Source organism: Thiobacillus sp. SCUT-2, assembly GCF_035621355.1.
In the GTDB taxonomy this organism is placed as follows: Bacteria; Pseudomonadota; Gammaproteobacteria; order Burkholderiales; family Thiobacillaceae; genus Thiobacillus; species Thiobacillus sedimenti.
In genome coordinates, this window is record NZ_CP141769.1 from 2,309,113 (window position 1) to 2,417,511 (window position 108,399).

General features: G+C 68.1%; 123 protein-coding genes, 2 tRNA genes and 1 riboswitch (2 of these 126 cut by a window edge). Of the genes, 54 read left to right on the forward strand and 71 right to left on the reverse strand.

Annotated elements, in window-relative coordinates:
- The 5 genes in view from VA613_RS11460 to rpoE are tightly spaced (at most 7 nt apart) and all read right to left on the reverse strand, a layout consistent with a single transcriptional unit that may run on beyond the window.
- Window positions 1–452, reverse strand: partial view of a DegQ family serine endoprotease gene (locus tag VA613_RS11460; RefSeq protein WP_324779148.1) — the 5' end (the start) only. The gene continues 937 nt to the left of window position 1, outside the view; the window shows 452 of its 1,389 coding nt (coding positions 1–452); the start codon lies at window positions 450–452; its stop codon lies beyond the left edge, outside the window.
- Complete coding sequence (locus tag VA613_RS11465; protein ID WP_324779149.1) at window positions 449–889, reverse strand: SoxR reducing system RseC family protein; 441 nt, start codon at window positions 887–889, stop codon at window positions 449–451. Before VA613_RS11465 ends, VA613_RS11460 begins: the two co-directional genes overlap by 4 nt.
- 7 nt (window positions 890–896) lie before the next feature.
- Window positions 897–1,853: a MucB/RseB C-terminal domain-containing protein gene (locus VA613_RS11470; RefSeq protein ID WP_324779150.1), complete on the reverse strand. Its 957-nt coding sequence runs from the start codon at window positions 1,851–1,853 to the stop codon at window positions 897–899.
- Window positions 1,853–2,398: a sigma-E factor negative regulatory protein gene (locus VA613_RS11475; RefSeq protein ID WP_324779151.1), complete on the reverse strand. Its 546-nt coding sequence runs from the start codon at window positions 2,396–2,398 to the stop codon at window positions 1,853–1,855. Before VA613_RS11475 ends, VA613_RS11470 begins: the two co-directional genes overlap by 1 nt.
- Window positions 2,399–2,400: 2 nt before the next feature.
- Window positions 2,401–2,997 (reverse strand): RNA polymerase sigma factor RpoE, encoded by a 597-nt coding sequence (gene rpoE, locus VA613_RS11480; RefSeq protein WP_324781243.1) that lies wholly within the window; start codon window positions 2,995–2,997, stop codon window positions 2,401–2,403.
- 141 nt (window positions 2,998–3,138) lie between these two features.
- Between rpoE and nadB the strand changes: the two genes are divergently transcribed.
- The gene (gene nadB / locus VA613_RS11485) at window positions 3,139–4,764 is read left to right on the forward strand and encodes an L-aspartate oxidase (protein WP_324779152.1); all 1,626 of its coding nucleotides are present in this window, start codon (window positions 3,139–3,141) and stop codon (window positions 4,762–4,764) included.
- On the opposite strand, the gene VA613_RS11490 is transcribed toward nadB, so the two are convergent.
- Window positions 4,700–5,143: a protein YgfX gene (locus VA613_RS11490; RefSeq protein WP_324779153.1), complete on the reverse strand. Its 444-nt coding sequence runs from the start codon at window positions 5,141–5,143 to the stop codon at window positions 4,700–4,702. The two genes, nadB and VA613_RS11490, sit on opposite strands and share 65 nt — an antisense overlap.
- A gap of 41 nt (window positions 5,144–5,184) precedes the next feature.
- Here VA613_RS11490 and ygfZ point away from each other — a divergent pair, with 41 nt between their 5' ends.
- Window positions 5,185–6,213 carry a CAF17-like 4Fe-4S cluster assembly/insertion protein YgfZ gene (gene ygfZ / locus VA613_RS11495; protein ID WP_324779154.1) on the forward strand — a complete coding sequence of 343 codons (1,029 nt, stop codon included), beginning with the start codon at window positions 5,185–5,187 and terminating at the stop codon, window positions 6,211–6,213.
- Window positions 6,214–6,489, forward strand: coding sequence for a DUF4936 family protein (locus VA613_RS11500; RefSeq protein ID WP_324779155.1), 276 nt, complete (start codon window positions 6,214–6,216; stop codon window positions 6,487–6,489). It abuts the gene before it with no gap.
- 40 nt (window positions 6,490–6,529) lie between these two features.
- On the opposite strand, the gene alr is transcribed toward VA613_RS11500, so the two are convergent.
- The 12 genes from alr to VA613_RS11560 form a co-directional block, all read right to left on the reverse strand.
- Window positions 6,530–7,597, reverse strand: a complete 1,068-nt coding sequence (gene alr, locus VA613_RS11505) for an alanine racemase (RefSeq protein ID WP_324779156.1) — start codon at window positions 7,595–7,597, stop codon at window positions 6,530–6,532.
- 4 nt (window positions 7,598–7,601) lie between these two features.
- Window positions 7,602–8,996 (reverse strand): replicative DNA helicase, encoded by a 1,395-nt coding sequence (dnaB, locus tag VA613_RS11510; RefSeq protein WP_324779157.1) that lies wholly within the window; start codon window positions 8,994–8,996, stop codon window positions 7,602–7,604.
- A 136-nt stretch (window positions 8,997–9,132) separates the two neighbouring features.
- Window positions 9,133–9,582, reverse strand: coding sequence for a 50S ribosomal protein L9 (gene rplI / locus VA613_RS11515; protein WP_324779158.1), 450 nt, complete (start codon window positions 9,580–9,582; stop codon window positions 9,133–9,135).
- Between the two features lie 10 nt (window positions 9,583–9,592).
- Window positions 9,593–9,880, reverse strand: a complete 288-nt coding sequence (gene rpsR / locus VA613_RS11520; RefSeq protein WP_324779159.1) for a 30S ribosomal protein S18 — start codon at window positions 9,878–9,880, stop codon at window positions 9,593–9,595.
- A 3-nt stretch (window positions 9,881–9,883) separates the two neighbouring features.
- Complete coding sequence (priB, locus tag VA613_RS11525; RefSeq protein ID WP_324779160.1) at window positions 9,884–10,174, reverse strand: primosomal replication protein N; 291 nt, start codon at window positions 10,172–10,174, stop codon at window positions 9,884–9,886.
- A 20-nt stretch (window positions 10,175–10,194) separates the two neighbouring features.
- The gene (gene rpsF / locus VA613_RS11530; RefSeq protein WP_324779161.1) at window positions 10,195–10,566 is read right to left on the reverse strand and encodes a 30S ribosomal protein S6; all 372 of its coding nucleotides are present in this window, start codon (window positions 10,564–10,566) and stop codon (window positions 10,195–10,197) included.
- A 146-nt stretch (window positions 10,567–10,712) separates the two neighbouring features.
- Complete coding sequence (locus tag VA613_RS11535) at window positions 10,713–12,956, reverse strand: arginine/lysine/ornithine decarboxylase (protein ID WP_324779162.1); 2,244 nt, start codon at window positions 12,954–12,956, stop codon at window positions 10,713–10,715.
- A 95-nt stretch (window positions 12,957–13,051) separates the two neighbouring features.
- Window positions 13,052–13,618: a dCTP deaminase gene (gene dcd / locus VA613_RS11540; RefSeq protein ID WP_324779163.1), complete on the reverse strand. Its 567-nt coding sequence runs from the start codon at window positions 13,616–13,618 to the stop codon at window positions 13,052–13,054.
- Complete coding sequence (apbC, locus tag VA613_RS11545) at window positions 13,618–14,706, reverse strand: iron-sulfur cluster carrier protein ApbC (protein WP_324779164.1); 1,089 nt, start codon at window positions 14,704–14,706, stop codon at window positions 13,618–13,620. The genes dcd and apbC overlap by 1 nt, the downstream gene beginning before the upstream one ends.
- A 166-nt stretch (window positions 14,707–14,872) precedes the next feature.
- Window positions 14,873–15,226 (reverse strand): hypothetical protein, encoded by a 354-nt coding sequence (locus VA613_RS11550; protein WP_324779165.1) that lies wholly within the window; start codon window positions 15,224–15,226, stop codon window positions 14,873–14,875.
- Between the two features lie 21 nt (window positions 15,227–15,247).
- On the reverse strand, window positions 15,248–15,799 hold the full coding sequence (locus tag VA613_RS11555; protein ID WP_324779166.1) for an RNA pyrophosphohydrolase: 552 nt from the start codon (window positions 15,797–15,799) through the stop codon (window positions 15,248–15,250).
- 170 nt (window positions 15,800–15,969) lie between these two features.
- Window positions 15,970–16,740 carry a polyamine aminopropyltransferase gene (locus VA613_RS11560; RefSeq protein ID WP_324779167.1) on the reverse strand — a complete coding sequence of 257 codons (771 nt, stop codon included), beginning with the start codon at window positions 16,738–16,740 and terminating at the stop codon, window positions 15,970–15,972.
- Window positions 16,741–16,822: 82 nt separating this feature from the next.
- On the opposite strand from VA613_RS11560, the gene VA613_RS11565 reads away from it, so the two are divergent.
- The 4 genes from VA613_RS11565 to VA613_RS11580 all read left to right on the forward strand — a co-directional run bounded on the left by VA613_RS11565 (window position 16,823) and on the right by VA613_RS11580 (window position 20,407).
- Entirely contained in the window at window positions 16,823–18,553 is a 1,731-nt protein-coding gene (locus VA613_RS11565) for a proline--tRNA ligase (protein WP_324779168.1), read from the forward strand.
- A 1-nt stretch (window position 18,554) separates the two neighbouring features.
- Window positions 18,555–19,196, forward strand: a complete 642-nt coding sequence (locus VA613_RS11570) for a lytic transglycosylase domain-containing protein (protein ID WP_324779169.1) — start codon at window positions 18,555–18,557, stop codon at window positions 19,194–19,196.
- Window positions 19,197–19,299: 103 nt separating this feature from the next.
- Window positions 19,300–19,713 (forward strand): hypothetical protein, encoded by a 414-nt coding sequence (locus VA613_RS11575; protein WP_324779170.1) that lies wholly within the window; start codon window positions 19,300–19,302, stop codon window positions 19,711–19,713.
- A 184-nt stretch (window positions 19,714–19,897) separates the two neighbouring features.
- Window positions 19,898–20,407 (forward strand): hypothetical protein, encoded by a 510-nt coding sequence (locus tag VA613_RS11580; RefSeq protein WP_324779171.1) that lies wholly within the window; start codon window positions 19,898–19,900, stop codon window positions 20,405–20,407.
- A gap of 52 nt (window positions 20,408–20,459) precedes the next feature.
- On the opposite strand, the gene VA613_RS11585 is transcribed toward VA613_RS11580, so the two are convergent.
- From VA613_RS11585 to VA613_RS11600, 4 genes are read right to left on the reverse strand one after another with little or no spacing between them, the layout of a single operon-like run.
- Window positions 20,460–20,981, reverse strand: coding sequence for an efflux RND transporter periplasmic adaptor subunit (locus VA613_RS11585; protein ID WP_324779172.1), 522 nt, complete (start codon window positions 20,979–20,981; stop codon window positions 20,460–20,462).
- A complete protein-coding gene (locus tag VA613_RS11590; protein WP_324779173.1) occupies window positions 20,978–22,246 on the reverse strand; it encodes a TolC family protein in 1,269 nt (422 codons plus the stop codon). The genes VA613_RS11585 and VA613_RS11590 overlap by 4 nt, the downstream gene beginning before the upstream one ends.
- Window positions 22,243–22,755, reverse strand: coding sequence for a thioredoxin family protein (locus VA613_RS11595; RefSeq protein WP_324779174.1), 513 nt, complete (start codon window positions 22,753–22,755; stop codon window positions 22,243–22,245). Before VA613_RS11595 ends, VA613_RS11590 begins: the two co-directional genes overlap by 4 nt.
- A gap of 26 nt (window positions 22,756–22,781) precedes the next feature.
- A complete protein-coding gene (locus VA613_RS11600; RefSeq protein ID WP_324779175.1) occupies window positions 22,782–23,291 on the reverse strand; it encodes a TlpA family protein disulfide reductase in 510 nt (169 codons plus the stop codon).
- On the opposite strand from VA613_RS11600, the gene VA613_RS11605 reads away from it, so the two are divergent.
- Complete coding sequence (locus VA613_RS11605; protein WP_324779176.1) at window positions 23,290–24,690, forward strand: aspartate ammonia-lyase; 1,401 nt, start codon at window positions 23,290–23,292, stop codon at window positions 24,688–24,690. The genes VA613_RS11600 and VA613_RS11605 overlap by 2 nt on opposite strands.
- Before the next feature lie 38 nt (window positions 24,691–24,728).
- Window positions 24,729–25,646 carry a ribosome biogenesis GTPase YlqF gene (gene ylqF, locus VA613_RS11610; protein ID WP_324779177.1) on the forward strand — a complete coding sequence of 306 codons (918 nt, stop codon included), beginning with the start codon at window positions 24,729–24,731 and terminating at the stop codon, window positions 25,644–25,646.
- Here the strand turns inward: ylqF and pgl are convergent, their stop codons facing one another.
- From pgl to thiS, 7 genes are all read right to left on the reverse strand, one after another.
- A complete protein-coding gene (pgl, locus tag VA613_RS11615) occupies window positions 25,647–26,342 on the reverse strand; it encodes a 6-phosphogluconolactonase (RefSeq protein ID WP_324779178.1) in 696 nt (231 codons plus the stop codon).
- Window positions 26,339–27,820 (reverse strand): glucose-6-phosphate dehydrogenase, encoded by a 1,482-nt coding sequence (zwf, locus tag VA613_RS11620; protein WP_324779179.1) that lies wholly within the window; start codon window positions 27,818–27,820, stop codon window positions 26,339–26,341. The genes pgl and zwf overlap by 4 nt, the downstream gene beginning before the upstream one ends.
- Entirely contained in the window at window positions 27,817–28,785 is a 969-nt protein-coding gene (gene gnd / locus VA613_RS11625; protein WP_407702844.1) for a phosphogluconate dehydrogenase (NAD(+)-dependent, decarboxylating), read from the reverse strand. The genes zwf and gnd overlap by 4 nt, the downstream gene beginning before the upstream one ends.
- Window positions 28,786–28,860: 75 nt before the next feature.
- A complete protein-coding gene (locus tag VA613_RS11630) occupies window positions 28,861–29,496 on the reverse strand; it encodes a MarC family protein (RefSeq protein ID WP_324779180.1) in 636 nt (211 codons plus the stop codon).
- Between the two features lie 33 nt (window positions 29,497–29,529).
- On the reverse strand, window positions 29,530–30,213 hold the full coding sequence (gene trmB / locus VA613_RS11635) for a tRNA (guanosine(46)-N7)-methyltransferase TrmB (protein WP_324779181.1): 684 nt from the start codon (window positions 30,211–30,213) through the stop codon (window positions 29,530–29,532).
- Between the two features lie 4 nt (window positions 30,214–30,217).
- Window positions 30,218–31,006 (reverse strand): thiazole synthase, encoded by a 789-nt coding sequence (locus tag VA613_RS11640; RefSeq protein WP_324779182.1) that lies wholly within the window; start codon window positions 31,004–31,006, stop codon window positions 30,218–30,220.
- A gap of 33 nt (window positions 31,007–31,039) precedes the next feature.
- Window positions 31,040–31,243, reverse strand: coding sequence for a sulfur carrier protein ThiS (gene thiS, locus VA613_RS11645; protein WP_324779183.1), 204 nt, complete (start codon window positions 31,241–31,243; stop codon window positions 31,040–31,042).
- An 81-nt stretch (window positions 31,244–31,324) separates the two neighbouring features.
- Here thiS and VA613_RS11650 point away from each other — a divergent pair.
- The 12 genes from VA613_RS11650 to VA613_RS11705 all read left to right on the forward strand — a co-directional run bounded on the left by VA613_RS11650 (window position 31,325) and on the right by VA613_RS11705 (window position 43,768).
- A tRNA-Gly gene (locus VA613_RS11650) sits at window positions 31,325–31,398 on the forward strand.
- A gap of 79 nt (window positions 31,399–31,477) precedes the next feature.
- Complete coding sequence (locus tag VA613_RS11655; RefSeq protein ID WP_324779184.1) at window positions 31,478–33,475, forward strand: DUF1631 family protein; 1,998 nt, start codon at window positions 31,478–31,480, stop codon at window positions 33,473–33,475.
- Between the two features lie 93 nt (window positions 33,476–33,568).
- Window positions 33,569–33,657: riboswitch (cyclic di-GMP riboswitch) on the forward strand.
- Window positions 33,658–33,739: 82 nt separating this feature from the next.
- Entirely contained in the window at window positions 33,740–35,905 is a 2,166-nt protein-coding gene (locus tag VA613_RS11660) for a DUF1631 domain-containing protein (RefSeq protein WP_324779185.1), read from the forward strand.
- A 48-nt stretch (window positions 35,906–35,953) separates the two neighbouring features.
- Window positions 35,954–36,988, forward strand: coding sequence for an A/G-specific adenine glycosylase (gene mutY / locus VA613_RS11665; RefSeq protein ID WP_324779186.1), 1,035 nt, complete (start codon window positions 35,954–35,956; stop codon window positions 36,986–36,988).
- Between the two features lie 76 nt (window positions 36,989–37,064).
- Window positions 37,065–37,388, forward strand: a complete 324-nt coding sequence (locus VA613_RS11670; protein ID WP_324779187.1) for a TusE/DsrC/DsvC family sulfur relay protein — start codon at window positions 37,065–37,067, stop codon at window positions 37,386–37,388.
- A gap of 166 nt (window positions 37,389–37,554) precedes the next feature.
- Window positions 37,555–38,478 carry a branched-chain amino acid transaminase gene (locus tag VA613_RS11675; protein ID WP_324779188.1) on the forward strand — a complete coding sequence of 308 codons (924 nt, stop codon included), beginning with the start codon at window positions 37,555–37,557 and terminating at the stop codon, window positions 38,476–38,478.
- Between the two features lie 12 nt (window positions 38,479–38,490).
- Window positions 38,491–38,694, forward strand: a complete 204-nt coding sequence (locus tag VA613_RS11680; protein ID WP_324779189.1) for a zinc-finger domain-containing protein — start codon at window positions 38,491–38,493, stop codon at window positions 38,692–38,694.
- Between the two features lie 57 nt (window positions 38,695–38,751).
- Window positions 38,752–39,183 carry a YybH family protein gene (locus tag VA613_RS11685; RefSeq protein ID WP_324779190.1) on the forward strand — a complete coding sequence of 144 codons (432 nt, stop codon included), beginning with the start codon at window positions 38,752–38,754 and terminating at the stop codon, window positions 39,181–39,183.
- Between the two features lie 6 nt (window positions 39,184–39,189).
- Entirely contained in the window at window positions 39,190–40,167 is a 978-nt protein-coding gene (locus VA613_RS11690) for a YheT family hydrolase (RefSeq protein ID WP_324779191.1), read from the forward strand.
- A gap of 31 nt (window positions 40,168–40,198) precedes the next feature.
- Complete coding sequence (locus VA613_RS11695; protein WP_324779192.1) at window positions 40,199–41,572, forward strand: phosphomannomutase/phosphoglucomutase; 1,374 nt, start codon at window positions 40,199–40,201, stop codon at window positions 41,570–41,572.
- A complete protein-coding gene (locus VA613_RS11700) occupies window positions 41,569–42,696 on the forward strand; it encodes a glycosyltransferase (protein WP_324779193.1) in 1,128 nt (375 codons plus the stop codon). The genes VA613_RS11695 and VA613_RS11700 overlap by 4 nt, the downstream gene beginning before the upstream one ends.
- A 97-nt stretch (window positions 42,697–42,793) precedes the next feature.
- Window positions 42,794–43,768, forward strand: coding sequence for a magnesium and cobalt transport protein CorA (locus tag VA613_RS11705; RefSeq protein ID WP_324779194.1), 975 nt, complete (start codon window positions 42,794–42,796; stop codon window positions 43,766–43,768).
- Between the two features lie 3 nt (window positions 43,769–43,771).
- On the opposite strand, the gene VA613_RS11710 is transcribed toward VA613_RS11705, so the two are convergent.
- Both VA613_RS11710 and VA613_RS11715 read right to left on the reverse strand, forming a co-directional pair.
- On the reverse strand, window positions 43,772–44,959 hold the full coding sequence (locus VA613_RS11710; RefSeq protein WP_324779195.1) for a hypothetical protein: 1,188 nt from the start codon (window positions 44,957–44,959) through the stop codon (window positions 43,772–43,774).
- A complete protein-coding gene (locus VA613_RS11715; RefSeq protein ID WP_324779196.1) occupies window positions 44,956–45,447 on the reverse strand; it encodes a thioredoxin family protein in 492 nt (163 codons plus the stop codon). The genes VA613_RS11710 and VA613_RS11715 overlap by 4 nt, the downstream gene beginning before the upstream one ends.
- A gap of 73 nt (window positions 45,448–45,520) precedes the next feature.
- Here VA613_RS11715 and mog point away from each other — a divergent pair, with 73 nt between their 5' ends.
- Window positions 45,521–46,075, forward strand: a complete 555-nt coding sequence (mog, locus tag VA613_RS11720; protein ID WP_324779197.1) for a molybdopterin adenylyltransferase — start codon at window positions 45,521–45,523, stop codon at window positions 46,073–46,075.
- Entirely contained in the window at window positions 46,072–46,797 is a 726-nt protein-coding gene (locus VA613_RS11725) for an EI24 domain-containing protein (protein WP_324779198.1), read from the forward strand. Before mog ends, VA613_RS11725 begins: the two co-directional genes overlap by 4 nt.
- Here VA613_RS11725 and VA613_RS11730 read toward each other — a convergent pair.
- From VA613_RS11730 to yjgA, 3 genes are read right to left on the reverse strand one after another with little or no spacing between them, the layout of a single operon-like run.
- Entirely contained in the window at window positions 46,783–47,586 is an 804-nt protein-coding gene (locus tag VA613_RS11730) for a hypothetical protein (RefSeq protein WP_324779199.1), read from the reverse strand. The genes VA613_RS11725 and VA613_RS11730 overlap by 15 nt on opposite strands.
- Window positions 47,587–47,618: 32 nt before the next feature.
- Entirely contained in the window at window positions 47,619–51,104 is a 3,486-nt protein-coding gene (locus tag VA613_RS11735) for a DUF748 domain-containing protein (RefSeq protein WP_324779200.1), read from the reverse strand.
- An 18-nt stretch (window positions 51,105–51,122) separates the two neighbouring features.
- A complete protein-coding gene (yjgA, locus tag VA613_RS11740) occupies window positions 51,123–51,653 on the reverse strand; it encodes a ribosome biogenesis factor YjgA (RefSeq protein ID WP_324779201.1) in 531 nt (176 codons plus the stop codon).
- A gap of 103 nt (window positions 51,654–51,756) precedes the next feature.
- On the opposite strand from yjgA, the gene pmbA reads away from it, so the two are divergent.
- The 7 genes from pmbA to VA613_RS11775 all read left to right on the forward strand — a co-directional run bounded on the left by pmbA (window position 51,757) and on the right by VA613_RS11775 (window position 58,839).
- A complete protein-coding gene (gene pmbA, locus VA613_RS11745) occupies window positions 51,757–53,097 on the forward strand; it encodes a metalloprotease PmbA (protein WP_324779202.1) in 1,341 nt (446 codons plus the stop codon).
- Window positions 53,097–53,708, forward strand: a complete 612-nt coding sequence (locus VA613_RS11750; RefSeq protein ID WP_324779203.1) for an arylesterase — start codon at window positions 53,097–53,099, stop codon at window positions 53,706–53,708. Before pmbA ends, VA613_RS11750 begins: the two co-directional genes overlap by 1 nt.
- On the forward strand, window positions 53,705–54,244 hold the full coding sequence (locus VA613_RS11755) for a TRAP transporter small permease subunit (protein WP_324779204.1): 540 nt from the start codon (window positions 53,705–53,707) through the stop codon (window positions 54,242–54,244). The genes VA613_RS11750 and VA613_RS11755 overlap by 4 nt, the downstream gene beginning before the upstream one ends.
- The gene (locus tag VA613_RS11760) at window positions 54,244–55,650 is read left to right on the forward strand and encodes a TRAP transporter large permease (RefSeq protein ID WP_324779205.1); all 1,407 of its coding nucleotides are present in this window, start codon (window positions 54,244–54,246) and stop codon (window positions 55,648–55,650) included. Before VA613_RS11755 ends, VA613_RS11760 begins: the two co-directional genes overlap by 1 nt.
- Window positions 55,651–55,751: 101 nt before the next feature.
- Window positions 55,752–56,078: an FKBP-type peptidyl-prolyl cis-trans isomerase gene (locus VA613_RS11765; RefSeq protein ID WP_324779206.1), complete on the forward strand. Its 327-nt coding sequence runs from the start codon at window positions 55,752–55,754 to the stop codon at window positions 56,076–56,078.
- Window positions 56,079–56,109: 31 nt separating this feature from the next.
- Complete coding sequence (locus tag VA613_RS11770) at window positions 56,110–58,470, forward strand: YgiQ family radical SAM protein (protein WP_324779207.1); 2,361 nt, start codon at window positions 56,110–56,112, stop codon at window positions 58,468–58,470.
- Window positions 58,471–58,503: 33 nt separating this feature from the next.
- The gene (locus tag VA613_RS11775; RefSeq protein ID WP_324779208.1) at window positions 58,504–58,839 is read left to right on the forward strand and encodes a DUF2288 domain-containing protein; all 336 of its coding nucleotides are present in this window, start codon (window positions 58,504–58,506) and stop codon (window positions 58,837–58,839) included.
- 30 nt (window positions 58,840–58,869) lie between these two features.
- Here the strand turns inward: VA613_RS11775 and VA613_RS11780 are convergent, their stop codons facing one another.
- The 4 genes from VA613_RS11780 to VA613_RS11795 all read right to left on the reverse strand — a co-directional run bounded on the left by VA613_RS11780 (window position 58,870) and on the right by VA613_RS11795 (window position 61,217).
- Entirely contained in the window at window positions 58,870–59,355 is a 486-nt protein-coding gene (locus VA613_RS11780) for a hypothetical protein (protein WP_324779209.1), read from the reverse strand.
- A gap of 132 nt (window positions 59,356–59,487) precedes the next feature.
- Window positions 59,488–59,883: a DUF302 domain-containing protein gene (locus VA613_RS11785; RefSeq protein WP_324779210.1), complete on the reverse strand. Its 396-nt coding sequence runs from the start codon at window positions 59,881–59,883 to the stop codon at window positions 59,488–59,490.
- Window positions 59,884–59,955: 72 nt separating this feature from the next.
- Window positions 59,956–60,426 (reverse strand): c-type cytochrome, encoded by a 471-nt coding sequence (locus tag VA613_RS11790; protein ID WP_324779211.1) that lies wholly within the window; start codon window positions 60,424–60,426, stop codon window positions 59,956–59,958.
- Window positions 60,423–61,217 (reverse strand): Mut7-C RNAse domain-containing protein, encoded by a 795-nt coding sequence (locus tag VA613_RS11795; protein ID WP_324779212.1) that lies wholly within the window; start codon window positions 61,215–61,217, stop codon window positions 60,423–60,425. The genes VA613_RS11790 and VA613_RS11795 overlap by 4 nt, the downstream gene beginning before the upstream one ends.
- An 88-nt stretch (window positions 61,218–61,305) precedes the next feature.
- Between VA613_RS11795 and VA613_RS11800 the strand changes: the two genes are divergently transcribed.
- Window positions 61,306–61,671: a hypothetical protein gene (locus VA613_RS11800; protein ID WP_324779213.1), complete on the forward strand. Its 366-nt coding sequence runs from the start codon at window positions 61,306–61,308 to the stop codon at window positions 61,669–61,671.
- A gap of 106 nt (window positions 61,672–61,777) precedes the next feature.
- Window positions 61,778–62,248, forward strand: coding sequence for a CreA family protein (locus VA613_RS11805; protein ID WP_324779214.1), 471 nt, complete (start codon window positions 61,778–61,780; stop codon window positions 62,246–62,248).
- 93 nt (window positions 62,249–62,341) lie between these two features.
- Here the strand turns inward: VA613_RS11805 and coq7 are convergent, their stop codons facing one another.
- Both coq7 and VA613_RS11815 read right to left on the reverse strand, forming a co-directional pair.
- Window positions 62,342–62,965 (reverse strand): 2-polyprenyl-3-methyl-6-methoxy-1,4-benzoquinone monooxygenase, encoded by a 624-nt coding sequence (gene coq7, locus VA613_RS11810; protein WP_324779215.1) that lies wholly within the window; start codon window positions 62,963–62,965, stop codon window positions 62,342–62,344.
- Window positions 62,966–63,091: 126 nt separating this feature from the next.
- Window positions 63,092–64,177, reverse strand: a complete 1,086-nt coding sequence (locus VA613_RS11815; protein ID WP_324779216.1) for a TRAP transporter substrate-binding protein — start codon at window positions 64,175–64,177, stop codon at window positions 63,092–63,094.
- A 91-nt stretch (window positions 64,178–64,268) separates the two neighbouring features.
- Between VA613_RS11815 and glyA the strand changes: the two genes are divergently transcribed.
- The 4 genes from glyA (at window position 64,269) to VA613_RS11835 (ending at window position 67,931) form a co-directional block, all read left to right on the forward strand.
- Window positions 64,269–65,513, forward strand: coding sequence for a serine hydroxymethyltransferase (gene glyA / locus VA613_RS11820; protein ID WP_324779217.1), 1,245 nt, complete (start codon window positions 64,269–64,271; stop codon window positions 65,511–65,513).
- A gap of 93 nt (window positions 65,514–65,606) precedes the next feature.
- Window positions 65,607–66,089, forward strand: a complete 483-nt coding sequence (gene nrdR, locus VA613_RS11825; RefSeq protein ID WP_324779218.1) for a transcriptional regulator NrdR — start codon at window positions 65,607–65,609, stop codon at window positions 66,087–66,089.
- Window positions 66,090–66,138: 49 nt separating this feature from the next.
- Window positions 66,139–67,188: a bifunctional diaminohydroxyphosphoribosylaminopyrimidine deaminase/5-amino-6-(5-phosphoribosylamino)uracil reductase RibD gene (ribD, locus tag VA613_RS11830; protein ID WP_324781245.1), complete on the forward strand. Its 1,050-nt coding sequence runs from the start codon at window positions 66,139–66,141 to the stop codon at window positions 67,186–67,188.
- Window positions 67,185–67,931 carry a class I SAM-dependent methyltransferase gene (locus tag VA613_RS11835; RefSeq protein ID WP_324779219.1) on the forward strand — a complete coding sequence of 249 codons (747 nt, stop codon included), beginning with the start codon at window positions 67,185–67,187 and terminating at the stop codon, window positions 67,929–67,931. Before ribD ends, VA613_RS11835 begins: the two co-directional genes overlap by 4 nt.
- Before the next feature lies 1 nt (window position 67,932).
- Here VA613_RS11835 and VA613_RS11840 read toward each other — a convergent pair whose 3' ends face one another.
- The 3 genes from VA613_RS11840 to VA613_RS11850 are packed head-to-tail and all read right to left on the reverse strand — an operon-like array spanning window position 67,933 to window position 70,896.
- Window positions 67,933–68,625, reverse strand: coding sequence for an anaerobic ribonucleoside-triphosphate reductase activating protein (locus VA613_RS11840; protein ID WP_324779220.1), 693 nt, complete (start codon window positions 68,623–68,625; stop codon window positions 67,933–67,935).
- A 50-nt stretch (window positions 68,626–68,675) separates the two neighbouring features.
- Complete coding sequence (nrdD, locus tag VA613_RS11845; RefSeq protein ID WP_324779221.1) at window positions 68,676–68,864, reverse strand: anaerobic ribonucleoside-triphosphate reductase; 189 nt, start codon at window positions 68,862–68,864, stop codon at window positions 68,676–68,678.
- Between the two features lie 16 nt (window positions 68,865–68,880).
- The gene (locus VA613_RS11850; RefSeq protein ID WP_324779222.1) at window positions 68,881–70,896 is read right to left on the reverse strand and encodes a ribonucleoside triphosphate reductase; all 2,016 of its coding nucleotides are present in this window, start codon (window positions 70,894–70,896) and stop codon (window positions 68,881–68,883) included.
- A 143-nt stretch (window positions 70,897–71,039) separates the two neighbouring features.
- Here VA613_RS11850 and VA613_RS11855 point away from each other — a divergent pair, with 143 nt between their 5' ends.
- Genes VA613_RS11855 through VA613_RS11865 form a run of 3 tightly spaced genes read left to right on the forward strand, consistent with a single transcriptional unit; the run spans window position 71,040 to window position 72,995 of the window.
- On the forward strand, window positions 71,040–71,477 hold the full coding sequence (locus VA613_RS11855; protein WP_324779223.1) for a hemerythrin domain-containing protein: 438 nt from the start codon (window positions 71,040–71,042) through the stop codon (window positions 71,475–71,477).
- On the forward strand, window positions 71,474–71,707 hold the full coding sequence (locus VA613_RS11860; protein ID WP_324779224.1) for a DUF2249 domain-containing protein: 234 nt from the start codon (window positions 71,474–71,476) through the stop codon (window positions 71,705–71,707). Before VA613_RS11855 ends, VA613_RS11860 begins: the two co-directional genes overlap by 4 nt.
- A 13-nt stretch (window positions 71,708–71,720) precedes the next feature.
- Window positions 71,721–72,995 (forward strand): hypothetical protein, encoded by a 1,275-nt coding sequence (locus VA613_RS11865; protein WP_324779225.1) that lies wholly within the window; start codon window positions 71,721–71,723, stop codon window positions 72,993–72,995.
- A 27-nt stretch (window positions 72,996–73,022) separates the two neighbouring features.
- Here the strand turns inward: VA613_RS11865 and VA613_RS11870 are convergent, their stop codons facing one another.
- Together VA613_RS11870 and VA613_RS11875 are read right to left on the reverse strand one after the other, a co-directional pair.
- Window positions 73,023–73,349 carry a TusE/DsrC/DsvC family sulfur relay protein gene (locus VA613_RS11870; protein WP_324779226.1) on the reverse strand — a complete coding sequence of 109 codons (327 nt, stop codon included), beginning with the start codon at window positions 73,347–73,349 and terminating at the stop codon, window positions 73,023–73,025.
- 89 nt (window positions 73,350–73,438) lie between these two features.
- Window positions 73,439–74,008 carry a hypothetical protein gene (locus VA613_RS11875; protein WP_324779227.1) on the reverse strand — a complete coding sequence of 190 codons (570 nt, stop codon included), beginning with the start codon at window positions 74,006–74,008 and terminating at the stop codon, window positions 73,439–73,441.
- A 141-nt stretch (window positions 74,009–74,149) separates the two neighbouring features.
- On the opposite strand from VA613_RS11875, the gene VA613_RS11880 reads away from it, so the two are divergent.
- The 4 genes from VA613_RS11880 (at window position 74,150) to VA613_RS11895 (ending at window position 76,694) form a co-directional block, all read left to right on the forward strand.
- Window positions 74,150–74,572, forward strand: a complete 423-nt coding sequence (locus VA613_RS11880) for a MarR family winged helix-turn-helix transcriptional regulator (RefSeq protein WP_324779228.1) — start codon at window positions 74,150–74,152, stop codon at window positions 74,570–74,572.
- A gap of 107 nt (window positions 74,573–74,679) precedes the next feature.
- On the forward strand, window positions 74,680–74,934 hold the full coding sequence (locus tag VA613_RS11885) for a DUF2249 domain-containing protein (RefSeq protein ID WP_324779229.1): 255 nt from the start codon (window positions 74,680–74,682) through the stop codon (window positions 74,932–74,934).
- Window positions 74,935–74,943: 9 nt separating this feature from the next.
- On the forward strand, window positions 74,944–76,071 hold the full coding sequence (locus VA613_RS11890; RefSeq protein ID WP_324779230.1) for a hypothetical protein: 1,128 nt from the start codon (window positions 74,944–74,946) through the stop codon (window positions 76,069–76,071).
- Window positions 76,068–76,694, forward strand: coding sequence for a hypothetical protein (locus VA613_RS11895; protein WP_324779231.1), 627 nt, complete (start codon window positions 76,068–76,070; stop codon window positions 76,692–76,694). The genes VA613_RS11890 and VA613_RS11895 overlap by 4 nt, the downstream gene beginning before the upstream one ends.
- Here the strand turns inward: VA613_RS11895 and VA613_RS11900 are convergent.
- The 4 genes from VA613_RS11900 to VA613_RS11915 all read right to left on the reverse strand — a co-directional run bounded on the left by VA613_RS11900 (window position 76,691) and on the right by VA613_RS11915 (window position 79,488).
- Window positions 76,691–77,323, reverse strand: coding sequence for a TetR/AcrR family transcriptional regulator (locus VA613_RS11900; RefSeq protein WP_324779232.1), 633 nt, complete (start codon window positions 77,321–77,323; stop codon window positions 76,691–76,693). The genes VA613_RS11895 and VA613_RS11900 overlap by 4 nt on opposite strands.
- A 110-nt stretch (window positions 77,324–77,433) precedes the next feature.
- Window positions 77,434–77,640 (reverse strand): YgaP family membrane protein, encoded by a 207-nt coding sequence (locus tag VA613_RS11905; protein ID WP_324779233.1) that lies wholly within the window; start codon window positions 77,638–77,640, stop codon window positions 77,434–77,436.
- A gap of 60 nt (window positions 77,641–77,700) precedes the next feature.
- Window positions 77,701–78,867: an OmpP1/FadL family transporter gene (locus tag VA613_RS11910; protein WP_324779234.1), complete on the reverse strand. Its 1,167-nt coding sequence runs from the start codon at window positions 78,865–78,867 to the stop codon at window positions 77,701–77,703.
- Window positions 78,868–78,891: 24 nt separating this feature from the next.
- Window positions 78,892–79,488, reverse strand: a complete 597-nt coding sequence (locus tag VA613_RS11915; protein WP_324779235.1) for a hypothetical protein — start codon at window positions 79,486–79,488, stop codon at window positions 78,892–78,894.
- Between the two features lie 324 nt (window positions 79,489–79,812).
- On the opposite strand from VA613_RS11915, the gene VA613_RS11920 reads away from it, so the two are divergent.
- A complete protein-coding gene (locus VA613_RS11920; protein WP_324779236.1) occupies window positions 79,813–81,057 on the forward strand; it encodes a nitronate monooxygenase in 1,245 nt (414 codons plus the stop codon).
- Between the two features lie 121 nt (window positions 81,058–81,178).
- Window positions 81,179–82,090 (forward strand): DMT family transporter, encoded by a 912-nt coding sequence (locus tag VA613_RS11925; RefSeq protein ID WP_324779237.1) that lies wholly within the window; start codon window positions 81,179–81,181, stop codon window positions 82,088–82,090.
- 12 nt (window positions 82,091–82,102) lie between these two features.
- Here VA613_RS11925 and ubiT read toward each other — a convergent pair whose 3' ends face one another.
- From ubiT to VA613_RS11955, 6 genes are read right to left on the reverse strand one after another with little or no spacing between them, the layout of a single operon-like run.
- Window positions 82,103–82,555, reverse strand: coding sequence for a ubiquinone anaerobic biosynthesis accessory factor UbiT (ubiT, locus tag VA613_RS11930; protein ID WP_324779238.1), 453 nt, complete (start codon window positions 82,553–82,555; stop codon window positions 82,103–82,105).
- Between the two features lie 13 nt (window positions 82,556–82,568).
- A complete protein-coding gene (queD, locus tag VA613_RS11935; protein ID WP_324779239.1) occupies window positions 82,569–83,015 on the reverse strand; it encodes a 6-carboxytetrahydropterin synthase QueD in 447 nt (148 codons plus the stop codon).
- A gap of 1 nt (window position 83,016) precedes the next feature.
- The gene (locus VA613_RS11940) at window positions 83,017–83,910 is read right to left on the reverse strand and encodes a U32 family peptidase (protein ID WP_324779240.1); all 894 of its coding nucleotides are present in this window, start codon (window positions 83,908–83,910) and stop codon (window positions 83,017–83,019) included.
- Between the two features lie 7 nt (window positions 83,911–83,917).
- Window positions 83,918–84,919, reverse strand: coding sequence for a ubiquinone anaerobic biosynthesis protein UbiU (gene ubiU, locus VA613_RS11945; RefSeq protein ID WP_324779241.1), 1,002 nt, complete (start codon window positions 84,917–84,919; stop codon window positions 83,918–83,920).
- Complete coding sequence (locus tag VA613_RS11950; protein WP_324779242.1) at window positions 84,909–85,850, reverse strand: TIGR01212 family radical SAM protein; 942 nt, start codon at window positions 85,848–85,850, stop codon at window positions 84,909–84,911. Before VA613_RS11950 ends, ubiU begins: the two co-directional genes overlap by 11 nt.
- Before the next feature lie 5 nt (window positions 85,851–85,855).
- On the reverse strand, window positions 85,856–87,046 hold the full coding sequence (locus VA613_RS11955; RefSeq protein WP_324779243.1) for an NAD(P)H-dependent flavin oxidoreductase: 1,191 nt from the start codon (window positions 87,044–87,046) through the stop codon (window positions 85,856–85,858).
- A gap of 262 nt (window positions 87,047–87,308) precedes the next feature.
- On the opposite strand from VA613_RS11955, the gene VA613_RS11960 reads away from it, so the two are divergent.
- The 7 genes from VA613_RS11960 to VA613_RS11990 all read left to right on the forward strand — a co-directional run bounded on the left by VA613_RS11960 (window position 87,309) and on the right by VA613_RS11990 (window position 92,048).
- Entirely contained in the window at window positions 87,309–87,914 is a 606-nt protein-coding gene (locus VA613_RS11960) for a riboflavin synthase (protein ID WP_324779244.1), read from the forward strand.
- Window positions 87,915–89,000, forward strand: a complete 1,086-nt coding sequence (gene ribBA, locus VA613_RS11965) for a bifunctional 3,4-dihydroxy-2-butanone-4-phosphate synthase/GTP cyclohydrolase II (protein WP_324779245.1) — start codon at window positions 87,915–87,917, stop codon at window positions 88,998–89,000. It begins immediately after the preceding gene.
- A 21-nt stretch (window positions 89,001–89,021) separates the two neighbouring features.
- On the forward strand, window positions 89,022–89,492 hold the full coding sequence (gene ribH, locus VA613_RS11970; RefSeq protein WP_324779246.1) for a 6,7-dimethyl-8-ribityllumazine synthase: 471 nt from the start codon (window positions 89,022–89,024) through the stop codon (window positions 89,490–89,492).
- Between the two features lie 106 nt (window positions 89,493–89,598).
- Window positions 89,599–90,051 carry a transcription antitermination factor NusB gene (gene nusB, locus VA613_RS11975; protein ID WP_324779247.1) on the forward strand — a complete coding sequence of 151 codons (453 nt, stop codon included), beginning with the start codon at window positions 89,599–89,601 and terminating at the stop codon, window positions 90,049–90,051.
- A 47-nt stretch (window positions 90,052–90,098) separates the two neighbouring features.
- On the forward strand, window positions 90,099–91,052 hold the full coding sequence (gene thiL / locus VA613_RS11980; protein WP_324779248.1) for a thiamine-phosphate kinase: 954 nt from the start codon (window positions 90,099–90,101) through the stop codon (window positions 91,050–91,052).
- Complete coding sequence (locus VA613_RS11985; protein WP_324779249.1) at window positions 91,033–91,563, forward strand: phosphatidylglycerophosphatase A family protein; 531 nt, start codon at window positions 91,033–91,035, stop codon at window positions 91,561–91,563. The genes thiL and VA613_RS11985 overlap by 20 nt, the downstream gene beginning before the upstream one ends.
- Complete coding sequence (locus VA613_RS11990) at window positions 91,551–92,048, forward strand: CinA family protein (protein ID WP_324779250.1); 498 nt, start codon at window positions 91,551–91,553, stop codon at window positions 92,046–92,048. The genes VA613_RS11985 and VA613_RS11990 overlap by 13 nt, the downstream gene beginning before the upstream one ends.
- Window positions 92,049–92,144: 96 nt before the next feature.
- Here the strand turns inward: VA613_RS11990 and VA613_RS11995 are convergent, their stop codons facing one another.
- On the reverse strand, window positions 92,145–93,041 hold the full coding sequence (locus VA613_RS11995) for a helix-turn-helix transcriptional regulator (protein WP_324779251.1): 897 nt from the start codon (window positions 93,039–93,041) through the stop codon (window positions 92,145–92,147).
- Window positions 93,042–93,235: 194 nt separating this feature from the next.
- On the opposite strand from VA613_RS11995, the gene recA reads away from it, so the two are divergent.
- Together recA and recX are read left to right on the forward strand one after the other, a co-directional pair.
- Window positions 93,236–94,291, forward strand: a complete 1,056-nt coding sequence (recA, locus tag VA613_RS12000) for a recombinase RecA (protein ID WP_407702845.1) — start codon at window positions 93,236–93,238, stop codon at window positions 94,289–94,291.
- Window positions 94,269–94,724: a recombination regulator RecX gene (gene recX / locus VA613_RS12005; RefSeq protein WP_324779252.1), complete on the forward strand. Its 456-nt coding sequence runs from the start codon at window positions 94,269–94,271 to the stop codon at window positions 94,722–94,724. The genes recA and recX overlap by 23 nt, the downstream gene beginning before the upstream one ends.
- A 55-nt stretch (window positions 94,725–94,779) precedes the next feature.
- Here the strand turns inward: recX and VA613_RS12010 are convergent, their stop codons facing one another.
- From VA613_RS12010 to VA613_RS12080, 15 genes are all read right to left on the reverse strand, one after another.
- Window positions 94,780–96,759 (reverse strand): O-antigen ligase family protein, encoded by a 1,980-nt coding sequence (locus tag VA613_RS12010; RefSeq protein ID WP_324779253.1) that lies wholly within the window; start codon window positions 96,757–96,759, stop codon window positions 94,780–94,782.
- Between the two features lie 183 nt (window positions 96,760–96,942).
- A complete protein-coding gene (locus VA613_RS12015) occupies window positions 96,943–97,401 on the reverse strand; it encodes a pilin (protein WP_324779254.1) in 459 nt (152 codons plus the stop codon).
- A gap of 389 nt (window positions 97,402–97,790) precedes the next feature.
- A tRNA-Lys gene (locus VA613_RS12020) sits at window positions 97,791–97,866 on the reverse strand.
- Between the two features lie 140 nt (window positions 97,867–98,006).
- On the reverse strand, window positions 98,007–99,188 hold the full coding sequence (locus VA613_RS12025; RefSeq protein WP_324779255.1) for a YeeE/YedE family protein: 1,182 nt from the start codon (window positions 99,186–99,188) through the stop codon (window positions 98,007–98,009).
- A gap of 182 nt (window positions 99,189–99,370) precedes the next feature.
- The gene (gene queC / locus VA613_RS12030) at window positions 99,371–100,051 is read right to left on the reverse strand and encodes a 7-cyano-7-deazaguanine synthase QueC (protein WP_324779256.1); all 681 of its coding nucleotides are present in this window, start codon (window positions 100,049–100,051) and stop codon (window positions 99,371–99,373) included.
- Window positions 100,048–100,743, reverse strand: coding sequence for a 7-carboxy-7-deazaguanine synthase QueE (gene queE / locus VA613_RS12035; protein ID WP_324781247.1), 696 nt, complete (start codon window positions 100,741–100,743; stop codon window positions 100,048–100,050). The genes queC and queE overlap by 4 nt, the downstream gene beginning before the upstream one ends.
- Before the next feature lie 23 nt (window positions 100,744–100,766).
- Window positions 100,767–101,576 (reverse strand): tol-pal system protein YbgF, encoded by an 810-nt coding sequence (gene ybgF / locus VA613_RS12040; protein WP_324779257.1) that lies wholly within the window; start codon window positions 101,574–101,576, stop codon window positions 100,767–100,769.
- Window positions 101,573–102,115, reverse strand: coding sequence for a peptidoglycan-associated lipoprotein Pal (pal, locus tag VA613_RS12045; RefSeq protein ID WP_324779258.1), 543 nt, complete (start codon window positions 102,113–102,115; stop codon window positions 101,573–101,575). The genes ybgF and pal overlap by 4 nt, the downstream gene beginning before the upstream one ends.
- A gap of 89 nt (window positions 102,116–102,204) precedes the next feature.
- A complete protein-coding gene (gene tolB / locus VA613_RS12050) occupies window positions 102,205–103,479 on the reverse strand; it encodes a Tol-Pal system beta propeller repeat protein TolB (protein ID WP_324779259.1) in 1,275 nt (424 codons plus the stop codon).
- Window positions 103,480–103,584: 105 nt separating this feature from the next.
- The gene (tolA, locus tag VA613_RS12055) at window positions 103,585–104,442 is read right to left on the reverse strand and encodes a cell envelope integrity protein TolA (RefSeq protein ID WP_324779260.1); all 858 of its coding nucleotides are present in this window, start codon (window positions 104,440–104,442) and stop codon (window positions 103,585–103,587) included.
- Complete coding sequence (tolR, locus tag VA613_RS12060; RefSeq protein WP_324779261.1) at window positions 104,439–104,849, reverse strand: protein TolR; 411 nt, start codon at window positions 104,847–104,849, stop codon at window positions 104,439–104,441. Before tolR ends, tolA begins: the two co-directional genes overlap by 4 nt.
- Window positions 104,850–104,852: 3 nt before the next feature.
- Window positions 104,853–105,548: a protein TolQ gene (tolQ, locus tag VA613_RS12065; RefSeq protein ID WP_324779262.1), complete on the reverse strand. Its 696-nt coding sequence runs from the start codon at window positions 105,546–105,548 to the stop codon at window positions 104,853–104,855.
- Window positions 105,545–105,946 (reverse strand): tol-pal system-associated acyl-CoA thioesterase, encoded by a 402-nt coding sequence (ybgC, locus tag VA613_RS12070; protein WP_324779263.1) that lies wholly within the window; start codon window positions 105,944–105,946, stop codon window positions 105,545–105,547. Before ybgC ends, tolQ begins: the two co-directional genes overlap by 4 nt.
- On the reverse strand, window positions 105,946–106,974 hold the full coding sequence (gene ruvB, locus VA613_RS12075; protein WP_324779264.1) for a Holliday junction branch migration DNA helicase RuvB: 1,029 nt from the start codon (window positions 106,972–106,974) through the stop codon (window positions 105,946–105,948). Before ruvB ends, ybgC begins: the two co-directional genes overlap by 1 nt.
- 32 nt (window positions 106,975–107,006) lie before the next feature.
- Window positions 107,007–108,399: the 3' portion of a GGDEF domain-containing protein gene (locus tag VA613_RS12080; protein ID WP_324779265.1), read on the reverse strand. It continues 113 nt past the right edge of the window; 1,393 of the gene's 1,506 nt are visible here — the last part of the coding sequence; its start codon lies beyond the right edge, outside the window — the gene reads right to left on this strand; the stop codon is at window positions 107,007–107,009.

Sequence of the window (108,399 nt, forward strand, 5' to 3'; positions counted from 1 at the left end):
ACCACCGGCAGGTCCTTGGCAGTGATCTTGATGACGGCGACGTCGGTGCGGGCGTCCGCCCCCACCACCTTGGCGGTGAAGGTGCGCTTGTCGGTGAGCTTGACGACGACTTCGTCGGCTCCCTTGACGACGTGGGCGTTGGTCAGGATGTAGCCATCGGGGCTGACGATGAAGCCGGAACCTTCGGCGCGCGTGGGCACTTCCTGCAGGGGTCCCTGCGCACCCGGACCGCCGGGCATCCCGGGGAAGAAGCGGCGGAAGAACTCCTGCATCGCCGGGTCGCCGAACGGCAGACCGCCCTCGCCACGCTTGACCAGCGTGGTCGTGCTGATGTTGACGACGGCCGGGCCCTCCTTTGCCACCAGGTCGGCCACATCGACCACGTCTTTCGCGAATGCGGGTGCCGCAACCGTCAGCACCAGCGCAGTCGCCGCCAAAGCGCTCCTCATCATGACTGTCCTTTCATCGGGTGTAACAGGAATGCGTGTTCGCGCCGGAGCACGACCGGGCGGCTCGCCCTGCCGCCGCGCGAGCCGAGCCAGCCGGCGAGGCCGCCGAGCGCCATGCCGGCAAGCGCCGGGCCGTCGCCGGGCCGGATGGCCTGCGCCAGCATGGCGCCCGCCAGCATCAGGCCGAGCGGCAGGCCATAGGCACGCAGCGCACTCCGCAAGACGCTGCCGTCGGCAATGCCGACGACGACCCGGTCGCCGGGCGCCACCGCGAGATCGCACTCCACCAGAAAATGCCGCGGCGCGCGCTGAAACAGCTCGGCAATCCGGCGCGACGAGCAGCCCTGGCCCTCGCAGCTGCCGCAGCCCGACGGCTCGACCGCCTGCACCCAGACGCCGTCCGGCGCCGTCCGTATCACTTCTGCAGTCTGTTCCAGCATGGGCGGGCTATTTGTGGCTGGCGGAGTTGCCGGTTTCGATCAGGGCCAGGCCCGGCACCTCGCCGAGCGTCGTGACGGTATAGCCGTCGACCTCGCGCCCGTAGATGCCGATTGCGCCTTCGGCCGACAAGCCGCGCAAGGTCTGCACTTTCGGGTCGACCGGCTCGACGAACATCGACAGCACGCTGAGTCCATCCGAGAACACCAGGTGCGTCACCGGCGCCCGCTTGCCCGGCAGCGCGCGCACGGCCTCCTGGACCTTCTCGTAGCCGGGCGGCGGCGTCACGTTCCAGGCGCTCACCGCCGGCTTGTCGAAACGGACCGTCTGCACGATCTTGCCGGTCATGTCGTTGCGAAGCTGCTGGAGGTCGGGGGCCTTGCCGATCTGGATCTCGGAGAACACGAACATGGAAATCGCGCTGCCATTGTCGTCGACGACGCGCGCCTTCAGCGGCAGCCCGGTGCGCTGGTCCAGCCACAGCGTGTAGGCGTAGCGATAACCGTCGCGCGGCTCGAGCGTCAGCACCTGGCAGGAATGCCCGGCAACGCGCTCGATCCCGCCCAGCTTGGGCTCGTAGTAGGCAAGCAGGCCGGCCGGCTGCGCGGGCAGCAGGGCCGGGAAGAAGCGGCGCAGCGGATTGCGCTCCACCTGCACGTGCTTGCCGTCCGGCAGGTGGCAGTAAACGTCGTCGTTGATACGCAGGAATTGGCGCGACGAGCCGTCCATGATCTCGACCTTTTCCTGCTCGCCGCTGGCGTCGGCACGATGCCGAACGCGCATCACCTCGACGTGCTCGCCGTGGTGATAAACATAGATGCCGCTGTAGTTCTGCTGACGGGCGGCGCTTGCGGCCCGGTTGAGCCAGTCCGCCGCCGCCTCGGCGCGCGCGAGGCCCGACCACACGGCGAGGCCGACCACCCCGGCAAGCCACCAGCCGTGTCGCCAGGCAACCCGCGCCCGCATCAGCGCGGCTCCACCGCGACCGCGACCGCGGGCTGGTAGGGCGAGGCCACCGCCATCGGCGCGAACTCCTGGTGGGCCACCAGATACGAGGCATAGCGTGCATTCTCGCGCGCCGGGTCGGACGACAGCGAAGCCTGCTGGAAGCCCGGGCCCGCCGTCACGGGCAGCGTCGCGGGCCCGTCCGACATCATGCCGCTGAGCGAGATGGCGCCCCAGACGGCCAGCGAGGCGAACGACGCAACGGCCACACGCTGCGGCCACACGCTGCGGCGGGGCGCCAGCACCGTCGGCTCGTCCGCCAGCCGGGCCGAGAAGCGCGCCATGAAGTCGTCTCCGGCGGGCTCGATGCCGCGCATCAGGTCGCCGATCAGGTGGTAGTCCGACCAGTTTCGTCGCAGTCCCTCGTCGCCCTTCAGCGCTTGCAGCAGCGCGTCGGTGTCCGCGCGCGCCGTTTCGCCGTCGAGTGCCGCCGACAGCTTCGCCGGCCAGGGATCTTCGGCCTCCAGGGCGTGGGGATGGGGGTCTGATTTGCGAAGTGCTGCCATGATTACCACCTTTTGTCCTGACGGGTGCCCAGCATCGGGCGTATCCTTTCCGCGATGGCCTCGCGCGCGCGGAAGATCCGCGAGCGCACCGTTCCGATCGGGCATTCCATCATCTGCGCGATCTCCTCGTAGCTCATGCCTTCGATCTCGCGCAGCGTAATCGCTGTCCTCAATTCCTCGGGCAGCGCGTCGACTGCCTCGTTCACCGCTTTGGCGATCTGTTTGGTCTGGAGTTCCGCATCCGGCGTCGCGATGTCCCGCAGCAGGTCGCCGTCCTCGTAATTCTCCGCGTCTTCTGCCAGCACATCGCTCGAGACCGGCTGGCGCTTGTGCGCCACCAGGTAGTTCTTGGCGGTGTTCACGGCGATCCGGTACAGCCAGGTGTAGAAGGCACTCTCGCCCCGAAAACCGGGCAGCGCACGATAGGCCTTGATGAAGGCCTCCTGCGTGATGTCTTCCACCTCCGCCGGATCGCGCACCATGCGCGACAGCAGGCGGCCGAGCTTGCGGTGGTATTTGCTCACCAGCAGCTCGAACGCGCGCTTGTCGCCGCGCTGGGCGCGTTCGACCAAAACCTGATCCAGTTCGCGGTCCGACATATCTCCCTGCTGCTTCTTGTTTGTGTTGAAAGTATACGTGACCGCATCTTCCGGAACCTGTGAGTGGCGCGCGGCGAAAAAGTTCATGTCGAACAAGGTTATTCCGCCCCGCGCCAAGCCTGCTATCATCCCCTCGCCACCATGCACAGACACGACGTCCTCATCCTCGGCAGCGGCCTCGCCGCGCTGACTACCGCGCTCAAGCTTGCCGACCAGCGCCGTGTCGCCATTGTCACCAAGCGCCAGATGACCGACGGCGCCAGCGACTGGGCGCAGGGCGGCATCGCGGCGGCGGTCGACAGCGGGGATTCGGTCGAGGCCCATGTCCGCGACACCCTGGTCGCCGGCGCCGGCCTGTGCGACGAGGCGGTGACCCGGCTGGTGGCCGGCCAGGCGCGCGAGATGATCGCGTGGCTGACGGCCAACGGCGTCGCCTTCACGCCCGACCCGCAGGCGCCGGGCGGCCTGCATCTGGCGCGCGAGGGCGGCCATTCCCGTCGCCGCGTCGTGCACGCCGCCGACGCCACGGGACACGCCGTGCAGATGAGCCTGCTCGACCGCGTGCGCGCGCACCCCAACATCGAGACCTTCGAGCAGCATGTCGCCATCGACCTCATCACCGGCAAGCGCGCCGGCGGCGAGGAACGGCAGATCCACGGCGCCTACGCGCTGAACAAGGGCACCGGCGAGGTCGAGACCTTCGCCGCCGGCCATACCGTGCTGGCGACGGGCGGTGCCGGCAAGGTCTACCTCTACACGACCAACCCCGACACCTCGACCGGCGACGGCATCGCCATGGCCTGGCGCGCCGGCTGCCGGGTGGCGAACCTCGAATTCGTGCAGTTCCACCCGACCTGCCTGTACCACCCGCACGCCAAGTCCTTCCTGATCACCGAGGCGGTGCGCGGCGAGGGCGGCTACCTGCTGCTGCCGGACGGCAGCCGCTTCATGCAGTTCCACGACGAGCGCGCCGAACTGGCGCCGCGCGACGTGGTGGCACGCGCGATCGACTTCGAGATGAAGAAGCGCGGCATCGACTGCGTCTACCTCGACATCAGCCACAAGCCGGCCGATTTCGTGCGCGAGCACTTCCCGACGATCCACCAGCGCTGTCTGGAGCTCGGCATCGACATCACGCGCCAGCCGATCCCGGTGGTGCCGGCCGCCCACTACACCTGCGGCGGCGTCGTCACCGACACCGACGCCCGCACCGACCTGTGCAACCTGCACGCGGTCGGCGAGGTCACCTTCACCGGCCTGCACGGCGCCAACCGGCTGGCGTCGAATTCGCTGCTGGAGTGCCTGGTGTTCGGCCACGCCGCGGCGCGCGACATCCTCGCCACGCCGCCGGCGCCCGCGCTCAACCTGCCGCCGTGGGACGCCTCGCGCGTGACCGACGCCGACGAGGAGGTCGTGATCTCGCACAACTGGGACGAGCTGCGGCGCTTCATGTGGGACTACGTCGGCATCGTGCGCACCAACAAACGGCTGGCGCGCGCCTCGCACCGCATCCGCCTGCTGCGCGCCGAGATCGACGAGTTCTATCGCAATTTCCGGGTCTCCAACGACCTCATCGAGCTGCGCAACCTGGTGCAGAGCGCCGACCTCATCATCCGCTCGGCGCAATTGCGCCAGGAAAGCCGCGGGCTGCACTACAGCCGCGACTACCCCGAGACCCTGCCGATCGCCGGCAATACCGTGCTCAACCCGCGTCCCGGGACGATGTGTCCGAGCGTGTGCGGCGTGTCCACCGAAGCGACACCCTGAGCCGGCGCAGGGCGTCGCCGTCGGCGCTGTCGGACAGCAGCGTGAGCGTGCGCGCGGCGCCGCCGGCCGGACGGTAGCACAGCACGATCAGCGCAGGCGACACGAAGCTGTCGTGCAGCACCTCGGCATCGCGCCATTCGCCTGCCGCATCGAGACTTTGCAGGCGGCCGTCGGACGCCAGGCGCAGGCTGACCGGCTGCGTCGCGCGGCGCCAGCTCCACACCGCCAAGCCCGGCGCGCCAAGCGCCAGGGCCAGCCCGATGCCGACCGGCAGGTCAGCGATGGCAATCGCGGCCAGCGCAACCCCGGTCGCGGCGGCCAGCAACACCCCCAGCAGCCGTGAGGGCTTGAGCTCAATCGTGCGCGTCAGCGTGTACACTTTTGACCTTTCTCACATCCTCCTCCGGACGGGTACGCATCGTGATCGATTCCTGGAAAACCCATCTGCAAACCCAAGGCGCGGCGATCGAAGGCCGCACCGTGCTGCACTACGGCGATCCGGCCGCCGAACGCGCCGCGGCGACGGCCGGCACCGTCGTCGCCGACCTGTCGCAGCTCGGCCTCCTCGCCTTCCGCGGCGATGATACCGCCACGTTCCTGCAAGGGCAGCTGACCAACGACGTGCGGGCGCTGCATGCCGATGGCGCGCAATGGAACGGCCTGTGCAGCCCCAAGGGGCGTCTGCTCGGCAATTTCCTGATGTGGCGCCAGGGCGAGGATTATTGCCTGCAGCTGTCCGGCGACATCGCCGCCGCCGTGCTGAAGCGCCTGTCGATGTTCATTCTCCGCGCGAAGGTCCAGGGCCGCGACGCCAGCGACGAGACCGTCCGGCTGGTGGTGGCCGGGCCGCAGGCCGCGGCGGCGGTGACGCGCGCGATGGGCGTCCTGCCCGACGCCCCGATGCGTTCGGCAGCGGGTGCCGCCGGCCAGGTCGTCCGCGTCGGCGAGGACAAGTTCGTGCTGGCGGTCCTCCCCGATCACGCCGCTGCCGTGTGGCAGACACTGCGCCAGAGCGCTGTCCCGGTGGGGGCACCGGTGTGGGACTGGCTGCGCCTGTCGGCAGGCATCCCCATGATCGTCGCGGCGACCCAGGAGGCGTTCGTGCCGCAGATGGTGAATCTCGAACTTATCGGCGGCGTCAGCTTCCAGAAGGGATGCTACACGGGCCAGGAAATCGTCGCGCGCAGCCAGTATCTGGGCAAGCTCAAGCGCCGCATGTTCCTCGCCCACGTCGACGCCGCGGCGGCCCCGGGCGACAACCTCTACAGTGCCGACCTCGACGGTCAGGCGAGCGGCACGGTGGTCAATGCCGCGCCCGCCCCGACCGGCGGCTACGATCTGCTGGCCGTCGCACAGGTCGAGAGCGCGCGCACGCAGACGCTGCACCTGAAGTCTCCCGACGGCGCCGCGCTGACGCTGAAGCCCCTGCCCTACGCGATTCCCGACTAGGTGCTCCACGCCTACGTCTATTACCGCGTCGACCCCGCGCAGGCCGCGCGGCTCGCCCCCCGCGTCGACGCGGTGCTGCAGGCGATGGCCGCCCTGTGCGGCAGGCCGCCCCAGCGCCTGACGCGCTGCGACGATCCCGACACGTGGATGGAGGTCTACGGGGACATTGCCGACTTCGCCGCATTCCTCGCGGCGCTCGAAGCGGCCGTCGCCGCGTCCGGCTGTGTGCCGCTCATCCACGGCGAGCGCCATCTCGAATGCTTTCGCCCCGCCTGAAGAAGGCCTGGGCGCCCGCGACGCGGCCTGCCCGACGGTCCTAGCCGGTCTCGACAACCGGGACGCGCGCGGCCAGCGCGCACATCAGTTCATAGCTGGTGGTGCCCGCCGACGCCGCGACGGCATCCACCGGAACGCCCTCGCCCCACAGCACCACCGGCGTGCCGATGCCGGCGGCGGGACAGTCGCTGAGATCCACGCAGAGCATGTCCATCGATACCCGCCCGAGCGTGCGGCTGGCGACGCCATCGACGCGCACCGGCGTGCCGGTCGGCGCATGGCGCGGGTAGCCGTCGGCGTAGCCGCACGCCACCACGCCGACCCGCATCGGGCGCTCGGCGCGGAACAGCTGGCCGTACCCCACGCCTTCGCCGGCTTGCAGCATCTGCACGCTGATGAGTTCCGACTGCAGCGTCATCGCCGGCCGCAGCCCCAGTTCGGCTGCCGTCGCGTCGGCAAACGGGGAACCGCCGTACAGCATGAGGCCGGGCCGCACCCAGGCGCCCTGCGTCGCCGGATAGCGCAGCAGCGCTGCCGAATTGGCGCTGGTCCACGGCAGGCCATGGGCCGCGAGTTCGCCCAGGAAGGGCTGCAGCTGCCAATCGACACCGGCCGGCTCGTCGGCCTGGGCGAAATGGGTCATGAGCGTGACGCCTGCCACGCCGGGCACGGAGCGAACCGCCGCGACAACGGACGCATGATCCGCGAGCGGAAAACCGAGGCGGTGCATGCCGCTGTCGAATTTCACGAAGACCTGGAGCGGTCGCGCCGGCGGATGCTGGCGCAGCCAATCGAGATGGAGCGGGTGATGCAGCACGGGCCACAGGTCCAGCTCGGCGCAGGTGGCGATCTCGTCCGCGCCGAACAGGCCCTCGAGCAGCAGGATCGGCTGGTCGACGCCCATCAGCCGCAGGTTGGCGGCCTCCTCCAGCGTCAGCACCGCAAAACCGTCGGCTGCCGCCAGTGCGCGCCGCGCGCGCGACAGCCCGTGGCCGTAGGCATTCGCCTTGACGACGGCGAAGACGCGCGCGGCGCCCGCATGGGTGCGCGCCACGCGCAGGTTGTGCGCCATCGCGCCGGTCGAGATCCGCGCCTGGATGGGCCGCATCGACTTAATACGAGCCTGGCTGCGCCAGCGTTTCGAAGCGCGTGTATTCGCCGAGGAAGGCCAGCCGCACCGTGCCGATCGGTCCGTTGCGCTGCTTGCTGATGATGATTTCCGCCGTGCCCTTGTCCTGCGTGTCGGGGTTGTAGACCTCGTCGCGGTAGATGAACAGGATGACGTCGGCGTCCTGCTCGATGGCGCCCGACTCGCGCAGGTCCGACATGACCGGACGCTTGTTGGGGCGCTGCTCGAGGCCGCGGTTGAGCTGGGAGAGCGCGATCACCGGCACGTGCAGTTCCTTTGCCAGCGCCTTCAGCGCGCGCGAGATTTCGGAGATTTCGGTGGCGCGATTCTCGCCGTTGCCGCTGCCGGCCATGAGCTGCAGGTAGTCGATGATGATGAGGCCGAGCTTCCCCCCGGCCTGGCGCATCAGCCGGCGCGCCCGCGCGCGCAGCTCGAGCACGTTGAGCCCCGGCGTCTCGTCGATGTAGACCGGTGCTTCGTTGAGCTTGCCCAGCGCGTAGGTGAGGCGCTGCCAGTCGTCCTCGCCCAGCTTGCCGGTGCGCAGGCGATGCTGGTCGAGTTTGCCGACCGAGCCGATCATCCGCATCACCAGCTGGGCGCCGCCCATTTCCATCGAGAACACCGCGACGGGCAGCCCGGTGTCGAGCGCGACGTTCTCGCCGATGTTGATCGAGAACGCGGTCTTGCCCATCGACGGCCGGCCGGCCACGATGACGAGGTCGCCAGGCTGCAGGCCCGAGGTCTTCTGGTCGAGGTCGTGGAAGCCGGTCGGCACGCCGGTGACGCCGGAATCGTTGTCGCGGTGATAGAGCTCGTCGATGCGCTCGACCACTTCCTTCAGGAGCGGCTTGATCTCGGTGAAGCCGGCCTGGCCGCGGCTGCCCGACTCGGCGATCTCGAAGACCTTGGCCTCGGCCTCGTCGAGCAGCTGCTGGGCGCTCTTCCCTGCAGGCGCGTAGGCACTGTCCGCGATCGCGGTCGCCACTTCGACGAGCCGCCGCATCACCGATCGTTCGCGCACGATCTCCGCATAGCGGCGGATGTTTGCAGCCGAGGGCGTGTTGCTCGCCAGCGCAACGATGTAGGCGAGGCCGCCGACGCTTTCGAGTTCGCCCAGCGATTGCAGCGCCTCGGCCACCGTCACCGCGTCGGCCGGCCGGTTCTCGGCGATCTGCCGCACGATCGCACGCAGGATCAGGCGGTGGTCCTGACGGTAGAAATCGGCCTCCGACACAACGTCGCCGATGCGGTCCCAGGCACCGTTGTCGAGCAGAAGCCCGCCCAGCACGGCCTGCTCCGCTTCCAGCGAGTGCGGCGGCAGGCGCATCTGCGCCATCTGGGGGTCGGAGCTTGCGGTCAGCGAGTGGATGGCGGCCATGGGAGGATTCTAGTCGTCGGCCCACCCCCCACCAAGGGATAATGCTGTGGATAAGGCGTGAACATCCGGGAATACTTCGTCGAGGGGCACAAACAAAAAAGGGAGCCGGCGGCTCCCTTTTCCGGTTGCAGCCGAATTACTGCTCGGCGGCCACCACGACCGTGATGTTGGCCGTGACGTCGGTATGCAGCGCCAGCGTCACAGGGTACTCGCCAACGGCCTTGAACGGGCCTTGCGGCAGGCGGATCTCCGCCTTGACCACGTCATGGCCCTGGGCCTTCAGCGCATCCGCGATGTCGCTGTTGGTGATCGAGCCGAACAGGCGGCCGTCGACGCCGGCCTTCTGGCTGACCGTGACGCTCGTGCCTTCCAGCTTCTCGGCGCGACGCTGCGCGTCCGCCAGCTTCTCGGCGGCGATGCGCTCGAGTTCGGCCTTCTGCGCGGCGAAGGCTTCGAGGTTGGCCTGCGTGGCACGACGCGCGCGGCCGGTGGGAATCAGGAAGTTGCGGGCATAGCCGTCCTTCACCTTGACCACGTCACCCAGGTTGCCCAGGTTGACGACCTTGTCCATCAGAATCACTTGCATCGTCGTCTCCTTAGTGCAGATCGGTGTACGGCATCAGGGCCAGGAAGCGCGCACGCTTGATCGCCGTGGACAGCTGGCGCTGGTAGTGCGCCTTGGTGCCGGTGATGCGCGCCGGGATGATGCGGCCGTTCTCGGCGATGAATTCCTTCAGCACCTCGACGTCCTTGTAGTCGACCTCGACCACCTTCTCAGCCGTGAAGCGGCAGAACTTGCGGCGCTTGAAGAGACCGCGGTTGCCGCTGTCGCGGCGCTTGTTGGCGAACTTGCCGCCGGATTTACCACCCATGGGACGGGCCATGATTCATTCCTTTTCGATTCGGTTCAATATCAGGATCAGTTGCCGGCTGTTCACGCTGCGTCGGTTCAGCACGCCTTCCAGTTTGACCTGCGTTCCGCTGGTGAGATGGGCCAGTTGGGCGGCAAGCGATCCGCTCGCCTGCACCGTCAACTCGCACTCCACCTGCCGCATCTGCCCCGCCACGGTCTGGCTACTGCGATGGGCAATCGCCGCTTCGGCGATCGGCACACCGGCCGGGCTATGGCGCAGCGGTTCAACCTGGATGACGACGCCGCTGATGAGCAGCCTGTTCAATCATTCAGCTCGGCACGCACTCAGGCTGCAGCGGCCGCTTCCGGCTTGGCGCTGTCGAGCATGTCGCGCGACTTCTCTTCCTTCATCATCGGCGAAGCGGTGGTCACCGCGGCGTCGCGCTTGATGGTCAGGTGACGCAGCACGGCATCGTTGAACTTGAAGCCGTGCTCGAGCTCTTCCAGGGTCTCCTGGTCGCACTCGATGTTCATCAGCACGTAATGGGCCTTGTGGACCTTCTGGATCGGATAGGCCATCTGGCGGCGGCCCCAGTCTTCCAGGCGGTGGATGCTGCCCCCGCGGCTGGTGATGTTGCCCTTGTAGCGCTCGATCATGGCGGGCACCTGCTCGCTCTGATCGGGATGGACGATGAATACGATTTCGTAATGCCGCATCAGGTTTCCTTTCGGTTCAGCCCCCCGCTGCGGTGCGGTGGAGCAAGGTTCAAAACAACAATGAAAAACAATCCCCGCCGTAGCGGGGAGTGCGAATCATACGCCTTTTTCCTGACAAATCAAGCTGGAAGCCACTGCCTAGCCGGTCAGATCACGCAGTCGACGTAGTAGCGCGCACGTCCGTCGACGACCTCCTCGACGAGGCCATGCACGTCGGTTTCGAAGCCGGGAAATTTCTCGTTGAATTCGCGCGTGAACTGCAGGTAGCGCACGATGGTCGCGTTGAAGCGCTCGCCCGGGATCAGCAGGGGAATGCCCGGCGGGTATGGCGTCACCAGCATCGCGGTGATGCGCCCCTCCAGCTTGTCGATCTCGACACGCTCGATCTCGCGGTGCGCCATCTTGGCGAAGGCGTCGGCCGGCTTCATCGCCGGCGCCATCTCCGACAGGTACATCTCGGTCGTCAGGCGCGCCACGTCCTTGGCCTTGTAGATCGCGTGGATCTGGTCGCACAGGTCCTTGAGCCCGGTCTTCTCGTAGCGCGGGTGCTTCTCGACGAATTCGGGCAGGACGCGCCACAGCGGCTGGTTCTCGTCGTAGTCCGCCTTGAACTGCTGCAGCGCCGTCACCAGCGTGTTCCAGCGGCCCTTGGTGATGCCGATGGTGAACATGATGAAGAACGAATACAGCCCGGTCTTCTCGACGATGACGCCGTGCTCGGCGAGGTACTTGGTGACGATCGCCGCCGGGATGCCCCAGTCGGCGAAGGAGCCGTCGACGTCGAGGCCCGGGGTGATGACCGTGGCCTTGATCGGGTCGAGCATGTTGAAGCCGCGCGCAATCTTGCCGAACTCGTGCCAGCGTTCGCCCGCCTCCAGCATCCAGTCCTCGCGATCGCCGACGCCCTCCTCGGCCAGCTTCTGCGGCCCCCATACCTTGAACCACCAGGACTCGCCGAACTCCTCCTCGACCTTGCGCATGGCGCGGCGGAAATCGAGCGCCTCGCGGATCGACTCCTCGACCAGCGCGGGGCCGCCCGGCGGCTCCATCATCGCCGCCGCGACGTCGCACGAGGCGATGATCGCGTACTGCGGCGAGGTCGACGTGTGCATCAGATAGGCCTCGTTGAAGCGGTGGAAGTCGAGCTTGCGCGTCTCCGAGTCCTGCACCAGGATCTGCGAGGCCTGACTCAAGCCGGCCAGCAGCTTGTGCGTCGACTGCGTGGCGAACACGAGCGCATCCTTCGCGCGCGGCCGGTTCTTGCCGATCGCATGCATGCCGCGGTAGAAGTCGTGGAAGGTCGCGTGCGGCAGCCAGGCCTCGTCGAAGTGCAGGGTGTCGATGTAGTCGCCCAGCAGCTCCTTGATCATGTCGACGTTGTAGAGGATGCCGTCGTAGGTCGACTGGGTGATCGTCAGGATGCGCGGCTTGCGCTTGACCTCCTTGGCGAACGGGTGCGCGGCGATCTTCTTCTCGATGTTTTCCGGGCGGAACTCGTCGAGCGGGATCGGGCCGATGATGCCGTAGTGGTTGCGCGTCGGCGTCAGGAAGATCGGGATCGCGCCGCACATCATGATCGCGTGCAGGATCGACTTGTGGCAGTTGCGGTCGACCACGACGATGTCGCCCGGCGCAACCGTGGCGTGCCACACCATCTTGTTCGACGACGAGGTGCCGTTGGTGACGAAGAACAGATGGTCGCAGTTGAAGATGCGCGCCGCGTTGCGTTCGGACGCCGCCACCGGCCCGGTGTGGTCGAGCAGCTGGCCCAGTTCGTCGACTGCGTTGCAGACGTCGGCGCGCAGCAGGTTCTCGCCGAAGAACTGGTGGAACATCTGGCCGATCGGCGACTTCAGGAAGGCGACGCCGCCCGAGTGGCCGGGGCAGTGCCAGGAATACGAGCCGTCTGCCGCATAGTGCGTCAGCGCCCGGAAGAACGGCGGCACCAGCGAATCGAGGTAGGCGCGCGCCTCGCGCGCGATGTAACGGGCGAGAAACTCCGGCGTGTCCTCCAGCATGTGGATGAAGCCGTTCAGTTCGCGCAGGATGTCGTTCGGGATGTGGCGCGCGGTGCGGGTTTCACCGTGCAGGAAGATCGGGATCTCGGCATTGCGGAAGCGCACCTCCTCGACGAAGGCGCGCAGTTTCTGCAGCGCGGTGTCCGCGTCTTCGGCGGTCCCGGCGAGTTCCTCGTCGTCGATCGACAGGATGAACGCCGACGCGCGTGCCTGCTGCTGGGCGAACGAGGTCAGGTCGCCGTAATTGGTGACGCCGAGCACTTCCATGCCTTCCTTCTCGATCGCCTCGGCGAGGGTGCGGATGCCCAGGCCGGACGCGTTCTCGGAACGGAAGTCTTCGTCAATGATGACAACGGGAAAGCGGAAGCGCATGGCGGCTCCTGATAATGGCCATGAGAAAAACGCGGATTGTACGTCGCACGCGCAGCAGGGGGACTAAATTTTGCGCGCCGGCCGATCCGGGCGGGTCAGATCTTGGGCAGGGTCACGCCGATCTGCCCCTGGTACTTGCCGCCGCGGTCGCGGTACGAGGTCTCGCAGACCTCGTCGGACTCGAGGAACAGCATCTGCGCGACACCCTCGTTCGCGTAGATGCGCGCCGGCAACGGCGTGGTGTTGGAGAATTCCAGCGTGACGTGCCCCTCCCACTCGGGCTCGAGCGGGGTGACGTTGACGATGATGCCGCAGCGCGCGTAGGTGCTCTTGCCGAGACAGATCGTCAGCACGTTGCGGGGAATGCGGAAGTATTCCACGGTGCGCGCCAGCGCGAAGGAATTCGGCGGAATGATGCACGATTCGCCGCTGATCTCGACGAAGGAGTCAGGATCGAAGGCCTTCGGGTCGACCAGCGTGTGGTTGAGGTTGGTGAAGACCTTGAATTCGTTGGCGCATCGCACGTCGTAGCCGTAGCTCGACGTGCCGTACGACACGATGGCCCGGCCGCCGGCCTGCTTGACCTGCCCCGGCTCGAAGGGCTCGATCATGCCATGCTCGGCCGCCATGCGGCGGATCCATCGGTCGGACTTGATGCTCATCAGGTATTGGAGATGACGATGTTGGGGAACTTCGCGGAATGGTCGACCGCGCTTTCGCCAATCTTAACAGCAACCCGGCGCGCAATCTGCTTGTAGATGTCGGTGACGCGACCGTTGGGATCGGCCACCACCGACGGCTTGCCGGAGTCGGTGTCGTGGCGGATGCTGCCGTCGAGCGGCAGGGCGCCGAGGAATTCGACGTTGTAGTCCTTGCACATGCGCTCGCCGCCGCCCTCGCCGAAGATGCGCTCCTCGTGGCCGCACTTCGAGCAGATGTGCAGGCTCATGTTCTCGACCACGCCGATGATGGGGATGCCGACCTTCTCGAACATTTTCAGGCCCTTGCGCGCGTCGATCAGCGCGATGTCCTGCGGCGTGGTGACGATCACCGCGCCGGTCACCGGCACGCGCTGCGCCAGCGTCAGCTGGATATCGCCGGTGCCCGGCGGCAGGTCGACGACGAGATAGTCGAGCTCGTTCCAGTTGGTGTTGTTGAGCAGCTGCTCGAGCGCCTGGGTGACCATCGGGCCCCGCCACACCATCGGGGTCTCGACGTCGATCAGGAAACCGATCGACATCGCCTGGATGCCGTGGCCCATCAGCGGCTCGAGGTTCTTGCCGTCGGTCGACTCGGGCTTGTCGGTGATGCCGAGCATGGTCGGCTGCGACGGACCGTAGATGTCGGCGTCGAGCATGCCCACGCGCGCACCTTCGGCGGCGAGCGCCAGCGCTAGGTTGACGGCGGTGGTCGACTTGCCGACGCCGCCCTTGCCGGAGGCCACGGCGATGATGTTCTTGACGTTGGGCAGCAGCTTCACGCCGCGCTGCACGCTGTGCGACACGATCTTGAAGCTGACGTTGGCGGTGGCGCCGGTCACGCCGTCGATGCTCTTCAGCTTGTCCTCGATCTGCTGCTTGATCGTCGCGAGCTGGCTCTGCGCCGGATAGCCCAGCTGAATGTCGACCGACACGTTGCCGCCGTCGATCGTGATGTTGCGAGCGGATTTGGTCGCGACGTAATCCTTGTGGGTGTTGGGATCGACCAACTCTTTCAATGCGGTCTGCACCTGAAGTTCAGAAACGGCCATGTTTGCTCCAGCGGGTTAGGGGTTAATTAGCAAATGCTCATTTTAACGAATTCCGTCCGTTTGGGTGAACGCAAACGCAAGAAACGGCGCGGGATTCCCTGCGATCTGCAGGGATATTCAAGGCAACGGTCAGGATCGTGACGAGAGCGGCGCAGCCCGGCGCCCGCTAGCGCGGCTCGGGCGGATGCGCGACCAGCACGGCTTCGGGCACGCGCAACCGGATCGCCGCGACCAGTTCGCTGATCGCCCCGGGACGCGGGCGCAGCGACACCCACAGCACGTTGAGCTTGAGGTTGAGATCGGCGAACACGACGTCCTGGTGCAACGCCAGCACCGCCTGGATGTCGCGCGACGCGCGCTCGATGTCCGCGCGCGGGCGGCTGCGCAGGCGCGGAATCAGCATCATGAAGTCGGTCAGTCGCCGTCCGGCGACGTCGCGTGTCGGCGCCACCTGCCACAAGGGGAGCCCCGGCCCGGCGGATGACGTCAGCGTGGTCGAAGCATGGATTCTGATCTTCATCACGCCTCCGTCGCGTCGGGCTCAGGGCTTCAGCAGCAGGTCCTGGGCCGGTCTGCGGCGCTCACCGAAGCGGGGGGCGCGCTGCCGCAAATAGCGCGCATCCTTGTGAAGATAGCGCTCGAGTTCCTCGAGCGCCAGCCGGTAGACCTCGCGCTTGAAGTCGACCACGGTCTCCATCGGCACCCAGTACTCGTTCCAGCGCCAGGCATCGAATTCCGGGTGGCTGCTCGCGCGCAGCGAGACGTCGCTGTCCCGGCCGGTGAGGCGCAACAGGAACCAGATCTGCTTCTGGCCGCGGTACAGGCCGCGGCTGTCGCGTCGCGTCCAGTGCGCGGGAACGTCGTATCGCAGCCATTCCCGCGTGCGCCCGAGTATGCGCACATGGCCGGGCTGCAAGCCCACTTCCTCTTCCAATTCCCGGTACATGGCCTGTTCCGGCGTTTCCCCCGCGTTGATGCCGCCCTGGGGGAACTGCCAGGCGTGCTGGTTGACGCGCTTGCCCCAGAAGACCTGGTTGCGCGTGTTGCACAAGACGATGCCTACGTTCGGGCGGTACCCTTCTCGGTCGATCATGGCCGCCACCATCAATAAAGTTCAGTTATCTGCATTTTTCCACACCGCCCGAAAAATGCAAACCGCCCACGGCCCGTAGCGCGCGCTTAGCCGTTGTTTTAAATGGATTTTCAGAACCACGCCCAACGATCACCCAGGCTGCGGCCGCGCCTGAGGCCCCCGCTGCAAGCTCAGCCAAGCAGGGGGGCGATGCCCTCCGCCCACTGCATGTCCCGGGCAAACCCGCGCAGGTCGAGTCCCCACCGCTTGGACAGATCGGCGAGCTGCGGTTTCGCCGCCTCGAGCCGTTGCGGCGCGCCGGGCTCGGCGAAGGCGAACAGGATCACGTTGGTCTTGTTCTGCACCGAGATCCAGCCGACTTCGCCGTCGAACGCGCGCGCCAGGCGCGCAAGATATTCGGCAAAGCTGCTGTCGCGCCCCCACAAGTTCACGACCAGCACGCCGCCTGGCTTCAGGACGCGCCGGCAGGCGGAATAAAACGTCTGCGTGGCGAGCGCCTCGACCTGGTTGCCGGCATCGAAGCCGTCGAGCAGGATGACGTCGGCGCTGGCCGGGTGCTGGCGCACGTAGAGCGCGCCGTCGCCCTCGATGACGTCGAGCGTCGCGTCGTTGCCCGGGAGCTCGAACTGGCTGCGCGCCACCGCAATGACCCGGGGATCGATCTCGACCGCCGTGATGTGCGTCTGCGGACGCTGCCTGCGGATGAACTTGGCGAGCGAGCCGCCGCCCAGCCCGATCATCAGCACCTCGGCCGGTGCCGGCTTGAACATCAGGAAGCCCATCATTGCCCGCGTATACGCGAGCTCCAGATCCCACGGGCGGCTCACGCGCATGGCGCTCTGGATCGCCCGGCTACCCAGGTGCAGCGTACGCACCCCGCGTTCCTCGGTCACCTCCAGCCCTTCTTCCACCGCACGGCGCTTGCCAAACTTCAGGCGCATGGTCCTTCCACTTCAAGAATCGAGCGCGAAAGATTACACGCCCGCGCGGTAAAATGCCGCCTTTTCACTGAACCGCCCCACCATGCGCGCCACCCAGTTCTTCATCTCGACCACCAAGGAAGCCCCGTCCGAAGCCGAGCTCGTCAGCCACAAGCTGATGCTGCGCGCCGGCCTCATCAAGCGCCTGGGGTCGGGCCTCTACACCTGGATGCCGCTCGGCCTGCGCGTGCTGCGCCGGGTCGAGGCCATCGTGCGCGAGGAAATGAATCGCGCCGGCGCGATCGAGCTGCTGATGCCGGCGGTGCAGCCCGCCGAACTGTGGGAGGAAACCGGCCGCTGGGCGGTGTTCGGTCCGCAGATGCTGAAGATCAAGGACCGCCACCAGCGCGATTTCTGCTTCGGCCCGACGCACGAGGAAGTGATCACCGACGTCGCGCGCCGCGAGATCAAGAGCTATCGCCAGCTCCCGGTGAACTTCTACCAGATCCAGATGAAGTTCCGCGACGAGATCCGCCCGCGCTTCGGCGTGATGCGCGCGCGCGAATTCCTGATGAAGGACGCCTACTCCTTCCACGCCAGCCACGACAGCCTGGTGGCGACCTACCAGACCATGTACGACGCCTACACCCGCGTGTTCAGCCGGCTGGGGCTCACCTTCCGCGCGGTCGCCGCCGACACCGGCGCCATCGGCGGTTCGGGCTCGCACGAATTCCACGTGCTGGCCGAGTCCGGCGAGGACCTGATCGCCTACTGCCCGGATTCCGACTACGCCGCCAACGTCGAACTCGCCGAGGCGCTCGCCCCCGCGACGCCGCGCGGTGCGCCGGCCGAGACGATGCGCGAGGTCGACACGCCGAAGCAGACCACCTGCGAGGACGTCGCCGCGCTGCTCGGCATCCCCCTACAACGCACCGTCAAGCTCATCGCCGTGATGGCCGGCGACAAGATGGTTGTGGCGCTGCTGCGCGGCGACCATCACCTGAACGAGGTCAAGCTCGGCAAGCTCGACGGCATGGCCGATTTCCGCCTGGCCAACGAGGCAGAGATCCGCGCCGCCTTCGACTGCCCGCCGGGCTTCCTCGGCCCGGTCGGCATCGACCGCGGCAAGATCACGGTCATCGCCGACCGCACCGTCGCCGCGATGAGCGATTTCGTCTGCGGCGCGAACAAGCCCAAGCTGCATCTCACCGGAGTCAATTTCGGCCGCGACCTGCAGGAACCGGATCGCGTGGCCGATATACGGAATGTCGTCGCCGGCGACCCCAGCCCCGACGGCAAGGGGTCGCTCGCGCTGTGCCGCGGCATCGAGGTCGGCCATGTGTTCCAGCTCGGCAGCAAGTACTCGCAGGCGATGAACGCGACCTATCTGGACGAGGCGGGCAAGGCGCAGGTGATGGAAATGGGCTGCTACGGCATCGGCGTGTCCCGCATCGTCGCAGCGGCGATCGAGCAGAACCATGACGACCGCGGCATCATCTGGCCGGCGACGATGGCACCGTTCTTGCTGGTGATCGTGGCGATCGGCTACGGCAAGAGCGAGGCGGTTCAAAAAGCCGCCGATTCGCTCTATGCTGATCTGACCGCGGCCGGGTTCGACGTGCTGCTCGACGACCGCGACGAGCGTCCCGGGGTGATGTTCGCCGACGCCGAACTGATCGGCATCCCGCACCGCATCACGGTCGGCGAGCGCGGCCTCAAGGATGGCGTGGTCGAATACCAACCACGCCGCGCCGAGGCGGGCCAGAGCGGCGATGCGCAGAAGCTCGCGCTGGCCGAGGCGAAGGAATTCTTGACAGGACTGCTTGAACGCTGAGATGAAGACGAGGACGCCCATTGCCCTGCTGATCGCCGCCCTGCTGCTGGCGCAGCCCGCGCACGCGGGCGCCCAGCGCGAGGAGAAGCTGTCGGCGAGCATGCGCGCCTCGCTGCAGCGGTCGCTGGCCGACACCGCGGTCACGCGCACCGCGTTCCGCAATCCGGCCGATGAAGCCGCCTGGCTGAAGGAAATGTCGCGTCGCCTCGCCCGGCACATGCCGGACGAGACCGAACGCCTCGAATTCCTCACGACCCTGCACTGGGAAGCGTCCCGGGCGGGCATCGATCCCCAGATGCTGCTGGGCCTGATCCAGGTCGAGAGCGGCTTTCGCAAGTATGCCGTCTCACCGGTCGGCGCGCGCGGCTACACGCAGGTCATGCCCTTCTGGATCAAGCTGATCGGCAGCCCCGACCAGGATCTGTTCCAGCTGCGCACCAACCTGCGCTACGGCGCGGTGATCCTGCGGCACTACATCGACATCGAGCGCGGCGATTTGTACCGCGCGCTCGGCCGCTACAACGGCAGCCTCGGCCAGCCCGAGTATCCGACGCTCGTCGTCAACGCCTGGAAACGCTACTGGGACTACACGCCGCCCACCCGGTCCGCGGACAGCCAGGCCGCGCGCGACCCGCGCAGCTGATACGGCTGCGGCCGGCCCCGATCCACCCCGTCCTGGTCTACCGACCTGTTCGCGCGAAGTGCCTAACGTGCCTTGTCCAGCGTGCCCCAAAGGAAGCCATCGAATGAAGAAAGCGTTGCGTGCCTGCCTGGCGACGGCCATCCTCGCCGGCCTGACCGGCTGTGAAATCCATCCCGTACAGCGCAGCGAAGTGCCCGTCTACGCGGGCGATTACGACTTGCGGATCGCCTTTACCGACCGCGACCGCGCGGTCATCCGGGACTACTACCGCGGCGCCTATCGCCTGCCGCCCGGTCTCGCCAAGCAGGGCAAGATCCCGCCGGGACATGCATTCCGGCTGCAGCGCCACCATGAAGTGCCTGCGGGGGTGGCCTGGCAAGCCCTGCCGGCCGACGTGGAACATCGCCTCAGCCGCCTGCCCGAAGGCTACGTGCGCGTGCGGATCGGGGCGGACGTCGCGATCCTGCAGGCCCGTACGCGCATCGTGCTGGACGTGATCGACGATCTCGGCGACTGACGAAAACTCGACCACTCGTCGCCGGACCGACATTTTTGCGGGCGCCCGCCCCGCATTTCGCTATCCCCGCTTCCGCCAAAATCCTTGCCAATCAATGAATTCCGGCCAGCCGCGCCGATCTGGCACAGGCCATGCACGTTGATCGGCACAGGCGCACGACCTGACCCAAAATAACGGAGGCGACATGGACATGACATTGCAGTTGTCCCGCACGATGAAGGGACACGAAGAGATCTTCAACCTCGGCCACACCCTGCGGCCGCGGCATCGGCAAATCCTGTTCAGCGTGGGGAACGGCATCTCGTTCGGCGAACTGTGCAAGAAGATGCCGCACTGCGCCGAACTGGAAGCGATGGTGAACGAGTTGCTGCAGAGCGGCTTCATCCAGGCGCTGCGCAATATGGCCTCGCCGCAAGGCAGCACGCCGGCACCCGCCGCTCGTGCGCCCGCCGCCGCGGCGGCCGCCCCTGCGCATTCCGCGGCCGACCTGGAAAACGCGCGTGGCTACGTGCTCGAATTCCTGGCAGCGCTGGTCGGCACCAAATCCCCCGCCTACCGCAAGATGAGCGAGGTGCAGGACATGGCGGGCTTTCAGGCCGTCCTGCCGATGTGCCACAAGGTGATCGCCGCGGTGGCGTCGCCGCACCAGGCGGCCGAGATGGAAGCCGAAGTCAGCAAGCGACTGGGCGGCTAGGCTTCACCTCCGGGCCCCCGGCCCGGCCTTGCCCGGACGACCGCCGGGCGGTTCAGCGCCCGGCCGGCTTCAGGACGACCAGCGGTTTGGGCTGGCAATCCGCGGCGACGACCGTCCCGGGCCACCCCGGCACCGCACTCACCACGCCGTCGAACGGCGCCCGGAGCTCGGCATCGGCCAGATTCTTCTGCGCGATCACGCGGTGCGCACGCGCACTCGCCAGCGCCGCCTGCGCACGGGCAGCCCGCAACAAGGACGCATCGCGCTCGCTGGTCGACGAGACCGTACGGTCGTACAGGTCCAGCGCCCGCGCCTTCTCGCGCTCCGCGTCGGCCGCGTCGGCCTCGGCCCGCGCCTCCTCCGCCCGGGCTTCCTGCAGGTGCGCCTGCAGGATGGTTCGGTCGAGGCGCAGCAGCACCGTGCCCTTGCGGACGGACTGGCCAGGCTTGACCAGAACGCTCTCCACCACGCCCGACACGCGGGTGGTGAGTTCGACCTCGCCGGCCGCCCATGCGGGGCCGGCCCCGCTCACGATCAAGCCGGCCGCCGCCAGGGCCGCGATGCGCTGATTCATTTCCGTGCTCCCTCCACAGGCGGCAAGGTGCCGCCGGACAATGCCTGCAGCCGCGCCAGCGCGAGCGCAAGACGGTACTCGACGCGCTTGCGGCGAATCTGCGCGACCTGGGTCTCGGCCATGCTGGTTCCGAGATTGGTCTTCAGCTCCAGTTCGTACTCCGCGCGCGCGCGCTCCAGCGCCCAGTCGCGGTATTCGACCTGCTTGTCTGCCGCTGCGCGGCCGCTGCCGCGCAGCCATTCGATCTCCTGCACGGTGGCGAGCAGGGTGTCGGACAGCTCGAATCTGGACTTCTCCAGCGCGGCCAGTGCACGCTCCTTCTCGGCAAGCGCACGCGCGATTCGGGCATCCACCCGACGGCCCTGGTACAGCGGAACGGCAAACACGAGCCCGGCGCTCAGGTCGTCCCGCGTGATGGATTCGCGGCTGTAGCGGCCGCCGACGACTTCGGCATCGAGCGTCGGATTGCGCTCGGCACGAATCGCCGCCACACGGGCATCCGCCGCCGCGGCCTGCGCCTGCAAGGCGAGGATGCGCGGGTTCTTCGCCATCGCCCACGGCAGCAGCGCCTCGTAGTCGGGCAGCAGGCGATCATTGTCCTTCAGCCGGGGTTCGGCAAGATCGGTCGACAGGACACCTGGCCGGTTCATCGCCTGGGCCAGCCGCTCCCGGGCCAGCCGCATGTGCTGCTCGCTGGCGTTGCGGCGCTCGCGGGCATCCTGATATTCGGTCTCCAGCCTCAGCAGCTCGGGCTGGCTGATCTGACCCACCCTGAAGCGGTCGCGTGCGTTGTCCCACGCGACATAGGCGACGGCCATGAACTCGTTGTCGGCAGCATACTGCCGGTCCGCCATCAGCACGTCGAAGAAGCGCGCCATGATGTCGATGCGGCGCAGCCCCTCGGCTTCATAGAGCGCCTCTTCGCTGGCCGCGACCTCCTGGTCCGCGGCGGCCAGCGCCTGGCGGGTGCGGCCGAAGTCGAAGAGCGGCTTGCGCGCGACGATGCGGCCGACGTTGTCGGGCGTCCAGTTTCCGTCCGGCCGCAACCCGGTGCGCAGGCTGCCGTCGAGGTACAGGTTGAAGTCCTGCCGGCTCGCAGCCTCTTCACGTCCGGCACGCGCGAGCGCCACTTCGCTCTCGGCCAGCCGGCGATCCGGATGCTCGGCATCGACCGTCGCCAGTGCCGCCTCCAGCGTCAGCCGTTCGGCGAACGCGGGCATGGACAGCATCCACGCCAGCCACGCGACGCACGCCGCGCGCCTCATTTGCCCTGCTTGTAGCGGATGAACGGTTCGGTCGCGTAGGCGCCGTCGGCGACGTACTTGCCGAGCAGGAGGAATTCGGCCTTGTCCTTGGTCGGGCCCGTATAGCGCGCCACCAGCTTGCCGTCGAGATCGAAGAACAGCATCGTGGGCGTCGCCCGCACGCGGTTGGCCAGCGCGAACGCCTTCTCGGTCGTCTGCCTGCCCTGGAAGTCGGTCATCTGCGTGTCGCCGTTGACGTCGATCGGATACAGGAGGAAGTGCGCGCGGTAGGCATCCTGGACGTCGGCCTGGTTGAGGATCGTCGTTCTCATGCGCTCGCAAAATGGACAATCGTCCATTTCGAAGAACAGGAAAATGCCCTTCTTGCCCTGCTGCCTGGCCGTCTGCAGCTCCGCCTGGAAGTCGCCGAACTTGGGCTGAAAGAAATGGCTTGCGGGATCGCGCGTCTCCGCCGCGGCGGGGGCGGCCGCGGCGAAGAGCATGATGAACGCAAAAAGCATTTGACGCATGAGGTCTCCTCGGTTGTCCGGCGCGCCTATTTTCCGCCGCGCCCGCCTTTCTTCGCAATGAAGCTTTCCACCGCCTCGCGCGTGATCGCGCCCACCTGCTGCGCAACCAGCTTGCCGTCGGGGTTGTAGAGGTAGGTGGTCGGCAGGCCCTGGATCGGGCCGATCTGGCGGGCGATCTGGGCGTTGCCCAGCACGACCGGGTAGTCGACCAGCATGCTGTCGGCGAAATCCGTCACCTGCTTGGCGCTGCGATAGTCGAGCGCGATGCCGATGACGACCAGGTTGTTCTTCCTGTCGCCGTGCAGGGCGATCAGTTCGGGGATCTCCTCCTGGCACGGCGGGCACCACGTCGCCCAGAAGTTCACCAGCACCCACTTGCCCTTGTAGCCCGCCAACGTGTGCGTCTTGCCGGTGGTGTCGACCACCGTGAAGCCGTTCGCCTGCGCCCAGCCCGCCGCCAGCGCCAGCAGCAGCCCGGCCAGCCACATCGGATAAAATCGCTTTTTTCGCATCGCCTGCATCGGTTTTTCCATCATGAACGAATTCCGCATCGAGAAGGACTCGCTCGGCGAGGTCCGGGTTCCCGTGGACGCGTGGTACGGCGCCCAGACCGCGCGCGCCGTCGACAATTTTCCCATTTCGGGCCGCCGCCCGGATAAGGATTTCGTACTAGCGCACGTCCGCATCAAGCTCGCCGCCGCACGCGCCAACTGCCAGCCGGGCTGGCTGCCCGAAGCCAAGCGCGACGCCATCGCCGCCGCCTGCGAGCAGATCCTCGGCGGCGAGCACCTCGACCAGTTCGTGGTCGACCGCTTCCAGGCCGGCGCCGGCACCAGCCACAACATGAACAGCAACGAGGTCATCGCCAACCTCGCCAACGTCGCGCTCGGTGGCGAGAAAGGCACGTACAAGCCGGTCAACCCGAACGACGACGTCAACATGGGGCAGTCGACCAACGACACCATCCCCACCGCGATCCGGCTCGCCGTGCTCGCCAAGCTGCCACGACTTGTCGCGGCCGTGCATGCGATGGCGGCCGAATTCTCGCGGTTGGCCGAGCGCGAGAAGGATACGGTGAAGTCCGGCCGCACCCACCTGCAGGATGCGGTGCCGACCACGCTGGGGCAGGAGTTCGCCGGCTACGCCTGGACGCTGACGCGCTGCGCCGCCAGCCTCGACGCCGTGCGCCCGGCGCTGTGCGAAATCGGCCTCGGCGGCTCGGCCGCGGGCACCGGCCTCAACACCTCGCCCGACTACCCGCCACGCGTCGCCACCGAGCTGGCCAAGCTCACCGGCGAGCCAATCCGCGTCGGCCAGCTGGTCGCGCAGATGCAGTCGATGAACGACCTTGCGCGCCTGTCGGGCGAAATCCGCAATCTGGCTTTGGAACTCACGCGCATCTCCAACGACCTGCGCCTGCTGGCCAGCGGGCCCCGCACCGGCCTCGGCGAAATCCAGCTGCCGCCAGTACAGCCGGGCTCGTCCATCATGCCCGGCAAGGTCAACCCGGTGATGTTCGAGATGCTGAACCAGGTCTGCTTCCAGGTGCTGGGGCAGGATGCCGCCGTGTCGTACATGGTGCAGGCCGGCCAGCTCGAGCTGAACGTGATGATGCCGGCACTGGGCAGCGCACTGTTCGATGCGATGGACTGGCTGACGAACGCGATGAACGCCGCGACCGAGAAGAACCTCAAGGGGATCGTCGTCAATCGCGAGCGCTGCGCCTTCTTCATCCACCAGAGCGTCGCGCTCGCCACCCTGCTCAACACGCAGATCGGCTACAACCAGGCTGCCGAAGTCGCCAAGGAATCGGAGAAATCAGGCCGCCCGGTGCGCGACATCGTCGCCGAGCGCGGGCTCATGAACGCGGCCGATTTCGACGCGCTGGTACTGCAGGCGGCGCATGGCATCGGCAGCGGCGGGGGCGGCGGCTGATCCCGGCGCCCCTCCTCTTTACCTGAGCCCCGAACGCCATGCCGATCCAGTGGTTCCCCGGTCACATGACCACCGCGCGCAAGAAGGCCGCGGAGACGATGGCGCAGATCGACGTCGTGGTCGAGGTGCTCGACGCGCGCCTGCCCGAGGCGGGCAGCAACCCGATGATCCACGAGCTGCGCCATTTCCGGCAGCGGCCCTGCCTCAAGCTGCTGAACAAGGTCGACCTCGCCGACCCCGAGGCCACGCGCGCGTGGATCGATCACTACAACAGGCAGCCCGGCGTGATGGCGGTGGCGATCTCGGCGAAGAAGCCCGGCGACGTGGCGAAGCTCGCGGGGCTCGCGCAGAAGCTCGCGCCGCACCGCGACGACAACTTCAAGCCGCTGCGGCTGATGATCATGGGCATCCCCAACGTCGGCAAGTCGACGCTGATGAACACCTGGGTCAAGCGCAAGGTGGCGGCGGTCGGCGACGAGCCCGCGGTGACGAAGTCGCAGCAGCGCATCAACCTGTCGCCACGGCTGATCCTGGTCGATACCCCGGGCATGACCTGGCCGAAGATCGAGCACGACGCCGACGGCTTCATGCTGGCGGCGAGTCACGCGATTGGGCGCAACGCGGTGATCGACGAGGAAGTCGCGATCTTTCTCGCCGGCATCCTGCTCGAACGCTATCCGGCCCTGCTGGAGGCGCGCTACAAGTTCCCGCTGGCGGGGCTGGACGCGACCGGCGTGCTGGAATCCGTGGCGAAGAAACGCGGCTGCCTGAAGAAGGGGCGCGGGGCGGAGCTCGACCTGGAAAAGGCGGCGATGATCCTGCTGACCGACTACCGCAGCGGCACGCTCGGACGCATCAGCCTGGAGACGCCGGCGACGCGCGCGGCGATGCTGGCGGCCGAAGCCGCCAACCCCCGGAAAAAGCCTTCCCGCGAAGCGGAAGAGACGGACGACTGATCAATCGTCCGCCGGCCAGGCCGCGGCGTCGAGCCAGGCCGCCGTGTCCACCCGCCCATGGATCGTGCCGACCGGCAACACGTCTCCGCTCGCCCAGCACCGCACCGCATGACGCTTGTTGCCGCCCGTGACGACGAACCACACCCGCGCGCTGCGGTTCAGCCGTGCCGCCGACAGGCTGACGCGCGCGGGCGGCGGCTTCGGTGCGCCGTCGACAGCCAGCGCATCGGGGCTGCCCGCCGCGTCGCCCCAGGCATGGCCGGGGAACAGGCTCGCGGTGTGGCCATCCTCGCCCATCCCGAGCAGCGCCACGTCGAATTCGGGCACGCCGGCGAGCCGTTCCGCGTAGACCGTCGCGGCCGCGGATGCGCCGCGTTCGGCCGGGATCGGCCGCCGATTGTCCGCCGGAATGCGCGAGCCGGCCAGCCAGGCCGCCTCGGCCATCACGCTGTTACGCTCGGCATGATCCGCCGGCAGGCAGCGCTCGTCGCCATACCAGATCCACCAGCGCGCATCGCCCGCGCCGCGCTCCGCAAGTGCGCGGTAGAGCGCGCGCGGCGTGCTGCCGCCGGCCAGCACCAGATGAAAGACACCGCGCGCGTCGACCGCCACCTGCGCTGCCGCCACGAGCGCATCGGCCAGTGCCGGCACCAGGTCGTCGGCATCGGGAAACACGCGCCAGTCGATCGCGTTCACAGCTCGTTGCGCCAGGTCTGGTCGTCGCTGTCGAACAGCCGGTTCGCCTCGGCGGGCCCCCAGCTGCCGGCCGGGTAGGTCGGAATGTATTCCCGCTCGACCGTCCAGTTCTTCAGGATGGGATCGACCACCCGCCACGCCCACTCGACCTCGTCGAAGCGCAGGAACAGCGAGCGGTCGCCCTCGATGACGTCGAGCAGCAGCGTCTCGTAGGCGTCGAGCGTCTGCTCGTCGGTCTTGAGGAAGCTCGCATTCATCTGCATCAGCCGCGTATCCATGTCGAGCCCGGGCTGCTTGACGTGGATTTCCATGCGCATCGACTCGTCGGGCTGGATCGACAGCAGGATCCAGTTGGGGTCGATCGATTCGAGCGGCGTTTCGCGGAACAGCTGCTGCGGGGGATGGCGGAAGCGCAGCGCGATCATCGAGGTCTGGCGCTGCATGCGCTTGCCGGTGCGCAGGTAGAACGGTACCCCGCGCCAGCGCCAATTGTCGATGTAGAACTTGGCGGCGACGAAGGTCTCGGTGATCGAATTGGGCTCGACCTTCTCCTCCTGCTGATAGCCCGGCACGTTGGCGCCGTCGATCATGCCCCGCGCGTACTGGGCCCGCACCGCGTGCGCATGCACCGCACGCTTGGCGATCGGGCGGATCGAGCGCAGCACCTTGACCTTCTCGTCGTGCAGCGCGTCGGCCTCGAGCGCAGGCGGCGGCTCCATGGCGACGACGGTGAGCAGCTGCATCAGGTGGTTCTGCAGCATGTCGCGCAGCGCACCGGCGCGGTCGTAGTAGTCGGCGCGCTTCTCGATGCCGATCGACTCGGCCACGGTGATCTGCACGTGGTCGATGAAGTTGCGGTTCCACAGCGGCTCGATCAGCGTGTTGGCGAAGCGGAACACCAGCAGGTTCTGTACCGTTTCCTTGCCGAGGAAATGGTCGATGCGGAACACCTGCTCCTCGTCGAAATGTTCGTGCAGCAGCTGGTTCAGCATGCGCGCCGACTCGATGTCCTCGCCGAACGGTTTCTCGATGACCACGCGATTGAGGCCGCGCGGCTTGTTGAGGCCGACGGCCTCGAGGTTGTGGATCACCGCCCCGAACTCGGACGGCTTGATGGCGAGATAGAACACCGTGCTGGAGCATGCCTCGGCCGGCGGCAAGCGATCGGCCAGCGCCTGGTACGAAGCCACGTCGTTGAGGTCGCCCTGCTGGTAGCGGAAGCGCGCGACGAAACGCTCGAACACGGGCGTGCCGGGTGCGCCCTTGATCTTCTCCGCCAGCACTTCGCGCATGTGATTGCGCCACTCATCGTCGTTCCATGGCCGGCGCGAGAACGCGATGATGCTGAGCGATTCCGACAGGCGGGCCGCCGCTTCCAGGTGGTAGAGCGCGGGCAGCAGCTTGTTGGTGGCCAGGTTGCCGGTGGCGCCGAAGATGACGAAGGTGCACGGCAGGGATGCTTCGCGGCCGTCGCTCATTTCTCGGTTCCCTTGATGGCGTGGCCGCCGAAGCCCTGGCGCATCTTGGCCAGCATCTTCGCCGCGTAGTCGCCTTTCCCCTGGCTGGCGAAGCGCATCATCAGCGCGAGCGACATCACCGGGGCGGGAATGCCCTGCTCGATCGCCTCCAGCGCCGTCCAGCGCCCCTCGCCGGAATCGGCGACGAAGGGCTGGATGGTTTCGAGCGCCGGATCCTGCGCGAGGAAATCCGCCGACAGGTCGAGCAGCCACGAGCGCACCACGCTGCCGTGCCGCCACAGCTCCGCGATCGCACCCACGTCGAGGTCGAAGCCGGGCTTGTTCTTCATCAGCGCAAAGCCCTCGGCGAGGGCCTGCATCATGCCGTACTCGATGCCGTTGTGGACCATCTTGACGAAGTGGCCGGAGCCGACCGGGCCGGTATGCAGCCAGCCCTCGGTCGGGGTCGGTGCGAGCGCCTCCATGTAGGGCTGGAGGCGCGCCGCCGCCGCCTCGCTGCCGCCGAACATGATGCAGTAGCCGTTCTCCAGCCCCCAGACGCCGCCGGACACGCCGGCGTCGGCGTAGTCGATGCCGTGCGCCGCCATCATCGCGGCGTGCCGCTGGTCGTCCTTGTAGTACGCATTGGCGCCGTCGACGACCAGGTCACCGGCACCGAGCAACGGCGCCAGCGCCTGCAGGGCCTGCTCGGTCGCCTCGCCCGCCGGCAGCATCAGCCAGACGATGCGCGGCGCCTGCAAGGCCGCGACCAGATCGGCGAGCGAAGCGCAGGCGAGATGACCGGTCTCCGCCGCGATCGCGGCGCTGACCTCGTGGCTGCGGTTGTGCAGCGCGATCCGCATGCCCTTGCGCGCCAGCCGCCGCGCCATGTTGCCGCCCATGCGGCCGAGTCCGACGAGTCCGAATTCCATGCTTGATTCCTCCGGGATGACATCCTGCGTGTCGCAGCAATCGTGCCTGCGCAAAATCCATGATAGGACGCGGCAATGACGAACAAGTTGCGCGGCCCGCGCGCCGTCGTGGTGCGCCCCCGCACCGGATCAGGCCAGCAGGCCGGGAAACAGCTTGCCGAGGCCGCCTGCGATCATCTCGACCGAGATCGCCGCGATGATCAGGCCCATCAGGCGCGTGACGACGTGGATGCCGGTCCGCCCCAGCCGCCGCGCGATCATCGGCGCCGCGCGGAACGACAGCCACACCGACAGCGCGACCAGCGCGACCGGGATCAGCAGCGCCGCCTGCTGCAGCATGTCGCCTTTCGCCGCGCCGGCCGCCACGATCACGTGCGTGATCGCACCGGGGCCGGCAAGCAGCGGAATGCCGAGCGGCACCACGCCGACCGCATCCTTTTCCTCCGCTTCGTCGGCCTCGTCCCGTGTCTGGCGCAACGGGCTGACGTGCGCCTGCACCATCGACAGCGCCAGCAGGAGGAGCAACAGCCCGCCCGCGACCGAAAACGCGGCCAGGCGGATGCCGAAGAAGCTCAGCATCGGCTCGCCCGCGAAGGTGAACAGGGTCAGCACGCCGAGCACGGTCAGCGCCGCGATGCGCGCCGCCGAACGGCTTTGCGCCAGGCTGTAGCCCTGCGTGGCGATGAGGAAGATGGGGATGACGCCGACCGGGTCGACGATGGCGAACAGCGCAAGCGCCGCCTTGACGAGTGCGAGGATATCCATGCGTGCATCATAGCCGCATGGCGCCGCGCGTCCCTAAATGCGGCGGAACAGCAGATCCCACACGCCGTGACCGAGGCGGATGCCGCGCTGCTCGAACTTCGTGAGGGGACGGGTGTCGGGACGCGGCGCGTAGTCGGCGACGGTGTTCTGCAGGGACGGCTCGGCGGAGAGCACGGCGAGCATCTGCTCGGCGTAGTCCTGCCAGTCGGTCGCCAGGTGAATGTAGCCCCCCGGGCGGATGCGGCCGGCCAGCAGCGCCACCAGCGGCGGCTGGATCAGGCGCCGCTTGTGGTGCCGCTTCTTGTGCCAGGGGTCCGGAAAGAAGATGTGCACGCCGGCGAGGCTCGCCGGCCCGAGCATGGAGGTCAGGACCTCGACCGCATCGTGCTGGATCACGCGCACGTTGGTCAGTCCGCGCTCGCCGATCTGCTTCAGCAGCGCGCCGACGCCCGGCGTATGGACCTCGACGCCGAGGTAGTCGTTCCCGGGGTGCGCTGCGGCAATCTCGGCCAGCCCCTCGCCCATGCCGAAGCCGATTTCGAGGAAGCGCGGCGCGGTACGTCCGAACACCGCATCGAGGTCGAGACGGTCGGGCTGATATGGCAGCACGAAACGCGGACCCAGCTCGGCCAGCGCGCGAGCCTGCCCCGAGCCGACCCGCCCGGCGCGCAGCACATAGGAACGGATGCGCGGATGCGCGCCGGTCTCGCTCGTCATGCCGTTATTTGCTGCCGGTGATGAGACCGCTGGTGGGCGAGCTCGGGCTGGCCTGGTAGATCTTCTTCGGCATGCGGCCGGCGAGGAAGGCCTCGCGCCCGGCCTCGACCGCCTTCTTCATCGCCGAGGCCATCAGCACCGGATTGCCGGCGCCGGCGATCGCGGTGTTCATCAGCACGGCGTCGCAGCCGAGTTCCATCGCAATGGTGGCGTCGCTGGCAGTGCCGACGCCGGCATCGACGATCACCGGTACGGAGAGGCGATCGATGATGATCTGCAGGTTCCACGGATTGAGGATGCCCATGCCCGAACCGATCAGGCTCGCCAGCGGCATCACGGCGACGCAGCCGATGTCCTCCAGCTGCTTCGCGGCGATGGGATCGTCGGACGTGTAGACCATGACCTGGAAGCCGTCCTTCACCAGCACCTCGGCTGCCTTGATCGTCTCGGCGACGTTGGGGTAGAGCGACTCGGCATCGCCCAGCACTTCGAGCTTGACCAGGCTGTGCCCGTCCAGCAGCTCGCGCGCCAGGCGCAGGGTGCGGATCGCGTCGTCGGCCGTGTAGCAGCCGGCGGTGTTCGGCAGGTAGGTGTATTTGGACGGCGGCAGCGCGTCGAGCAGGCTGGGCTGGCTCGCGTCCTGGCCGATGTTGGTGCGGCGGATCGCGACGGTGACGATTTCCGCACCCGACGCCTCGACTGCGAGGCGCGTCTGTTCGAAATCCTTGTACTTGCCCGTGCCGACCAGCAGGCGGGAGGCATAGGATTGTCCGGCGATGACGAGGGGTTCCATAGATTCAGGCGTTCGAAAGGATGAAGACGCAGCTCAGCCGCCGCCGACCGCGACGACGATTTCAAGGCGGTCGCCGCTGGCGAGCAGGGTGTCGGCATGCTGGCTGCGCGGCACGATTTCGCCGTTCCGTTCGACGGCGATGCGCTTGCCCACGAGCTCGAGCGCCTCGACGAGCCCGGCGACCGTGAGCGGTGCGGGAAAACTACGGGGCGCGCCGTTGATGACCAGTTCAAGCACGACTTCTATCCGGCAGGACTATTCAGTAGAATTGCGCATTCTACCCCGAAGGTCGTGCCGACCCGAAGGGCGGGCAACAGCGCGGGCGTCGTATAGTGGCATTACCTGAGCTTCCCAAGCTCATGAGGAGGGTTCGATTCCCTTCGCCCGCTCCAGTCCAGGCTCTGCAGCCGAGCCGGCGGCTTGACGCCCGTTCAATAATCTGCTCCCCTTGGCCGTTATCCTGCCGAGGCCATGACCATCCAGACCCCTTCCCTCGCCCCTCTCGCCGTGCTGCACGAAGCGGACGCGCGCATGGCGCAGGCGCTGGAGAATTTCTTCCAGCGCAGCCGCACCACGATCCAGGAGACCGTCTTGGCGAGACTGCAGGAACAGGTGGCGGAATCCTCGCTGGCGATGGGGCAGACATGCCTCGATTGGCTCAACGCCTACCCGGAAAGCCTGTCGACCGCCTTCGCCGACCAGTTCCGGCGCAACCTCGCGCAGCCGGAGACCTTTTCGAGCCATCGCAGCGATCCGCTGGCCGGGCTGCAACTGGTGGACGATGCCACGCTCACACGCCAGCTGGCGGAGGAGAAGGCTGCGGCCTTCATGACCGAAATCCTGCGGGCCGAAATGCTGCTGCTGTTCGGCCGCATTCAGGCCGTGCAGCGGGCGGCGCTGGAGGATCCGGACGAGCGGCACGCCGAACTCTACGGTCCCCTGCCGGTGGTTCGCGCGCTCTCACGCGCGCTCGACGGCCTGGGCATCGACCGGAACTGCGGAACCTTCCTGCTCGAATGCGTCCGCGCGCCGCTGCTGGACACGCTGCAGCATACCTACGATGCGCTCAACGCGTTTCTCGGCGCGAGCGACGTTCCGGGACTGCCGGCAGCGCCCGCACGCGGCGCGCCGGCGCGCCGCAGCGAACCCGATGCAGGACGCGAGGTGCTCGCGCACATCCGCGCGGCCGCCGGCACCGCCGTGGCGCAATCGGTCCAGGCGACGGGCCTGGCCGACAGCCTGGCGCGTTGGGCCGCGCTCCCCGCCATCGTCCCCGGCACGCACGCGGAGGCCCCGACCCTCGTGTTGCGGCAATTGCAGCTGGATGCCGGCATTGCCGGCGCGCCCGCGTTCGACCGCGCCGTCCTCGACGCCATGGCGAGCCTGTTCGAGTGCATTCTCGACGATCCCGACGTGTCCGCGCCCTTCCGGGGCGAGATCGCCCAGCTGCAGATTCCGGCCCTGCAGGTCGCGCTCGCCTCGCCCGAGTTCTTCAGCAACGGCCAGCACCCGGCGCGCCGCCTGATCGACCTGCTGGGCCAGTTCTCGCGCCGCTTCCCCGAAGGCCATGCCGCACACGGCGCAGCCCTGGGACAGGCCCACGACGCGTGCGTCGCGCTCGCCCGCACCCCCCATCAGCCCGCCCACGCGTTCGAGGAGACGCACCGCGCGCTGGCGGCCTGGCTGGCCGGGCAGGATGCGCAGATGCGCGCAGGCCTCGCCGCGGACATCGACCGGCTCGAACACCTCGAGCGGCAAGCGCTCGGGACGCGCCTTGCCCTCGAAAACCTCCGTGATTTCACCGAGCGCTATCCCGCGCCGGAGTCGGTCCTCGCGCGCCTCGAAACCGCCTGGGTGCCGTACATGGCTTCGCTGTATGTCGCCGAATCCGGCGAGGGCCCCGAATGGCGGGCGGCCTGCCTCACCCTGCAGAATCTCTTCCTCAGCCTTCAGGTACCCGGCGACGAGGCCACGCGCGAAGCCCGCTTGCGAACGATCCCCGCGATCAACGCGGCACTCCGGCACGGCCTCCTGTCCCAGGGCGCCGAGCCGGCGCAGCTGAAGGATTTCTTCAGCGCCATCACCGCGACCCAGGAAGTCTGGGTCCGGCCCGAGCCCGGGCGCCGCGAACCGAGGATCGACGCCTTCGCGCCGCGACAGCGCTCGGCGAATCCCCATTCGTCCGCCCGGCAGGCCGACGCGGCCCTGGAGCAATGCCGGCGGCTGCTCGAAGGCGACTGGGTGGCGTTCGATCCGCCGTATGCCGGCCTCGCGACGGCACGCGTGGCGTGGGCCGGCACGCAGGGTCACCTGCTCCTGTGGGACAGCGCCGGCAGGCATCCGCTCGCGCTCGACCGTGACGCGCTCGCAACCGAGGTCCGCGCAGGCAGGGTGCGCATACCTGAGCAATCACTGACCCGGAAAGCCCTGCTCCGTCTCAAGACACAGCTGACCGCGCAGGCTACCTGAAATTCCCGGCGCCGCTGGCGCTCAAGTTTTCCGCACCCGGGTCGATAGAGCAGTTATGCGGTTGTGTGTCGAGTTTCCGACACGATCGCCGACCATCGAACAGGGCAAACCCGCCGCGAGGCGGGGACGCAAAGCCACCGGTCTCCTCCGCCCCCGGCGGACGAGACAGCGGGGCCGCCGGCAGCCAAACTGTCACGCGCCATCCTCCCCGTTCGCGGCCGGCCAGCCGTCGATACCGCGAGGTGATCAGATATGGAGCGCGAGATGCCGGAGAATTCAGTCGTAGTGAACCTCAACCAGTTCGAGCGATCGCGCCGAGCGCAGGTGTCGGCCGACACCCTGTCGGTGCTGCACGGCTGCCGCGATCTGCTGATCGAGGGCGCCACGCGCGTCCTGACCCGCCAGGCCGAGGCGATGGAAAAGACCTTGCTGGCGATGGCCGAGCGCTCGCCGCTGCTTGAAACGCGCAACAGCTACTATAGTGCGCAAGGCATCCTGAACAGGCAGGCGAACGAATTGCTGAGCGCCTGCAAGGAGGCCTTCTGCCAGGCGTTCAACGATTTCGCCCACAACCGCGAAAAGACGGCGGGCGGCGACCTGCTCGAATTGTCCCTGGTCGACGATCACGATTTCGAGGTGACGCTCGCGATCGACAAGGCCACGTCGCGCCTGCGCTTCAACTGCGCGGAGGAGCTGGTCGCGCTGGACGCGCGCATGGCGCATTTGCTGGGACGCTCCGACCTTGCCGAAAACGACAACCCGCTCGGTCCGCGCGCCCTGTGCGAAGCGCTGCTCGACGGCATCGCGAAGATGCAGCCCGAGCAGAACGTCCGCATCGTCCTGCTGAACCAGTTCGACCTCGTGCTGACGACCGAACTCGCCGGCATCTACCAGTCGCTCAACCGCCATCTGATCGACCGGGGCATCCTTCCGGACATCAAGGTCGGCGCAAAAAGCCGGGGACAGGCCGGTGCGGCGGCCCAGCCGGGGGCGCCCGGCACGCCAGCGCAAGCGCAAGCGAGCAACGACATGTTCCGGATGTTCGAACAGCTTGCCCACGGCAGCAACCCTGCCGGTCCTGCAGCCCCCGGGCTGGCCGGTTTCAGCCTGCTGGATTCGCTCGGCCAGCTCCAGTCCGGATCCATGATGCTGCCCGGCGGCGTCCGCTTCGAACTGCCCGTTCTCGAGGCGGCCACGATCAGCAACGTCCTGCGCAGTCTCCAGCAAAGCCCGGTGATGCAGGCCGTGAGCCCGCTCGACGCGGTCCTGGTCGATGCCGTGGCGATGCTGTTCGACGTCGTGTTCGAGGAAGCCGCCATCCCCGACCGTCTGAAGGCGCAGATCGGGCGCCTGCAGATTCCGGTGCTGAAGGCGGCGATGCTCGACCGCAATTTCTTCTCGCAGGCGAATCACCCGGTTCGCCGCATGCTGGACGCGATCGCGACCCTCTCGGTACACCTGCCCGACAACGAAACCGGCAACGCGCGCCTCGAGGCCATCTCACACGTCATCACCGGCGTCCTCGACAGCTTCGAGCAGGACATCGCGGTATTCGAATCCGCCGCCGCCGAACTCGAAGCCATGGGATCGTCGCTGGACGAAACCCTCGAGGAAACCCTCGAGGCCAGCCTGCAGCCAGACATCGCCCAGATCCGGCAGGCGGAACGCGCGGAACTGGCCCCGGTGATCGTGCACGACTTCATCAACCGCGCGCTCAAGGAGCAGACGGTTGCGGATTCGGTGCGCGAATTCCTGCGCCGCGACTGGGCGCAGCTGCTCACCCAGGACTACGTCAAGGAAGGCGAGCAGGGCGCGCACTTCAACAGCCATGTCGAGACCATGCGCGAGCTGATCTGGAGCGTGCAACCCAAGGCCGACATGGACGCGCGGCTGATGCTCGTGCGCATCCTGCCCGGCCTGCTGAAGCGCCTGCGCGAAGGCACCGCCGAAATCGAGCTGCCGCAGAAGCTCGCCGACCGCTTCTTCGCCACGCTGGTCGTGCTGCACGCCAACGCGGTGCGCCCCAACACGCAGCCGGTTCCGCTTCCCGACATCAGCCCCGAGGAGATCGAGGACATGATCCCGGCCGCAGCCGCGGAACCGGCTGCGCCGGCAGCGGCCGAGCCGGCCGTGCCGGAAGTCGAGGACGAATACACCCAGCGTGCCCGCGCGCTCAACAAGGGCGACTGGGTCGAATTCCATTACGACGACGGGACCTTCCGCTGGGCGCGGCTCGGCTGGATCAGCAGCATCAAGAACACCTACCTGTTCTCCGACCAGGACGGCATGAACAGCTTCTCCATCGGCCTGCATCGCCTCGCGGAAAAGCTGCGGCGCGGCGAAGCCGTGCTCGTCGAGCGCAAGTCGATCACCGAATCGGCGTTCGGCAAGCTGATGAAGCTGTTCCGCCAGAAACTCGGCTACGCCTGATCCCCGATTCCGGTTGCCTGCCCGCCGCGCTCCGGCTACCCTGCCGGAGTGAAATCGTTTGCTTCGCGAATCGTCCTCTGGCAGCGGCAGCATGGCCGCCATGCCCTGCCCTGGCAGACCGACCGCGACCCCTATCGCGTCTGGTTGTCGGAGATCATGCTCCAGCAGACCCAGGTCGCTACCGTCATTCCCTACTTCGAGCGCTTCGTCTCGCGCTTCCCGGACCTTGCCGCGCTGGCCGCGGCGCATGAGGACGAGGTGCTCGCCCTGTGGAGCGGGCTGGGCTACTACAGCCGCGCCCGCAACCTGCACGCCGCCGCGCGCCGCCTCGTGGCCGGGAACGGCGGCTGCTTTCCGGAAGCCCCCGAGGCCATCGCCGAGTTGCCCGGAGTCGGGCGCTCGACCGCCGCCGCTATCGCCGCGCTGGCGTTCGGCCGGCGATGCGCGATTCTCGACGGCAACGTCAAGCGCGTGCTCGCGCGCCACGGCGGCATCGGCGGCTGGCCCGGCGACAAGAAGGTCGAGGCGGCGCTGTGGTCGGTGGCCGAGTCGCGGCTGCCGGAATCCGGCATCGAAGCCTATACGCAGGGCATGATGGACCTCGGCGCGCTCGTCTGCACGCGCAGCCGGCCCGCCTGCGATGCGTGCCCCGTGAGCGCCGACTGCGTCGCGCACATCGAACGCCGCACCGGCGAACTGCCGGCACCGCGTCCGCGCAGGGCCCTGCCCGAAAGGGAGGTGCAGATGCTGCTGCTCGTCGACCGCGGCAAGCTGATGCTGGAGAAGCGCCCCGCGTCCGGCATCTGGGGCGGGCTGTGGAGCCTGCCCGAGCTCGACGCCGACGCCGACGCCCTCGCCCACTGCCGCGACCGCTACCGTTTCGTTGCGCTGGAGCGGCATGTGCTCCCGCCGCTGGCCCATACCTTCACGCATTTCCGGCTGCAGATCCGCCCGGTGAGGCTCGCGCTCGAGCCGTGCCGCGCCGCTGCCGCACCCGGACAGATCTGGCTGTCGCCCGCCGAGGCCCTCGACGCCGCCCTCCCCGCACCCGTCCGCACGCTGCTGAAGCGCTTCGCGGCCTGACGCGGCGCCTCCGCCAAACGCGGCGGGGATGCTATACAGAAAAGCGTCTGGACATGAACCGGAACAGGAGGTTGCCATGAATACGCGGCTCGATATGCCCGGCACCGCCGTCTTCGATCTCGACGGGTTTTTGCTCGACCCGGCCATGTGGAGCGAGAGCCTCGCCGATCGCATCGCCCGGAGCGATGGCGTCGGCGAACTCAGCGAACTGCAGATCGGCCTGCTGCACGCCTTGCGGCGCGAATTCTCCAGGAATGGCACGGTCACCGCACTCAGCCATGTCTGCCACCTCATCGGCCAGAGCGCCGACTGCATGCAGCACCTCTTTCCCACCCCGCGCGAGGCATGGCGCCTGGCCGGCCTGCCCAACCCGGGCGAGGAAGCCAAGGCCTATCTCTGACCCGGGCGGGCACCGAGCACCCCGCCGGTGCGCCGCCAACGCCCGGCACCGCGGGGCCGCTTCGAGCCTGCGGTGCGGCATCCGCATGCCGCACCGCGGGTGCTTCGTCGCGCCCGGAATCCGGTAAAATTCCCGCTTTCCGTTCGTTTTTGAAGAAAGCCCCACCATGTCCATGGCCGACCGCGACGGCGTCATCTGGTACGACGGCAAGCTCGTACCCTGGCGCGACGCCACCACCCACGTCCTCACCCATACCCTGCATTACGGCATGGGCGTCTTCGAGGGCGTGCGCGCCTACAAGGCCGAACAGGGCACGGCGATCTTCCGCCTGCAGGAGCATACCGACCGGCTGTTCCGCTCGGCCCACATCCTCGGCATGAAGCTCCCCTTCGACAAGGCCACGATCTCCGAAGCCCAGCGCACCGTGGTGCGCGAGAACAAGCTCGAATCCGGCTACCTGCGCCCGATGGCCTTCTTCGGCTCGGAAGCGATGGGCATCTCCGCCAAGAACCTGTCGGTGCACGTCATCGTCGCCGCCTGGCCCTGGGGCGCCTACCTCGGCGCCGAGGCGCTCAACAACGGCATCCGCGTGAAGACGAGCTCGTTCTCGCGCCACCACGTCAACATCACGATGTGCAAGGCCAAGGCCAACGGCAACTACATGAACTCGATCCTCGCCCACAAGGAAGCCGAGATGGACGGCTACGACGAGGCCCTGCTGCTCGACGTCGACGGCTTCGTCGCAGAAGGTTCCGGCGAGAATTTCTTCATGGTCCGCAACGGCAAGCTCTACACGCCCGACCTCACCGCGGCGCTGGAAGGCATCACGCGCGACACCATCGTGCAGCTCGCCGGCGAGATCGGCCTGCAGGTGGTCGAGAAGCGCATCACGCGCGACGAGGTGTACTGCGCCGACGAGGCCTTCTTCACCGGCACCGCGGCGGAAGTCACGCCGATCCGCGAGCTCGACAACCGGACCATCGGCGCGGGAACGCGCGGGCCGGTCACGGCGAGGCTGCAGGCGATGTACTTCGACTGCGTGCACGGCCGCGCCGCGGCCCATGCAGACTGGCTGACCCCGGTCAGGTAAGGCGGTCCTGCCATGAGCCAGCGTCAGGACAACACCCAGCGCGTCATCGAGGTCACCGAGAGCGACCTTCCCCTGCACTGCCCGATGCCGCAGCACGCGGACTGGAACGCCCATCCGCGCGTATTCCTGCCGATCGAGTCGCGCGGGGACGCACTGTGCCCGTATTGCGGCACGCTCTATCGCCTGAAGGGCAAGCCCAGCGGCAGCCACCACTGAGCTTCGCACGGCGCGCCCCGACCCTCGCACCGGTGCGGCGCCTCGCATCGTCGATCCATGACCGTTCCCGCCTACCCCACTCCCGAAGCCGCCGAAGCGGCCTTCTACGCAGCCTTCGAGACACGCTCGCTGGATGCCATGATGGCCGTCTGGGCAACGCAGGACGACATCGCCTGCGTCCATCCGCTGGCGGCGCCCCTGAACGGGCGCGCCGCCGTCGCTGCAGGCTGGCACAGCATGTTCGAGGCGGCGGGGCAGTTCCGCGTCCGGACGGAACTCGCCCACGAGATACGCGCCCCCGGCCAGGTCATTCGCATCGTGCGCGAGTACCTGATCATCGGCCAGGAAACCGAACCGCGCCCGCCCATCCTCGCCACCAACGTCTACCGGCGGGACGGTGACGGCTGGCGCATGATGCTGCACCATGCCTCCCCGCTGCAGGTCGGCGGCCCGCCGCCCGCCCGCACGCCGCCCGTCGTGCTGCACTGAGCGGCCTTGCACCCCGCAGCGCCACCGCCCGCCTATCGCGCGCCCGCCTGGCTTCCCGGCGGGCACCTGCAGACGCTCTATACCAGCCTCTTCATCCGCGTGCCGCCGGTCGCCTACCGGCGCGAGCGGCTGGAACTGCCCGATGGCGATTTCCTCGATTTCGACTGGGTCGATGGCCCGCCAGGCGCGCCGGTGGTCGTGCTGTTCCACGGTCTCGAGGGCAGTTCAGCCAGCCATTACGCGCGCGACCTGATGCGCGCCGCCCTGGAACGCGGATGGGGCGGAGGCGTCGCGCATTTCCGCGGCTGCTCGGGGGAAGAAAACCGGCTGCCGCGCGCCTATTTCGCCGGGGACAGCGAGGAGATCGGTCGCATCCTGCGCCACGTTCGTTCGCGCCATCCCGACGTTCCGGTGCATGCAGTCGGCGTCTCGCTCGGCGGCAATGCGCTGCTGAAGTGGCTGGGCGAGCAGGGCGGCGCCGCACGGGAATGGGTCGACCGCGCGGCCGCCGTTTCGCCGCCGCTCGACCTCACGGCCGCCGGCCATGCCCTCGACCACGGCTTCAACCGCCGTGTCTACACCGCGCACTTTCTCGCCACGCTCAAGCGCAAGGCACTCGCCAAGGCGCGGCAGTTCCCCGGCCTGCTCGACGCGCGCGCGATTGCGGCGGCGACGACGTTCCGCGAATTCGACACCCTGGTCACCGCCCGCCTCCATGGATTCCGCGACGCCGAGGACTACTGGCAGCACGTCTCGTCGAAACCCTTGTTGAAAGCGATCGCCGTGCCGACGCTGGTCATCAATGCGAGGAACGATCCCTTCCTGCCCGCCACGGCGCTGCCCGGCCCCGCCGATGCGTCACCGGCCGTCGTCCTCGAGCAACCCACCGGCGGCGGCCACGTTGCCTTCCCGTCCGGCCCCTTCCCAGGCCGCATCGGCTGGCTGTCACGGCGTCTGCTGCAGCATTTCAGCGCGCAAGGTTAGAATCGCCGCATCGGCAACCAGGGAGCGCGTTGTGGAATACCCCAAGGAAATCTTCAAGGCCTACGACATCCGCGGCATCGTCGGCAAGACCTTCACCCCCGCGATCGTCGAGGCGATCGGCCATGCGATCGGCTCGGAAGCCGCCGCGCGCGGCCAGAAGGAGATCTGCATCGGCCGCGACGGCCGCCTGTCGGGCCCTGACCTCGCCGCCGCGCTGGCGCGCGGCATCCGCAAGGCCGGCGTCGGCGTCGTCGATCTCGGCATGGTCGCCACGCCGATGACCTATTTCGCCGCCTACCAGCTGGGCACGAACAGCGCGGTCATGGTCACCGGCAGCCACAACCCGCCCGACTACAACGGCCTCAAGATGGTGCTCGGCGGCGAGACGCTATCGGGCGACACCATCCAGGCACTGCGCCAACGCCTCGTCGACGGCAATCTCGTCCACGGCCAAGGCGGCTACCGCACTCACGACATCGCCCCCGAATACCTCGCCCGCATCGTCTCCGACGTCAAGCTCGCGCGGCCGATGAAGATCGCGGTCGACTGCGGCAACGGCGTGCCCGGCGCCTTCGCACCGAAGCTGTTCCGCGACCTCGGCTGCACCGTCGACGAACTGTTCTGCGAAGTCGACGGCAACTTTCCCAATCACCACCCGGATCCCTCGCAGCCGAAGAACCTGCAGGACCTGATCGCACACCTGAAGACGAGCGACGCCGAGATCGGCCTGGCCTTCGACGGCGACGGCGACCGCCTCGGCGTCGTCACCAAGGACGGCAGCATCATCTTCCCCGACCGCCAGCTGATGCTGTTCGCCGACGACGTGCTTTCCCGCAACCCCGGCGCCGAGGTCATCTTCGACGTCAAGTCGACGCGCAAGCTGTTCGACTGGATCCGCGCGCGCGGCGGCCGCCCGCTCTTGTGGAAGACCGGCCACAGCTTCATCAAGGCGAAGATGAAGGAGACCGGCGCGCTGCTCGCCGGCGAGATGAGCGGCCACGTGTTCTTCAAGGAGCGCTGGTACGGCTTCGACGACGGCCTCTACGCCGGCGCGCGCCTGCTCGAATACCTGTCGAAGCAGGCCGACATCGACGCCACGCTGCACGGCCTGCCCGACACGGTGAACACGCCCGAGCTCAACATCAAGATGGCCGAGGGCGAACACTATGCGCTGATGGACACGCTGCAGAAGACCGCGCGCTTCCCGGACGCGCAGGAAGTCATCACGCTCGACGGCCTGCGCGTGGAATACGCCGACGGCTTCGGGCTGGCGCGCCCGTCGAACACGACGCCGGTGATCGTGCTGCGCTTCGAGGCCGACAACGCCGCCGCGCTGGAGCGCATCCAGGCCGACTTCCGCCGCGTGATCCACCAAGCGGCGCCCGGTCTGACCCTGCCGTTTTGAGCGACGCGATTTCCCTGCCGCGCAGCCTGCACGTCGTCGGCGGCAAGGGTTCGGGCGGCGCCGAGCGTTTCGCCGTGCGCCTCATCAATGCCCTGGCGCAGCGCGGCCAGCCGGTCGCGGCGGTCACCGTGGCCGGCGGCGAGGTCGCGCGCGCGATCGACCCCGGGGTGCGCCAGTACCACGCGCCGATGCTCGGCGTGTGGGACCTCTACTCGCGCTGGCGCATCAACCGGGCCATCGCGGATTTCCGGCCCGACGTCGTGCAGACCTACATGGGCCGCGCAACGCGCATCGTCCACCTGCCGCCGGACCGACCGCCGGTTCATCTCGCGCGGCTAGGCGGCTTCTACAACCTCAAGGGCTACCGCCACGCGCACGCCTGGGTCGGCAACACGCACGGCATCCGCGACTATCTGACGACGCACGGGCTGCCGGCCGCACGCGTGCGATACATCGGCAACTTCGTCGACGCGCCGCGCCGCGTGGCCGCCGCCGAGCTCGACGCCCTGCGTCGCCAGCTGGGGCTCGACGGTTGCCGGATCGTGCTCGGACTCGGCCGCCTCCATCCCAACAAGGGCTGGGCCGATCTGCTGCAGGCCTTTGCGCGCCTCCCGGCGGCACTTGGCGCCACGCCGCTGCATCTCGTGATGGTGGGCGACGGCCCGCTGCGCCGTGAGCTCGAGCAGCTCGCCCAATCGCTCGGCATCGCGGCGCGCGTGCATTGGGCTGGCTGGAAGCACGATCCCGCCCCCTACTACCAGCTGGCCGACGTCTTCGTCTGCGCCTCCGTGCACGAACCGCTCGGCAACGTCATCCTCGAAGCCTGGGCCAACCGCGTGCTGCTGGTTTCCACCCGGGCACAGGGGCCGCTGGAACTGATCCAGGACGGCGTCAACGGCCTGCTTGCGCCCGTTTCCGATCCGGCCGCGCTCGCCGCCGTGCTGCACGCGGCACTCGTGCTGGAGCCGGCCCACACTGACCGCCTGATCGAGGCGGGGCACGCCGAGGTGGACCACCATTATTCGGAAGCGGCGATCGTAGGGGACTACGTCGCGCTCTACGCGGCGCTGCACGACGACGCGGCGGTGCCCGCACCCGCAGGCGCCGCCCCTTCCCGCCGGTAAACCGGCACGGCGTTGCCGGTCGCGTCGACGCAGCCGGTTCGTTCCCCGGCACCGGCCTCCCGTTCCGGACTAGAATCGTGCCACCCGCCATCGAACCTTGCCGGAGACCGCCATCAACTGCCTGCTCTTCACCGATTCCAAGCCGCGCGCCATCGAATTCGACGCCATCAGCGAACATGTCGGGCAGCCGGACCGCTTCATCTGGATCGAGCTGAAGTCGCCGGACAGCCAGACGATCACGCGCCTCGGCGAGGAGCTCGGACTGCACGCGCTGGCGCTGGAGGACGCGATCTCCACGCATCAGCGGCCGAAGCTGGAGGACTACGACGGACATGTCTTCATCGCCACGCGCACGGCGCAGCTGTGGGAATCGCGCATGGAACTCGGCGAGACGCACCTGTTCGTCGGCGGCAACTTCGTCGTCGCCATCCGCCACGACAGCGGCGGCGGCTACCAGCGCGTGACCGAACGCCTGCAGCGTCCGCCCAACGGCATCCGCGCCGCGACGCCCTACGCGCTCTATCTGGTGCTCGATCTGATCGTCGACCAGTTCCGGCCGGTGATCGAGGGGATGCAGGACCATTTCCATGCGCTCGAAAGCCAGCTGATGGCCGGTGCCAGGCCCGGGCGCGACATGCTGGAGCAGCTGTACGAGATGAAGCGCGATCTGACGGCGCTGCGCGACGCCACCGAGCCGATGCAGGAGATCACGCAGAACCTGATCCGCCTGCATCCGGAACTGTCGACCAAGGAATTGCGCGCCTACTACCGCGACATCCACGACCATGCGGTGCGCGTGTCGGCGGCGATCGACCGCCTGCGGGCGTCGACCTCGGACGCGATGCAGTTCCATCTCGCCTCGCTGTCGGTCGGGCAGAACGAATCGGTACAGAAGCTTGCAGGCTGGGGCGCGCTGCTGGCCTTGCCGACGGTGGTGTTCAGCCTCTACGGGATGAACTTCGTCGACATGCCCGAGCTGAAGTGGCCGTGGGCCTACCCCGTCGTGCTGTTGGGAACCAGCGTCGCGGTGCTGGTGCTCTACCGCCGGCTCAAGCGGCGCGGCTGGATCTAGGCCTCACTTCCATTCGGCGCGCGCATAGCGCACGCGCGTTCCCGCCTGCGCATCCTGCTCGAGCCAGACGACATGGAGCGCGCCGCTCGCGTCCAGCGCGGCAGCCGGATCGGACTGCACGCCGGGCCCGGCCGCGGCGGGTACGGCCACGTTGTCGCCGAACGCCGCGCCGTCCCAGTCGGCCATCCAGACGTCAGGCGTGCCGTCGCGCGCATCGTCCCACAACGCCACCAGCCGTCCGCCGCCGGCGACGATCTGCGCGTGCCATTGCGCCATGTTCTCGCCGAAGCTGTCCTGCACCTTGATATTGGCGCCGAAGCGGCGCGTGCCCGGATCGAACGCCGCGTAGACGTCGTAGCCCGACAGGAAGTCGCGCTTGTCGAGCCACACCGCGACGACGCCCTTGTCGCCCCACGCCGCGAGCGTCGGCCGCATCGCCCCGGTGCCGGCCCCCAGGCCCAGCGCGCGCCCCTGGCCGCCGCCCTTGGGCAGGTCGCTGAGGCGCACCGGCGCGGAAAAGCTGCGGCCATCCTCGCTATGGCTCGTCATCGGCACCGTATGGCGTTCGCGGCGGTCTTCCCAGGCAACCGTCAGGCTGCCGTCGCCCGCCACCGCCAGCGCGGGCCAGCCCTGGCCGTCGATGGGCTGCGCCGCCTCGATGGGCTGCGCCGGCGCGGCCTTCAACCCGTCCTTCGTCACCTCGATTCGCGCGACGACGATGCGGCGGAAACGACCGGCCTGCTCGGCCCAGGCGGCATAGAGCCCGCCCGCGCCGGCCGCCAGCGTGGCCTGCCCCGCTTCGCCCGCGGACAGGGTGAGCGCCGCGCCCCCGGGCAGCAGGCGCGCACGCACCTTGCCGCCCTCTTCCCACGCCGCGACGAAGCGCCCGTCGTCCAACCCGATCACGGCCGGCTCGTAGCACTCGCCTTCGCTCAGGCGCACCTCGGGCTGGAAATTCGCTGCCGTGGCCGGCTTCGTCGCCAGGTAGCACTCCGAGGTGCCGCTGCGGTTATCCTCCCAGACGACGCCGACGGTGCCGCCCGACACCGCGACGTTGCGGCGGTTGCCCGACTCCATGTGCGGATAGATCGTCGTGCCGCGGACCGAGTTGACCGTCAGCGGGGCGTCCCATTGCCAGCCGGCGTGCGCCGCCCCCGCGACGACCGCCAGCAGCAGCGCCGCCGCCCTCACGACTTGCCGTCCAGGAATTGAAGCAGCGTCTTCTGCTTGTAGTAGCCGCCGTGCACGTAGCGGTCGTAGTCGCGGAAGTCCTGCACCGTCTTGAAGCCGGGGATCTGCATGATCTTGTCGCCCTGCGGCGTCAGGTAGACGAACAGCGGCGTCGCGAAGGCCTGCAGGCGTGCGCCGAGCTCGGCCTCGGTGATGCGCTCGCCGGACGGCAACGTCAGCCGCTTGCCCGATTCGGCGTCGACGTAGACCAGCTCGTAGTGGTCGACGTAGAGCTTCTTCAGCGCCGGATCGGAGAACGTCGTCTTGTTGGTATGGTCGCACCAGGCGCAGCCGTAGCGCCCGAAATAGAGGAAGATCGGCTTGCCGCTGGCGCGCGCGGCCTTGAGGCCGGCGTCGAAGCTCACGAAGGGATAGCCCGGCGGCGGGTCGGCCAGTGCCGCCGTCGCCCACAGGCAACATGCCGCGAACAGCATCCGGATCCAGTTCATCGCGTCCTCCTTTGTCGTCGTTCTCCGCATTCTGATAAATTCGTTTCCCCGCGCAACCCTCTTTTATGACCACATGACCCACGCATCCATACGCATCGGCCTGGTGTCGATCAGCGACCGCGCCAGCACCGGCGTCTACGAGGACAAGGGCCTGCCGGCACTACAGGCCTGGTTCGGCGAGGTGCTCGCCAACCCGGCCGAATTCGTCACCCGCCTGATCCCGGACGAGCAGGCGCTGATCGAGTCGACGCTGATCGAGCTGGCCGATGCCGAAAAGTGTGCGCTGATCCTCACCACCGGCGGCACCGGGCCCGCCCCGCGCGATGTCACGCCCGAGGCGACGCTCGCCGTCGCGCACAAGGTGCTGCCGGGATTCGGCGAGGCGATGCGCGCCGTCTCGCTGAAATACGTGCCGACCGCGATCCTGTCGCGCCAGGTCGGCGTGACCCGCGGCGCGAGCCTGATCCTCAACCTGCCGGGACAGCCGAAGGCGATCAAGGAAACGCTCGACGGCATCTTCGCCGCCGTGCCCTATTGCATCGACCTGATCGGCGGGCCCTATCTCGAGGCGCGGCCGGACACGGTGGCGGTGTTCCGTCCCAAGTCCGCGCTGCGGCCGAGCGCGTGACTGCCGTCCTCGACGCCCTCGCGCACGCCCTGCGCGACCTCTTCCGGCCGCGCGTGCTGTGGGTGGTGGTGTGGCCGATGCTGCTGGCGGGCTTCATCTGGATCGTGCTCGCGGTGGCGTTCTGGTCCACCTTCTCGGGCTGGATCGCGCTCGGACTCGACAAGCTCGGCGTCCAGGCCTGGCTGACCGGCCTCGAACCCTCGTGGATCGCCAACGCCATCCAGGCCGTGCTGCACCTGCTGCTGTTCGTACCGCTCGTCTACGTCACCGCGCTCGTCATCACCGCGCTGTTCGGCATGCCGCCGCTGATCCGCCTCGTCGCCGAGCAGCGCTTTCCGGCGCTCGAGCGGAAGCGCGGCGGCAGCCTCGTCGGCAGCCTGGGGAGCGCCGTCGTCGCGGTGCTGCTGTTCATCGGCCTGTGGGTCGTGACGCTGCCGCTGTGGTTCCTCGGCGCCGGCGTCATCGTGCCCTTCATCGCCGCAGCCTATCTCAACCAGCGCCTGTTCCGCTACGACGCCGTCGCCGAGCACGCGAGCGCGGCCGAGATGCGCGCGCTGTTCCGCGAGGAACGCGGCGGCTGGTGGAGCCTCGGCCTGCTGACCGGGCTGGTTCAATTCGTGCCCCTGCTGAACCTGCTCGGGCCGGTGTTCGCTGCGCTGGCCTTCATCCACTACGGTCTCGCGCAGCTGGCGCAGCGGCGCAAGGATTCAGCCGCCGCCTGAGCCGAAGCGCTGCCGGAAGCCGGCGTCGAGATTGATCTCGTGCGCGGTCAGGGCGCCGATCACGCACTGCGCGAGGCTCGGCGGCATGACCGCGCGGCCCGCCGCGCCGACCAGCCGGCCGGCCATGATCTCGGCTTCGTGGCGCGGCGCCGCCTGCGGCAACTCGGGCTCGGCGTAGCCCTGCGGGTACAGCGGCCTCCCCTCGGCATCGTATTTGTCGGTCGCCCCCAGCGTGTGCAGCAGTTCGTGCGCGACGACGATGTCGTTCTGCCGCATCTGGCGCGGGTCGGCGAAAACGTGCACCACGCCGATCAGGCCCTTCTGCAACCCCAGCGAATGCTCCAGCGGCACGCCGTCCTGCGGCGCGTGATAGAGCAGGAAGAGCTTGATCCTTCCCAGCTGCGGCAGCCATCCGTCCGTGTGCCGGTACACCCACGCACGCAGCTTCAGGCTCCACCATGCGATCTTCAGAACGTTGCCATCGCGCGGCGGCGCCGGCGGTTTCTCATGCAGTTCCGGCAGCAGGCTGATCTGCACGGCAGGCGCTTGCCGGACGCCGTAGCGCGCGGTCTCGCGCTCGATAAACGCGCCGATGTCGTCGAAGTCGCTCGCCCGCAGCGCACGGATCGCGTCCGCCGCCTGCGCCGAGCCGTCGCCGTTGACCGGAATCACCGCCACGTCGAGTGGCGCGCGCCAGCCCCGCACCATGAACTGCTCGAGTTGGGTCAGGCCGAACGCGGCAGCGAGGATCCCGAGCAGGAGCAGGATGCGGATGCGGCGAAACGTCATGCGAGGTCTTCTGCGCGAGTCATTGCGTCGTCTCACGGCCCAGCGGGCGCGGGCTCGGCCACAGGCAGCGACCGCGCGCCGAGCGTGAGCTTGCTGCCCACCTGCTTGTCGCGAGCCGCCTGCTTCGCCGGCTCGCCGAGGCTGACGCGGCTGGCATCGAGGCCGAGGCGAAGCAACTCGGCGCGCATCGCCTGGCCGCGCGCCTGGGCGAGCTTGACGAGCGCGTCTTCGCCGACCGCGGTCTGCCGCGTCAGCCGTTCCAGCAGTTCGGCATGGAAAGGCGAGAGCGGGCCGGTGTCGCGCGTCTTGAAGCGGCGCGCGAGCCGCTCGACCATCTCGCTCTCCATGACACGCGCGGCGGCGCCGGCATTCGGATCGCGGAAGCTCGCGCGCAGCTTCTCGTACGCATCCTTGCCCGCCACCGCGGCGTAGCGGTCCTCGAGCCAGGTCTGGACGCGGTAGTTGTTGACGTCCACCGGGCCGGGGGCCTCGCCGGGGGCGAGCTTGATGCCGGCGGCCGCCGCGGCCTCGCGCCGCATCGTCTGCTCCTGCAGCGCACGGCGATCCGCATCGGGATCGTAGCCCGGCATCACGGTGAGCGTGAGCGCAGGCCGCTTCGCCAGCGCGTCGGCGATCGCCTTGAGCTTTTCCTGTTCCGGCGGCAGCAGCGCGCTGCTGCCCGGGTCGAAGTCGATCGCCTCGAGCTTCTCCGAGCTCACCCCGAGCAGCTTGCCGATCGCCCGGAAAGGCGCGGTCACGAGCTTGGTCAGCACGTTGACGAAGGCCTTCCAGATGATGCGGCCGTAGCTGAACTGCGGATCGTCGAGGCTGCCGGAGACCGGCAGGTCGAGGTCGATGACGCCGTGGCTGTCCTGCAGCAGCGCGATCGCGAGGTCGAGCGGCAGCTTCAGCGCGTCCGGGCTGTCGACGCGCTCGCCGAGCTTCAGCTGGTTGACGATGAACTTGTTCTCGCCTTCGAGCTGGCGATTCTTGATCTTGTATTCGAGGTCGACCGAAAGCTTGCCCGAATCGATCCGGCGACCGGCGAACTTGCCCGAGTAGGGCGTCAGCCGGGTCATCTCCAGGTTGCGGAAGGCGAGCGTGAGATCGGTGAAGTCGGTCGCGCGGAACGGCTGGAGCGTTCCGCGCACGCGCGCCGAGCCATAGTCGTCGACCTTGCCGTCGAGTTCGACCTGGGCCGTCGTCGCGGGGTCGGTCGACAGGCCCGTGATGACGCCGCCGAGGTCGTGCATGCGCGTGCCGAACTGCGGCGTCAGCGAGAGGTCGGCGAATTCCGCGTTGGCGCCGACGATGCGCAGGCGCTCGATCGAAACCGGGAACGCCGGCGCCTCCGGCTGCGGCGCCGGCTTCCGCGCCCCGGTCGGGCCCGCCGGGGCGGGGGCGGCCTTCGCCGGCGTGCGCAGGATGCGCTGCAGGTTGACCGACTTGTCCTCGAAGATGATCACCTTGCCGAACGGATGGGTGGCGACGAGCTCCTTCATCGACAGCCGGTTCGGGCCGAGGCTGACGCGCAGGCTGTCGGACGCCAGCCGTTGCCAGCCGAGGAAGGCGTCCTCGGTCTCCTCCTCGGTGATCGCCAGGTCGTCGACCGCGAAGCCGCCGCGGTAGGCGAGCTTCACGCCGGCCTTCGCGCGGGCGAAATCCAGGCGGCCGCGGGTCGACGCCGCGCCTGAATGCAGATGCAGGCGCGCGAAGCGGTTGACGTAGGGGGCGAAGGGCTCCAGCGCCAGCCCCGCGAGGCGCACGTCGAGCCGCCCCGACGCCTGCCCCGGCACCACCGTGCCGCTGGCGTTGAAGCGCCCCCCCTGCCTGACCGCGAATCCGGCTTCGAGCGGCACCGCCTTGTCGAGATCGAGGCTCAGGTCCTTCAGCGTGACGAAGCCGTCGGTGACGTCGAGCCGCACCGGCTTGGCCGGGGACTGGTCGACGATGGCGACCTCGGCGCCGTCGAGCGCGAGTCGCCCGAGGCGGACGTCGAAACCGGGACCGGCCGCCTCGCCGCCGCCCGCCGCCGGCGCCGCCGCCGGCGCGGCCGCCGCCTTCTTCAGGATCGCTGCCCAGTTGAGCGCGCCGTTCTTCTCCAGCACCACGCCGGTCTGGACGCCCTTCAGCTCGACGGCATCGATGGCGAGCTGCCTGTCCGCCAGCTTCAGCTGCGCGTTGACCAGCGCCGCGTGCTGCAGCGCCGCCACGGGCTGCGAACCCGATTCGACCCTGACCGGGCCCACCGCGGCGTTGACCGGGCCGACGTCGATCGCGGCCGTGGCGCCCACCGTGCCGTTCAGCGCCGCGGTGAGGCCGAAGCCTTCGGCATCGACCTGCAGCGGCGTGGCGAAGCCGCGGTCGGTGAACCGCGCCGACCAGTCGGCCAGCCGGATGTCGTGCACGCCGACCGTCCACGGTGCGGCCGGCGCAGCCGCCTTGCCTGGCGCCGGCTGCGGCGCAGGGGCGCCGGGCTCGACGGCGAACAGCGTCTGCCAGTCGAGCACGCCATGCGCATCGCGCGTCGCCGCGAGCTTCGCGCCGGTCAGGCTGACGCCGGCGATGTCGACCGTGCGTTTCGCGAGGTCGAAGCCGGCGTTGCCGACGCGCGCCTCGGCCAGCTGCAGGACCGGTGCGCTGCCGCCGCGCGGCGCCAGCGCAAGATTCTGCACGACGAGGTTGGCGCCGCTCACCTGCACCCAGGGCACGTCCTGCCCTGCCTGGTCGCGCACCATGGCAAAGCGGTAGCGCAGGCCGGCGGCAAGCGTCCCCGACGGCAGTTCGAAGTTGCGCGGGCTCTTGATCACGCGCAGCAGGTTGCCGAGCCGCACGCCCTGCAGCGCGAGCTCGCCGCGCGAGGCGACCGGGTTCAGGCCGACGTCGCCCTTCCATCTGAGCGTGCCGCCCTGCTCGGGCAGCTTCGCCGCGAGAAGGTAGTCGCCGCGGTCCTCGGGCAGCGTGGAGAGGCCGTCGAGCTCGATGCCGAGCGGCTCCAGCACCACCGAGAACGGCTTGCCGGGGCGGTTCGCGTCGACGTAGGTGAGGTGGCCCTGCGCGATCTTGATGTGGTCGATCAGCACCCGCGCGATCGTATCCGACGGCGGCTTCTTGTCCTCGTTGAGCCTGGCGATCAGGTCCGCCCAGTTGAGCTTGCCGCCGGGGCGGATTTCTACGGTGGCGTGCGGCGCATCGAGGCGGAGGTCGCGGATGCGCCAGGCCCAGCGGAAGAGACCCGTCGTGTCGACGTTGACATAGAGCCGCTCGAACGCCGCCAGCGGGGCGCCGCTTTTTTCCGTCAGGCTGAGTCCGTCGACGGTGGCCTCGAGCGTGAGCGGATTGAATTTCACCTGGCGCACGCTCAAGCGGCTGTCGAGCTGCTTCTCGCCCACCCACGGCAGCAGCTTCTGCGCCAGCGGGTCGATCAGGAAGAAGCCGAAGACGAGGTAGAACCCGAACAGCCCGGCGGCGATCAGGAACGGCAGGCTCAAGACGATTTTGACGACGCGTCCCCACATGATCGGCTTCCCCTTCTTTTACTTGTTCTGCATCGCCTCGCGGATGACCCGGAAGACTTCGCGGAAAGCCTTCGGCGGCTTGCCGCGCGCCGCCTCCTCGCGCGCATTGCGGATCAGCTGGCGCAGGCGGGTGGCATCCGCCTCGGGAAAGGTGTCGAGAAACAGCGTCAGCGCCTCGTTGTCGGCGATCAGCTTGTCGCGCCATTTCTCGGCCTGGTGGAGCTTCGCATTCTCCGCGGCGGACACGCCCTTGAAGGCGTCGAGCTGCGCCTGGATCGGCGCGGGGTCGATCGCGCGCATCAGCTTGCCGATGTACTGGCGCTGCCGGCGCAAGGCACTGTTCTGGGTGATCTTGCGGCAGGCGGCGACGGCCTCGCGCAGTTCCTCCGGGAGTTCGATGCGCTTGAACTGCGCGTCGGGCAGCTTCACCAGTTCGGTGCCGAGATCCTGCAGGGCCTCGACCTCGCGCTTCTTCTGGCTCTTGCTGGGGCCGGAATAGACCTCGTCGGGGTCGAATTCGGGTTCGGCGTCGGGGTCGATCAGGCGCACGGCGGGGCTTTCGGTTGCTGTTATTATCGGCATTGTAGTTTCTGCCCGGCCAAAACGGGCCTTGACGAACGTACCGCGCGCCACTTTCCACCAGCCAGCCGACATGTCCCGCTCACAATTCAGCTATACCCGCGACCAGCTCGCCGCCCTCGCCCGGATCGTCATCGAGCATGCCGCCCGCCAGGGCGCGACCGCGGCCGACACCGAAATCTCCGAGGGCGTCGGGCAGAACGTCAGCGTGCGCCAGGGCGAGATCGAGACGATCGAGTACAACAAGGACAAGGGCGCCGGCGTCACCGTCTATCTGGGCCAGCGGCGCGGCCACGCGTCGACGTCCGACCTGTCGGAAGCTGCTCTGAAGAGCGCCGTCGACAAGGCGCTCACGATCGCCCGCTACACCGCCGAGGACGAGGCCGCCGGCCTGCCCGACGCCGACCGCCTTGCGAAGGACGTGCCCGATCTCGATCTCTACCACCCGTGGACGCTGACCGTCGAGGAGGCCGCCGAGCGCGCGCGCGCCTGCGAGGCGGCCGCGCTGGCGGTCGACACGCGGCTGACCAACTCGGAAGGCGCGGGCGTGTCGACCCACGCCTCGCACTTCATCTACGCCAACAGCCTCGGCTTCTGCGACGGCTACGCCGGCTCGCGCCACGGCATGTCGGTCGCCGTCATCGGCGAGGACAAGGGCGCGATGCAGCGCGACTACTGGTACAGCAGCGCCCGCAACGCGCGCGACCTCGAATCGGCCGAGACCGTCGGCCGCATCGCCGGCGAGCGCACCGTGCGCCGGCTGAACGGCCGCAAGCTCGACACGCGCACCTGCCCCGTACTGTTCGAGGCGCCGATCGCCACCGGGCTCATCGGCAACTTCGTCGGGGCCGTGTCGGGCGGCAGCCTCTACCGCAAGTCCTCGTTCCTGCTCGACAGCCTCGGCAAGCAGGTCTTCGCCCCGCTCGTGAACATCCGCGAGGCGCCCTTCCTCCCCGCGGGCCTCGGCAGCGCCCCCTTCGACAGCGAAGGCGTCGCCTGCCTCGAGCGCGACATCGTCAAGGGCGGCGTCCTGCAGGGCTACTTCCTGTCGACCTATTCGGCGCGCAAGCTCGGCATGCAGACCACCGGCAACGCCGGCGGCAGCCACAACCTGCTGGTCGCGCCCGGCGAGCACGACCTCGCCGGCCTGCTCAGGGAAATGGGCACCGGGCTGCTCGTCACCGAACTGCTCGGCCACGGCGCCAACATGGTCACCGGCGACTATTCGCGCGGCGCCGCCGGCTTCTGGGTCGAGAACGGCGAGATCCAGTACCCGGTCGAGGAGATCACCATCGCCGGCAACCTCGCCGAGATGTTCAAGGGCATCGTCGCGATCGGCCGCGACATCGAGAAGCGCGGCTCCAAGCAGGTCGGCTCGATCCTGATCGACCACATGACGGTGGCCGGCAACTGATGCTCGCCGCAAGCCGCTTCTTCATCGCGGTTTGCGTCGCCATCCTGCTCGCCGCGTGCGACCGCGCGCCGACGCTGCCGCGGCTCAGCCCGCACGACGTCATCCTCGCCTTCGGCGACAGCCTCACCCACGGCACCGGCGCGACCGACGCGACCGCCTACCCGGCGGTGCTGGCCTCGCTGACGGGCCACACGGTCATCAACGCCGGCGTGCCGGGCGACACCACCGCGTCCGGCCTCGCGCGCCTGCCCGGCGTGCTCGCCGAATACCGGCCGCGCCTCGTGCTGCTGTGCCTGGGCGGCAACGACATGCTGCGCCGGCTGCCCGCCGCCGCCACCGAGAACAACCTGCGCCTGCTGGTTGGGACCATCCGCGCAAGCGGCGCCGAGGTCGTACTGATCGGCGTGCCCGAGCCCCGGCTGTTCGGCGGCGCGCCCGATTTCTACGCCCGCGTCGCCAGCGACATGCGGCTGCCGCTCGAGGACGCCGTCTTCAACGAAGTGCTGAAGGACAACCGCCTGAAATCCGACCCCGTCCACGCCAACGCCGCCGGCTACCGCGTCGTCGCCGAGCGGCTGAACGCCTTGCTGCACGAGGCCGGCGCCCTGTGAAGGCGCTGCTCGCGCTGGCCCGCGGCATCGACGCCGTGACCGAGCGCGTCGGCCGCGCCGTCATCTGGCTCGTGCTCGTCGCCACGCTGGTGTCGGCCGGCAACGCGCTGGCGCGCTATGCGCTCGGCGAAAGCTCCAACGCGTGGCTGGAGATCCAGTGGTACCTGTTCGGCGCGATCTTCCTGCTGGCGGCCGGCTACACGCTCAAGCACAACGGCCATGTGCGCATCGACATCTTCTACAACCGGCTCGGCCCGCGCGGACAGGCCTGGATCGACCTCGCCGGCGGCCTGCTGTTCCTGCTGCCGATGGCCGGGCTGCTGGCCTGGCTCGCCTGGCCGATGTTCCACGAGGCCTGGGTCACGCACGAGCTGTCGCCGGATGCCGGCGGCCTCGTGCGCTGGCCGGTGAAGCTGCTGCTGCCGGTGGGCTTCGCGCTGCTGGCGCTGCAGGGCGTCGCCGAGGTCATCAAGCGCGTCGGCGTGCTCCGCGGCCATCTCGTGCTGCCGCGCGAGGCGCCGGAAGAGGAGGTCTGATGGCGGCGGCGCTGCTCGCGAACATCGCGCCGCTGATGTTCGTCGGCCTCGTCGTGTTCGTGCTGCTCGGCTACCCGGTCGCGTTCGCGCTCGCGGCCAACGGGCTCGCGTTCGCCGGCCTCGCGATGCTGGCGGGCCAGTTCGACCCCGCGCTGCTGCAGGCCCTGCCGGAGCGGGTCTACGGCATCGTCGCCAACCCCACGCTGCTGGCCATCCCCTTCTTCGCCTTCATGGGGCTGATCCTGGAGCGCTCCGGCATGGCCGAGGACCTGCTCGACACCATCGGCCAGCTGTTCGGCGCGATCCGCGGGGGGCTGGCCTACGCGGTGATCCTGGTCGGCGCCCTGCTCGCCGCCACCACCGGCGTGGTCGCCGCCTCGGTCATCGCGATGGGCCTGATCTCGCTGCCGGTGATGCTGCGCCACGGCTACGACAGGCGGCTGGCGTCGGGCGTGATCGCCGCCTCGGGCACGCTGGCGCAGATCATCCCGCCGTCGCTGGTGCTGATCGTGCTGGCCGACCAGCTCGGGGCACCCGTCAGCGCGATGTACAAGGGCGCCCTGCTGCCCGGCCTCGCGCTGGTCGGCGTCTACCTGCTCTATGTTCTCGGCACGACGCTGCTGCGGCCGCACGCCGCACCCGCGATGCCGGCCGCCGCGCGCACGCTGCACGGCCGGGCGCTGCTGCTGCGCGCGCTGACGACCCTGCTGCCGCCGCTGGCGCTGATCTTCCTCGTGCTCGGCACGATCTTCCTCGGCATCGCCACGCCCACCGAGGGCGGCGCGATGGGGGCCGCCGGCGCGTTGGTGCTCGCGCTGGCGCGCGGCCGCCTCTCGCGCCTGCAGCTCACCCAGGCGCTGGACAGCACCACCCGGCTGACCACCTTCGTCATCTTCATCCTGATCGGGTCGACGATCTTCACGCTGGTGTTCCGCGGGCTCGACGGCGACGTCTGGGTCGAGCACCTTTTCAACCGGCTGCCCGGCGGCACCGTGGGTTTCCTGCTCGCGGTGAACGTGCTGGTGTTCGTGCTCGCCTTCTTCCTCGATTTCTTCGAGATCGCCTTCATCGCCGTCCCGCTGGTCGCGCCCGTCGCCCACAAGCTCGGCATCGATCCGGTCTGGTTCGGCGTCATGCTCGCGGTCAACATGCAGACCGCCTTCATGCACCCGCCGTTCGGCTTCGCGCTGTTCTACCTGAAGAGCGTGGCGCCGCGGAGCGTCCGCACCGCCGACATCTACTGGGGCGCCATCCCCTTCGTGCTGATCCAGCTCGTCATGGTCGCGGTCGTGCTGGCCTTCCCGCAGGTCGTGCTGCGCGACGCCGCGCCCGAGGCGAGCAGCGTCAAGGACATTCCCGTCGACGTCGACCCCGACGGCGGCTACCTGCCCGCCGAGTGGCGCTGAGCACGGGCTGCCGCGGGCGGCCCGAATCGTGAGAAAATAATGCCCCTCGCGCACCGGCATCCTGCCGAGCGCCTTCCCATTCCCCACGCAAGGACTGAACCATGAGCGAACTCATCATCGAAGACCTCGTCGTCGGCAGCGGCGACGCCGCCAAGGCCGGCCAGTACGTGACGGTGCACTACACCGGCTGGCTGACCAACGGCCAGAAGTTCGACTCCAGCCTCGACCGCAACGATCCCTTCGAATTCCGCCTCGGCGCCGGCCAGGTCATCCCCGGCTGGGACCAGGGCGTGGCCGGCATGCAGATCGGCGGCAAACGCAAGCTGACCATTCCGCCGGAAATGGCCTACGGCGCGCGCGGCGCCGGCGGCGTGATCCCGCCGAACGCCACGCTGGTGTTCGAAGTGGAACTGCTGGCGACCAACTGAGTCCCTCCATCCGCACTTCGCGGATACCCTCATGACCCACGCCCTGTTCTCCCATCGCAAGCACTGGGCGGCGCGCTTCGGCACCGCCCCCTTCCTGCCGATGTCGCGCGCCGAGATGGCCGCGCTCGGCTGGGACGCGTGCGACGTGATCCTCGTCACCGGCGACGCCTACATCGATCATCCGAGCTTCGGCATGGCGCTGGTCGGGCGCCTGCTGGAAGCGCAGGGCTACCGCGTCGGCATCATCAGCCAGCCCGACTGGCACTCGGCCGAGGCCTTCCGCGCGCTCGGCCAGCCGACGCTGTACTTCGGCGTCACCGCGGGCAACATGGACTCGATGGTCAACCGCTACACCTCGGACCGGAAAATCCGCTCCGACGACGCCTACACGGCCAACGCCGAACCCAACAAGCGCCCCGACCGTGCCGTCACCGTCTATGCGCAGCGCTGCCGCGAGGCCTACCCCGGCACGCCGGTGATCATCGGGTCGATCGAGGCGTCCTTGCGCCGCATCGCGCACTACGACTACTGGTCCGACACCGTGCGGCGCTCGGTGCTGCCCGATTCGAAGGCGGATCTCCTGATCTTCGGCAACGCCGAGCGCGCGCTGCTCGACGTCACCCACCGCCTGGCGAAGGGCGAGAAGATCGGCGACATCCGTGACGTGCGCGGCACCGGCTTCATGGTGCTGCGCGACTGGAAACCCACCGACAACTGGATCGAGGTGCTGTCGACCGAGCTCGACACCCCGGGCGTGATCGATGCGCACGTCGACCCCTACGCGATGGCGCCCACGCCCCTGGAAGGCGGCGGCCCGCGCGATGAGGCTGCGCAGGCCGTCGACGCGTCGGCGTTCGCGCCGACCCCGCCCTCTCCCCCCTCCCCTCTCCCGCACGCGGGAGAGGGGAGTGCGCAACCGCTCCGTTTCGTTTCGAAGGCCGAACGGCTCGCGATGCGGCAGGAAGTCCGCGCCCGTACCGTGATCCGCCTGCCCGACTACGAGCAGGTGAAGAACAACCCGGTGCTGTACGCGCATGCGTCGCGGGTCTTCCACCTCGAGTCCAACCCCGGCAACGCGCGCGCGCTGCGGCAGGCGCACGGCGAGCGCGACGTCTGGCTCAACCCGCCGCCGATCCCGCTGAGCACGCAGGAACTCGACGGCATCTACGACCTGCCCTACGCGCGCGCACCGCACCCCAGCTACGGCGACGCGAAGATCCCGGCGTGGGAGATGATCCGTTTCTCGATCAACATCATGCGCGGCTGTTTCGGCGGCTGCACCTTCTGCTCGATCACCGAGCACGAGGGCCGCATCATCCAGAGCCGCTCCGAGGATTCGGTCATCCGGGAAATCGAGGCCATCCGCGACAAGACGCCCGGCTTCACCGGCGTGATCTCCGACCTCGGCGGCCCCACCGCCAACATGTACCGCATGGCGTGCAAGTCGAAGGAAATCGAGCGCTCCTGCCGCAAGCTGTCGTGCGTCTTCCCCGACATCTGCGACAACCTCAAGACCGACCACACGCCGCTGATCCACATGTACCGCCGCGCGCGCGCGCTGCCGGGAATCAAGAAGATCCTGATCAGCTCGGGCCTGCGCTACGACCTCGCGGTGCGTTCGCCGGAATACGTGAAGGAGCTGGTGCAGCACCACGTCGGCGGCTACCTCAAGATCGCGCCCGAGCATACCGAGGTCGGCCCGCTGTCGAAGATGATGAAGCCCGGCATGGGCGCCTACGACCGCTTCAAGCAGATGTTCGAGGCGGCCTCGAAGGCAGTCGGCAAGAAGCAGTACCTGATCCCCTACTTCATCGCCGCGCATCCCGGCACCACCGACGAGGACATGCTGAACCTGGCACTGTGGCTGAAGGCGCACGACTTCCGCCTCGACCAGGTGCAGACCTTCCTGCCGACGCCGATGGCGCTGGCGACCGCGATGTACCACACCGAGAAGAATCCGCTGAAGAAGGTCCTCGGCGGCCGCGCCGAGGCGGTGCCCGTCGTCAAGCAGGGCCGCGTGCGGCGCCTGCACAAGGCCTTCCTGCGCTACCACGACCCCGACAACTGGCCGCTGCTGCGCGACGCGCTCCGCGAGATGGGCCGCGAGAACCTGATCGGCAACGGCAAGAAGCACCTGATTCCGTCCTACCAGCCTGCCGGCACCGGCAGGCAGCCGGAAGGCACGCGCACGCCGCGCGCCGAAGACAGGCGGACACGGCCCGCCGCCGGCCAGCCCGCGCGCGCCAAACCGGCAGCGGGCAAGCCCACCTCCGCGAAGCCCGCGACCCCGCGCGCCAAGCCGGGCAAGCCCGCCCCCGCCGGCGACGGCCGTCCGCATCAGGTTCCCAAGCACCCCTTGAGCCAGCGCCGCGGCGGCGGCAAGTCGCGCTGAGCAGTGTTCGGCCTCCCGCACGCCTGAATCGCCATGACCACGCCCAGCGAGATCCTCCGCGCCAAGCTCAACCTCGAAACCGCCCGGCTCGCCTGGCCCGAGCTCGAGCGTCACTTCGCGCGCGGCGTCGTCGTCAAGGTCGCCGCCGGCATGGACCTCGTCGACGCTGCGCTGCAGGTCGCCGAGAACAACACCGCCGCGGTGCAGGCCTGGCTCGCCGACGGGCGCCTCGCGAAGGCCGAACTTGCTGATGCCGAGGACTGGCATGCGCGCCAGCCGGCGTTCTGGGCGGTGGTCGTCGCGCCGTGGGTACTGATCCAGGAAGTGCAGAAGGAACCGGATTCCCAGGCCGGCGCGTCGTCGACCTGACGGCCCTTCAGGGCCAGGAAGTTTTGAGGTTCAGTCCCGGGGGGCTTGCCAACCGGGATGCTGGAAATAGCGCCCATACGCGTTCAGCGCCTGCAGCACGCGGACGGCACCGTCGTGGCGGGGATTCGCGGTCTTCCCTTCCATCGTCTCGGCCCCCGCCATCAGGTCGGCGAGCACCAGGTGGAGCATGGCATCGGCTTTCGGCTCCAGCTTGCAGTGCGCGACCGTGAAGGCCACCTTCTGCTTGATCGTCGCCGCCAGCGCCTGGTACGCCGCATTGTCGAACTGACCCCCGTGGATCAGCGGCACGGCCTGGGTCATTGCCCGGTTGATGTCGCTCATGGCCTGGCGCAGCGGCGCGTCGGTTGCCCACTTCTTCCCTGCATTGAGTTCCAGCTTCTGCACGCCGGCGCCGCCATGGCCGGCGTGCGAATGGTCGGCGCCTTCGGCGGCGTAGCCGCTTGCCGAAACGGTGAAGGCGAAGGCGGCCAGCAGGACTGCGAATTTCGTTCTCATCGAACCTTCCTTTGGGTGGGCGGGTGGAACGCCGAATCTGCGCGCCAAAGCTTAAGCGCGGCTTAACCGTGAAAGCGGCAGCGTCCGGCAGAAGGCCCGCGATCGCGGGCCTTCATGCGGATGTCAGCGCGTTCAGGCGGCGAGGCTGTCCTTCACGCGCATCAGGCGTGCGCGGGCCTCGGTCGCCACGCCGTGCACGGCGGGATTGGCGACCAGCTTGACCATGATGCCGGGGTCGAGGAAGGACACGGTCACCTTGCCGTCGGCTTCCTCGCGCACGACGACATTGCACGGCAGCAGCATGCCGACGTCGGGCTCGGCGCTGAGCGCCTGGTGCGCCAGCGGCGGATTGCAGGCGCCGAGGATGCGGTAGGGACGGCCGTCGACGTTGAGCTTGGCCTTCATCGTGGCCTGCACGTCGATGTCGGTCAGCACGCCGAAGCCTTCGGCCTTGAGGGCAGCCGTGACCTTCTCGACGGCGGCGGCGAAGGGGCCGCTGATCTGGGTATCGAATCCGTATTCGCTCATGGTTTGCTCCTCAGTGATGAAAATCGGTCCGCCATTCTACCGGCGCGACATGACAGAGAGTCCCTTGCGCCCTCAGGGTTCCAGCGACTGCCGCTCCATTTTCTGCCACAGCCGGTAGACCGGGTCGGACCACAGCGACTTGATGTAGGCGACCACGTCCTGCATCTCCCGCTCGGAGAGCTTGCCCTTCCACGCCGGCATCCGGCCCTGCCCCGGCGCGCTGCCGTCGCGGATCGTCGCCAGCAGCACGGCGGTCGGGTGATGCCAGGCATGCGCGCTGTCGTCGAGCGGGGGCGGCGGAAAGTAGCCCTCCGCGTCGCGGAAGCGCCAGTCGCCGGGCGGCCCCTTGCCGTCCGCGCCATGGCATTCCATGCAGTGCGCCACGTAGACCGCCTTGCCGCGCGCCACCTGCGCGGGATCGAGCTGGCGGTCGAGCGGTGCGCCGTCCGCCTGCGAGGTTTCCGCCGAAGAAACGGAGCGGTCGCCGCACCCGGCGAGCACCAGTCCGGCGAACGCGACTGCGATCAGGTTCGATGGCTTCATTCGGTTTTCCTCCGGCCTTCCGATTCGTCGAGCGCGGCCGGATCGCCGTCCGCATTCGCCAGCACGCCGTCCAGCAGCCGCCGCATGTTGCGAAAGTGCGAACCTTCCCAGTAGACGCGGCCGCACGCATCGCAGATCGAGAACCGCGCGTAGTGTTCGCGCACCTTCGGCGGCAGCCGGTCGATCACGCTCGCCTTGTCGACCGGACGCAGCGGCACGTTGCAGTGCAGGCACAGCGTGAACGGCTTGGCGCTCCGCGCAAGGTCGAGCCGCTCGACGACTTCCCGCAGCTGCGCCTCGGACTTCAGCGCGTGCACGTAGCAGCCGTGCGTCACCGCGCGGCGCTTCAATAATTCACGATCGCGCGTCAGCACGATGCGGCCGTCGTGCTCGCAGATCGCCACGATGTCGTCGTCGCGGAAGTGGTTGTCGTAGAGCGTGTCGAAGCCGAGCATGCGCAGCATGTGCGCGAGCCCGCCGAGATGCGCATCGGCGACGAAGCACATCTCGCGCAAGGGATGGTCTCGCACCCGCAGCAGCGGCGTCACGTCCATCGCCTCGAAGCGCGGGTACACCGCCACGCGGTCGCCGTCCTCCAGGATGCGATCGAAGCCTACCGACTCGCCGTTGACGAGGATCAGCTCCACCTCGGTATGCGGCACGCCGAGCGCCTCGATCATGTGCTTGGTCGTCGCCCGCCGCGCGCACGGCACGCTGAATTCCTGCTTGCGCCGCTTCGGCGCGAGGAAGTCGTTGAGTTCTTCGTAGAAGCGGAAGGTGGCGGTGACCATGCGGTATTGTCGCCATTTGGCGGGGAGCGGAAAAGCCGCTTAATATGCCCCTCGCGGCCATGCTCCCGCTCACTAGGAGTCCCCAAGCATGCAACTACCGGAAACCTGGATGGCGATCACGGCTTTGACGGTACTGGCCTTCGCCGTTCTGGGCGGCGCCCTGACCGCCTATGTGCGTCTGGCCGAGAAGAACACCCCCATCGACACGGGACTGCTGCACGGTCGGGCAGGCGCCGCCGCCGCGCTACTGCTGCTCGCCGCGCTGCTCATGGGCGGCGAAACCAGCCAGCACGTCAAGCCCGCGCTGGGCTTGCTGGCGCTGACCATCATGGGCGGGACGGCCCTGTATTTCCTGATCCGCAGGAAGGGCATCCTGCCGAAGAGCGTGATCCTGCTGCATGCCGCGTTCGCGCTCGGCGCCGTCTATACCCTGGTGTTCGGGCTGCCGATCTGAACCGTTGCCCCGCATCGAAGGCGCGAGGCGACAAGCGGGGACCGGGCCGTCTCTCGACTGGCCGCACCCAGCGTGATCCGCACGCCCTACACGAAAGGACCCGCACATGAAAGGCCTCGTCCCCGCCGCCATCCTCGCCGCCAGCCTGCTATGGGTCACCTCGCCCACCCTGGCCGACGAAGTCGGTTGCGTGACCACCGCATGGAAAATACTCGGCGCCAACCACAAGGTCTGCGTGGACGCCTTCCACGACCCCAAGGTGCGGGGCGTCACCTGCCACGTCAGTCAGGCGAGGACGGGGGGCGTATCCGGATCGCTCGGCCTCGCCGAGGATCCTTCACAGTTCTCGCTCTCGTGTCGGCAGACCGGGCCGATTTTGCTGCCTGCCAAGCTACCGAAGACGGAAACCGTGTTCAGCGAAGACACGTCCATTCTCTTCAAGGAAACCCGCGTCCTTCGCATGTGGGACAGCGCGAATCGCACCCTCGTTTACCTTGCAATCAGCCGCAAGCTGATCGAGGGCGCGCCGGCAAGCAGCCTGTCCACGGTGCCGGTCATGCCCTGGGGTAGGCCGTAGGATCCATCCGACGCCAAACGAAGCATTTCCCTGGCCAATGAGCCCCTGCGGGGTTCGCTCGCGAACAGCCCCGACTCGTCGCCCTCACGCCAGCTAAATCCGGCTCGCGGTCCGTCGCATCACGTCCGCCGCGCGCTGCATCGCCCACTTGACCGGCAGCGGCAGCGGCGCGCCGCCGTGGTCGACGGCGGTCTGCGCGTGCTTGATCTCGTCGAGCTTCATCTGTTCGACGACTGCCCGGCTCCTGGCGTCGGCAACGGGCAGCTTCTGCAGGTGGCCGTCGAGGTGGGCCTCGACCTGGCGCTCGGTTTCGGCGAGGAAGCCGAGGTTCCACTTGTCGCCCAAGAGGCCGGCGACGACCCCGATGCCGAACGCGCCGCCGAACCACAGCGGGTTCAGCAGGCTCTTGCGGCCGCCGAGCTCGTTGATGCGCTGCTCGCACCAGGCGAGGTGGTCGGTCTCCTCGCGCGCGGCCTGCTCGAGTTCCTCGCGCACGCCTTCGTTCTTCGCGGTGAGCGCCTGCCCGGCGTACAGCGCCTGCGCACAGACTTCGCCGACGTGGTTGACGCGCATCAGCGCGGCGGCCTGGGCCTTGTCGGCCTCGGAGAGGTCGGCCTCGGGGCCGGTGCCGGGATAGGGGCGGCCGGCGTGCGGCGTGGCGAAGACGGTGCGCAGGCCGAGGTCGAAGGTGGTGATGAGCTGGTCGAGTCGGTTCATGGGGTGCCTCGTTGTCGGGTCAGCGCAGGTTTGGCGGGAGTGCGGCCCTCTCCCCGCCTCCCCTCTCCCGCGTGCGGGAGAGGGGAGGCGGGCGGTCCGGGGGCATTCAGATCTTTTCGCAGCCGATCACTTTACGTAGTAGTTGAAATTCGCGTAGGCCGCCTCGGCGATCTTGAACCACTGGAACTCGGTGTCGCGGAACGCCTTCCACGAGCGGTAGATCGCGGCGAATTCGGGATTGGTGCGCGCCTCCTCCTCGTACATCTGGAACGCCGTGCGGCGCGCGGCGAGCATGATGTCCTTGGGGAAGGCATGCAGCTGCACGCCTTGCCCGGCCAGGCGCAGCATGGCGGGCGGGTTCTTGGCGTCGTATTGCGCGAGCATCAGCTGGTTGGCTTCGGCGGTGGCGACCTCGAAGGCCTGGCGATAGGCGTCGGGCAGCGCGCGCCAAGACGCCTCGTTGACGTAGAAGGAAAGCTGCGGCCCGCCTTCCCACCAGCCGGGGTAGTAATAATGCTTCGCGATCTTGTGGAAGCCGAGCTTCTCGTCGTCGTACGGCCCGACCCATTCGGCGGCGTCGATCGCGCCGCGTTCGAGCGCGGGGTAGATGTCGCTGCCGGGCAGCGTCTGCGGCACGGCGCCGAGCTTCGCCATGATCTGGCCGCCGATGCCCGGGATGCGCATCTTCAGGCCCCGGAGGTCGGCGAGCGAGTGGATCTCCTTGCGGAACCAGCCGCCCATCTGGGTGCCCGTGTTGCCGCCGGGGAACTGCACGACGTTGTACTTCGCGTAGAGCCGGCGCAGCGCCTCGAGGCCACCGCCCGCATACATCCAGGCATTCTGCTGGCGGGCGGTCAGGCCGAACGGCACGGCGGTGTCAAAGGCCAACGCAAGGTTCTTGCCGACGTAGTAATAGCCGGCCGAGTGGCCGCATTCGGCGGTGCCGTTGCCGACCGCATCGAGCACCTGCAGGCCGGGCACCAGCTCGCCCCCGGCGAAGACGCGGATCTGGAAGCGGTCGCCGGTGAGCGCCGCAACGCGCCGGGACAGGGTTTCGGCGGCCCCGTAGATGGTGTCCAGACTCTTGGGAAAGCTCGACGCCATGCGCCAGCGAATCGTCGGCAGCGAAGTCGATGCGGCGGGCGCGGCCTGTGCCGCCGCGAGCGGCAGCATGGCCGCGCCGGCGCCGGTCAGGAAATCTCGTCTTTGCATGGTCGGTCTCGGGTTTTCGGGGATTATACGAGGCGGCCGGGAAACCGCCGCGTGTTAAAATTGGGCCTTTTCCAGCCCTGCCCGAACCGCCATGTTCAACCGCCAAGACACCCTCGCCAAGACCGACCCCGACCTGTGGGCCGCGATCCAGAAAGAAGACCAGCGCCAGCAGGATCACATCGAGCTGATCGCGTCGGAAAACTACACCAGCCCGGCGGTGATGCAGGCGCAGGGTTCGCAGCTCACCAACAAATACGCCGAGGGCTACCCCGGCAAGCGCTACTACGGCGGTTGCGAATACGTCGACGTCGTCGAGCAGCTGGCGATCGATCGCGTCAAGGCGCTGTTCGGCGCCGAGGCGGCCAACGTGCAGCCCAACTCCGGTTCTCAGGCCAACCAGGCGGTGTTCATGGCCTTCCTCAAGCCTGGCGACACCATCATGGGCATGAACCTCGCCGAGGGCGGCCACCTCACCCACGGCATGGCGCTCAACATGAGCGGCAAATGGTTCAACGTCGTCGCCTACGGCCTCAACGAAAAGCAGGAAATCGACTACGACAGGATGGAAGCGCTGGCGCGCGAACATAAACCCAAATTGATCATCGCCGGCGCCTCGGCCTACGCGCTGCGCATCGACTTCGAGCGCTTCGCCAAGATCGCCAAGGAAATCGGCGCGATCTTCATGGTCGACATGGCGCACTACGCGGGCCTGATCGCCGCCGGCGTCTACCCCAACCCGGTGCCGCACGCCGACGTCGTCACCTCGACCACGCACAAGACCCTGCGCGGCCCGCGCGGCGGCATCATCCTGATGAGGGCCGAGCACGAGAAGGCGATCAATTCCGCGATCTTCCCCGGCCTGCAGGGCGGCCCGCTGATGCACGTCATCGCCGGCAAGGCGACGGCGTTCAAGGAAGCCGCGAGCAAGGAATTCAAGCATTACCAGGAGCAGGTGCTCGCCAACGCGCTGGTGATGTGCAAGGTGCTGATCGAGCGCGGGCTGGCCATCATCTCCGGCCGTACCGAGAGCCACGTGTTCCTGGTCGACCTGCGCGCCAAGAACCTCACCGGCAAGGAAGCCGAGGCGCTCCTGGGCCGCGCCCACATCACGGTCAACAAGAACTCGATCCCCAACGACCCGCAGAAGCCCTTCGTCACCAGCGGCATCCGCATCGGCACGCCGGCGATGACGACGCGCGGCTTCAAGGAGCTCGAGGCCGAGCAACTCGCCCACCTGATCGCCGACGTGCTCGACGCGCCGAACGACGAGGCGGTGATCGAGCGCGTGAAGGGCGAAGTGGCGAAGCTGACGGCGAAGTTTCCGGTGTATGGGTGAACGGTGAGCAGGAAGCAGTGAGCGGTTAGTGCCGCTCACCACTTACCCCTTACCGCTCACCACTTACCCCTTACCGCTCACCGCTCACCAAGAATGAAATGCCCCTTCTGCGGCTCCCTCGATACCCAGGTCATCGACTCCCGCGTCAACGAGGCGGGTGACGCGATCCGTCGCCGCCGGCGCTGCGTCGCCTGCGACAAGCGCTTCACCACCTGGGAGACCGCGGAGCTCAGGCCGCCGCAGATCGTCAAGACCAACGGCACGCGCGAGGACTTCTCCGAGACCAAGCTGCGCGAAGGCTTCCGCCGCGCGCTGCACAAGCGGCCGGTGTCGACCGAGCTGGTCGACGCCGCCGTCGAGCGCATCCGCCAGCAGCTGCTGACGCGCGGCGAGCGCGAGGTGCCGGCGCGCGAGATCGGCGAGCTGGTGATGCACGAGCTGAAGAAGCTCGACAAGATCGCCTACATCCGCTTCGCCTCGGTTTACAAGAGCTTTCAGGACCCGGACGACTTCCGCGAGATGCTGCAGGACCTGGAGCGCACGCCCTCGCAGGGCGTGGACGACCTCTTCGAATAAGCAGGCCGCCTTGAGCACGCCCCGCTTCTCCGCTGCCGACCACGCCCACATGGCGCGCGCGCTGCAGCTCGCGGCCCGCGGCCTCTACACCACCACCCCCAATCCGCGCGTCGGCTGCGTCATCGTCCGCGACGGTGCCGTCGTCGGCGAGGGCTGGCACGAACGCGCCGGGGCGCCGCATGCCGAGGTCCACGCGCTGAAGGCTGCCGGGGTGGCGGCACGCGGCGCCACCGCCTACGTCACGCTCGAACCCTGTTCGCACCACGGCCGCACGCCGCCGTGCGCCGAGGCGCTGGTCGACGCCGGCGTCGCCCGCGTGGTGGCCGCGATGACCGATCCCAACCCGCTGGTCGCGGGCCGCGGCATCAGCATCCTGACGCTGGCCGGCATCCGGGCCGAGGTCGGCCTGATGGAAGCCGAGGCGCGCGCGCTCAATGCCGGCTTCGTCTCGCGCATGACACGGCAGCGCCCCTGGGTGCGGCTGAAGACGGCGTCGACGCTCGACGGCAAGACGGCGCTCGCCAACGGCGCCTCGCAGTGGATCACCGGCGCGGCCGCGCGCGCCGACGTGCAGCGGCTGCGCGCGCGCGCCTGCGCGATCCTCACCGGCAGCGGCACGGTGCTCGCCGACAATCCGCGCATGAACGTGCGCGACTTCGACATCGGCCGCCAGCCGCTCCGGGTCGTCGTCGATTCCGGCCTGCGCACGCCGGCCGATGCCGCGATCCTGCCCGCGCTGATCGCCTGCCGTCACGCCGAACCGGGGGCGCGCGCCGCGCTCGAAGCCGCCGGTGCCGAAGTCGTCGAGTTTCCGGAGGCAGACGGCCGCGTCGACCTCGCCGCGCTGCTCGCGCGGCTCGCGCAGCGCGGCATCAACGAGGTGCACGTCGAAGCCGGCGCCGCCTTGAACGGTGCGCTGCTCACGGCCGGGCTCGTCGACGAGTGGGTGGCCTACGTCGCGCCGATGGCGGTGGGCGACGACGCACGCGGGCTGTTCGCGGGGCCGCCACTGATGGCGCTGGCCGATGCAGCACGCTTCAGGCTGCACGACGTGCGCCAGGTTGGCGACGATCTGCGCCTGACGTTGCTGCCGACGTGAGCGGCTTCAAGGATCATTTCTCGTCGGCGTCGGATCGTTACGCCGCCTATCGTCCCGCCTACCCCGCGACGCTGTTCGCCTGGCTCGCCAACCAGTGCGCAGAACACGACACCGCCTGGGACTGCGCGACCGGCAGCGGGCAGGCGGCGCTCGGGCTCGCGGCGCATTTCCGTGCCGTCGTCGCCACGGATGCCTCCGCCGAGCAGCTTCGCCATGCGCAGGCGCATCCCGCCGTCACGTATCGCGTCGCGCCCGCCGAAGCGAGCGGGCTGGCCGATTGCAGCGTCGACCTCGTCACCGTCGCGCAGGCCGCGCACTGGTTCGACCTGCCGCGCTTCCACGCCGAGGTCGCGCGCGTGCTGAAGCCCGGCGGCGTCATCGCGCTGTGGGGCTACGGGCGCATGGTGCTGCCGGGCGCCCTGGACGCCCCCTTCCAGCGCTTCTACTCGGAGACGGTGGGCCCCTACTGGCCGCCCGAGCGCGCGCTGATCGACGACGCCTACCGCAGCCTCGCCTTTCCCTACACGGAAATCGACGCGCCGCCCTGCTTCATCGAAGTCGAGTGGACGCTGCCGCGGCTGGTGGACTATCTGTCTACCTGGTCGGCGGTGAAGCGCTATCGCGCGGCCGAGGGACACGATCCGCTGCCCGCGCTGGAAACGGCACTCGCTCCGCTGTGGGGGGGAGCGGATCGGCCGCGGCGGCTGCAGTGGCCGCTTTTCCTGCGCGTCGGTCGGCGCTGACTCAGGCGCGCACGGACAGGTCGTCGAACAGCCCCGCCAGATCGGCGCCCAGCGCGGAGAGCGGGCGCGCACGCGTCGCGGTACGCCGCAGCACCTCGTCGCCGCACCCCTGGCTGCGAAACGCCTGCAGGACATAGCGCTTCACGCCGCGCGCGGCGAGCTCGCCGGCCAGCGCGGCGACGTCGGCATCGTCGAGCAGGGCAGGATGGATCGTCGTGCGGATCTCATGGTCAACGCGCGCGTCCAGCAGCAGCTGCAGCCCGGCCCCGGCGCGCTCGCCGCTGCCGGCATCGCCGGTGATGCGCGCATACCCGGCCAGCGGCGCCTTCACATCGAATCCGACCCAGTCGACCAGCGGCAGCACCGCCGCGAGCTTCTGCGGAATCATGCCGCCGGTATGCAGCCCGATCTTGAAGCCGAGCGCGCGCACCTCGCGCATCGCGTCCGGCAACGCCGGCTGCAGGGTCGGCTCGCCGCCGGAGAACACGACGCCGTCGAGCAGGCCGCGGCGGCGCTGCAGGAAGGCCATCACCTCGGCCCAGGGAATTTCCGATTCACCGCGCGCGGGAATCAGGCCCGGGTTGTGACAGTAGCCGCAGCGCCAGGGGCAGCCCTGGCAGAACACGACCGCGGCCAGCATGCCGGGCCAGTCGGTGGTCGACAGCGGCGTCAGGCCGCCCACGCGAAGCGTCATGTTTGGCCGTGGCGAAGCGTCATGTTCAGTGCCGGCGCAGCAAGGCCGCGTCAGCCCATCCGGCACTGGCTTTCGACGAAGAAGCGGCGCTCGCGATGCTCGCTCTTCTTGCCCTTGTTGAAGCTGGCAACCGGGCGGTGGTAGCCCATCACGCGGGTCCAGACTTCGCAACGGGTGCGCTCCTCGTCTTTCAGGGCAGAGGCGTCGAGGGCTTTGGCGATAACGGACAGGTCGGTCATTTCAGTCTCCTTTCGGTCAGGCAACAACGGCGGGTTTGCGCGACAGGGCCTCCTCGTCGCACTTGGGGCAGAACTCGTGCTCGCCGGCGAGATAGCCGTGCTTGGGGCAGATCGAGAACGTCGGCGTCACGGTGATGTACGGCAGGCGGAAGCGCTCGAGCGCGCGCCGCACCAGCTTCCTGCAGGCGTCGGTCGACGAGATGTGCTCGGACATATAGAGGTGCAGCACGGTGCCGCCCGTGTACTTGCGCTGCAGGTCATCCTGCCGCTCCAGCGCCTCGAAGGCGTCGTCGGTGTAGCCGACCGGCAGCTGGGTCGAGTTCGTGTAGTAGGGGGAATCTTCCGTGCCGGCCTGCAGGATTCCGGGGTAGCGCTTGGCATCCTCCTTGGCGAAGCGGTAGGTCGTGCCCTCCGCCGGCGTCGCCTCGAGGTTGTAGAGATGGCCGGTCTCCTCCTGGAAGCCGGCGATGCGCGCGCGGATGTGGTCGAGCAGGCGCAGCGCGAAGTCGTGCCCCCACTCGGTCGTGATGTCGTGCGCGTCGTCCGTGAAGTTGCGGATCATCTCGTTGACGCCGTTGACCCCGATCGTCGAGAAATGGTTGCGCAGCGTGCCGAGGTAGCGCTTGGTGTAGGGGAACAGGCCGCTATCCATCAGGCGCTGGATTTCCTTGCGCTTGATCTCGAGGCCGTTGCGCGCCATGTCGAGCAGCGCGTCGAGGCGGCGGATCAGCGCGGGCTCGTCGCCCGCGTATTCATGGCCGAGGCGCGCGCAGTTCACCGTCACCACGCCGACGCTGCCGGTCTGCTCGGCCGAGCCGAACAGGCCGTTGCCGCGCTTCAGGAGCTCGCGCAGGTCGAGCTGCAGGCGGCAGCACATGGAACGGATGTGGTTGGGCTTCATCTCCGAATTGATGAAGTTCTGGAAGTACGGCAGGCCGTAGCGCGCGGTCATGGCAAACAGGCGCTCGGCGTTTTCCGACTCCCAGGGGAAGTCCGGCGTCATGTTGTAGGTCGGGATCGGGAAGGTGAACACGCGGCCCTTGGCATCGCCGGTGGTCATCACCTCGATGTAGGCACGGTTGATCATGTCCATCTCGGCCTGAAGTTCGCCGTAGGCGAACGGCATCTCCTCGCCGGCGATGACCGGCACCTGCTCGCGCAGGTCCTCCGGGCAGGTCCAGTCGAAGGTGAGGTTGGTGAACGGCGTCTGCGTGCCCCAGCGCGAGGGCACGTTGAGGTTGTAGATCAGTTCCTGGATGCACTGCTTCACCGCCTCGTAACTCATGCCATCCTTGCGGATGAAGGGCGCCATGTAGGTGTCGAACGAGGAGAAGGCCTGCGCGCCGGCCCATTCGTTCTGCAGCGTGCCGAGGAAGTTGACGATCTGCCCGACGGCGGAAGACATGTGCTTCGGCGGGCCCGCCTCGACCTTGCCCGGCACGCCGTTCAGCCCCTCGTGCAGCAGGGTGCGCAGCGACCAGCCGGCACAGTAGCCGGCGAGCATGTCGAGGTCGTGGATGTGGATCGAGCCGTCGCGGTGCGCCTCGCCGAGCTCGGGCGGATAGACGTGATTGAGCCAGTAGTTGGCCACCACCTTGCCGGAGACGTTGAGGATCAGGCCGCCCAGCGAGTAGCCCTGGTTCGCGTTGGCATTGACGCGCCAGTCCTGGCGGCTGAGATATTCGTTGATCGAGGCCTCGACGTCGACGACGGTCTTGCGGTCCTCGCGCAGCTTCTTGTGCGAGTCGCGATACGCGATATACGCACGCGCGGTCTGCAGGTGGTTCGCGGCGATCAGGCTCTGCTCGACCACGTCCTGGATGCGCTCGATGTCCGGCGCGGCGTTGCGGAAGCTGTGCGCCATCACCTTGATGACCTGCGCGGTCAGCAGATCGGCTTCGTCGGGGCCGAACTCGCCGGCCGCCTGGCCAGCGCGCAGGATGGCCGAGCGGATCTTGGCCGCGTCGAACGCCGTGCGACGGCCGTCGCGCTTGATGACTTCACGGGGAATCGCTGCTATCACTGAATTCATCGGAGTCTCCTCTTCACCAACATCTTGTGTTCACCATGGAAGAACAATACGACATCTTGTGGGTGAGTCAAGGGGAATTTAAGGTTAGAAAATCCTGATACACTTAAACATGTATTTATTCAGCAACTTAAAGGAGCCCGACCATGAGCACGATCCTGGATTTTCTCGGCAGCGACCACCGCGCCTGCGACGACCTGTTCGCCTCCGCCGAAGCGGCGGCCGCGCAAAAGAACTGGGACAGCGCGCGCAAGCTGTTCGCAGAGTTCGACGCGGCGATGGCCCACCACCTCGCCATGGAGGAAACGGTCCTGTTCCCCGCCTTCGAGGCGCGCACCGGCATGAGCGCGGGGCCGACCCAGGTCATGCGCATGGAGCATGAGCAGATCCGCGGCCTGCTTCGCGACATGGCCGGCGCGGTCGCGGCAGCCGACCACCATGCCTACCTCGGGCTGTCGGAAACGCTCAACATGCTGATGCAGCAGCACAACCTCAAGGAAGAGAACATGCTCTACCCGATGTCCGACCAGGTGCTGGCGGTCGACCGCGACGGCCTGATCCGCTCGATGCAGGCGGTCGCGTGAGCGCAGTGCCCGACGAGGTCCTCGTCGACGCCCGCGGCCTCGAGCCGCCCGAGCCGCTGGAGAAGGTCATGCAGGCGCTCGCCCTGCTGCGCCCCGGGCAATCGATCCGCCTGCTGCTGCACCGCGAGCCGTTTCCGCTCTATGGCCTGCTGGCCGAGCGCGGCTTCCGTCACTCCGCCAAGATGGAGCAGGACGGCAGCTACGTGATTCTCATCCGGCCGGCGGCCTGACGTCTCGCATCGCATGCAGGCCGGGCTTTCCTTCGAGCAGGCACCCCCCCTTGCGCTGCCGCTCCGCTTCTTCCTCACGGCGCCGCTGTTCCTGCTCGCGGCCGGTGCGCTGATCGCGATGGCGCCGCAGGCGCTGGCGTCCCGCTGGACGCCCGAGGCGCTCGCCCTCACCCACGCCATTACGCTCGGCGTGCTCGCGATGACGATGCTGGGTGCGCTGACGCAGATGCTGCCGGTCGTGGCGGGGGCGACGCTGCCCGCCGCGCGCGTCGTCGCACGCCTGGCCCACATCGCGCTGACGCTCGGCACGGCGGCGCTGCTCGCCGCGTTCCTCGGCGCGGGGCCGGCGGTGTTCGGTGTCGCCCTCGTGCTGCTCGGCACCGCGTTCGCGATCTTCCTGGCGGCGGCGGCGCGCAGTCTCGCACGGGCCGTCACGAATGCGACGGTCAACGGCATGCGGCTCGCGGCGGCAAGCCTCGCCGCGACCATCGTGCTCGCCGGCGCGCTGGCACTGCCCCGGGCCGGCTGGGTGCCCGGCACGCCGGGCATGGCGACCGTCGGCGCGCATGCCACCTTCGGCCTCCTGGGCTGGGTCCTGCTGCTGGTGGTCGGCGTCGCCTACCAGGTGGTGCCGATGTTCCAGCTCACGCCGCCCTACGCGCCGCGCCTGAGCCGCTGGCTGGCACCCGGGCTGTTCGTCATGCTCGTCGTCCGCGCGGCGGCGCCCGTCTTGCCGGCGGCCGTGGCGGATGCCGCGGCCGTCGCCCTGGCCGGCGGCATCCTCCTGTTCGCGGGCGCGACGCTGCGCCTGCAGGCGCGTCGACGGCGGAAGATCGCCGACGTGACGCTCGATTACTGGCGCCTCGGCATGACCAGCCTGGTCGCCTGCGTGGGCGTCTGGCTCGCCGCATGGCTGGCGCCGGCGTGGCGCCACAGCGATGCCTATCCGCTGTTGCTGGGCGTGCTTTTTCTCGGCGGCTTCGCGCTGAGCGTGGTCAGCGGCATGCTCTACAAGATCGTTCCCTTCCTCGCCTGGTTCCACCTGCAGGCGCAGACGCAGGCGCGCGCGGGCAGCATCCCGACGATGAAGGACATGATTGGCGAACGCTGGGCACGCTGGCAGTTCCGCGCCCACCTGGCGGCGTGCGCGCTGCTCGCGGGCGGCCTGGCCTGGCCCGCGCTGCTTCGTATGGGGGGAGTGCTGCTGATGCTGTCGGCGCTGCTGCTCGCGCTCAATCTGGCGTCCGCGGTGCGGCGGTTCGCCCGCCACGGCGGGCGCTTCCGCTGAGGCCGCCGCGGCGGCGGCCGGCTTGGGTCAGCCCGTGCTCCAGGCGCGCGGACGCTTCATCCCTGCAATCTTGCAGGCCTGCTTGACGTAGCCGTACGCGAACAGGCGGAACAGCGCATTGCGCGCATCGGAGCCGAGCCGATCCGACAGGTGCTTGATCACATAGCGCGCATCCGGCGCGATCTGGTGCTCCTCGTAGAAGGCCCGCATGAAGCGGATCACGTCCCAGTGGTCGTCGGTGAGGCTGACGTTCTCCGTGCGCGCGAGGCGTTCGGCGACGTTCTCGTTCCATTCGTTGGGCTCGATGAGGTACCCTTCCTCGTCGAGTGTCGGCATCGTGACTTCTGCATCCATGGTTCAAGCTCCTCATTCAAGCCCGGCGCGCCGCGCCAGGTACGTCAAGAAAACTGCAAGATCGAAATAATCCGATTCGCTGTTCACGCTCACGAGAGCACCGGAAGCAGCCCGAGCATGACCAGCACGACCCAAGCGACGAGTCCAAGCGCCGTTACCACGTAGGCGATGTCGAGGGCGATGAGGGGCTCGTTGACATCGAGGACGAACTGCACGCCCCGGAAGATGAGCAAGACCGATGCCGCCAGGCCGAACACGAGGCCGGCCACGATCGCCAGCGGATTCGGGATGAAGAGCACGAGCGCGGACAGCCACAGGGGAATGGGCGCCACGGTGGCGAGCGTGAAGGCGTCATGCTCGTCGGCGGCGACGCCCTTGGAGAGGGCGATCGAACGGATCGCCCACGCCATCAGCGGAACCGTGGCCAGTTCGGCCAGCAGGAAGAACAGTGCGGCCGTATTCCATGCCTGAATTTCCACGCTGGGGAGCAGCGTGGCGCCCAGGTGACGTCCTGCGTATTCGAGCATCAAGGGCGGAATCAGCGAGAATGGCGCGGCGAACATGGCGAAACGCCGGAACCGCGAGGCGCGCCGACCCGCCAGCGCGTCCCAGCCCTCGGAGGACGAGGTAAACAAGGTATGAAACGGCAGAATGTTCATGTGCATCTCCTTCACCGAGACACGCGACCGCCCGACTCGAGGGCTGGTCGCGCAACCAGCGGATCGGCGCGCCGCACCGGTCCCGAGTCGTTTATATCATGTTGTGATATATAATCCACTTCACCCGCCGAGTCAAGAACAATGCCGTCAGCCCGCCTGAACAAGAAGGAATTCGAAACCCTCTCCGACTTCCGCTACCAGTTGCGCCGCTTCCTGCGCTTCAGCGAGGAGGCGGCGCACCGGCACGGAATCACCCATCTTCAATACCAGCTGCTGCTGCACACCCGCGGCTTTCCGGGACGCGAGTGGGCGACGGTGGGCGAGCTCGCCGAACGGCTGCAGGCCCACCACCATGGCGTCGTCTCGCTGATCTCGCGCTGCGAAAAGCTCGGCCTGGTGCGACGGGAGGTCGGGCGCTCCGACCGGCGCGCGGTGGAGGTGCATCTGACTCCCTCCGGCAATCGCATGCTGAACCTGCTTGCCGCGCTGCACCGCGACGAACTGCTGCGCCTGCAGGGCATCTTCCGCGTGCCGGGCGCGGCGGATCTCGACGCCGGCACCTGAGCCTGTGCGGCGCCGATCGGCGCTGCGATGGCCGCAGAAAAAATCCGCACGAACGAAAATTTCTCGCCTATAATATGCATTCCATTTACTTCTTTTGGACGACAGCCATGAATGCTCACCTTCATCTCCGCCAGGACCAGGTCTACCCGTTCGACGCGCGCGGCATCGCCAAGCGCTTTCGCCATGCCGCGATCTTCGGCGCGCTCGACGCGCTGACCGGCGGCGAACGCATGCGCTTCGTCAACGACCACGACCCCCTGCCCCTGCTCGACCAGTTGCGCAACCGCTACGGCGAGGCCGTGACGATCCAGTATCTCGCGCGCAACCCCGGGGAGATCGTGATCGACTTCATCCGCAACTGAGCACCTGCCATGCTTCCGGCGCAGGTGTTCCTGGCCCTGGTCGCGTTCGTCGCGGCCTTGCTGGGAGCCCTGGATGCCGGCCGCGCGGCCACGCTGCACCTGATCCTGGCCGTCGGCGCCATGCCGCTGATCTTCGGCGCGATGGGCCATTTCATCCCGGTTCTGACGCGCACGCACGGCGCCCCTGCGGTCCCCGCCGCCCTGGCGGGACTCGCACTCGCGGGCGGCGCGCTGGCGGTGTCGTCCTTCGCCGTGCCCGCACTGGGCACGGCCCGCTACGTGGGCGCCGGCCTGGCCGCGTCGGCCGCGGCACTCCTGCTGGCCTGGACCCGGCGCCGCCGTCGCGGGATGCTGGGCCGGCCGCACCCCGGCCTGGCCTGGTACGAGGCCGCGCTTGCGTGCCTCTTCGTCGCCCTGCTGGCGATTCTGGCGGGCGCGATCTGGCCGCAGCACGCCGTCGCGCTGCGCCGCCTCCATCTCCATCTCAACACGCTCGGCTTCATCGGGCTCACCGCCTGGGGCACGCTCGCGGTGCTGCTGCCGACCGCCGCCGGCAAGCCGGACCCGGACGCCGCGGCCCGCCTGCGCCGCGATCTGCCGTGGGCAGTCGCCGGGATCGCCCTCGTCGCCACGGGCGCGGCCTGGCTGGCGCCGCTCGCGGCCGTCGGCGCGGCGGTGCTGGCGCTTCCGCTGGCCCGCACCGCCACCGCCTGGCTCCGGCGCTATCGCGTCGAGCTGTTCGCATGGCACGGCGCGTCGCCGCTGCTCGGCGCCGCATTCGCCGGCTATGCGATCAGCCTGGCGCTCGGCGCCGCTGCCGCGGTCCGGCCGTCGCTGACACCGACATCCGCCTTCGTGCTCGCCTTTCTGCTGCCGCTGGTGTCCGGCGCGGCCAGCCATCTGCTGCCGGTATGGCTGCGCCCGGGGCGGCAGGGCGACTGGCACGCCGCGTTGCGTAGCCGGCTCGGACGCTTCGCCGGCGCGCGCGCACTTCTCTTCTGCGGCAGCGGCATGGCCGCCGGCCTGGGACAGGGGTGGGGGCTGCCGCTCGGCGGCGCCGTGATGCTGTGGTTCCTGTTGCAGGCGGCGGCAGCCGTCGTCCGCGCCAAGGTGTTCGAGAAGGAGGTTTCCGCATGACTTACCCGGCGTTTTACGATGCCGCGCCGCGCATCGTCCTGTACGACCCGCTTGCCGAACTCCTGGGCGCCGCCGCGGGAGGACGGATCGAGTACCGCTACGTCGACGCGGTCAAGCTCGCCGGCCACTCCTGCCCCACCGTGGCGGGCGCCTACCTGATGACGCGCAAGGCGCTGGCCCGGCTCTACCCGGACGACTTGCCCCTGCGGGGCGGCATCCGTGTCGAATTCGGCGCGACACAGGCGGACGGCGTCACCGGCGTCATCGCAGCGGTCGCCGGCCTGCTGACCGGCGCGGCCGGCGACGGCGGCTTCAAGGGAATCGGCGGCCGCTTCAGCCGCCGCAACCTGCTGGCGTTCGGGCTTGGCGGCGACACGTCCCTCCGCTTCACCCGCCTCGACAGCGGCGCGCGCGTCGAGGTCGCCTACCACCCCGAAATCGTGCCGGTGCCGGCGGGGCTGCAGACCCTGCTGCCCGGCGTGCTCGCGGGCTCCGCAAGCGCGGCCGAACGCGCCGACTTCGCACGGATCTGGCAGGCACGCGTCGAGCGCATCCTCATCGAGCACGGCGACGACCCGGCGCTGGTGACGTGCGGCGACGATGCCTCGCCGGCCGCGCCTTAGCTTCTCGGCGCCCAGCCCGAGATCAGGGCCGAGATGACGGCATCGGCCTGCTCCGCCAGCACGAAGCGCTGATCCGAGAGCACCCAGCGGAAGGCGAGTCCCTGGACGGCCGCGATCAGGATGCAGGCGTTTTGCTGGGGAACGACGTCTGCGCGGATCTCGCCCTGCGCCTGCGCGGCCGCGATGAGGTCGGCGATGAACTGCAGGAAATACTGCACGAGCGCATTCATGCGGTCACGGAAGACCGGGTCGCCGCTTTGCAGTTCTTCGGAAAAAAGCAGGCGCGGAATGCCCGGCTGCTGCTGGATGAAATTCAGATGCGCGCGGATGACGGCCTTCAGCCGCTCCAGCGGGCCCAGCCGCTCGAGGCCCAGGCCGGCCATTTCCCGCTGCAGCCGCGCCTGGATGGTGTCCACCAGCGCGACCAGGACGTGGCTCTTGTTGCCGAAGTGCAGGAACAGGGTCGGCTGGGCAATGCCGACCGCCTGCGAAAGCGAACGCGTCGTGAGCCTGGCCACGCCCTCATGGCGAATGATGTCCATGGCCGCCTCGATGATGTCATGGCGGCGGACTTCCGCGGACTTTCTTTTTTTTACGGCCACAATGCGTCCATCCAGGGCAAACGGCATGAAAAACAACCGGGTGCATGCGGCTGTCGAGCGTCGCCGAAGGCACCCGGAAGCGGAAAGCGGCGGCAGCAGCGAGGGCCGCTGCCGAAAGGTACACCGTCAGGCCGTTTTCAGGAACAGCAGCTGCCTTCCCTGAGGCCCGCCTTTTTCAGCATGAACGCCAGCGGGCAGAAGCCGGTCACGCCGCTTTGCGCGAGGTTGGCGCCGACGAAGGCGGTCAGCCACAGCCATGCGGGGTTGCTGCCGAAATGGGCAAGGGCAAGGCTTGCGAGCACTACCAGGCCTGCCACGAGATGTACGGTACGGTCTACGGTCATGTGAATCTCCTTTTGTCGACGTCAGGGTTCAAGGGCAGCCGGCCCGCGCCGGCCACCCGCTCAGAACTGGTAGGAAACGTTGAAGTTGTACTGGTTCTGGTGGATCTCGATCTTGTTGTAGGGCGCGACGCTCGACGTCAGCTCATTGCTGAAGGCGTGCGTGTAGGCGAAGGTGCCGCTGACCTTGTCGCTGAACTTGCGCGTCAGGCCGACCGACAGGTGGTTCTCGACGATCGCGGTGGAGCCGAGGTTCATGTTGACGCTTTCGGCGCCGAACGGCGATTTGCCGTAGTTGTAGCCGACGCTCACCGCCATCTTGTTGCCCAGGTCCTTCTTCACGCCGAGCGCGTACACCGTCTGATCCTTCCAGCCGAAGTTGAGCGTGGCCGGGAAGCCCGGGGGCGGGTTCGTCACGGGAATGCGCTTCATCACGTCGGCGAATGCATAGCGCTTGACGTCGAATTCGACCTGCAGGCCCGGCATCGGCTTGAACGACAGGCCAAGCGCGAGCGAGGCCGGCATGTCCATGTCGAAGCTGGTGCGGCCGCTGGGCGTGTTGTATTCCATCCGGGCGACGTCGGTCTTCGTCGTGTACACCAGGCCGGCCTGCCATCTGGGAGAGATCTTGTAGGTGGCGCCAACGGTCGCACCCAGGCCGAACTGCTGGTTCTGCGGCAGCGCGACGTAATTGCCGCCGCCGCCCGGCAGCGACATCGCCAGGCTCTGGTTGACGAGATTGAGCGACGCGCCCAGCGTCAGCGCGTCGGTGACCTTGAAGGCAGCGGCCGGGGTGAAGCGCAGCACCTGCTTGGTCGTCACTACCGGCTGGTTCCCCGCCGCCGCCATGGCGTCCGCCACGTTCACGCCCATGCCGGCGATGCCCCCCATGCCCATGCCGAGGAACAGGCGGTCGTTGACGTTGAACGCGACGGCACCGCTCGGCATCATGTACCAGTTCGAATCGCTTTCCTGGCCGTTGACCTCGCGCGGCGGGTTCAGGAGCCCGAAGCCCAGATCCATCCGCACCTCCTTCATGCCGAGATCCGCGATGCCGGCCGGATTGACCATCACCGCCAGCGCGTCCCGGGCCTGCGCGACGGTGGCGCCGCCCATCGCAGCCTGGGCCGCCGACAGCGCCATCATCTGATCGCCGTTGGTGGCATGTGCCGTGACAGGTAAAGAGCAGGCGGCCGCCGATGCGGCCGCAACGAATGTCCGCTTATTCATGTTCTGGTCTCCTCGAAAGGGGTATCACTTCGAAACGGGGGACAGCAGGTTGGCCGAGATGCCGGGCGTGCCGCGGAATTTCTGATGGCAGGCGACGCATCCGGTCATGATGTCGCTCATGTGGGACGCCGCTCGCGGCAGATCGCCCGCATCCGCCGCGTCGGCCAGCTTGAGCGCGCTGCCCTCGACGATCTGGTTCATCGCCGGCAACACCGCCAGGTCGGCATCGTTGATCTTGTCCAGCGGGAAGTAGGGCAGCAGCCCGCCCTTGGGAATGCGATGGTTGGCCAGGCGGCGGGCCGCTTCGGACGCCTGCTCCGCGTTGTCGGTCGCCAATGCCGCCGCGACGGCCTGGTAGTCCGACAGGATCTCCTGCATGACCTGCCGCAGGGTCGTCTCCTTGGCCCGCCGCGTATGACCCGCGTGCAGCTTCTGGATGGTGCCCTTCAGCTGCGGCGACAACGCCATCACCTTCTGCCGCAGCTCGGGCGTGTAGGTCTTCATCATCTGCTGCATTTCGGCCGGCATCGGGGCCGCGCCCTGGGGCGGTTCGGCCAGGGCAGCACTCGCGGACGCGAGGCCGCCGGTCAGGATCAGGGAAGTCATCAGCGCTTTCTTCATGGGAATCTCCGCAGGAAATCTCGACAGGAAAATACATATGATCATTTGCTCATATGTTCGCTTGATTATATGTGGAGGCCGATTTTATGCAAGCAGATCGTGAAGTCCTGATTCAGGAGCCGTTCCACGGCTGCCGCAACGCGAGCCGGTGCCATCCACGCGGCGTGCGGATACAATCCTGCTGTTCAAGCAATGAATCACCCGCCAGGCGGGATGCGGGGATCAATCCTGCGTGCCATGCGTGCCCGCCCCCGGAACGCACCGGCGCGCGGCATTGGACGCCCTTCATGGGCAGCCCCGTCGACGGAAACCAGAGGACCAGTAATGAAACGCGTGGATGACTTCCGCCTGCGCTTCGGCAAGCAGGAATTGGTGCCGATCGTCATCGGCGGGATGGGGGTCGACATCTCGACCGCCGAACTGGCGCTCGAGGCGGCACGACTCGGCGGCATCGGGCACATTTCCGATGCCATGGTGCAGACGGTGTCGGACCGCCGCTTCGATACCAAATTCGTCAGCGCCAAGCTGAAGCAGTACAAATACAACGTCGCCAGCAGCGACAAGTCGGCGGTGCAGTTCAACCTCGGCGTGCTCGAAGAGGCGACGCGCAACCATGTCGGCAAGACCATGGAAGCCAAGCGCGGCGACGGCATGGTCTTCATCAACTGCATGGAGAAGCTGACCATGAACGCGCCGCGCGACACGCTGCGCACCCGGCTCAGCGCCGCGCTCGACGCCGGCATCGACGGCATCACGCTGTCGGCCGGCCTGCATCTGGGCTCGTTCGCGCTGATCGAGGACCACCCGCGCTTCCGCGACGCCAAGCTCGGCATCATCGTCTCGTCGGCGCGCGCGCTCGCGATGTTCCTGCGCAAGAACGCGCGCCTGAACCGCCTGCCCGACTTCGTCGTGGTCGAAGGCCCGCTCGCGGGCGGCCACCTCGGCTTCGGCATGGACTGGGCGCAATACGACCTCGCCACCCTAGTCGCCGAGGTGCTCGCCTATCTGAAAAGCGAGCACCTGGAGATTCCGGTCATCGCCGCCGGCGGCATCTTCACCGGCAGCGACGCGGCCGGTTTTCTCGAGCGCGGCGCGGCGGCGGTCCAGGTCGCGACCCGCTTCACGGTCACCCGCGAGTGCGGCCTGCCCGACAAGGTCAAGCAGGAATACTTCAAGGCCGGCGAGGACGACATCGAGGTCAACACGATTTCGCCGACCGGCTATCCGATGCGCATGCTGAAGGGCAGCCCCGGCATCGGCGCGGGCATCCGTCCCAACTGCGAGGCCTACGGCTACCTGCTCGACGCCAGCGGCAAGTGCGCCTACATCGACGCCTACAACCGCGAGGTGGCGCTGCACCCCGACGCGAAGAAGCTTTCGGTCAAGGACAAGACCTGCCTGTGCACGCACATGCGCAACTTCGACATCTGGACCTGCGGCCAGACCGCCTGGCGCCTGAAGGACACCACGCGGCGCCTGACGGACGGCAGCTACGGCTTGCTGGGCGCCGAACACGTCTTCCACGACTACCAGTTCAGCGTCGACCAGAAGGTCGCCTTGCCGCCCTGAGCGCAACCCCTTGCCGACTGCCGCGCAGCGGCCCGCGCGAGCGCAAGCGGGACGGGGCCGCCCGTGCCGCATGCACGCCACGCTTGCGTACGCCCTGATACCCTGACCACGCCCTGCCGCGATGACTTCGCCTTCCGCCAACCGCTGGCTCCCCCTGATCGCCCTGGTCGTCCTTTCGCTGATCTGGGGCTATACCTGGGTTCTCGCCAAGCAGGGCCTGACCTACGCGCCCCCCTTCGCCTTCGCCGCGGAACGCTGCGTGGGCGGCGCGCTGGCGCTGTTTCTCGCACTGCGGTTGACGGGACGGCCTGCCCGCCTCGTCGCGCCGCGCGCCACGCTGGGAATCGGGCTGGCCCAGGTGACCGGCTTCATGGCGTTCCAGACCTGGGCACTGGTCGAGGGCGGGCCGGGCAAGACCGCCGTGCTGATCTTCACGATGCCGATCTGGACGCTGCTGATGGCATGGCCGCTGCTCGGCGAGCGCATCCGCGGCGCGCAGTGGCTCGCCGCCGCCAGCACCCTGGCCGGCCTCACGTTCATCATCGAGCCCTGGGACCTGCACGCCAGCGCCCTGAGCGAGCTGCTGGGCATCCTGGCCGCCCTGTCGTGGGCGATCGGCACCATCCTGATCAAGCGTCTGCGCGCCCGCCACGAGGTCGACCTGCTCGCGCTGACCGCCTGGCAGATGGCGCTCGGCGCGCTCCCGCTGGTCGTGCTCGCGTTCGTCGTCCCCGAGCGCCCGACCGCGTGGACGGCGTCCTACATGGGCATCCTCGCCTTCATGTCGGTCGCGAGCACCGCGCTGTGCTGGTGGCTGTGGATCTACATCCTCGATCGCGTGCCCGCCTGGGAAGCGAGCCTGTCGGTGCTCGGCACCCCGGTGGTCGCGATCCTGTCGTCGCGCCTCCTGCTCGGCGAGGCCTTCAGGATGACGGAGATTTCCGGCATCCTGCTGATCGGCGGCGGCCTCGCGCTGCTCTCCCTGCTGGGCTGGCTGGCGACGCGCCGCGCCGCGTCGGCTGCCCTCCGGTAGCCCCGCCGCCGTCTACGCGGCCATCATGCGCTGCACGGCCTGCGCGAGCGGCCGCGGCAGCCTGCCCAGCACCGCTTCGGGTTCGAGCGCGTCAAGCAGGTTCTTCACGACCAGCCCGAGCTCGGTATCACCCTCGCTCACCAGGCGGCGGCTGAAGAACAGCGTATCGGGATCCTCGCGGCGCGCGAGCAGCCGCAGGAAATCGCCCGCCGTCGCGCTGACCGTGAGCTCGGGCGCGCCGGCATGCGGCGCGAAGCCGCGCGCCGTGACCGTGAAGCGCACGCCGAGCCCGAGATCCTTGACACGGATCGCATAGCGCCGCCCCACCAGCGGCTGCCAGTCGAGCGCCTGCAAGGCGGGCCACAAGAGGCGGTTGGCGGCGACGCAGAACGCCAGGCTGGGCGGCGTCACCGGCAGCCTGGCGACCACGGCGGCAACGGAAGTCGGTACGGCGAGCTTCAACATGGCGATCTCCTCATCAGGACGGCCGCAGCGCGTCGGCCCAGTTGTTCGGCGTCTCGTAGAGGCGCACCCGCTCCAGCCGCAACTGGTTGCCATAGGTGTCGCGGTAGGCTCCGTCGAGCAGCCGGAAGGCCTCGGCCGCCAGGTTCTCGGCCGTGGGAACGCAGGGCAGCACCACGGTCTTGTGACCCGGCAGCGTCGCAAGAAAGTCGAGCACGGCGCGATCGCCCTGGTAGGCGAGAAAGGCGTGGTCCCACGGCTCGACCACCATCCGGTTGGCGATGCGCTTGACCTCCGAAAAGTCCATGACCATGCCCTCTTCCGCCGCCCCCTCGGTGCGGATGATCGCGCCCGACAGCGTGATCTCGATCGCATAGCGGTGGCCGTGGAGATGGCGGCACTGGCTCGCATGGCTGGGAATGCGGTGGCCGGCGTCGAACTCGAGCCTGCGCGTGATCAGCATCTCAGTCCTGTTCCACCGCGACGTGGTCGAGGCCCGCGCGGCCGTGCCAGTAGCCGTCGACCGCCGGGCCGGGCATGAAGCGCGCGAGCGAACCCGCCGCCCCTGCGTCGCCGTCGAGCGCCGCGCGGAAGGCCTCGACCACGCGTTCCATGTGGCGCGATTGCGGCGACAGGCGCAGGCTCGCCACCCCGAGTTCGCGCAGCGCCGGCAACTCGCCGATCAGGCTGTAGACGCCGGCCGACTGCGTCTGGATGCCGTTCAGCGTGAGGAAGGGCTCGCCCTCCCGCGTCGTCAGCGGCAGCCCGTCGGGATGGTCGAGGCAACGGAACTGGCAGTCGTCCTTTGGCAGGTTGTAGTGGCGCGCGGTGAAGCAGCGCGCGGAATACGCCAGCGGCAGGCGGCCGTAGGCGAACACCTCGGTTTCGACGCCGGCCGGTGCATGCGCCAGCAGCGTCGCGAGCGCGGTGCGCGACATCTCCACCGGCGGCAGCCAGCGTTCGGCGCCGAGCCCGGCGAGCACGTCGAGCGTCTCGTGGTTGTACACGTTGAGCGTGGGGCCGGCGACGAAGCGTGTGCCCGCCTCCGACAGCAGGCGCACCGCGCCCCATTCGTTGGCCTCGACGCGGAAGCGGCCGTCGCCGACGATGCGGCGCAGCGTCTTCAGGTCGGACTCCGACTCGATCAGCGTCTGGCTCGACAGCACCACCTCCTTGCCGGCGCGGTCGAGCTGCTCGGCGAGCGCCAGCCAGTCCTGCAGGCGCAGCAGGTGGCGCCGCGAACAGACGCTCTCGCCCAGGTGCACGCGCGCCACCGGCCAGCCTGCGGCGGCGTCGTAGAAGCGCTGCACGTCGTCGCGCGACCAGTAGTACAGCAGGGGGCCGAGGCTCAGGTTCATGGCGTCCTCACTTCCAGGGCCGATGATAGGCGCCGAGCGTGTGCGTCTGTCCTTCCGACAGCTTGCCGAGCTCGGCCTGCCAGGCTGGCGTCGGGCGGAAGCCTTCCGGATTCCGTTTCGCCGCGTCGATGGCGGCGCGCCACACCTTCGTCACCTGCGTCACGTAGGCCGGGCTGCGCTGGCGTCCCTCGATCTTGATCGCGGAGATACCCATCTTCAGCATCTCCGGCAGCAGGTCGAGGGTGTTGAGGCTGGTCGGCTCCTCGATCGCGTAGTAGGTCTCGCCGCCGACCGCGAAGCGGCCCTTGCACAGCGTCGGATAGCCGGCCTTCTCGTCGCGGCCGTAGCGGTCGAGCAGCACGCCGTTCAGCCGCGACTCGAGGCCGTCCGGCGTCTCCTTCCACTGCACCGCCTTCGCCGGCGAGCACACGCCCGCCGAATTCGGCGACTCGCCGGTGCAGTACGACGACAGCAGGCAGCGTCCCTCGACCATCACGCACAGGCCGCCGAAGCCGAACAGCTCGATCTCGACGTCGGTGTGCTTCACCACGTTCTCCACCTGCGGCAGCGACAGCACGCGCGGCAGCACCGCGCGCTGGATGCCGAAGTGCTCGCGGTAGAAGTTCACCGCCTCGTAGCTCGTCGCCGAGCCCTGGACGGAGAGATGCAGGCGCAGCTGCGGATGGTGCTTCACCGCGTAGCGCATGAGACCCGCGTCGGCGAGGATCACCGCGTCCATGCCGAGCTTCGCCGCGCGGTCGATCGCGCCGGTCCAGCGGGTCCAGGTGTCGGGCTGCGGATAGGTGTTGAGCGCGAGTAGCACGCGGCGGCCGCGGTCGTGCGCGTAGCGCAGCCCTTCGGCCGCCTGGGCCTCGTCGAAGTTGAGGCCGGGGAAGGCCCGCGCGTTGGTGTTGTCGCGGAAGCCCATGTAGACGGCGTCGGCGCCGTGGTCGATCGCGGCCTTCAGCGACACCAGGCTGCCCGCCGGGCACACCAGATCAAGCGGCATGGCTCTCCTCCTTCCAGGTCCGGCCCGCCCGCGCGCCCTGCCGCGTGCCGCGCCGTTCGAGTTCGCGGTTGATGCCGTTCAGCACGTCCCACTTCTTCGCGCACCACGCGGGCGCCAGCAGGATGTCCGGCGCGGCGGTGCCGGTGACGCGGTGGTAGACGACCTCCCACGGCGTGCGTTCGATGAGGTCGGCGGCGATGCGCACGTATTCCGTTTCGGCGAGCGGCACGTAGTCGCCGTACTTCCAGTCGATCGCGAGCCGCGTGTGCTTCACCACGTGGAGCGGATGCAGCTTGAGTCCGTCCACCCCGACCTCGAGCACGCGGTCGAGGCTGGCGTGGCTGTGCCCCTCGGTCTCGCCCGGCAGGCCGACGATCAGGTGGCAGCAGACCGGAATGCCGCGCGCACGCGCCGCGCGCGTCGCCGCCTCGTACTCGGCGAAGCCGTGGCCGCGGTTGACGCGCGCCAGCGTGTCGTCGAACGCCGACTGCAGCCCGAGCTCGAGCCACACCTCGTGCCCGCGGTCGCGGTATTCCGCGAGCAGGTCGAGCACCGGCGGCGGCACGCAGTCGGGGCGCGTGCCGATCGACAGGCCGATGACGTCGGGGGCGGCGAGCGCCGTGTCGTACAGCGCGCGCAGTTCGTCGACGTGCGCATACGTGTTGGTGTACGCCTGGAAATAGGCGATGAAGCGGCGCGCGCCGGTGCCGCGCGCGATGCGCCCGCGTGCCCGGTCGAACTGGGCCGCGAGCGGGGCCGGATCGCGCGCGCCGGGGGCGAAGGACTTGTTGTTGCAGAAGGTGCAGCCGCCGATCCCCTTGCTGCCGTCGCGGTTGGGGCAGGTGAAGCCGGCGTCGAGCGCGATCTTGTGCACCCGCTCCCCGTAGCGCGCCAGCATGGCGTGGCCGAAGGTGTGGATGCGGTCGCTCATCGCGTTCACGCCGCCGAGGCCTCGAGTTCCGGCGCCGCGTGTTCGGGCCTGACGCCGGTGAGCAGATGCTCGATGAGTTCGCGCACCGTGCGCATCTCGCGCCCGAACGGCAAGGACTCGGAGCCGCGGAAGAATAGGCCCTTGGCGACGTCGCCCTTCAGGGCCGCGACCAGCTGGGCGTCGATGCAGAACTGCCCGGCCTTCTCGAGGCCGTCGCGCAGGCCGCATTGCGCCAGGCAGTGCAGGCCGATCGCGCAGCGGCCGGGATCGGCCTTGGCGCAGCCCTGCAGCTTCGCCTCGCGCTTCAGGTAGTTGGCGAGCCACGGCGTCTTCACCGCGCGCGCAGGGAGTCCCGCGACGCTCATGAACGTGACGATGTCCTCCGGCTTCGCATCGAGCAGCACGCGCTTGAAGTTGGGATGGGCGTCGCCCTCCGCCGTCACGGCGAACGGCGTGCCGACCTGCACCGCGCTCGCGCCCATCGCCAGCGCCGCGAACAGCTTCTCGTGACTGTTGATGCCGCCGCCGACGATCAGGGGAATCTGCCCGGGCGCGATGCCCATCTCCGCGAACGCCTTGGACACGGCCGGGATGACCTCGGCGAAATCGAATTTCGCATTGCCGAGATCGGCAGGGTTCGGCGCGCCGAGATGGCCGCCGGCGTAGCGCGGGTGCTCGATGACGATGGCATCCGGTAGCCGGCCCTTGCGTGCCCACTTCTTGAGCACGACAGCGACGCCGCGGGCATCCGAGAGAATCGGGATGAGCGCCACGTCCGGATGGCCGTCGGCAAGCTCGGGCAGGTCGAGCGGCAAGCCGGCCCCCATCACGATCGCCTGCGCACCCGATGCGCATGCCTGCCTGACGTAGGCCGGATGCGCTTCCACCGCCTTCATCACGTTGACCGCGACGAGGCCGTTGCCGCCTGCGAGCGCGAGCGCGGCACGCACCTCGCGGTCGAGCGCGATCAGATTGCGGCGGTTGAGTTCGTCCCTGTCGCGGCTCGGCGCTGCCGTCTCCGACAGGTCGGCATGGTGATGCCTGAGGTCGATGCTCGCGATCGTGCCCATCGCGCCGGTCCGCGCGACCGCACCCGCCAGGCGATGCGCCGACACGCCCACGCCCATGCCGCCCTGGACGATGGGCAGCAGGCGCCTTCCCCGGATCGAGAAGCTTGGCAGCGAAGGGAGCGACATGGCGTGGACTCGAACCCGCGCGAGCGGTATGGCTATATGACGATTCGCTTATCCTAAATTACTCGTACGCGGTTTGTCCAACGACTCCGCGCACCGGAGTCGCGACGAACGGAACGCCGTGGCGCTGCCGTAACCGCGTTCGGTGCGCCCGCGGATCGTGCGAGGAATGCGCCGTTGCGGCCGCCACCCTTACGTCCGGGTGGTTCACCCGCCCCGCCTAAACGCCTACAATGGCGGGTCTCGACTGGCTGGCCCTTCACGCATGTTCACCGGCATCATCCAATCCATCGGCCGCATCCACGAATACGAGGCACGCGGCGCCGACGCACGCATGGTCATCCTCGGCGGCGGGCTCGACTTCTCCGACGTCGCGCTGGGCGACAGCATCGCCGTCAACGGCGTCTGCCTCACCGCCGTCGCACTCGCACCGGACAGCTTCACCGTCGACGTCTCCGCCGAAACGCTGCGCGTCACCGCAGGCTTCGTGCCGGGCGCCGAGGTCAATTTGGAAAAGGCGCTGCGGCTGGCCGACCGCCTCGGCGGCCACCTGGTCTCGGGCCACGTCGACGGCGTCGGCACGGTGCACCGCTTCGCCCCCGTGGGCGAATCGCATCTGCTGGAGATCGACGCGCCGCACGAACTCGCGCGCCACATCATCCGCAAGGGATCGATCACGGTGAACGGCGTGTCGCTGACGGTAAACAAGGTGGACGGCACGCGCTTTGCGCTGAACCTCATTCCGCACACGCTGGAAATGACGAACCTGAAGCACCTGCAGGCAGGCCACCGCGTCAACCTCGAAGTCGACATGATCGCGCGCTACGTCGAGCGCATGATGCAATTCACGAATACAACGGACAAAGATTAAATGAGCCTCGCCTCCACTCTGGAAATCGTCGAAGAACTGAAGGCCGGCCGCATGGTCGTGCTGGTCGACGAGGAAGACCGCGAAAACGAGGGCGACCTCGTGATGGCCGCCGAGCACGTCACCCCCGAGGCGATCAACTTCATGGCGAAGTACGGCCGCGGCCTGATCTGCCTCACGCTGACCGACGCGCGCTGCCGCCAGCTCGGCCTGAAGCAGATGGTGTCCGACAACCAGACGCCGCACGGCACCGCGTTCACCGTCTCGATCGAGGCCGCCGAAGGCGTCACCACCGGCATCTCGGCGGCCGACCGCGCGGTCACCATCCAGGCCGCGGTGAAGAAGGACGCCAGGCCGACCGACATCATCCAGCCCGGACACATCTTCCCGCTGCGCGCCCAGCCCGGCGGCGTGCTGGTGCGCGCCGGCCACACCGAGGCCGGCTGCGACCTCGCCGGACTCGCCGGACTCGAACCGGCCGCGGTGATCTGCGAGATCCTCAAGGACGACGGCACCATGGCACGCCTGCCCGACCTGATCCCGTTCGCGCAGGAGCATGGCCTCAAGATCGGCGCGATCGCCGACCTCATCCACTACCGCAGCCAGACCGAGAGCCTGGTCGAGCGCGTCGCCGACCGGCTGATCCAGACCGTGTACGGCGCCTTCCGCCTGATCGCCTACCGCGACACCAGCGCCCGCGAAACCCACCTCGCGCTGGTCAAGGGCGAGATCCACGCCGACCGCGAGACCCTGGTGCGCGTGCACGAACCGCTGTCGGTGATGGACTTCCTCGACGTCACCGGCGGCGGCCATTCGTGGCCGATCATGGGGGCGATGGAGCGCATCGCCGAGTCCCAGTCCGGCGTGATCGTGCTGCTGCACCGCCCGGAAACCGCCGAGGCGCTGCTGCACCGCATCAATCCGCCGCCGGTGGGCGGCCACAAGTACGACCTGCGCGACTACGGCATCGGCGCCCAGATCCTGCGCGACCTCGGCGTCGGCAAGATGAAGCTCCTGGCGAGCCCGCGCAAGATGCCGGCCATGGACGGCTTCGGCCTCGAAGTCACCGGTTATTCCGAAAAAGCATGAGTCACTAAAGAAGGACGCACGATGGGAACCAACAAGGACAACTTCTCCGAGCTCGACCCCGCCTACCAGGGCAAGGGCATGAAGATCGGCATCGTCATGAGCCGTTTCAACCGCGACATTTGCGAGGGCCTGCTGTCGGCCTGCGAGGCCGAGTTGCTGCGGCTTGGCGTTGCGAGGAAGGACGTGCTGCTGGTCAACGTGCCCGGCGCGCTGGAACACCCGCTGGCATTGCAGGAACTGGCGCTGTCCGAGAAATACGATGCGCTCATCGCGCTCGGCGCCGTGGTCCGCGGCGACACCTACCATTTCGAAGTCGTCTCGAACGAGTCGGCGCGCGGGATCATGAATGTCCAGCTGAAGACCGGCGTGCCGATCGCCAACGCCATCCTCACCGTCGATACCGAGGAACAGGGCCACAAGCGCATGGCCGAGAAGGGCCGCGACGCCGCGCGCGCGGCGATCGAAATGGCCAACCTGCTGAAGCGCCTGTGATGAACATGGCGCCCAACTCCGATCACGCGCACGCGCATCGCCCTCTCCCCGCCCTCTCCCCTCGAGGGAGAGAGGGACAAGGCCTCTCCTCGAGAGGTGAAGCCTGATGGCCGGTTCCCGCAAGATCGCGCGCGAGTTCACGCTGCAGGGCCTGTACGCCTGGCTCGTCGGCGGCGCCGACGTCACCTTGATCGCCGCCACGCTCAAGGAAGACGAGCAGTTCCGCCGTGCCGATGAAGATTATTTCCGCGCCCTGCTCTACGGCGTGCTGAAGGAGGAGGACCTGCTCAGCGCGCGCCTCGCGCCGCTGCTCGACCGCCCCGTCGCCGAGCTGTCGCCGATCGAGCGCGGCATCCTGCTCATCGGCGCCTACGAGCTGCTGCACTGCCCCGACGTCCCCTGGCGTGTCGCCATCAACGAAGGCGTCGAACTCGCCAAGAAATTCGGCGGCACCGACGGCCACAAGTACATCAACGGCGTGCTCGACAAGCTGGCGCAGGACGTGCGCGCGGTCGAGATCGCGCATGCGAAGAAGAAAGGCGTGAGCGGTGAGCAGTAAGCAGTGAGCGGAATCCGCTCCCCGCTCACCGCTCCCCGTTCACCCCCATGGAATTCGACCTCATCGCCCGCCACTTCACGCGCGCCACGCCCGGCGCCGTGCTGGGCGTAGGCGACGACTGCGCGCTGCTCGCCCCGTCGCCGGGCATGCAGCTCGCGGTGACCTCCGACATGCTGCTCGAAGGACGCCACTTCGCGCCCCAGGACAGCCCCGCCGGCATCGGCCACAAGGCGCTCGCGGTGAATCTCTCCGACCTTGCCGCGATGGGCGCGACGCCGCGCTGGGCGACGCTGTCGATCGCGCTGCCGGCGGCCGACGACGCCTGGCTGGCGGCGTTTGCGCGCGGCTTCTTCCGCATGGCCGAGCTCCACGGCATCGAGCTGGTCGGCGGCGACACCACGCGCGGCCCGCTGACGATCGCCATCACCGCGATCGGCGAGATCCCGCCGGGCCAGGCGCTGCGCCGCAACGGTGCGCAGGCAGGCGATGACGTGTGGGTGTCCGGCGTGATCGGCTCGGCGGCAGCCGCGCTGGCCTACCGCCAGGGGCGGCTCTTCATGGAGCAGATCGACGCCGCCAAGGTCCTGCCCGCGCTCTACCTGCCGGCGCCGCAGATCGCGCTCGGCATTGCGCTGCGCGGCATCGCGACCAGCGCGATCGACATTTCCGACGGCCTCCTGGCAGACCTCGGCCACATCCTCGAACGCTCGAGCGCCGGAGCCCGGCTGGAATTCGCCGCGCTGCCCGTGCTGCCCGTGCTACAGGCGTACCTGCACGAACCGGTGGCGCGCGAGTGCGTGCTCGCCGGCGGCGACGACTACGAACTGTGCTTCACCGCGCCCGCCGCGCGACGCGACGCGGTGCGGGCGGCGGCCGAAACGGCCGGCGTCGCCGTGACGCGCATCGGGCACATCACCAGCGGGCCCGGCCTCACGGTCGTCGCCCCCGATGGCCAGCCGCTCCCCGTCGACAAGACCGGTTATGACCACTTCGACGAATAAGCCCTCTCCCGCAAGCGGGAGAGGGGATGGGGAGAGGGCCACCCTCGAATTCCTGTTCGCCCACCCCGCGCACCTGATCGCGTTCGGCTTCGGCACCGGCCTCGCCCCCAAGGCGCCCGGCACCGTCGGCACGCTGCTCGGCCTGCCGCTCTACTGGCTGGTCGCGGCCGCCGCCCCCGGCACCGCCGCCCGTCTCACGCTCCTCGTCGCCGCCTTCCTGGTCGGCGTCTGGGCCTGCGCGCGGGCCGGCCGCGCGCTGGGCGTCGCCGACCACGGCGGCATCGTGTGGGACGAGATCGTCGCGTTCGCGCTCATGCTCCTGTTCACACCGGCCGGCTGGGCGTGGACGACGGCGGCCTTTGCGCTGTTCCGCCTGTTCGATATCCTGAAGCCATGGCCGATCCGGCTCGCCGATCGCCGGCTGAAGAACGGCTTCGGCGTGATGTTCGACGATCTTCTCGCGGCGGGCTATGCCATCGCCGCCATCAAGGGACTGCAATGGCTCGTGTAAGCGACGAAGAACTGCATCAACTCGCGTTGGAGCTCGGCGACAAGCTGCGCGCGCGCGGCTGGATGCTCGCCACCGCCGAATCCTGCACCGGCGGCTGGGTCGGCCAGCTCGTCACCGCGATCCCCGGCAGCTCGCACTGGTACGAGCGCGGCTTCATCACCTATGCCAATGCGGCCAAGGTCGAGATGCTCGGCGTGCCGGAGGAACTCCTCGCCACGCATGGCGCCGTCTCGGAAGAGACCGCGATGGCGATGGCCGCAGGGGCCCTGACGCACAGCCGCGCCCAGGCCACGCTCGCGATCTCCGGCATCGCCGGTCCCGGCGGCGGCACCCCGCAGAAGCCCGTCGGCCTGGTTTGCTACGGCTGGGCGCTGGAAGACGGCACCGTGATGTCGTCCACCTGCCGCCTCGACGGCGATCGCGAGGAGATCCGCTCCCGCGCGGTGGCGGCGGCGCTCCGGGGACTGATCGAATTGGTCGCGTGAGTGGTGAGTGGTGAGTGGTGAGTGGTGAGCGGTGAGCGGTGAGCGGTGAGCGGTGAGCGGTGAGCGGCCAGGATTTTTCCGCTTCCAGCTCACCGCTTACCGTTCACTGAACGCCCACGCCGCGAACGGCTCGATCTCGTCGCGGTTCAACAGCATCAATTGATAGGCGCTCGGGTTCAGGCTGTGGTCGACCGTCGTGTCGACGCCGAGGCGCTGCAGCACGTAGCCGAGCAGTGCGCGCCGCACGCTGATCTCGACCACGTCCCCGCTCGCGCCATAGTCGAGCAGCAAACTTTCGCGCCTCACAGCGTCGAGCCCGCGGTGGGGGGCGAGCCGCAGGCTCACCGTCTCCACCCAGTCGTCATCGTATTGCTCGCCCGATTCGGCCGGCGTCTCCAGGCATTCGGCCGCCATGACGCGCGACAGCACGAAATCGCGGAAGTCGCAGCTGTCCTCGGCGTAGGCGCGCACGTGCCAGCGCAGCCCCGTGTTGACCAGCGTGTGGGGCTCGAGGATGCGCGCGCCCTGGCTGTCGCGGCCTGACAGCGACCGATAGGCGACGCGCAGCTTGCGCCGGCCATGGATCGCGCGCGTGATCTGCGCCAGGGTCTGCGCGCCCGGCAGGCGCGCCGGGAGCGGCAGCGCGGCCGTCGGCAGGCCGTAGACGAGGGCCTCACCATAGGGACCGTTCGCCACCGCGAGATTGGCGGCGATGACCGGCAGCACCGCGGCGGGTGAAAGGTCGGCGAACGCCGGCGCGAAGCCCGCGGCGGGCACGAAGCCGAACACGCCGTGGTGGTAGACGAGGTTGCCCGGCGCGAGGTCGCCGTAGAGCTTGAGGTCCTTGGTCGCCGCCGGATCCGACAGGCCGAAGGCGCGCGCGACGTCGCTGCGCGTCACGACGCCGGCGTAGAAGGCCATGATCTCGATGTACTGCAGCCGCTGGCGCGTCGCCCACTTCACGTCCAGCCGCATTTTTTCCTTGGTATTCATGGAGCTCGCTCCGCTCGAGCCGGTTTGCGTGAAATTATAGGGAGCCGCCGCCCGAATACAATCTGCCAACTTGTATTTTTTATGTAGGTGATATTTTTTATTGACATTATGGAAAGTACCACCTACAGTGCAAGCCATGCAGACGCCGCGACGCCTGCCATCCACGCAAACCGATTGATCAGGAGAGAGAAACCATGGCTACCCCCGCATTGGCAGATGACAAGTCGAAGGCGCTCGCCGCCGCGCTGAGCCAGATCGAGAAGCAGTTCGGCAAGGGCTCGGTGATGCGCCTCGGCGACCACGACGTCGCGCGCGACATCCAGGCCGTCTCGACCGGCTCGCTCGGCCTCGACATCGCGCTCGGCATCGGCGGCCTGCCGCGCGGCCGGGTGATCGAGATCTACGGCCCGGAATCGTCCGGCAAGACCACGCTGACGCTGCAGGTCATCGCCGAGATGCAGAAGACCGGCGGCACCGCGGCCTTCATCGACGCCGAACACGCGCTCGACCCCGCCTACGCCGCCAAGCTCGGCGTCGACGTCGACAACCTGCTGATCTCGCAGCCCGACACCGGCGAGCAGGCGCTCGAAATCGCCGACATGCTGGTGCGCTCGGGCTCGGTCGACATCGTCGTCGTCGACTCGGTCGCCGCGCTGACGCCGAAGGCCGAGATCGAAGGCGAGATGGGCGATGCCCACGTCGGCCTGCAGGCGCGCCTGATGTCGCAGGCGCTCAGGAAGCTCACCGCCAACATCAAGCGCACCAACACGCTCGTCATCTTCATCAACCAGATCCGCATGAAGATCGGCGTCATGTTCGGCAACCCCGAGACCACCACCGGCGGCAACGCGCTCAAGTTCTACGCGTCCGTGCGCCTCGACATCCGCCGCGTCGGCGCGATCAAGAAGGGCGACGAGGTCATCGGCAACGAGACCAAGGTCAAGGTCGTGAAGAACAAGGTCTCGCCGCCGTTCAAGGAAGCCTTCTTCGACATCCTCTACGGCCAGGGCATCTCGCGCGAGGGCGAGATCATCGAGCTGGGCGTCGCCCACAAGCTGGTCGACAAGTCGGGCGCCTGGTACGCCTACCAGGGCGAGAAGATCGGCCAGGGCAAGGACAACGCGCGCGAGTTCCTCAAGGAGCATCCGGAAATCGCCCACGAAATCGAGGCCAAGGTCCGCGCCGCGGTCGGCGTCAACAACCCGACCGTGCTGGCCGAGGACGAGGATGAAGCCTTCGAGGAGGCCTGAGGCCGGCGAACTGCGCGAGCGCGCGCTGCGCCTGCTGGCGCGGCGCGAGCACAGCCGCGCGGAACTCGCCCGCAAGCTCGAGCAGGCGGGATTCGCCGCCGAGGACATCGCCCCGCTGCTCGACGATTTCGAAGCCAGGACCTGGCTGTCCGATCGGCGTTTCGCCGAAAGCTGGGTCGCCGACCATCGCGCCAAGGCGGGCAGCGTCAAGCTCGCCTACGACCTGCGCCAGCGCGGTGTGGCCGATGAGGTCATTCAGGCGGTGCTGCGTGAGAGTCGCGACAGCGAGATCGAGCGGGCGCGCGAAGTGTGGCTGAAGAAATTTCACTGCGTCGCCGCCGACGCCTCCGAGAAGGCCAAACAGATGCGCTTCCTGCAAAGTCGTGGATTCAGCCCCGATGTGATCCGGAGCGTCATCACGGCTTGCGATTGATCCGCCCTCGGAGTTGCGTTGCAACACCCAGCGCGGGCAAGCGCCACGCTACTCCTTACAATGTGTCGGCAATGCGCTTAAGGCGCATATCGATGCCTTCGCTGAAATTGGCATCAAGAATCAGTGGCTTACCCGTTTCAGAATCAGACCGAACGGCCCTCAATTTCCTTTCAATCAAATCCAATTCGGGAATTTGCCGAGGTGCCGCACGTTGGCGCAGCAATTCAACTACAAGTAGCTGCTGGTCACGACGACTAAGAACGTGCTGCATGGATACAGCGAGCAGTTGTTGTGCCTGCTGCAAATGCCTCTCGGCCACATCAAGACGTGAAAGTGCGATCATACTGTCGACATGAAATGGGTCCACACGCAAATTCTGCATAAGGATTTCGCGCGCACGCGTCAACGCAACGCCGGCATCAAGCAAATCCCGATATTGAATCAGCGTGCGCGCCTCCCGCACGCCGTAGGCCGGACTATTGGCCGTTTGGGCACGCACAAGCTCATAACGGTCAAGCGTCTCCCGCAGCAATTCCCTCTGAAAATTCCCGCCACTCATGCGGATTACGTCGCTGTCCTTCAGGGCTGCTTCGCTGGCTTGCAGCATCACCTCCTGCGCAATCCCCGAGCTTGGACGAACAGCAGAAATGAGCTTTGCCACTTGATAGGCATTGCCTGCTGGCCAAACCATGCGCATGAGCGCAAGGCCCGGCTGCGCCCCCGTCAGGACGGACTGAGCCAACAACTGAAGCAATAATGGGCCCGCCAAAAGCAGAGCCATGAAACCGGCTACCATAAGCTTCGTAGCCCGCCCAATCTGAGACAACCGATTCGTGTTTACATGAACAACCTCCGTCGTGGTGCTGAGCTGAACAGCACGGGCAGCCAACAATCCCGCCAGAACATTCATGAAAGCGAAGTAAAAAATGAAATTCAGGCTGGCATGGATGAACAAGGCCAGCACCGCCAGCAATAGTCCGGTAGCCTCCATCGCATGTGAATTAGGCTTCGTTGCCACGCTGCGTTTCAATTGCACAACTAAACCTGCGAAGATTCCGAGCATCAGGACTAGAGCAGGGACGCCTCCCTCTGCCGTGAGCTGAATGTAATCATTGTGCGCATACCTGCCGGCGGTGGTGTTTTCTCGCGGATCGCGGTACGCAGGATACTGAGCCGCAAAAGTTCCCCAACCTGTTCCGGCGATTGGGTGATCACGCGCAATCAGGGCAGCCGATTTCCATAAGTGCAGACGTGCGCTGGCCGAGGCATCCGCCTCGAGGTTCAGCGTGCGGTGCCCCACGTTCAACCCCAGCAGAGTGGCGGCCCCCGTATAGCCCGTCAGCGCAATCGCCAGCACAAAAACGAGTGCTGGTTTGTTCCGCGTATTTCGGTATCCGGCCCACAAGAGGATGGGCATCAATAGCAGCCAGGTCAGCGTTGCGCCGCGCGATTCAGCCGCAAACAGCGTCATCGCGATTAATAGCAACCCCAGTGCCGCCGGAACCAAGCGCCAATACGGGCCACGATCACTTACTCTTCCAATGAAGTGAGCGCTGCCCATGAACCAGAACAGATTCAGCAGCGCCGCAAAGGCATTCTTGTCGACCAAGGGTCCGATGGGCTGGCCGTTGCCAAAGCCGGAAATTACCTGCCCAAGCCCCCACAGCGCAAACACCGGGCCAGTCAACAGCAAAACAACGCGCAAGGCGTTCCAGATCTTCGTGGAATTGCGGGTTATGCCCCAAGCAAGGTAGGCAATCGGCAACCCGGCTAGCACCCAGGACGTCAACCAACTGACGTTCGCTGCGGCGCTCGACACAGTAACAACCGCCAGCCAAGCCAGATAGACCAGCATCCACACGCTCATGGGGTAGACCGGCCAACGACCACAGGCGAATGTCCGCCTCAATACCAAGGCCACCCAGATCAGCAATAGCAGCCCCGTCAAGGCTGCGCCAACGAACACAAAACCAGAGGCGACGGTCGCGCCAATCAGGATCACGTAAATCGGATCAGTGGGAAGTTTCAAGCGCATGAGTAAAGCTCAATTAAATGGCCGTTGGCTTAATGTAGGCATTATGCGCGACCAGACTCAATGCACGCCCACCCTTGAGTGAATCCAGACAAACGCTAACGCAATGACCCGCCTCAGGTGGATATCGCGAAGAAAGAAAAAAGCCGCTCGAGAGCGGCTTCTTTGTTACAGAACTCAAAACAATCAGCAAAACGGTCCGCCGGTGGCCGTCACACAGGTGCCACTTTTTCCCCAGGAAATTGCATTGTTGGAACCCGCGGCGCCCGGCGTGCCCGTCAGAATATACGTCAGACCGTTCAGGACGCTATCGCTCGACTTGGCAATCATCGTAATAGTCACGGATGCGGCGCTATTCGCCGTCACGCCCGACCCTGTGTCAACGGTGGTGGGATTCGCACCAGCGGCAGTCGTCAGGCCAGGAACGCCGTTGGATCCGGCGCCACAGTTGGCCAGCGTTCCCTGATCCTGGAAGCAGGTTTCCACTGCAAGCTTGACTGCGGACGCGCCCTGAACAACCTCGGAAAAACGCGCCTTGCGAGTATAGTTTTGATATGAGGGAATAGCGATCGCCGCCAGAATACCGATGATCGCCACGACGATCATCAGTTCGATGAGGGTGAAACCTTGTTGAGCTTTACGCATGTCAAATCTCCTTTGGTTGGGCAAGATGAACACGAGCCTCCCGTGTCTGGAGCTTTAACGAGCAGTCGCCGTGCCAACTTTAGGGGCGGCTCCCAATTTTCCCGGAAACCTCCCCGAATCGCGCGCCAGCCCTTGCACCCGCGCGCTGCGGCATCGCGCGCTGGTGGAAGGACTTGCCCCCTTGCGGCGCATCCGGGCGCGCACCGCCTGCCCCTAACCGGCAGCAGCTGACAATTTTCGTCACCCAGGGCGGCCCCATGAGCCGCCACCAGCCTCCCGCAGCCCGGCGGCTTGCATGCGTTTGCGGCGTGGACTGCCGGGAAGCGGAGCGGAGACATCGCGTCCGCCAAAAGCAAAACGGCCTGCATCGCTGCAGGCCGCTTGGATACTGGTGGGTCGGGCGAGATTCGAACTCGCGACCAACGGATTAAAAGTCCGCTGCTCTACCGGCTGAGCTACCGACCCCGGGATTTGAACCGCTGCCTGACGGCAGAAGCCCTACCCGCGAAAGCCCGAGATTATAGCCGAAGCTCTCGATCCGGGTAAAGTGGCGCGCGCATTTTTTGCATGAGAAACGCGTCGCTGGCCGGCCACTGGCGTCGGCCTCATGAACGCATCATCAGGTAGTACTGCACCTTCATCGTGAGTGCGGCGCCGGCGATGATCGAGGCCAGGACGATGAAGGACGACACGGCCAGCGTGGAGACGCCGGTGATGCCCTGCCCGATCGTGCATCCCATTCCCAGCACGCCGCCGAAGCCCATCAGGACGGCGCCGACGAGGTGGGTGACGAAGTCGCGGAACGAGGCGAACCACTCGATGCGGAAGCTGCGCGACAGCAGCGACCACAGCAGCGAGCCGGCGAGCACGCCGACCAGCGCCATGACGCCGAACGTGAGCAGGGTATGGTTGAACTTGCCCGCGGCGTAGCCCAGCGCCTGTCCCATCGGATTGATGAAGGTGAAGGACTGCGGCGAGAGCGGCGCGGCGTCGGCCGGACGCACGGCATCGGCGGGCGAATAGAAGTCCCAGTTCTGCACGTAGGCCTGCAGCGACATCATCTCGCCGTCGGCGTTGATCCGCACGTTGCTGGTCACGTACCACGCGGCGAGCACGGCCAGACCCACCACGAGGCCGCCGAGGATGTTGTCGAAGCTGCCGCGGAAGTCGGCCGACTTGAACACCCACACCAGCAGCAGGCCGCCGACCACGGCGCCCGACACGATGCGGCCGGTGGCGGCCTTGTCGCCGAACAGCAGCGAGCCGAGATCCTGGTGGGTGGCGAGCGAGAGCGCGGCCGGGCGGGTCCAGGGATAGAACAGGGTCGAATAAAGCGTCTTGTCGCTGCCCGGGAAGGGGTTGACCATGAAATAGGCGATCACGCCGATGATCACGAACACCATGATCGACTTCAGGTTGCCGCCGCCGATCCGGATCAGCGCCTTGTTGCCGCATCCCGAGGCGAGCGTCATGCCGATGCCGAACATCAGGCCGCCGAGCAGGCTCTCCAGCCACGGCAGCGAGGTCTGGCGGTAGGGCGGGAAGGTGTTGGTGACGTCCACCAGGCCGGCCGCCTCGAGACCCATCACGCCCAGCACGGCGACCGCGATCGCGAACCCCCAGGCGCGCAGGCGGCCGGTGTCGCCCATGTTGACCCAGTCGGAGACGGCCCCCATGGTGCAGAAGTTGGTCTTGTTGACGACCGCGCCCATGATCAGGGCGATGCCAAAGGTCGACCACAGGAAAAACGATTGCGCGCTCGCAAAATTCTCGTAGGTCAGGGTCATCGGTGTGTTCCTCCGTGGGTGTCGATCAAGGCCGCCCGGCCTCGAAGCCCGACAAGCAGCGGAATCTTAAAGGGTTTGCGCGCGCCTCAGGCTGGATAATAAATACCAGTCCGGCACGGTATGAGCCGACCGCCGCTCGAGCGGGAGGTACGCCGGGTGCAGGCGGCTCCGGCGACGCGTGTTCAACCCGCGTCAGCGTAGCGCGTGGGATCGGGCACGCCGGCCGCGCGAAACCCTTCGCGCCGCAGGCGGCAGGCATCGCAACGACCGCAGGCCCGCCCCTCGTCATCCGCCTGATAGCAACTCACGGTCTGCGCATAATCGACGCCGAGCGCGACGCCGCGGCGGATGATCTCGGCTTTCGAGAGCTGCTGCAGCGGCGCGTGGATGCGCAGCTTCGCGCCTTCGACGCCGGCCCGGGTTGCGAGGTTGGCCATGTGCTCGAACGCGGCGATGAACTCGGGGCGGCAGTCCGGATAGCCCGAATAATCGACGGCGTTGACGCCGATGAAGATGTCGCGCGCGTCGAGCACCTCGGCCCAGGCGAGCGCCAGCGCGAGCATCACGGTGTTGCGCGCGGGCACATAGGTGACGGGGATGCCGCTCGTCGGGCGCTCCGGAACGGCGATCGAGGCGTCGGTCAGCGCCGAGCCGCCGAAGTCGCCGAGCCCCAGCCGCACCACGCGGTGCTCGGCCGCGCCGAGCGCCCGTGCGACGCGGGCGGCGGCGTCAAGCTCGGCGGTATGGCGCTGGCCGTAGTCGAGGCTCAGCGCGTGGCAGGCATAACCCTGCCCGCGCGCGATCGCCAGAACCGTGGCGGAGTCGAGCCCGCCCGACAGGAGGACGACGGCACGCGCGCTCATCGTCCCTTCGCGTTGCCCCACAGGATCTTGTGCAGCTGCACCTGCATCCGCACCGGCAGGCGGTCGGCGAGGATCCACTCGGCGAGCTGCACCGGCGGCAGCTCGCCCTGCACCGGCGAGAATAGCACCGGACTGATGCGATCGAGATGCTGCGCACGCAGGACCTCGCGCGCCCATTCGTAGTCGGCGCGGTTGGCGAGCACGAACTTGATCTCGTCGTGCGGCGTGAGATGCGCGAGATTCTCCCAGCGGTTGCGCGCCGCCTCGCCCGACTCGGGCGGCTTGACGTCGACGATGCGCGACACGCGCGGGTCGACCTGGCTGACGTCGAGCGCGCCGCTGGTCTCGAGCGATACCGAATAGCCGGCATCGCACAGCGCGGCCAGGAGCGGCAGGCAGTTCTTCTGCGCGAGCGGCTCGCCGCCGGTGACGCACACGGTCGGCACGCCGTATTCGGCCACGCGTGCCAGCAACGCCGACAGGGTGACGGTCTCGCCGCCCTGGAAGCTGTAGGTCGTGTCGCACCAGCGGCAGCGGAGCGGGCAGCCGGCAAGGCGGACGAACACGGTCGGCAGGCCGGCGCGGCTGGTCTCGCCCTGGAGCGAGAGGAACACCTCGGTGAGCCGCAGCGTAGGCGCATTTGCGCCGACGTCACCGGGGCTTCCGCTCGCGGCCGCCTGCGGGCGGAGCATGGTCGACGACTCGGACACCGGCGTTACTTCAGTGCAGCGAGCCGGCGCGCGGCCAGCTTGGCCGCCTCGGTGCCGGGGTGCTTCGCCACCAGCTCCTTGAGCGTCTTGCGTGCAGCGTCCAGTTCGTTCAGCGCGATCTGGCTGCTGGCGATATTGAGTTTGGCGTCGGGCACCTTGGGACTGTCGGGGTAGGCCGCCACCAGCTTCTGCTGCTGGGCGAGCGAGGTCTTGTAGTCCTTCAGCGCGTAATAGCCGTAGCCGATCCAGTACTGCGCGTTGGCGGCCAACGTGCTGCCCGGATAGGCCTTGAGGAAATCCTGGAAGCCGGCAATCGCCGGCTGGTACTTGGCGTCGCGGAAGAGCGCGAGCGCCGCCTCGTAGCTGCGCGTCTCGGCCACCGGGTCGGCTTTGGGCTTCGCTGCCGCGGCGGGCGGCGATTCAGCCTGGGCGCCGGCGTCCGGCTGTGCGGCGTCGGCCGCCGGCTTGCCGGCCTTGGCGAGCTCGGTGAGACGCTGGTCGAGATCGGCGTAGAGGTCGTTCTGCCGCTTGCCCAGCGTGTCGAGCTGGTTCGCCTGCACTTCGAGCTGGCCGCGCAGGCGGGCCACTTCGGCCTTCAGCGCCTCCATCTCCTTCAGCAGGTCCAGCATCGGCTGGTTCTGCTGCATCGCCGCGTCCAGCTTGCCGAGGCGCACGTCGAGCGCGTCGACCCGCTGCTGCAGCGCCTGCTGGCGGCGGGTCAGTTCCTCGTCGTTGCCGAACAGCGCTGCCTGCGCCGGCTGGGCCAGCGCAAGCAGGGACGCCGCGAGCAGGCCGTACGGCCGGATCGATTTCATTTCTCGTCGCTGTAGACGATGTCGGTGCGGCGGTTCTCGGCGTAGGCGGCTTCGGTGTGGCCGTCATTGCGCGGCTTCTCCTCGCCGAAGCTGACCGCTTCCATCTGGCCATCGCTCACGCCCAGCACGGACATCGTCTTGCGCACCGCCTCGGCACGCTTCTGGCCCAGCGCGAGGTTGTATTCGCGGCTGCCGCGTTCGTCGGTGTTGCCCTGCAGGGTCACGTGCAGCTCGGGCTTCGACTTCAGGAAGCCGGCATGCGCCTCGAGCATCGGACGGTACTCGTTCTTCACCACGTAGCTGTCGAAGTCGAAATAGACGCTGCGCTTGGCCAGGGGGCTCGCCGGATCCTTGCGCGGATCGCTCATGGCGTTGCCGGCGACGCCGCCGGCGCCCACGCCCGTGGTCTCGGCGCCGGCCTGGCCGGTCGTCGCGGCCGCGCCGCCGCTATGGTCCTCGACGGTCGCCTTGGTGCCGCCGGTGGTGCCGCACGCGGACAGGGCCAGCGCGAGCAGCGCGGGCAACAGAATCTTGTTCATCGATTTCTCTCCTTGGTAGTGAATTAAACGAATAAAAACCAGGTTCAACGGGCGGGCAAGCCTGCCCGGTTTCTGCTGACAAATGCCTGTCACGGCCCCCACGCCGGCTCGCGCGCGTCGACACCGGATTCCGAAAGTCGCGCATGGGTCCTGCCATCGAGGCTCGCGGTGCCGAGGATACCGTGTCCGCCCTGCACCGTCGCATACAGCACGGCCTGGCCGTTGGGGGCGAAGCTCGGCGACTCGTCGCGGTCGGTGTCGGTCAGCACCCGCGTCTGCCCCGAGGCCAGTTCCTGCAGTACCACGTGGAAGCGTCCCTCGTCGCGCGCGATGTACGCAAGATAGCGCCCATCCCGGCTGAGCGCGGGGGACACATTGTAACTGCCGCCGAAGGTCACGCGCTTCGCCTCGCCGCCGTTTGCCGGCATGCGGTAGATCTGGGGGCTGCCGCCGCGGTCCGACGTGAAATAGAGGCTCTTGCCGTCGGGGGAGAAGACCGGCTCGGTATCGATGTCGCTGCTGCGCGTGAGGCGGGTCAGTCCGCCGCCGTCCGCGTTGATGAGATAGATCTGCGAGGCGCCGTCGCGGGTCAGCACCACGGCCAGCCGCTGGCCGTCCGGCGTCCAGGCCGGTGCCGAGTTGGAGCCCTTGAACGCGGCGAGCTTGCGACGCTGTCCGGTCTGCAGCGACTGCACGTAGACGACCGGCTTCCTGTCCTCGAACGACACGTAGGCGATGCGCGTGCCGTCGGGCGAGAATGCCGGCGAGATCACCGATTCGCGCGAGCGCATCACCGTGCGCGGATTCTGCCCGTCCGCGTCGGCCACCCGCAGCTCGTAGCGGCCGCCCTGCTTCTGCACGTAGGCGATGCGGGTGCTGAACGCGCCGGGAATGCCGGTCAGCTTCTGGTAGATCAGGTCGGCGATCTGGTGCGCCGTGGCACGCCACTGGCCCGGCGTGATGGTGTAGCTGTAGCCCTCGAGGCGGGTCTGCTTGAGCACGTCCATCAGGTAGAAGCGGACTTCGAGCCGCCCGCCCGGCAGCGCTGTGACCTGCCCCACCACCATGGCGTCGGCGCCCTTGCCGCGCCAGACGCCGTAGTCGATCTGCGGCGGCGCGACCGGCTGGGGCGCACCCGCGACGTCCACCAGCCTGAACTGGCCGGTGCGGTTGAGGTCGTCGCCGATGATCTCGGTCAACCCGGGCTGCGGCTGCCCGGCAGACGCCTGGAACGGCACCAGCGCGACGGCAATCCGGCTGGCCGCCCCGCCGATCACCTGGATTTCCATCGCCGCGCGCGCAGAAAACGGCGCGCTCAGGAGCGCAAGGCAGAGCAGGGGGAGCAGCAGGACGGCTCGCAGCATGGATGCAGGCACGGGCATGAATTCAAACGCTTTCTTGACGGGCGAGTCTAACATAGCGCGCCGCGGGGCCGGGATGCACGGCCCCCTCCTCCGGCTTCGCGCGGATCACTCTTTGGGGCGATGAACGAAGGAAAGTTCCGGAACGAACGCGGCGCGCGCATCGCGATCGCCCGGCAGCGGCAACGGCGACGACTTTTCGATCGCACGCACCACCGCGTCGTCGTAGGCCGGGTTGCCGCTGGACTGCGTCACCCGGACGCTCAGCACCTCGCCCGTCGGCAGCAGCTTCACGGCGCAGCGCACCTGCGGGTTGCCCTTGAGGTTGTCGGGCAGACGGGTATTGCCGCGGACCTTCGCGCTGATCAGGTCGCGATACTGGCCGATCACGCTGGCCGCCGCCGCCTGGCGCTGGCTGGCTGCCCGCGCTTCGGCGAGCCTGGCGAGGCGCGCGTCGTTGGCCGCCGTCTCCGCCGCGACCTGCTGCTTCATCTCCTCGACCTCCATCTGGCGCATCAGCGCGAGCCGCTTCTGTTCCGCCAGTTCCTTCTCGCGCGCCGCCTTGACGGCCTCGGCGCGCGCCTTGTCCTCGGCTTCGCGCTGGGCCTGCTGCTTCTTCAGGCGCTCCGCCTCGGCCTTCCTCTTTTCGAGCGCGATGTCGGGCGCCTTGGGCGGCGGCGGCTCCTTCTCGACCGGCCGCGGCGGCGGCGCGGCCTTTTCCACCGGCTTCGGCGCCGGGGCCGGCTTCTGCGGTGCGGGAGGCTTCACCGGCTGGGGGCGGGAGGCCGGCGCATCCGGCAGCGTGTTCCACAGGTCGACGCTGACCGCGGCGGGCTGCTCGGTCTGCCACGAAACGCCGAACACCAGCAGCAGGACGAACAACAGGTGCACGCCGAGCGCCAGCGCCGCGGCGAGCAGTCTGGGGGCGGGGCGGGCGCCGAGCGGTGCGTCGGCGGCGAAATTCATGGCGCCGGACGGGCGAGCAGGCCGATCCGGGTGATCTGCGCCTGCTGCAGCAGCGTCATCGTGTGCATCACTTCCTCGTAGCGGACGCTCTTGTCGGCGGCGATGACCACGGGCTGCTCGGGCGCGTCGCGGTGCAGCGCGGCGAATTCATCCGCCAGCTCGGATTTGTCCACCACGCGTTCGTCGCCGCCGGCGGCGCGATTGCGCAGCCGGTACTCGCCGGACGCCTTGATCACCACTTCGAGCGGCCGCTCGGGCGTCTGCGAGGTCTTGCCGACGCTCGGCAGGTCGACCTGCGCCGGGTTGATGAAGGGCGCGGTCACCATGAAGATCACCAGCAGCACCAGCATGACGTCGATCATCGGAACGACGTTGATCTGGGCCATCTGCTTGCGGGTCCGCGCCATCGGTCAATCCGCCTTGGCCGTCACCTGGCGCTGCAGGATGTTGGAGAACTCCTCCATGAAGCTTTCCATGCGGTTGGCGAGGCGGTCGATGTCGTGCGTGTAGCGGTTGTAGCCGACGACGGCGGGAATCGCCGCGAACAGGCCCATCGCGGTGGCAATCAGCGCCTCCGCGATGCCGGGCGCGACCTGCGCGAGCGTCGCCTGCGCCACGCTCGACAACCCCATGAAGGCGATCATGATGCCCCACACCGTGCCGAACAGGCCGACGTAGGGCGAGACCGAGCCGACCGTCGCCAGAAAGGCCAGATGCGACTCGAGGCCGTCGAGCTCGCGCTGGTAGCTCGCGCGCATCGCGCGGCGCGTACCGTCGATGATGGCGTTCAGCGACTGCCCCGCCTGCGGCCGCAGCTTCAGGAACTCGCGGAAGCCGGCCTCGAAGATGCGTTCGATCTCGCCCGCGCCTTCGCGCTGGCCGGCCACGCGCTGATAGATGGCGTTCATGTCGCCGCCGCCCCAGAATTCGCGCTCGAAGCTGTCGGTCACGCGGACCGCGCGCTTGATCGCGAACATCTTGATGAAGATGAACCACCACGACATCAGCGACGCGCCGAGCAGCAGCGCCATGACGATCTGGACCGGGAGCGAGGCGTTGAGGACGAGATGGAACAGCGAGAGGTCTTGACCGAGTTCGGGTTTCACGTTGCGGGGGCCAATGCTTGAAGAATGGGCTCGGGTATTTTAACGGGTTTGAAACGCGCCGCATCGACACAGGCGAGCGTCACCACGGCCTGTGCCAGACGGTCGGCGCCGCGCATAAGTTCCTGCTTCACGCTCAGGCTGGCGCGCCCCATTTCGTGCAGGCGGACCGACACGTCGAGCTGCTCGTTGAAGCGCGCCGGCGACAGGTAGTCGATCTCCACCCGCCGCACCACGAAGACGACGCCCGCGTCGTCGCGCAGCACGTCCTGCTCGAAGCCGTGAACGCGCAGCCATTCGCTGCGCGCGCGCTCCATGAACTTGAGGTAGTTGGCGTAGTAGACGACGCCGCCGGCGTCGGTGTCTTCCCAGTACACCCGCACCGGCCAGACGAAGGCCATCAGAACAGGTCCGCGTTGGGTTCGTTCGGAGCCGCGAGGCCGAGATGGCGATAGGCAAGCGGCGTGGCGATGCGGCCGCGCGGCGTGCGCTGCAGGTAGCCCTGCTGGATCAGGTAGGGCTCGAGCACGTCCTCGATGGTGTCGCGCTCCTCGCCGATCGCGGCGGCGAGGTTGTCGAGCCCGACCGGGCCGCCCATGAACTTCTCGACCACCGCCGACAGCAGCTTGCGGTCCATCACGTCGAGTCCGGCCCGGTCGACGTCGAGCATCACCAGGGCCGCATCCGCCACCGCACCGGTGGCCTGTCCTTCCGCCTTCACCTCGGCGTAATCGCGCACCCGCCGCAGCAGGCGGTTGGCGATGCGCGGCGTGCCGCGCGAGCGGCGCGCGATTTCGAGCGCGCCGGCCGCGTCGAGGTTCATCTGCAGCAGGCCGGCCGAGCGGTGCACGATGTAGCCGAGTTCCTCCGGCGAATAGAACTCCAGCCGCGCCACGATGCCGAAGCGGTCGCGCAGCGGATTGGTGAGCATGCCGGCGCGCGTCGTCGCGCCGACCAGCGTGAACGGCGGCAGGTCGAGCTTGACCGAGCGCGCCGCCGGCCCCTCGCCGATCATGATGTCGATCTGGAAGTCCTCGAGCGCCGGATACAGCACCTCCTCGACGACCGGCGACAGGCGGTGGATCTCGTCGATGAACAGCACGTCGTGCGGCTCGAGGTTGGTCAGGAGCGCGGCGAGGTCGCCCGCGCGCTCGAGCACCGGTCCCGACGTCTGCCTGAGGTTCACCCCCATCTCGCGCGCGATGATGTGCGCGAGCGTCGTCTTGCCGAGGCCCGGCGGGCCGAACAGGAGCACGTGGTCGAGCGCTTCGCTGCGTTTTCTCGCGGCGTGAATGAAGATTTCAAGCTGCTCGCGCGCCTTCTGCTGGCCGACGTATTCGGCCAGCGTGCGCGGGCGCAGCGCGCGCTCGATCTGTTCTTCCTGCGGGCTGGCCGCGGCCGGAGCGATGAGACGGTCGGTTTCGATCATGGGGGTGGTGCCGGAGGACTGTCCGGGCCATTCTAACCCGCGCCGTCGCTGCCGGGTTCGACGTACTGCACCATGCGGCCGCGCCCCCGCTCCTTGGCCTGGTACAGCGCGTGGTCGGCGCGCATCAGCGCGTCGTCGATCGAGTCGCGCGACGCGGGGCCGAGCCAGGTCTGCCCCGCGCTGAGGCCGGTCTGCAGATCGAGGCCGAAGGCGTTGAGTTCGCTGCGGAAGCGATCGCTCAGGCGCTGGTACCAGGCGTCCAGCCCGGCCGCGTCGAGATCGGTCAGCAGCACGACGAACTCGTCGCCGGCAAGGCGCGCCGCGAGATCCGCGCGCCGCGTCAGGTCCTTCAGTGCCTGCGCGAGCGCGAGCAGCACCTGGTCGCCGACCGCATGTCCGAAGCGATCGTTGACGCCCTTGAAGTGATCGATGTCGAGCATGACCAGCGCAACCCGATGCTGCCGCTCCGCCATCCCCTGCGCCTGCGGGAAGCGGGTCTCGAAGGCGCGCCGGTTGGGCAGCGCGGTGAGGGGATCGGTCAGGCTCAGCCGCTCCAGCCGCGCGCGCTGCTCCTGCAGATGCCGCGCGGTGAGGTTGATGTCCTCCGCCACCTGCTCGAATTCGACGTAGTGGGGCATGATCGTCGGCACGGGCTCGTTGCGCGCCAGTGCCTTCAGGGCATCGAGGGTCGACACGATGTCGCGCACCATCGTGCGGCGCAATTGCACGATCCCGATCACCAGCACCGCCAGCACCGCACCCAGCGTCAGCAGTCCGGCCACGACCTGGCGCCCGCCGCTGCGCGTGAGCCATTGCACGGGGCTCTGCACGACGAGCGTCCAGCCGGTGTCCGCCACCGGCAGGCGGACCTCGCGCATCGCGCCGCGCTGCAGCCCGTGGCCGACGATCGGCCTGCCCTCGGCATCGAGCAGGGCGATGGCGTGTTCCGGCAGGATCGAACCGTCGATCGCGCGCTGCAGCGGGTCGAGGCGCACGCTCAGGAAGATCCCGCCCAGGAGCATGCCCCGGACGTCATGGACGGCGGCCACGAAATCGACATGCTCCGCGCCGGCCTGCTGGCGATGCACCAGCAGCCTTCCGTCCGTCAGCGCGCCGGGCCGGCGCAGGTCGCGCTGGCAGGCCGGGCCGATCCGGAACGACGCGGCGTCGCCCACCACTTCGCCGTGCGCATCGACGAGCGCCAGGCCGAGTATCTCCGGCAGCAGGCGCTGGCGGGCACGCACCCACGCCTGCTGCGCCTCGGGCGTGCCGAAGGCCAGCACGTCGGCCAGTTCGCGATCGCGTGCCGCGTTGTCGAGCAGGGTACGGTAGTCACCCAGCCGGCGCACCAGATTGCCGCGCGCCTGCTCGGCTTCGTAGCCGATCAGGCGTTGCTGTTCTTCGCGCGTGGACTCGAGGCTGAAC

Bases quoted from the DNA above. Each gene is read 5' to 3' on its own strand.
- VA613_RS11465 (WP_324779149.1), bottom strand. From the start codon at position 889: ATGCTGGAACAGACTGCAGAAGTGATACGGACGGCGCCGGACGGCGTC.
- VA613_RS11470 (WP_324779150.1), bottom strand. From the start codon at position 1,853: ATGCGGGCGCGGGTTGCCTGGCGACACGGCTGGTGGCTTGCCGGGGTG.
- VA613_RS11475 (WP_324779151.1), bottom strand. From the start codon at position 2,398: ATGGCAGCACTTCGCAAATCAGACCCCCATCCCCACGCCCTGGAGGCC.
- rpoE (WP_324781243.1), bottom strand. From the start codon at position 2,997: ATGTCGGACCGCGAACTGGATCAGGTTTTGGTCGAACGCGCCCAGCGC.
- nadB (WP_324779152.1), top strand. From the start codon at position 3,139: ATGCACAGACACGACGTCCTCATCCTCGGCAGCGGCCTCGCCGCGCTG.
- alr (WP_324779156.1), bottom strand. From the start codon at position 7,597: ATGCGGCCCATCCAGGCGCGGATCTCGACCGGCGCGATGGCGCACAAC.
- dnaB (WP_324779157.1), bottom strand. From the start codon at position 8,996: ATGGCCGCCATCCACTCGCTGACCGCAAGCTCCGACCCCCAGATGGCG.
- rplI (WP_324779158.1), bottom strand. From the start codon at position 9,582: ATGCAAGTGATTCTGATGGACAAGGTCGTCAACCTGGGCAACCTGGGT.
- rpsR (WP_324779159.1), bottom strand. From the start codon at position 9,880: ATGGCCCGTCCCATGGGTGGTAAATCCGGCGGCAAGTTCGCCAACAAG.
- rpsF (WP_324779161.1), bottom strand. From the start codon at position 10,566: ATGCGGCATTACGAAATCGTATTCATCGTCCATCCCGATCAGAGCGAG.
- VA613_RS11535 (WP_324779162.1), bottom strand. From the start codon at position 12,956: ATGCGCTTCCGCTTTCCCGTTGTCATCATTGACGAAGACTTCCGTTCC.
- dcd (WP_324779163.1), bottom strand. From the start codon at position 13,618: ATGAGCATCAAGTCCGACCGATGGATCCGCCGCATGGCGGCCGAGCAT.
- apbC (WP_324779164.1), bottom strand. From the start codon at position 14,706: ATGGCCGTTTCTGAACTTCAGGTGCAGACCGCATTGAAAGAGTTGGTC.
- VA613_RS11550 (WP_324779165.1), bottom strand. From the start codon at position 15,226: ATGAAGATCAGAATCCATGCTTCGACCACGCTGACGTCATCCGCCGGG.
- VA613_RS11555 (WP_324779166.1), bottom strand. From the start codon at position 15,799: ATGATCGACCGAGAAGGGTACCGCCCGAACGTAGGCATCGTCTTGTGC.
- VA613_RS11560 (WP_324779167.1), bottom strand. From the start codon at position 16,740: ATGCGCCTGAAGTTTGGCAAGCGCCGTGCGGTGGAAGAAGGGCTGGAG.
- VA613_RS11565 (WP_324779168.1), top strand. From the start codon at position 16,823: ATGCGCGCCACCCAGTTCTTCATCTCGACCACCAAGGAAGCCCCGTCC.
- VA613_RS11570 (WP_324779169.1), top strand. From the start codon at position 18,555: ATGAAGACGAGGACGCCCATTGCCCTGCTGATCGCCGCCCTGCTGCTG.
- VA613_RS11575 (WP_324779170.1), top strand. From the start codon at position 19,300: ATGAAGAAAGCGTTGCGTGCCTGCCTGGCGACGGCCATCCTCGCCGGC.
- VA613_RS11580 (WP_324779171.1), top strand. From the start codon at position 19,898: ATGGACATGACATTGCAGTTGTCCCGCACGATGAAGGGACACGAAGAG.
- VA613_RS11585 (WP_324779172.1), bottom strand. From the start codon at position 20,981: ATGAATCAGCGCATCGCGGCCCTGGCGGCGGCCGGCTTGATCGTGAGC.
- VA613_RS11590 (WP_324779173.1), bottom strand. From the start codon at position 22,246: ATGAGGCGCGCGGCGTGCGTCGCGTGGCTGGCGTGGATGCTGTCCATG.
- VA613_RS11595 (WP_324779174.1), bottom strand. From the start codon at position 22,755: ATGCGTCAAATGCTTTTTGCGTTCATCATGCTCTTCGCCGCGGCCGCC.
- VA613_RS11605 (WP_324779176.1), top strand. From the start codon at position 23,290: ATGAACGAATTCCGCATCGAGAAGGACTCGCTCGGCGAGGTCCGGGTT.
- VA613_RS11600 (WP_324779175.1), bottom strand. From the start codon at position 23,291: ATGATGGAAAAACCGATGCAGGCGATGCGAAAAAAGCGATTTTATCCG.
- ylqF (WP_324779177.1), top strand. From the start codon at position 24,729: ATGCCGATCCAGTGGTTCCCCGGTCACATGACCACCGCGCGCAAGAAG.
- zwf (WP_324779179.1), bottom strand. From the start codon at position 27,820: ATGAGCGACGGCCGCGAAGCATCCCTGCCGTGCACCTTCGTCATCTTC.
- VA613_RS11630 (WP_324779180.1), bottom strand. From the start codon at position 29,496: ATGGATATCCTCGCACTCGTCAAGGCGGCGCTTGCGCTGTTCGCCATC.
- trmB (WP_324779181.1), bottom strand. From the start codon at position 30,213: ATGACGAGCGAGACCGGCGCGCATCCGCGCATCCGTTCCTATGTGCTG.
- VA613_RS11640 (WP_324779182.1), bottom strand. From the start codon at position 31,006: ATGGAACCCCTCGTCATCGCCGGACAATCCTATGCCTCCCGCCTGCTG.
- VA613_RS11655 (WP_324779184.1), top strand. From the start codon at position 31,478: ATGACCATCCAGACCCCTTCCCTCGCCCCTCTCGCCGTGCTGCACGAA.
- VA613_RS11660 (WP_324779185.1), top strand. From the start codon at position 33,740: ATGCCGGAGAATTCAGTCGTAGTGAACCTCAACCAGTTCGAGCGATCG.
- VA613_RS11670 (WP_324779187.1), top strand. From the start codon at position 37,065: ATGAATACGCGGCTCGATATGCCCGGCACCGCCGTCTTCGATCTCGAC.
- VA613_RS11675 (WP_324779188.1), top strand. From the start codon at position 37,555: ATGTCCATGGCCGACCGCGACGGCGTCATCTGGTACGACGGCAAGCTC.
- VA613_RS11680 (WP_324779189.1), top strand. From the start codon at position 38,491: ATGAGCCAGCGTCAGGACAACACCCAGCGCGTCATCGAGGTCACCGAG.
- VA613_RS11685 (WP_324779190.1), top strand. From the start codon at position 38,752: ATGACCGTTCCCGCCTACCCCACTCCCGAAGCCGCCGAAGCGGCCTTC.
- VA613_RS11715 (WP_324779196.1), bottom strand. From the start codon at position 45,447: ATGAACTGGATCCGGATGCTGTTCGCGGCATGTTGCCTGTGGGCGACG.
- mog (WP_324779197.1), top strand. From the start codon at position 45,521: ATGACCCACGCATCCATACGCATCGGCCTGGTGTCGATCAGCGACCGC.
- VA613_RS11730 (WP_324779199.1), bottom strand. From the start codon at position 47,586: ATGACGTTTCGCCGCATCCGCATCCTGCTCCTGCTCGGGATCCTCGCT.
- VA613_RS11735 (WP_324779200.1), bottom strand. From the start codon at position 51,104: ATGTGGGGACGCGTCGTCAAAATCGTCTTGAGCCTGCCGTTCCTGATC.
- pmbA (WP_324779202.1), top strand. From the start codon at position 51,757: ATGTCCCGCTCACAATTCAGCTATACCCGCGACCAGCTCGCCGCCCTC.
- VA613_RS11750 (WP_324779203.1), top strand. From the start codon at position 53,097: ATGCTCGCCGCAAGCCGCTTCTTCATCGCGGTTTGCGTCGCCATCCTG.
- VA613_RS11760 (WP_324779205.1), top strand. From the start codon at position 54,244: ATGGCGGCGGCGCTGCTCGCGAACATCGCGCCGCTGATGTTCGTCGGC.
- VA613_RS11765 (WP_324779206.1), top strand. From the start codon at position 55,752: ATGAGCGAACTCATCATCGAAGACCTCGTCGTCGGCAGCGGCGACGCC.
- VA613_RS11770 (WP_324779207.1), top strand. From the start codon at position 56,110: ATGACCCACGCCCTGTTCTCCCATCGCAAGCACTGGGCGGCGCGCTTC.
- VA613_RS11775 (WP_324779208.1), top strand. From the start codon at position 58,504: ATGACCACGCCCAGCGAGATCCTCCGCGCCAAGCTCAACCTCGAAACC.
- VA613_RS11780 (WP_324779209.1), bottom strand. From the start codon at position 59,355: ATGAGAACGAAATTCGCAGTCCTGCTGGCCGCCTTCGCCTTCACCGTT.
- VA613_RS11785 (WP_324779210.1), bottom strand. From the start codon at position 59,883: ATGAGCGAATACGGATTCGATACCCAGATCAGCGGCCCCTTCGCCGCC.
- VA613_RS11790 (WP_324779211.1), bottom strand. From the start codon at position 60,426: ATGAAGCCATCGAACCTGATCGCAGTCGCGTTCGCCGGACTGGTGCTC.
- VA613_RS11795 (WP_324779212.1), bottom strand. From the start codon at position 61,217: ATGGTCACCGCCACCTTCCGCTTCTACGAAGAACTCAACGACTTCCTC.
- VA613_RS11800 (WP_324779213.1), top strand. From the start codon at position 61,306: ATGCAACTACCGGAAACCTGGATGGCGATCACGGCTTTGACGGTACTG.
- VA613_RS11805 (WP_324779214.1), top strand. From the start codon at position 61,778: ATGAAAGGCCTCGTCCCCGCCGCCATCCTCGCCGCCAGCCTGCTATGG.
- coq7 (WP_324779215.1), bottom strand. From the start codon at position 62,965: ATGAACCGACTCGACCAGCTCATCACCACCTTCGACCTCGGCCTGCGC.
- VA613_RS11815 (WP_324779216.1), bottom strand. From the start codon at position 64,177: ATGCAAAGACGAGATTTCCTGACCGGCGCCGGCGCGGCCATGCTGCCG.
- glyA (WP_324779217.1), top strand. From the start codon at position 64,269: ATGTTCAACCGCCAAGACACCCTCGCCAAGACCGACCCCGACCTGTGG.
- nrdR (WP_324779218.1), top strand. From the start codon at position 65,607: ATGAAATGCCCCTTCTGCGGCTCCCTCGATACCCAGGTCATCGACTCC.
- ribD (WP_324781245.1), top strand. From the start codon at position 66,139: ATGGCGCGCGCGCTGCAGCTCGCGGCCCGCGGCCTCTACACCACCACC.
- VA613_RS11840 (WP_324779220.1), bottom strand. From the start codon at position 68,625: ATGACGCTTCGCGTGGGCGGCCTGACGCCGCTGTCGACCACCGACTGG.
- nrdD (WP_324779221.1), bottom strand. From the start codon at position 68,864: ATGACCGACCTGTCCGTTATCGCCAAAGCCCTCGACGCCTCTGCCCTG.
- VA613_RS11850 (WP_324779222.1), bottom strand. From the start codon at position 70,896: ATGAATTCAGTGATAGCAGCGATTCCCCGTGAAGTCATCAAGCGCGAC.
- VA613_RS11855 (WP_324779223.1), top strand. From the start codon at position 71,040: ATGAGCACGATCCTGGATTTTCTCGGCAGCGACCACCGCGCCTGCGAC.
- VA613_RS11865 (WP_324779225.1), top strand. From the start codon at position 71,721: ATGCAGGCCGGGCTTTCCTTCGAGCAGGCACCCCCCCTTGCGCTGCCG.
- VA613_RS11870 (WP_324779226.1), bottom strand. From the start codon at position 73,349: ATGGATGCAGAAGTCACGATGCCGACACTCGACGAGGAAGGGTACCTC.
- VA613_RS11875 (WP_324779227.1), bottom strand. From the start codon at position 74,008: ATGAACATTCTGCCGTTTCATACCTTGTTTACCTCGTCCTCCGAGGGC.
- VA613_RS11880 (WP_324779228.1), top strand. From the start codon at position 74,150: ATGCCGTCAGCCCGCCTGAACAAGAAGGAATTCGAAACCCTCTCCGAC.
- VA613_RS11885 (WP_324779229.1), top strand. From the start codon at position 74,680: ATGAATGCTCACCTTCATCTCCGCCAGGACCAGGTCTACCCGTTCGAC.
- VA613_RS11890 (WP_324779230.1), top strand. From the start codon at position 74,944: ATGCTTCCGGCGCAGGTGTTCCTGGCCCTGGTCGCGTTCGTCGCGGCC.
- VA613_RS11895 (WP_324779231.1), top strand. From the start codon at position 76,068: ATGACTTACCCGGCGTTTTACGATGCCGCGCCGCGCATCGTCCTGTAC.
- VA613_RS11900 (WP_324779232.1), bottom strand. From the start codon at position 77,323: ATGCCGTTTGCCCTGGATGGACGCATTGTGGCCGTAAAAAAAAGAAAG.
- VA613_RS11905 (WP_324779233.1), bottom strand. From the start codon at position 77,640: ATGACCGTAGACCGTACCGTACATCTCGTGGCAGGCCTGGTAGTGCTC.
- VA613_RS11910 (WP_324779234.1), bottom strand. From the start codon at position 78,867: ATGAATAAGCGGACATTCGTTGCGGCCGCATCGGCGGCCGCCTGCTCT.
- VA613_RS11915 (WP_324779235.1), bottom strand. From the start codon at position 79,488: ATGAAGAAAGCGCTGATGACTTCCCTGATCCTGACCGGCGGCCTCGCG.
- VA613_RS11920 (WP_324779236.1), top strand. From the start codon at position 79,813: ATGAAACGCGTGGATGACTTCCGCCTGCGCTTCGGCAAGCAGGAATTG.
- VA613_RS11925 (WP_324779237.1), top strand. From the start codon at position 81,179: ATGACTTCGCCTTCCGCCAACCGCTGGCTCCCCCTGATCGCCCTGGTC.
- ubiT (WP_324779238.1), bottom strand. From the start codon at position 82,555: ATGTTGAAGCTCGCCGTACCGACTTCCGTTGCCGCCGTGGTCGCCAGG.
- queD (WP_324779239.1), bottom strand. From the start codon at position 83,015: ATGCTGATCACGCGCAGGCTCGAGTTCGACGCCGGCCACCGCATTCCC.
- VA613_RS11940 (WP_324779240.1), bottom strand. From the start codon at position 83,910: ATGAACCTGAGCCTCGGCCCCCTGCTGTACTACTGGTCGCGCGACGAC.
- ubiU (WP_324779241.1), bottom strand. From the start codon at position 84,919: ATGCCGCTTGATCTGGTGTGCCCGGCGGGCAGCCTGGTGTCGCTGAAG.
- VA613_RS11950 (WP_324779242.1), bottom strand. From the start codon at position 85,850: ATGAGCGACCGCATCCACACCTTCGGCCACGCCATGCTGGCGCGCTAC.
- VA613_RS11955 (WP_324779243.1), bottom strand. From the start codon at position 87,046: ATGTCGCTCCCTTCGCTGCCAAGCTTCTCGATCCGGGGAAGGCGCCTG.
- VA613_RS11960 (WP_324779244.1), top strand. From the start codon at position 87,309: ATGTTCACCGGCATCATCCAATCCATCGGCCGCATCCACGAATACGAG.
- ribBA (WP_324779245.1), top strand. From the start codon at position 87,915: ATGAGCCTCGCCTCCACTCTGGAAATCGTCGAAGAACTGAAGGCCGGC.
- ribH (WP_324779246.1), top strand. From the start codon at position 89,022: ATGGGAACCAACAAGGACAACTTCTCCGAGCTCGACCCCGCCTACCAG.
- nusB (WP_324779247.1), top strand. From the start codon at position 89,599: ATGGCCGGTTCCCGCAAGATCGCGCGCGAGTTCACGCTGCAGGGCCTG.
- thiL (WP_324779248.1), top strand. From the start codon at position 90,099: ATGGAATTCGACCTCATCGCCCGCCACTTCACGCGCGCCACGCCCGGC.
- VA613_RS11985 (WP_324779249.1), top strand. From the start codon at position 91,033: ATGACCACTTCGACGAATAAGCCCTCTCCCGCAAGCGGGAGAGGGGAT.
- VA613_RS11990 (WP_324779250.1), top strand. From the start codon at position 91,551: ATGGCTCGTGTAAGCGACGAAGAACTGCATCAACTCGCGTTGGAGCTC.
- VA613_RS11995 (WP_324779251.1), bottom strand. From the start codon at position 93,041: ATGAATACCAAGGAAAAAATGCGGCTGGACGTGAAGTGGGCGACGCGC.
- recA (WP_407702845.1), top strand. From the start codon at position 93,236: ATGGCTACCCCCGCATTGGCAGATGACAAGTCGAAGGCGCTCGCCGCC.
- recX (WP_324779252.1), top strand. From the start codon at position 94,269: ATGAAGCCTTCGAGGAGGCCTGAGGCCGGCGAACTGCGCGAGCGCGCG.
- VA613_RS12010 (WP_324779253.1), bottom strand. From the start codon at position 96,759: ATGCGCTTGAAACTTCCCACTGATCCGATTTACGTGATCCTGATTGGC.
- VA613_RS12015 (WP_324779254.1), bottom strand. From the start codon at position 97,401: ATGCGTAAAGCTCAACAAGGTTTCACCCTCATCGAACTGATGATCGTC.
- VA613_RS12025 (WP_324779255.1), bottom strand. From the start codon at position 99,188: ATGACCCTGACCTACGAGAATTTTGCGAGCGCGCAATCGTTTTTCCTG.
- queC (WP_324779256.1), bottom strand. From the start codon at position 100,051: ATGAGCGCGCGTGCCGTCGTCCTCCTGTCGGGCGGGCTCGACTCCGCC.
- queE (WP_324781247.1), bottom strand. From the start codon at position 100,743: ATGCTCCGCCCGCAGGCGGCCGCGAGCGGAAGCCCCGGTGACGTCGGC.
- ybgF (WP_324779257.1), bottom strand. From the start codon at position 101,576: ATGAAATCGATCCGGCCGTACGGCCTGCTCGCGGCGTCCCTGCTTGCG.
- pal (WP_324779258.1), bottom strand. From the start codon at position 102,115: ATGAACAAGATTCTGTTGCCCGCGCTGCTCGCGCTGGCCCTGTCCGCG.
- tolB (WP_324779259.1), bottom strand. From the start codon at position 103,479: ATGCTGCGAGCCGTCCTGCTGCTCCCCCTGCTCTGCCTTGCGCTCCTG.
- tolA (WP_324779260.1), bottom strand. From the start codon at position 104,442: ATGAATTTCGCCGCCGACGCACCGCTCGGCGCCCGCCCCGCCCCCAGA.
- tolR (WP_324779261.1), bottom strand. From the start codon at position 104,849: ATGGCGCGGACCCGCAAGCAGATGGCCCAGATCAACGTCGTTCCGATG.
- ybgC (WP_324779263.1), bottom strand. From the start codon at position 105,946: ATGGCCTTCGTCTGGCCGGTGCGGGTGTACTGGGAAGACACCGACGCC.
- ruvB (WP_324779264.1), bottom strand. From the start codon at position 106,974: ATGATCGAAACCGACCGTCTCATCGCTCCGGCCGCGGCCAGCCCGCAG.